At 60.9% G+C, this 112,905-nt stretch carries 111 protein-coding genes and 9 pseudogenes (1 of these 120 only partly in view); 58 read left to right on the forward strand and 62 right to left on the reverse strand.

Annotated features, from left to right (window positions below):
• A protein-coding gene (locus EJ073_RS14140; protein WP_126056278.1) for a recombinase family protein crosses the window boundary here: on the reverse strand, positions 1–1,294 show its 5' portion. The gene continues 269 nt to the left of window position 1, outside the view; the window shows 1,294 of its 1,563 coding nt (coding positions 1–1,294); the start codon lies at positions 1,292–1,294; its stop codon lies off the left edge, out of view.
• A 128-nt stretch (positions 1,295–1,422) separates the two neighbouring features.
• Here EJ073_RS14140 and EJ073_RS14145 point away from each other — a divergent pair.
• From EJ073_RS14145 to EJ073_RS14165, 6 genes and pseudogenes are all read left to right on the forward strand, one after another.
• Positions 1,423–1,623, forward strand: a pseudogene (locus tag EJ073_RS14145) (type II toxin-antitoxin system HicB family antitoxin); the annotation flags it as partial.
• A 211-nt stretch (positions 1,624–1,834) separates the two neighbouring features.
• Positions 1,835–2,152, forward strand: a complete 318-nt coding sequence (locus EJ073_RS14150) for a YMGG-like glycine zipper-containing protein (protein WP_126056279.1) — start codon at positions 1,835–1,837, stop codon at positions 2,150–2,152.
• A gap of 116 nt (positions 2,153–2,268) precedes the next feature.
• Positions 2,269–2,418 (forward strand): hypothetical protein, encoded by a 150-nt coding sequence (locus EJ073_RS32935; protein WP_348627261.1) that lies wholly within the window; start codon positions 2,269–2,271, stop codon positions 2,416–2,418.
• Positions 2,415–2,708, forward strand: coding sequence for a hypothetical protein (locus EJ073_RS32940; RefSeq protein ID WP_348627262.1), 294 nt, complete (start codon positions 2,415–2,417; stop codon positions 2,706–2,708). The genes EJ073_RS32935 and EJ073_RS32940 overlap by 4 nt, the downstream gene beginning before the upstream one ends.
• A gap of 118 nt (positions 2,709–2,826) precedes the next feature.
• Positions 2,827–3,177 (forward strand): GFA family protein, encoded by a 351-nt coding sequence (locus tag EJ073_RS14160; RefSeq protein WP_245455590.1) that lies wholly within the window; start codon positions 2,827–2,829, stop codon positions 3,175–3,177.
• Complete coding sequence (locus EJ073_RS14165; RefSeq protein ID WP_126056281.1) at positions 3,171–4,184, forward strand: ATP-dependent DNA ligase; 1,014 nt, start codon at positions 3,171–3,173, stop codon at positions 4,182–4,184. The genes EJ073_RS14160 and EJ073_RS14165 overlap by 7 nt, the downstream gene beginning before the upstream one ends.
• Before the next feature lie 41 nt (positions 4,185–4,225).
• On the opposite strand, the gene EJ073_RS32115 is transcribed toward EJ073_RS14165, so the two are convergent.
• The 4 genes from EJ073_RS32115 to EJ073_RS14185 form a co-directional block, all read right to left on the reverse strand.
• Entirely contained in the window at positions 4,226–4,591 is a 366-nt protein-coding gene (locus EJ073_RS32115) for an alpha-ketoglutarate-dependent dioxygenase AlkB (RefSeq protein WP_245455592.1), read from the reverse strand.
• 398 nt (positions 4,592–4,989) lie between these two features.
• The gene (locus tag EJ073_RS14175) at positions 4,990–5,421 is read right to left on the reverse strand and encodes a hypothetical protein (RefSeq protein WP_126056282.1); all 432 of its coding nucleotides are present in this window, start codon (positions 5,419–5,421) and stop codon (positions 4,990–4,992) included.
• Positions 5,422–5,470: 49 nt separating this feature from the next.
• Positions 5,471–6,385, reverse strand: coding sequence for a hypothetical protein (locus EJ073_RS14180; RefSeq protein ID WP_126056283.1), 915 nt, complete (start codon positions 6,383–6,385; stop codon positions 5,471–5,473).
• Positions 6,386–6,550: 165 nt separating this feature from the next.
• Complete coding sequence (locus EJ073_RS14185; protein WP_126056284.1) at positions 6,551–7,084, reverse strand: inorganic diphosphatase; 534 nt, start codon at positions 7,082–7,084, stop codon at positions 6,551–6,553.
• Between the two features lie 242 nt (positions 7,085–7,326).
• Between EJ073_RS14185 and EJ073_RS14190 the strand changes: the two genes are divergently transcribed.
• Together EJ073_RS14190 and EJ073_RS14195 are read left to right on the forward strand one after the other, a co-directional pair.
• Positions 7,327–8,490, forward strand: a complete 1,164-nt coding sequence (locus EJ073_RS14190) for a hypothetical protein (protein ID WP_126056285.1) — start codon at positions 7,327–7,329, stop codon at positions 8,488–8,490.
• A complete protein-coding gene (locus EJ073_RS14195; RefSeq protein WP_126056286.1) occupies positions 8,477–9,100 on the forward strand; it encodes a hypothetical protein in 624 nt (207 codons plus the stop codon). Before EJ073_RS14190 ends, EJ073_RS14195 begins: the two co-directional genes overlap by 14 nt.
• Before the next feature lie 17 nt (positions 9,101–9,117).
• Here EJ073_RS14195 and EJ073_RS14200 read toward each other — a convergent pair whose 3' ends face one another.
• The 6 genes from EJ073_RS14200 to EJ073_RS14225 form a co-directional block, all read right to left on the reverse strand.
• Positions 9,118–9,549 carry a GtrA family protein gene (locus tag EJ073_RS14200; RefSeq protein ID WP_126056287.1) on the reverse strand — a complete coding sequence of 144 codons (432 nt, stop codon included), beginning with the start codon at positions 9,547–9,549 and terminating at the stop codon, positions 9,118–9,120.
• Positions 9,542–10,234, reverse strand: a complete 693-nt coding sequence (locus tag EJ073_RS14205; protein WP_126056288.1) for a class I SAM-dependent methyltransferase — start codon at positions 10,232–10,234, stop codon at positions 9,542–9,544. The genes EJ073_RS14200 and EJ073_RS14205 overlap by 8 nt, the downstream gene beginning before the upstream one ends.
• Positions 10,209–11,264: a glycosyltransferase family 2 protein gene (locus tag EJ073_RS14210; RefSeq protein ID WP_126056289.1), complete on the reverse strand. Its 1,056-nt coding sequence runs from the start codon at positions 11,262–11,264 to the stop codon at positions 10,209–10,211. Before EJ073_RS14210 ends, EJ073_RS14205 begins: the two co-directional genes overlap by 26 nt.
• Positions 11,265–11,887: 623 nt before the next feature.
• The gene (locus EJ073_RS14215) at positions 11,888–12,769 is read right to left on the reverse strand and encodes a DUF3618 domain-containing protein (RefSeq protein WP_126056290.1); all 882 of its coding nucleotides are present in this window, start codon (positions 12,767–12,769) and stop codon (positions 11,888–11,890) included.
• The gene (locus EJ073_RS14220; protein WP_126056291.1) at positions 12,766–13,161 is read right to left on the reverse strand and encodes a phage holin family protein; all 396 of its coding nucleotides are present in this window, start codon (positions 13,159–13,161) and stop codon (positions 12,766–12,768) included. The genes EJ073_RS14215 and EJ073_RS14220 overlap by 4 nt, the downstream gene beginning before the upstream one ends.
• Positions 13,158–13,778: a hypothetical protein gene (locus tag EJ073_RS14225; protein WP_189375211.1), complete on the reverse strand. Its 621-nt coding sequence runs from the start codon at positions 13,776–13,778 to the stop codon at positions 13,158–13,160. Before EJ073_RS14225 ends, EJ073_RS14220 begins: the two co-directional genes overlap by 4 nt.
• A 470-nt stretch (positions 13,779–14,248) precedes the next feature.
• Here EJ073_RS14225 and EJ073_RS14235 point away from each other — a divergent pair, with 470 nt between their 5' ends.
• Positions 14,249–14,557 carry a low affinity iron permease family protein gene (locus EJ073_RS14235; RefSeq protein ID WP_245455594.1) on the forward strand — a complete coding sequence of 103 codons (309 nt, stop codon included), beginning with the start codon at positions 14,249–14,251 and terminating at the stop codon, positions 14,555–14,557.
• A 189-nt stretch (positions 14,558–14,746) separates the two neighbouring features.
• The gene (locus tag EJ073_RS14240) at positions 14,747–15,040 is read left to right on the forward strand and encodes a hypothetical protein (RefSeq protein ID WP_126056293.1); all 294 of its coding nucleotides are present in this window, start codon (positions 14,747–14,749) and stop codon (positions 15,038–15,040) included.
• Positions 15,041–15,060: 20 nt separating this feature from the next.
• On the opposite strand, the gene EJ073_RS14245 is transcribed toward EJ073_RS14240, so the two are convergent.
• A complete protein-coding gene (locus EJ073_RS14245; protein ID WP_126056294.1) occupies positions 15,061–15,933 on the reverse strand; it encodes a hypothetical protein in 873 nt (290 codons plus the stop codon).
• 312 nt (positions 15,934–16,245) lie between these two features.
• On the opposite strand from EJ073_RS14245, the pseudogene EJ073_RS32120 reads away from it, so the two are divergent.
• Positions 16,246–16,676 (forward strand): annotated as a pseudogene (locus tag EJ073_RS32120) (exodeoxyribonuclease III); the annotation flags it as partial.
• 139 nt (positions 16,677–16,815) lie between these two features.
• On the opposite strand, the gene EJ073_RS14255 reads toward EJ073_RS32120, so the two are convergent.
• From EJ073_RS14255 to EJ073_RS14265, 3 genes are all read right to left on the reverse strand, one after another.
• Positions 16,816–18,333, reverse strand: a complete 1,518-nt coding sequence (locus tag EJ073_RS14255; protein WP_126056295.1) for an FAD-dependent oxidoreductase — start codon at positions 18,331–18,333, stop codon at positions 16,816–16,818.
• A gap of 3 nt (positions 18,334–18,336) precedes the next feature.
• Positions 18,337–18,651: a hypothetical protein gene (locus EJ073_RS14260; RefSeq protein WP_126056296.1), complete on the reverse strand. Its 315-nt coding sequence runs from the start codon at positions 18,649–18,651 to the stop codon at positions 18,337–18,339.
• 61 nt (positions 18,652–18,712) lie between these two features.
• Positions 18,713–19,537: a Ku protein gene (locus EJ073_RS14265; RefSeq protein ID WP_126056297.1), complete on the reverse strand. Its 825-nt coding sequence runs from the start codon at positions 19,535–19,537 to the stop codon at positions 18,713–18,715.
• Between the two features lie 795 nt (positions 19,538–20,332).
• On the opposite strand from EJ073_RS14265, the gene EJ073_RS32125 reads away from it, so the two are divergent.
• The 4 genes and pseudogenes from EJ073_RS32125 to EJ073_RS14290 all read left to right on the forward strand — a co-directional run bounded on the left by EJ073_RS32125 (position 20,333) and on the right by EJ073_RS14290 (position 22,830).
• Positions 20,333–20,689, forward strand: coding sequence for a hypothetical protein (locus tag EJ073_RS32125; RefSeq protein WP_245455596.1), 357 nt, complete (start codon positions 20,333–20,335; stop codon positions 20,687–20,689).
• Between the two features lie 1,033 nt (positions 20,690–21,722).
• Positions 21,723–21,797: pseudogene (locus EJ073_RS32130) on the forward strand (KGG domain-containing protein); the annotation flags it as partial.
• Positions 21,798–21,863: 66 nt separating this feature from the next.
• Complete coding sequence (locus EJ073_RS14285) at positions 21,864–22,370, forward strand: ferritin-like domain-containing protein (protein ID WP_126056300.1); 507 nt, start codon at positions 21,864–21,866, stop codon at positions 22,368–22,370.
• A gap of 271 nt (positions 22,371–22,641) precedes the next feature.
• Entirely contained in the window at positions 22,642–22,830 is a 189-nt protein-coding gene (locus EJ073_RS14290) for a DUF3606 domain-containing protein (RefSeq protein ID WP_126056301.1), read from the forward strand.
• A gap of 926 nt (positions 22,831–23,756) precedes the next feature.
• On the opposite strand, the gene EJ073_RS14295 is transcribed toward EJ073_RS14290, so the two are convergent.
• The 3 genes from EJ073_RS14295 to EJ073_RS31555 form a co-directional block, all read right to left on the reverse strand.
• Positions 23,757–24,080, reverse strand: a complete 324-nt coding sequence (locus EJ073_RS14295; protein ID WP_126056302.1) for a hypothetical protein — start codon at positions 24,078–24,080, stop codon at positions 23,757–23,759.
• Between the two features lie 91 nt (positions 24,081–24,171).
• The gene (locus EJ073_RS14300; protein WP_126056303.1) at positions 24,172–24,486 is read right to left on the reverse strand and encodes a DUF982 domain-containing protein; all 315 of its coding nucleotides are present in this window, start codon (positions 24,484–24,486) and stop codon (positions 24,172–24,174) included.
• Positions 24,483–24,656 carry a hypothetical protein gene (locus EJ073_RS31555; protein ID WP_189362920.1) on the reverse strand — a complete coding sequence of 58 codons (174 nt, stop codon included), beginning with the start codon at positions 24,654–24,656 and terminating at the stop codon, positions 24,483–24,485. The genes EJ073_RS14300 and EJ073_RS31555 overlap by 4 nt, the downstream gene beginning before the upstream one ends.
• Before the next feature lie 142 nt (positions 24,657–24,798).
• Here EJ073_RS31555 and EJ073_RS14305 point away from each other — a divergent pair, with 142 nt between their 5' ends.
• Together EJ073_RS14305 and EJ073_RS14310 are read left to right on the forward strand one after the other, a co-directional pair.
• Positions 24,799–25,167 (forward strand): low affinity iron permease family protein, encoded by a 369-nt coding sequence (locus EJ073_RS14305; RefSeq protein WP_126056304.1) that lies wholly within the window; start codon positions 24,799–24,801, stop codon positions 25,165–25,167.
• A gap of 497 nt (positions 25,168–25,664) precedes the next feature.
• Entirely contained in the window at positions 25,665–26,255 is a 591-nt protein-coding gene (locus EJ073_RS14310) for a DUF6766 family protein (RefSeq protein WP_210211295.1), read from the forward strand.
• 1,252 nt (positions 26,256–27,507) lie between these two features.
• Here the strand turns inward: EJ073_RS14310 and EJ073_RS14320 are convergent.
• The 3 genes from EJ073_RS14320 to EJ073_RS14340 form a co-directional block, all read right to left on the reverse strand.
• Entirely contained in the window at positions 27,508–28,896 is a 1,389-nt protein-coding gene (locus EJ073_RS14320) for a DUF6600 domain-containing protein (protein ID WP_126056306.1), read from the reverse strand.
• Between the two features lie 788 nt (positions 28,897–29,684).
• Complete coding sequence (locus tag EJ073_RS14335; RefSeq protein ID WP_126056309.1) at positions 29,685–30,626, reverse strand: LysR family transcriptional regulator; 942 nt, start codon at positions 30,624–30,626, stop codon at positions 29,685–29,687.
• A 129-nt stretch (positions 30,627–30,755) separates the two neighbouring features.
• Positions 30,756–31,742 (reverse strand): class I SAM-dependent methyltransferase, encoded by a 987-nt coding sequence (locus tag EJ073_RS14340; RefSeq protein ID WP_126056310.1) that lies wholly within the window; start codon positions 31,740–31,742, stop codon positions 30,756–30,758.
• A 266-nt stretch (positions 31,743–32,008) separates the two neighbouring features.
• On the opposite strand from EJ073_RS14340, the gene EJ073_RS14345 reads away from it, so the two are divergent.
• The 3 genes from EJ073_RS14345 (at position 32,009) to EJ073_RS14355 (ending at position 35,603) form a co-directional block, all read left to right on the forward strand.
• On the forward strand, positions 32,009–32,899 hold the full coding sequence (locus tag EJ073_RS14345; protein WP_245455598.1) for an AraC family transcriptional regulator: 891 nt from the start codon (positions 32,009–32,011) through the stop codon (positions 32,897–32,899).
• A 107-nt stretch (positions 32,900–33,006) separates the two neighbouring features.
• The gene (locus EJ073_RS14350) at positions 33,007–34,200 is read left to right on the forward strand and encodes an MFS transporter (RefSeq protein WP_189375301.1); all 1,194 of its coding nucleotides are present in this window, start codon (positions 33,007–33,009) and stop codon (positions 34,198–34,200) included.
• Positions 34,197–35,603 (forward strand): hypothetical protein, encoded by a 1,407-nt coding sequence (locus EJ073_RS14355; RefSeq protein ID WP_126056312.1) that lies wholly within the window; start codon positions 34,197–34,199, stop codon positions 35,601–35,603. Before EJ073_RS14350 ends, EJ073_RS14355 begins: the two co-directional genes overlap by 4 nt.
• Before the next feature lie 77 nt (positions 35,604–35,680).
• Here EJ073_RS14355 and EJ073_RS32135 read toward each other — a convergent pair.
• Positions 35,681–35,912, reverse strand: a pseudogene (locus EJ073_RS32135) (short-chain dehydrogenase/reductase); the annotation flags it as partial.
• Between the two features lie 241 nt (positions 35,913–36,153).
• On the opposite strand from EJ073_RS32135, the gene EJ073_RS14365 reads away from it, so the two are divergent.
• Positions 36,154–37,656 carry a PAS domain S-box protein gene (locus EJ073_RS14365; RefSeq protein ID WP_126056313.1) on the forward strand — a complete coding sequence of 501 codons (1,503 nt, stop codon included), beginning with the start codon at positions 36,154–36,156 and terminating at the stop codon, positions 37,654–37,656.
• Positions 37,657–37,671: 15 nt separating this feature from the next.
• On the opposite strand, the gene EJ073_RS14370 is transcribed toward EJ073_RS14365, so the two are convergent.
• On the reverse strand, positions 37,672–38,310 hold the full coding sequence (locus EJ073_RS14370) for a hypothetical protein (RefSeq protein ID WP_126059226.1): 639 nt from the start codon (positions 38,308–38,310) through the stop codon (positions 37,672–37,674).
• A 178-nt stretch (positions 38,311–38,488) separates the two neighbouring features.
• Between EJ073_RS14370 and EJ073_RS14375 the strand changes: the two genes are divergently transcribed.
• The 4 genes and pseudogenes from EJ073_RS14375 to EJ073_RS32140 all read left to right on the forward strand — a co-directional run bounded on the left by EJ073_RS14375 (position 38,489) and on the right by EJ073_RS32140 (position 41,173).
• On the forward strand, positions 38,489–39,238 hold the full coding sequence (locus EJ073_RS14375) for a DUF4142 domain-containing protein (protein WP_126056314.1): 750 nt from the start codon (positions 38,489–38,491) through the stop codon (positions 39,236–39,238).
• A gap of 25 nt (positions 39,239–39,263) precedes the next feature.
• Positions 39,264–39,868 (forward strand): annotated as a pseudogene (locus EJ073_RS14380) (general stress protein).
• Between the two features lie 123 nt (positions 39,869–39,991).
• A pseudogene (gene xth / locus EJ073_RS14385) lies at positions 39,992–40,760 on the forward strand (exodeoxyribonuclease III).
• A gap of 257 nt (positions 40,761–41,017) precedes the next feature.
• Positions 41,018–41,173 carry a hypothetical protein gene (locus tag EJ073_RS32140; protein WP_245455599.1) on the forward strand — a complete coding sequence of 52 codons (156 nt, stop codon included), beginning with the start codon at positions 41,018–41,020 and terminating at the stop codon, positions 41,171–41,173.
• A 269-nt stretch (positions 41,174–41,442) separates the two neighbouring features.
• Here EJ073_RS32140 and EJ073_RS14395 read toward each other — a convergent pair whose 3' ends face one another.
• Entirely contained in the window at positions 41,443–43,209 is a 1,767-nt protein-coding gene (locus tag EJ073_RS14395) for an adenylate/guanylate cyclase domain-containing protein (protein ID WP_126056315.1), read from the reverse strand.
• A gap of 241 nt (positions 43,210–43,450) precedes the next feature.
• On the opposite strand from EJ073_RS14395, the gene EJ073_RS14400 reads away from it, so the two are divergent.
• From EJ073_RS14400 to EJ073_RS14450, 11 genes are all read left to right on the forward strand, one after another.
• Complete coding sequence (locus EJ073_RS14400; protein ID WP_126056316.1) at positions 43,451–44,170, forward strand: DJ-1/PfpI family protein; 720 nt, start codon at positions 43,451–43,453, stop codon at positions 44,168–44,170.
• A gap of 468 nt (positions 44,171–44,638) precedes the next feature.
• Complete coding sequence (gene ligD / locus EJ073_RS14410) at positions 44,639–46,474, forward strand: DNA ligase D (RefSeq protein WP_245455601.1); 1,836 nt, start codon at positions 44,639–44,641, stop codon at positions 46,472–46,474.
• 94 nt (positions 46,475–46,568) lie between these two features.
• Entirely contained in the window at positions 46,569–48,275 is a 1,707-nt protein-coding gene (locus EJ073_RS14415) for a DNA polymerase/3'-5' exonuclease PolX (RefSeq protein WP_126056318.1), read from the forward strand.
• Positions 48,276–48,787: 512 nt separating this feature from the next.
• The gene (locus tag EJ073_RS14420) at positions 48,788–49,363 is read left to right on the forward strand and encodes a PRC-barrel domain-containing protein (RefSeq protein WP_348627264.1); all 576 of its coding nucleotides are present in this window, start codon (positions 48,788–48,790) and stop codon (positions 49,361–49,363) included.
• 221 nt (positions 49,364–49,584) lie between these two features.
• Positions 49,585–49,890 (forward strand): hypothetical protein, encoded by a 306-nt coding sequence (locus tag EJ073_RS14425; protein ID WP_126056319.1) that lies wholly within the window; start codon positions 49,585–49,587, stop codon positions 49,888–49,890.
• Between the two features lie 220 nt (positions 49,891–50,110).
• Positions 50,111–51,163, forward strand: a complete 1,053-nt coding sequence (locus tag EJ073_RS14430) for a divalent metal cation transporter (RefSeq protein WP_348627269.1) — start codon at positions 50,111–50,113, stop codon at positions 51,161–51,163.
• Between the two features lie 26 nt (positions 51,164–51,189).
• A complete protein-coding gene (locus EJ073_RS31560) occupies positions 51,190–51,336 on the forward strand; it encodes a hypothetical protein (protein WP_189375164.1) in 147 nt (48 codons plus the stop codon).
• A 302-nt stretch (positions 51,337–51,638) separates the two neighbouring features.
• Positions 51,639–52,145: a ferritin-like domain-containing protein gene (locus EJ073_RS14435; RefSeq protein WP_126056321.1), complete on the forward strand. Its 507-nt coding sequence runs from the start codon at positions 51,639–51,641 to the stop codon at positions 52,143–52,145.
• 23 nt (positions 52,146–52,168) lie between these two features.
• A complete protein-coding gene (locus tag EJ073_RS14440; protein ID WP_126056322.1) occupies positions 52,169–53,722 on the forward strand; it encodes an FAD-dependent oxidoreductase in 1,554 nt (517 codons plus the stop codon).
• On the forward strand, positions 53,722–54,327 hold the full coding sequence (locus EJ073_RS14445; RefSeq protein ID WP_126056323.1) for a cupin: 606 nt from the start codon (positions 53,722–53,724) through the stop codon (positions 54,325–54,327). The genes EJ073_RS14440 and EJ073_RS14445 overlap by 1 nt, the downstream gene beginning before the upstream one ends.
• A gap of 126 nt (positions 54,328–54,453) precedes the next feature.
• A complete protein-coding gene (locus tag EJ073_RS14450; protein WP_126056324.1) occupies positions 54,454–55,401 on the forward strand; it encodes a DUF72 domain-containing protein in 948 nt (315 codons plus the stop codon).
• 440 nt (positions 55,402–55,841) lie between these two features.
• On the opposite strand, the gene EJ073_RS14455 is transcribed toward EJ073_RS14450, so the two are convergent.
• Positions 55,842–56,033, reverse strand: a complete 192-nt coding sequence (locus EJ073_RS14455) for a CsbD family protein (protein ID WP_126056325.1) — start codon at positions 56,031–56,033, stop codon at positions 55,842–55,844.
• 732 nt (positions 56,034–56,765) lie between these two features.
• Between EJ073_RS14455 and EJ073_RS14460 the strand changes: the two genes are divergently transcribed.
• The 11 genes from EJ073_RS14460 to EJ073_RS14505 all read left to right on the forward strand — a co-directional run bounded on the left by EJ073_RS14460 (position 56,766) and on the right by EJ073_RS14505 (position 68,209).
• Positions 56,766–57,671: a ribonuclease Z gene (locus tag EJ073_RS14460; RefSeq protein WP_126059228.1), complete on the forward strand. Its 906-nt coding sequence runs from the start codon at positions 56,766–56,768 to the stop codon at positions 57,669–57,671.
• An 8-nt stretch (positions 57,672–57,679) separates the two neighbouring features.
• On the forward strand, positions 57,680–58,147 hold the full coding sequence (locus tag EJ073_RS14465; protein ID WP_126056326.1) for a metallophosphoesterase family protein: 468 nt from the start codon (positions 57,680–57,682) through the stop codon (positions 58,145–58,147).
• A 374-nt stretch (positions 58,148–58,521) separates the two neighbouring features.
• Positions 58,522–59,529, forward strand: a complete 1,008-nt coding sequence (locus tag EJ073_RS14470) for an ABC transporter substrate-binding protein (RefSeq protein WP_126056327.1) — start codon at positions 58,522–58,524, stop codon at positions 59,527–59,529.
• Positions 59,530–59,591: 62 nt separating this feature from the next.
• On the forward strand, positions 59,592–60,224 hold the full coding sequence (locus tag EJ073_RS31565; protein ID WP_190233857.1) for an ABC transporter substrate-binding protein: 633 nt from the start codon (positions 59,592–59,594) through the stop codon (positions 60,222–60,224).
• A complete protein-coding gene (locus EJ073_RS31570) occupies positions 60,197–60,610 on the forward strand; it encodes a hypothetical protein (RefSeq protein ID WP_190233858.1) in 414 nt (137 codons plus the stop codon). Before EJ073_RS31565 ends, EJ073_RS31570 begins: the two co-directional genes overlap by 28 nt.
• 45 nt (positions 60,611–60,655) lie before the next feature.
• Entirely contained in the window at positions 60,656–61,663 is a 1,008-nt protein-coding gene (locus EJ073_RS14480) for an ABC transporter substrate-binding protein (protein ID WP_126056328.1), read from the forward strand.
• Positions 61,660–62,265, forward strand: coding sequence for an SCO family protein (locus EJ073_RS14485; RefSeq protein ID WP_126056329.1), 606 nt, complete (start codon positions 61,660–61,662; stop codon positions 62,263–62,265). Before EJ073_RS14480 ends, EJ073_RS14485 begins: the two co-directional genes overlap by 4 nt.
• The gene (locus EJ073_RS14490; protein ID WP_190233859.1) at positions 62,231–64,885 is read left to right on the forward strand and encodes a GAF domain-containing protein; all 2,655 of its coding nucleotides are present in this window, start codon (positions 62,231–62,233) and stop codon (positions 64,883–64,885) included. Before EJ073_RS14485 ends, EJ073_RS14490 begins: the two co-directional genes overlap by 35 nt.
• A 14-nt stretch (positions 64,886–64,899) precedes the next feature.
• Positions 64,900–65,247 carry a response regulator gene (locus EJ073_RS14495; RefSeq protein ID WP_245455603.1) on the forward strand — a complete coding sequence of 116 codons (348 nt, stop codon included), beginning with the start codon at positions 64,900–64,902 and terminating at the stop codon, positions 65,245–65,247.
• Positions 65,248–65,260: 13 nt separating this feature from the next.
• On the forward strand, positions 65,261–66,409 hold the full coding sequence (locus EJ073_RS14500) for a response regulator (protein WP_126056332.1): 1,149 nt from the start codon (positions 65,261–65,263) through the stop codon (positions 66,407–66,409).
• A gap of 381 nt (positions 66,410–66,790) precedes the next feature.
• Positions 66,791–68,209 carry a LuxR C-terminal-related transcriptional regulator gene (locus EJ073_RS14505; RefSeq protein WP_245455605.1) on the forward strand — a complete coding sequence of 473 codons (1,419 nt, stop codon included), beginning with the start codon at positions 66,791–66,793 and terminating at the stop codon, positions 68,207–68,209.
• A gap of 162 nt (positions 68,210–68,371) precedes the next feature.
• Here EJ073_RS14505 and EJ073_RS14510 read toward each other — a convergent pair whose 3' ends face one another.
• From EJ073_RS14510 to EJ073_RS14525, 4 genes are all read right to left on the reverse strand, one after another.
• Positions 68,372–68,590: a hypothetical protein gene (locus EJ073_RS14510; protein ID WP_189375525.1), complete on the reverse strand. Its 219-nt coding sequence runs from the start codon at positions 68,588–68,590 to the stop codon at positions 68,372–68,374.
• A gap of 30 nt (positions 68,591–68,620) precedes the next feature.
• On the reverse strand, positions 68,621–68,851 hold the full coding sequence (locus EJ073_RS14515; RefSeq protein WP_126056334.1) for a hypothetical protein: 231 nt from the start codon (positions 68,849–68,851) through the stop codon (positions 68,621–68,623).
• 58 nt (positions 68,852–68,909) lie between these two features.
• Positions 68,910–70,538 (reverse strand): chaperonin GroEL, encoded by a 1,629-nt coding sequence (gene groL / locus EJ073_RS14520; RefSeq protein ID WP_126056335.1) that lies wholly within the window; start codon positions 70,536–70,538, stop codon positions 68,910–68,912.
• Positions 70,539–70,600: 62 nt separating this feature from the next.
• Entirely contained in the window at positions 70,601–70,915 is a 315-nt protein-coding gene (locus tag EJ073_RS14525; protein ID WP_126056336.1) for a co-chaperone GroES, read from the reverse strand.
• 335 nt (positions 70,916–71,250) lie between these two features.
• Here EJ073_RS14525 and EJ073_RS14530 point away from each other — a divergent pair, with 335 nt between their 5' ends.
• Together EJ073_RS14530 and EJ073_RS14535 are read left to right on the forward strand one after the other, a co-directional pair.
• Entirely contained in the window at positions 71,251–71,592 is a 342-nt protein-coding gene (locus EJ073_RS14530; RefSeq protein WP_126056337.1) for a hypothetical protein, read from the forward strand.
• Positions 71,593–71,615: 23 nt separating this feature from the next.
• The gene (locus EJ073_RS14535; protein WP_126059229.1) at positions 71,616–71,894 is read left to right on the forward strand and encodes an usg protein; all 279 of its coding nucleotides are present in this window, start codon (positions 71,616–71,618) and stop codon (positions 71,892–71,894) included.
• On the opposite strand, the gene EJ073_RS14540 is transcribed toward EJ073_RS14535, so the two are convergent.
• The 21 genes from EJ073_RS14540 to tauA form a co-directional block, all read right to left on the reverse strand.
• A complete protein-coding gene (locus EJ073_RS14540) occupies positions 71,878–72,120 on the reverse strand; it encodes a DUF982 domain-containing protein (RefSeq protein ID WP_126059230.1) in 243 nt (80 codons plus the stop codon). The two genes, EJ073_RS14535 and EJ073_RS14540, sit on opposite strands and share 17 nt — an antisense overlap.
• A 146-nt stretch (positions 72,121–72,266) precedes the next feature.
• Entirely contained in the window at positions 72,267–72,476 is a 210-nt protein-coding gene (locus EJ073_RS14545; protein WP_126056338.1) for a hypothetical protein, read from the reverse strand.
• Positions 72,477–72,811: 335 nt separating this feature from the next.
• A complete protein-coding gene (locus EJ073_RS14550) occupies positions 72,812–73,123 on the reverse strand; it encodes a DUF982 domain-containing protein (protein ID WP_126056339.1) in 312 nt (103 codons plus the stop codon).
• Positions 73,124–73,561: 438 nt separating this feature from the next.
• A complete protein-coding gene (locus EJ073_RS14555; protein WP_126056340.1) occupies positions 73,562–74,071 on the reverse strand; it encodes an Hsp20/alpha crystallin family protein in 510 nt (169 codons plus the stop codon).
• A gap of 94 nt (positions 74,072–74,165) precedes the next feature.
• Complete coding sequence (locus EJ073_RS14560) at positions 74,166–74,666, reverse strand: Hsp20 family protein (RefSeq protein WP_245455607.1); 501 nt, start codon at positions 74,664–74,666, stop codon at positions 74,166–74,168.
• A 278-nt stretch (positions 74,667–74,944) separates the two neighbouring features.
• A complete protein-coding gene (locus EJ073_RS14565) occupies positions 74,945–75,232 on the reverse strand; it encodes a DUF982 domain-containing protein (RefSeq protein ID WP_245455608.1) in 288 nt (95 codons plus the stop codon).
• Positions 75,233–75,250: 18 nt separating this feature from the next.
• Complete coding sequence (locus EJ073_RS14570) at positions 75,251–75,556, reverse strand: DUF982 domain-containing protein (RefSeq protein WP_126056341.1); 306 nt, start codon at positions 75,554–75,556, stop codon at positions 75,251–75,253.
• 572 nt (positions 75,557–76,128) lie between these two features.
• On the reverse strand, positions 76,129–76,689 hold the full coding sequence (gene msuE / locus EJ073_RS14575; RefSeq protein ID WP_126056342.1) for an FMN reductase: 561 nt from the start codon (positions 76,687–76,689) through the stop codon (positions 76,129–76,131).
• 106 nt (positions 76,690–76,795) lie between these two features.
• Positions 76,796–78,043, reverse strand: coding sequence for an SfnB family sulfur acquisition oxidoreductase (locus tag EJ073_RS14580; protein ID WP_126056343.1), 1,248 nt, complete (start codon positions 78,041–78,043; stop codon positions 76,796–76,798).
• Between the two features lie 23 nt (positions 78,044–78,066).
• Positions 78,067–78,858: an ABC transporter ATP-binding protein gene (locus EJ073_RS14585; protein ID WP_126056344.1), complete on the reverse strand. Its 792-nt coding sequence runs from the start codon at positions 78,856–78,858 to the stop codon at positions 78,067–78,069.
• Between the two features lie 71 nt (positions 78,859–78,929).
• Complete coding sequence (locus tag EJ073_RS14590; RefSeq protein WP_126056345.1) at positions 78,930–80,270, reverse strand: ABC transporter substrate-binding protein; 1,341 nt, start codon at positions 80,268–80,270, stop codon at positions 78,930–78,932.
• Positions 80,271–80,354: 84 nt separating this feature from the next.
• Complete coding sequence (locus EJ073_RS14595) at positions 80,355–81,410, reverse strand: branched-chain amino acid ABC transporter permease (RefSeq protein ID WP_126056346.1); 1,056 nt, start codon at positions 81,408–81,410, stop codon at positions 80,355–80,357.
• Between the two features lie 2 nt (positions 81,411–81,412).
• Positions 81,413–82,309 (reverse strand): branched-chain amino acid ABC transporter permease, encoded by an 897-nt coding sequence (locus tag EJ073_RS14600; RefSeq protein WP_189341517.1) that lies wholly within the window; start codon positions 82,307–82,309, stop codon positions 81,413–81,415.
• Positions 82,309–83,223, reverse strand: a complete 915-nt coding sequence (locus EJ073_RS14605) for an ABC transporter ATP-binding protein (RefSeq protein WP_126056348.1) — start codon at positions 83,221–83,223, stop codon at positions 82,309–82,311. Before EJ073_RS14605 ends, EJ073_RS14600 begins: the two co-directional genes overlap by 1 nt.
• Positions 83,224–83,313: 90 nt before the next feature.
• Complete coding sequence (gene sfnG, locus EJ073_RS14610; protein ID WP_126056349.1) at positions 83,314–84,417, reverse strand: dimethylsulfone monooxygenase SfnG; 1,104 nt, start codon at positions 84,415–84,417, stop codon at positions 83,314–83,316.
• 163 nt (positions 84,418–84,580) lie between these two features.
• Positions 84,581–86,002 carry an FAD/NAD(P)-binding protein gene (locus tag EJ073_RS14615; protein WP_126056350.1) on the reverse strand — a complete coding sequence of 474 codons (1,422 nt, stop codon included), beginning with the start codon at positions 86,000–86,002 and terminating at the stop codon, positions 84,581–84,583.
• Positions 85,999–87,171, reverse strand: coding sequence for an FMNH2-dependent alkanesulfonate monooxygenase (ssuD, locus tag EJ073_RS14620; protein ID WP_126056351.1), 1,173 nt, complete (start codon positions 87,169–87,171; stop codon positions 85,999–86,001). The genes EJ073_RS14615 and ssuD overlap by 4 nt, the downstream gene beginning before the upstream one ends.
• 341 nt (positions 87,172–87,512) lie before the next feature.
• Positions 87,513–87,707 (reverse strand): hypothetical protein, encoded by a 195-nt coding sequence (locus EJ073_RS14625; protein WP_126056352.1) that lies wholly within the window; start codon positions 87,705–87,707, stop codon positions 87,513–87,515.
• 20 nt (positions 87,708–87,727) lie between these two features.
• Positions 87,728–88,588, reverse strand: a complete 861-nt coding sequence (gene tauC, locus EJ073_RS14630) for a taurine ABC transporter permease TauC (protein ID WP_126056353.1) — start codon at positions 88,586–88,588, stop codon at positions 87,728–87,730.
• Positions 88,585–89,373: a taurine ABC transporter ATP-binding protein gene (locus EJ073_RS14635; protein ID WP_126056354.1), complete on the reverse strand. Its 789-nt coding sequence runs from the start codon at positions 89,371–89,373 to the stop codon at positions 88,585–88,587. Before EJ073_RS14635 ends, tauC begins: the two co-directional genes overlap by 4 nt.
• A gap of 120 nt (positions 89,374–89,493) precedes the next feature.
• The gene (gene tauA, locus EJ073_RS14640; protein WP_126056355.1) at positions 89,494–90,507 is read right to left on the reverse strand and encodes a taurine ABC transporter substrate-binding protein; all 1,014 of its coding nucleotides are present in this window, start codon (positions 90,505–90,507) and stop codon (positions 89,494–89,496) included.
• Between the two features lie 608 nt (positions 90,508–91,115).
• Here tauA and EJ073_RS14645 point away from each other — a divergent pair.
• A complete protein-coding gene (locus EJ073_RS14645) occupies positions 91,116–92,456 on the forward strand; it encodes an FAD/NAD(P)-binding protein (RefSeq protein ID WP_126056356.1) in 1,341 nt (446 codons plus the stop codon).
• 236 nt (positions 92,457–92,692) lie between these two features.
• On the opposite strand, the gene EJ073_RS14650 is transcribed toward EJ073_RS14645, so the two are convergent.
• The 5 genes from EJ073_RS14650 to EJ073_RS14670 are packed head-to-tail and all read right to left on the reverse strand — an operon-like array spanning position 92,693 to position 98,416.
• On the reverse strand, positions 92,693–93,580 hold the full coding sequence (locus tag EJ073_RS14650) for an ABC transporter permease (RefSeq protein WP_126056357.1): 888 nt from the start codon (positions 93,578–93,580) through the stop codon (positions 92,693–92,695).
• The gene (locus tag EJ073_RS14655) at positions 93,577–94,536 is read right to left on the reverse strand and encodes an ABC transporter permease (protein WP_126056358.1); all 960 of its coding nucleotides are present in this window, start codon (positions 94,534–94,536) and stop codon (positions 93,577–93,579) included. The genes EJ073_RS14650 and EJ073_RS14655 overlap by 4 nt, the downstream gene beginning before the upstream one ends.
• A gap of 37 nt (positions 94,537–94,573) precedes the next feature.
• Complete coding sequence (locus EJ073_RS14660) at positions 94,574–96,217, reverse strand: ABC transporter substrate-binding protein (protein WP_126056359.1); 1,644 nt, start codon at positions 96,215–96,217, stop codon at positions 94,574–94,576.
• 54 nt (positions 96,218–96,271) lie between these two features.
• Positions 96,272–97,045: a DUF427 domain-containing protein gene (locus tag EJ073_RS14665; RefSeq protein ID WP_126056360.1), complete on the reverse strand. Its 774-nt coding sequence runs from the start codon at positions 97,043–97,045 to the stop codon at positions 96,272–96,274.
• 12 nt (positions 97,046–97,057) lie between these two features.
• The gene (locus EJ073_RS14670; protein ID WP_126056361.1) at positions 97,058–98,416 is read right to left on the reverse strand and encodes an LLM class flavin-dependent oxidoreductase; all 1,359 of its coding nucleotides are present in this window, start codon (positions 98,414–98,416) and stop codon (positions 97,058–97,060) included.
• A gap of 195 nt (positions 98,417–98,611) precedes the next feature.
• On the opposite strand from EJ073_RS14670, the gene EJ073_RS14675 reads away from it, so the two are divergent.
• From EJ073_RS14675 to EJ073_RS14685, 3 genes and pseudogenes are all read left to right on the forward strand, one after another.
• A complete protein-coding gene (locus EJ073_RS14675) occupies positions 98,612–100,417 on the forward strand; it encodes an ABC transporter ATP-binding protein (protein WP_126056362.1) in 1,806 nt (601 codons plus the stop codon).
• A gap of 195 nt (positions 100,418–100,612) precedes the next feature.
• On the forward strand, positions 100,613–100,975 hold the full coding sequence (locus EJ073_RS14680; RefSeq protein ID WP_126056363.1) for a DUF3088 family protein: 363 nt from the start codon (positions 100,613–100,615) through the stop codon (positions 100,973–100,975).
• A 1-nt stretch (position 100,976) separates the two neighbouring features.
• Positions 100,977–101,279: pseudogene (locus tag EJ073_RS14685) on the forward strand (LLM class flavin-dependent oxidoreductase); the annotation flags it as partial.
• Positions 101,280–101,970: 691 nt separating this feature from the next.
• On the opposite strand, the gene EJ073_RS14690 reads toward EJ073_RS14685, so the two are convergent.
• From EJ073_RS14690 to EJ073_RS14705, 4 genes are read right to left on the reverse strand one after another with little or no spacing between them, the layout of a single operon-like run.
• Positions 101,971–103,041, reverse strand: coding sequence for an adenylate/guanylate cyclase domain-containing protein (locus tag EJ073_RS14690; RefSeq protein ID WP_126056365.1), 1,071 nt, complete (start codon positions 103,039–103,041; stop codon positions 101,971–101,973).
• Between the two features lie 3 nt (positions 103,042–103,044).
• Positions 103,045–103,539, reverse strand: coding sequence for a Rab family GTPase (locus EJ073_RS14695; protein WP_126056366.1), 495 nt, complete (start codon positions 103,537–103,539; stop codon positions 103,045–103,047).
• 13 nt (positions 103,540–103,552) lie between these two features.
• A complete protein-coding gene (locus EJ073_RS14700; protein ID WP_126056367.1) occupies positions 103,553–106,600 on the reverse strand; it encodes an OmpA family protein in 3,048 nt (1,015 codons plus the stop codon).
• A gap of 7 nt (positions 106,601–106,607) precedes the next feature.
• Entirely contained in the window at positions 106,608–107,273 is a 666-nt protein-coding gene (locus tag EJ073_RS14705) for a hypothetical protein (RefSeq protein WP_126056368.1), read from the reverse strand.
• A 247-nt stretch (positions 107,274–107,520) separates the two neighbouring features.
• Here EJ073_RS14705 and EJ073_RS14710 point away from each other — a divergent pair, with 247 nt between their 5' ends.
• Positions 107,521–107,781 (forward strand): 4-hydroxyphenylacetate 3-hydroxylase C-terminal domain-containing protein, encoded by a 261-nt coding sequence (locus EJ073_RS14710; protein WP_245455610.1) that lies wholly within the window; start codon positions 107,521–107,523, stop codon positions 107,779–107,781.
• A 321-nt stretch (positions 107,782–108,102) separates the two neighbouring features.
• Here the strand turns inward: EJ073_RS14710 and EJ073_RS14715 are convergent.
• Positions 108,103–108,421 (reverse strand): annotated as a pseudogene (locus EJ073_RS14715) (tyrosine-type recombinase/integrase); the annotation flags it as partial.
• A 322-nt stretch (positions 108,422–108,743) separates the two neighbouring features.
• On the opposite strand from EJ073_RS14715, the gene EJ073_RS32145 reads away from it, so the two are divergent.
• From EJ073_RS32145 to EJ073_RS14725, 4 genes are all read left to right on the forward strand, one after another.
• Positions 108,744–109,010, forward strand: a complete 267-nt coding sequence (locus EJ073_RS32145; RefSeq protein ID WP_245455732.1) for a pyridoxal-phosphate dependent enzyme — start codon at positions 108,744–108,746, stop codon at positions 109,008–109,010.
• Positions 109,007–109,180, forward strand: a complete 174-nt coding sequence (locus EJ073_RS31575; RefSeq protein WP_189375144.1) for a hypothetical protein — start codon at positions 109,007–109,009, stop codon at positions 109,178–109,180. The genes EJ073_RS32145 and EJ073_RS31575 overlap by 4 nt, the downstream gene beginning before the upstream one ends.
• Before the next feature lie 124 nt (positions 109,181–109,304).
• Positions 109,305–109,448, forward strand: coding sequence for a hypothetical protein (locus EJ073_RS31580; RefSeq protein ID WP_189375145.1), 144 nt, complete (start codon positions 109,305–109,307; stop codon positions 109,446–109,448).
• Between the two features lie 124 nt (positions 109,449–109,572).
• Complete coding sequence (locus EJ073_RS14725) at positions 109,573–110,601, forward strand: sulfate ABC transporter substrate-binding protein (RefSeq protein ID WP_126056369.1); 1,029 nt, start codon at positions 109,573–109,575, stop codon at positions 110,599–110,601.
• A gap of 812 nt (positions 110,602–111,413) precedes the next feature.
• Here the strand turns inward: EJ073_RS14725 and EJ073_RS14735 are convergent.
• Together EJ073_RS14735 and EJ073_RS14740 are read right to left on the reverse strand one after the other, a co-directional pair.
• Positions 111,414–111,761: pseudogene (locus tag EJ073_RS14735) on the reverse strand (transposase); the annotation flags it as partial.
• A gap of 66 nt (positions 111,762–111,827) precedes the next feature.
• Complete coding sequence (locus tag EJ073_RS14740; RefSeq protein ID WP_189375146.1) at positions 111,828–112,241, reverse strand: thermonuclease family protein; 414 nt, start codon at positions 112,239–112,241, stop codon at positions 111,828–111,830.
• Positions 112,242–112,905 lie beyond the last annotated feature (664 nt).

Consider the following 112,905-nt stretch of genomic DNA (forward strand, 5'->3'; position numbering starts at 1 on the left):
TCCACATGGCGATAGTGAATTCCTCATTGACCCTCACAAGCTTGGCATTGGAGTCGTAATCGGCCACGCCTCCGGCGTGGCCGATTGCCGCCACAAGATCCTGAATGATTTCAAGCCGTCGCCGATGAAGCTGGGTTATGACGTTGAAGTAGCGGTAGTTCGCCGACGCCTCATATCCAACCAGGTCGTAAGCCGCCTGCAGCGTTCCGAAGCGATGGATGTACATGCTTTTCGTCGAAAGGCCGGGCGTCGCGTTGATAATTGAGCCCGAGAGCGATCCTCGTTCATTTAGAAGCTTGGAAAGGTCGGCTAGCAACTGAACGTTGCTGATACGGGTCGCACGCGTCTTTGCAACGGCTCGGGCACGCTCGAAAAGCTTTTGGCTTATCAGCGGCACCGACACGTTGTCCGCACGAATCCATGCACTGGGTGGATTCTTCACCCTTCTGGTATGCAGCCTTTCGGACGTCCGGTTCCAGACATTGTTGCCGATGTACTTCTCATTGGTCAGGATCGAGCGCACGGACGCGGTCGTCCACAGCCGGTCCAGGTCCGTGACGATGCCGCGCTCGTTCAAATCTCTCGCGATTTGGACTTCAAGCCTGCCCTTCACAAACTGCTTGAAGATCCAGCGCACCGTCGCGATTTCCGCTTCGGGTCCGGGCACAAGGATGACACGGTCGGACGCCAGGGCCTTCCATTCATTGCGCTTGAGGACTGCTTTCGGCTTTCCTGCAGCATCGACGAGCAGGCGCCGCAAACCATAGCCAGCGTAACCGCCGCCGCGAAAGCCCATCTTGACCGCTCGGGTTTGACCGAGGAAGGTCTTCTGCGAGAGCATCCGGCTCAGCTCGGCGGCTATGCTGCGTTTGATGGCTTTCAGCACATCGGATCCGACGCTGCCGTCATTCGCAAACTGCTCGGCGCAGTACTCGATCCGCACGCCGGCCATTTGGCATCGGTATTCATACGAAGCGCTTTCATCTATGTTCTGAAAGCGCCCCCAGCGGCTGACATCGTACACGACGACCGTTTCGAAATCCGCTTGCCCGTTTTCAACATCCTCCAACAGCCGGCGCAGCCCCGGCCGTCTTTCAATGTTCAGGCCGCTTCTGCCGGCGTCCTCATAGGTGGCGACAATGTCGTAACCCATGAGGTCGGCATAGACCTCGATAGCATCCCTCTGATTTTCAATGGAGTAAGTTTGCCGGTCGATTGACATACGCAGATATTGCGCCGCGCGAATACGTCGCCTCCCCGAAGGAGGGCCGCCAGTCGCTGCACCCTTGTTCATCGCCTCGCGCCGTCGTACCGATACTTCAGTCTAGCAATTGGCGACATGCGGCTTGGTTAGGAATAACGGTCCATTTTATGTCGAATTCCTCACTTCTTTCGAGGAGCATCGACTCAGGCGCGGAGGATTTGCGGCACTACATCGGACTGATCCACAAGGAAGCGGACAGCGACTTCGGCGTATCCTTCCCGGACTTTCCAGACGTGCGGGTCAACGTCACCATGCCGGAGGATGTCCTCCACCAGATCAACCAATATGCGGAACGTCATGGTTGCAGTCGCTCCGGCTTTCTGACTGCCGCTGCGAAAATGGCGATGCGGACCGAGGCGGCCTTGCGCTTTCGCAACCTGAATCAAGTCGAAACGTTATCGTGCTGTTCGCGCAGGGCGTTTGCGGTTTGGCGACCACGATCCTCAAGAGCCGAGAAACCATGTCTTACTTCGTGAGGAACACCGCCTACGTTCCGCCGCAATGCGCCAGCAACTGGCAACCATTCGCCCCCAATTTCAGTCTCTGGGGCGCTTCAGAGGAGTTCTAGAGATGATCATCAAGAAGGCTATTCTGGCCGTGCTCATAACCGCGGCCCTTGCCGGCTGCGAGACGCAGACCGAAAGCCAGCAGCGGGCCACCACCGGCGCGCTGGTCGGCGGCGCCGGCGGCGCGCTGGTCGGCCAGGCGATCGGCGGCAACACCAAGAGCACGGTCATCGGCGCGGCCGGCGGCGCGCTGCTCGGCGCGGTCGTCGGCTCGGCCACGACGCCGCAGCGCCGCGGCGAGCAGCTTTGCCGCTACCAGGATCGCTACGGCCGCATCTACACCGCGCCCTGCGACGACCGGTACTACAACGGCGACTATTGATCCCAGACACTTGGCTGGGGAGGCCGGCGTTTTGGGCGCTGGCCTCCTCGTAGCGCCATTCATTTGTACGGTTCTCGATGTAGAAGGAGTCTGGCGGCGGGACCTCCGGAGAAGGTATGACGACAAGCCTTGCCGGCACCCTGAAAAACCGAAGCAAGCAAGCGGTGAAGCGGCTGATCGGCTACGACAGCCGCTGGCTGCGCATCCGCCAGATCGAGGCGCTCAGCGCTTTCTCGAGGCTGGCAACAGCAAGGCCTCCGACGTGATCGAGATCTCGCCGGGCTGGAATCGCTGTTGGACAGTGATGTGCCTGAACTATCGCTCGGTCGACTTCCCCGACATCGATATCTGCCAGCACCGCACCGACGAGCAATTCTCCGTCGTTATCGCCGACCAGGTGCTGGAGCATGTGCAGCGGCCGGGGGCGGTGGAGATTTGTAGGTGCTCCACCCGCATCCTTCGGCCCCTGGACATTGAAAGCTCGGCTACTTCTTGGGGGATACTTTCCGATTCCATCGCCAACATCACAATCGAATGGGTCTCGATGTGGCCGTAGGACGGAAACCACATTTCCGTTCGAACGTTCAAGCGAGATGGACACAGTCGAGATCGCCTCCCGGACCGCCGCCGTCGAACGAACAGGGGGATGTCTCTGCGGCAGGATCCGTTATCGAGTGACCGGCGATCCGCGCGTTCACTACTGTCACTGTGACATGTGCCGCCGCGCGACCGGAAGCGCCTTCGCCGTGTTGGCCTGGACGTCCTCCTCCAACCTGTCATGGCTCAGCGAGGAGCCTGCCTATCGCGTATCTTCACCCATCGCCCGGAGGGGATTCTGCCGAGCATGCGGTTCTCCCTTGACCCTTTCCTACGCCGCCGCCGAGGACGAAGTCGCTCTGCATGTCGGAACCTTTGACGATCCTGAAGGTCTGGAACCGCAATACAATTACGGATCCTCGCAGCGGCTTGCCTGGGTTTGCTGTGGCATCGACTTGCCGCATCACGACACGGAAGAGCGATGGTAGCGGAATCCGATCATGAGTTTCCGCTCACTCTGGACACGCCGCCGATGGAAGCCCGGACCGCCGACACGCTGCCCGAGGGCAGCGGCATCTGGCAGTATGAGCCCAAGTGGGATGGCTTTCGCTGCCTTGCCTTCAAAGGAAGAAAGGCGGTCGATCTCAGGGCGAAATCCGGCAAGCCGCTTGGCCGCTATTTTCCCGAACTGACGGCGCTTCTGGGCGAGCTCGAAGCACGGGATTTCGTTGTGGACGGCGAGATCATAATCGAGATCGAAGGACGCGCATCGTTTGACGCGCTGCAGATGCGGCTTCACCCGGCAGAGAGCCGTATCCGGACGCTGAGCAGACAAACGCCTGCGCGGATAGTCCTCTTCGATACCCTTGCCGCGCCCGGAGGCAAGATCGTTCTCGAACTGCCGTTGCGGGAACGACGCGCGGCAACCGAAGATTTTGTCGCCAGGGCGGAGAATGAGGCGCTGCGACTTTCGTCGGCAACCACGAGTATCGCCAACGCCAACAAGTGGCTGCAGGGTGCTGGCCGCGGGTCGACCGACGGGGTCGTCGCCAAGATGCTGGACGAGCCCTATCGGCCAGGCGAGCGTGCGATGGTCAAGGTCAAGCGGCTGCGCACCGCCGACTGCGTGGTTGGCGGGTTCCGCTACCTGAACCGCAAGCGCCAGGTCGGGTCGCTGCTGCTGGGCCTCTATAACGACAATGGCTTGCTCGACCATGTCGGCTTCACCTCGACCATCAGCAATGAAGAGCGGTTGGCGGTCACCGTGAAGCTGGAGGAATTGCGCGGCGGACCCGGCTTCACAGGCAAGGCGCCGGGTGGGCCAAGCCGCTGGAGCACGGAACGCAGCGGCGAATGGGAGCCGGTGCGGCCGGAACTGGTCGTCGAGGTGCGCTTCGACCATATCACCAGCGACCGCTTCCGCCACGGAACCAGGCTTTTGCGCTGGCGGCCCGACAAGGCGCCGCGCCAGTGCACGTTCGAGCAGATGGAGTAGTGGCCTAGCAATCGCGACGATCGTTGTCTGCCATCGCGCATTCACTTTTTGCGCAAGGTTCGCAAAGTAATCGAATAGCGGTGTTCGGTCAGGGGCGGGATGCTGTGCTCCCATTCATCGCGCGCCGGGCCGCTCAAGAGGAAAGCCGACCGCGGCTCGACAATGATTGTCTTGCGGTCCCATTTCGTGCCGTTCTTGCGCCGGAGTCGGAAGCTGCAGGGAGCAAGAAGGGATACGCCGGCCACCGTCTCGAAATGCGGCTTGTCGCGATGCCAGCCGATGCCTGCGCCCGATCGATACTCGTTGATCAGAACCTGTTCGAAAGCGCTTTCCGGCAACCCGACGAAAGTAGCGACTTTGCGCCTTAGCGTCATCAAGAAATCTGGTCTCGGGGGCGCCTCGACCACCGCGCCGATCGTAGTCGTAGCGCAGGCCGAAACCGATCACCTGCCGATTTGCCAGGTGGCCGTGGAAATCGAAGGCTGGAAGGGGAGCCTCTCAAGGTGGCGCAGCAGGTCCGTTTCTTCATCCGCCGCGAAGGTTCCCCTGATAGCGAAACCCTTCTGGCAGGTCATCGGCTGCAGCGAACAGGTCGGGCTGGTAAACATTCATTTTGGATTTTAGAAATGGCATGCACAATAGCTGGTGAAACTGCTCCCTGAGCGCAAGGCCTACGATGCGGCGGATCCGCATACTAACGTTCCCCGTGCCGTGGAGGCCAAGGCGTCATGGTTTGCAGTCGGCGGCCTTGCCTGGCCGCCCTGCCCTTTCGGTTGCCGCCTGAATGGCAAGACGCCCGCAGTACTCAGTGCAGGAGGACGGTCCTCAACCAAGCCAGGAAACGGCTGCCATTGACGGTCCTGCGCACCCTGGCGGCGGCCCATTTGCTTTGCATGGTGGCGCCGACATGACAGCTGCAGACGATTTCGTGCAATTGCCAATCGCTGAGCTCGAAGAAGCGAAGGGCCTCTCCATAGGTGTCGTTCCTAAGTCCCGCGGCTTTCAGCAGCGGATCTTCCAAGGCAACCGAAATTGGCGATCCATCGGCTCGTGCGGCCTGGCGGGCGTCCAGGCGCAGGCGTTCGGTGCCAGCAAGCGCGCCCAGGCATCGGCCGGGATGCCGCTCGAGCAGCTCCGCCCAACGCTCGATCCGTTGCCTCCGGGTCATAACGGGGCTCTGCGCCAGCGGCTTGACGTCGGCGATCGCCTGCAGTTGTGCGAGGGTCTGGTGTTTCATAATTAGCTCCTGTTGATCGAGCATCACCCAAGGGGTTTTCGCGACAAGCCTATCGGTCGGCCAAATAAGTGGCCTCCTCATCGTCACGCTGTCGTCCGCCTAGCGCCGCTGCGACGCTGGCAATAAAGGCGCCCACCACCATGGACAGGGCGCCAAGAAGGGCGAAGGAGGCGCCGGCTTTCCTGGCTGTGTCGGCCGCCTGCTGGGCCTTGATCTTTGCGTCCTTCACCTTGGCCATCATTGCATCTACCCGAGCCTTGGCATCGGCCTGCGGAAGCCCGGTGCGGGCGGCCACGAGTTGCGTCAGATAGGCGCTGTCGTCAGCCGCAAGTTCGCCGCCGTTCGCAGCAGAGGCGAGCAGGATGCGCGACGCCTGCGCGGTCGCTGCAGCTTCGTTCTGCGGATTGGCGTCGACGAGCTTGGTCAGGTCGGCGGGGCGGAATAAGGCATCCACATAGTAGGACGTGCTGTCAAATGCTGAGCTGTCCTTGCTTGCGGCACCGGCCGAAGCCCCGGTCGCGGCGCCCGCGGCCACCGTCGAAACTGCCTGCACTCCAGAACCCAATGCCGCCGAAAGCGCTGAGCCAAGAACTCCCGCAACAAGAAGCGTGGCGAGTGCCCAGGCAAGGAAACCGTGAGCTGTGTCACGGAAGTAGGTTTCATCGGTATGAATCCCCACCCATTTGGTGCGCAACCGACCCGTGAGATATCCACCGACGCCAGATGAAAGCCATTGCACAACCACCAGCCAGACTGCGGTGGACACAGCAAATGTCGTGGCCGACGCGCCAGCAGCGGACCATGGCGAAACCATGCTCAGCCCAAGGCCGGAGCCCAACAATAGGAGCATGACTGTCAGGGTCGAAGCGGCAAAGGCGCCGGCAATGATTGGCCCCCAGTTCACTGCTGAAGATGAGGATTCTGTCGGTGCAGAGGCCTCGGCAGTCACAAGTGTTGCCTGCATCTGAGCCTCCTACCGCGCAAACAGCATGATGAGTATGATGATCGGAATGGGAATGCCGAGCAGCCAGAGCAAGATACCGCGACCCATGGAAGCCTCCTGTGCGTTAGTATGTGATGAACTAACAATGTCGCTGCAGGTCTTCTGTTCCGTTGGCAGTAAGCTGGGTCATTTACAGGCGGCAAAGGCCTTCATGCCCTTCTTGATCGCCCTGCGAGCCTCGTCGGCATTCTGCCATCCCTTGAACTTGATGGTCTTGCCCGTCCCCAGCACGGACGACAGAAAGAACTGCTCGATTTCGCGCCGCAGGTCATCTGGCACACGATCGGTCGCAACCGGCTCATCGGCAGCATCTTCTCTATGGGGACAGAAGACATAGCGGTCGTTGCGCAAGGCCTCGCCACCGGAGTCCTTCTGCTTGACACGCAATGCACCCAACAGGTCGCATTTGATGACGATGCCAGGAGCGGAAGCCGCCTGGTGGATGACCAGCCCGTCGAGGGGATCGCCATCATCGCCCAAGGTCGAAGGGATAAAACCCCAGTCGTAGGGATAAGTCATCCCGGCCGGTAAGGGGCGGACATAACCGAAGGTCCGGGTTGCGCGATCGTAGGCAATCTTCGCCTCCGCGCCACGCGGGGTTTCAATCACCACTCTGACAAGCCCCTTCGTTGTGGTCGGCAGCCTCAGATAATCGGGCATTGCGATGCCTATCGCGCTGGTTCGCTCCGGATGGAACTTCAAGATGCGACGAATGTTCCGAAGGGCAGCGCGAAGGACAGCCGCAGTTCCGCGTCGTTGGGGCGAATGCGCCCAGGCGCCGAGCGGGTTGAAGGGTGCGTCGTCATCGTCGAGCCGGCTGCGTGCTGCCGCGGAACCAAAATTCCAGGAGTCGCTTTTTACCGAATACCGCGGCTGCCGGGCCAACGCGAACGGGTGGAGACATGGCGCTTGAAGGTGCGGCGCGTGCGAATATCGGCATTCGCGTCATGATAGTCACGGTGGTGGCGGTGCCCCTGCTGTTCGCCCTGAGCGGCCTTGCCATTCGCTATGCCGCCTTTGCCTCGGTGTCGGCGGAGTCTGGCTTTGCGGCCTATGCCAAGGCGCTCTGCCGGTGGGACTGCTCCTGGTATATAGACATTTCCGAGAAGGGCTATGAGCGCTTCCCAATTGCGAACGGAAGCAATGTCGGGCGCTGGGGCTTCTTCCCGCTCTATCCGCTCCTGGTGGCGGCGATCCGATCCATCCTGCCCTTCCCTACGATCCTGATCGCGACGATCACGTCGCAGGCGTTGAGCTACGCAGCTTGCCTCGTAGCGTGGCCGCTCCTGGGGAAGAACATGCGCGCCTATGTGCTCTACTGCGCCTTCCTGCTCAGCGGCCCGTTCTCTTTCCATTTCACCACTTTCCTCACCGAACCGCTCTTTGTCCTGCTTACCTCGTGCGTCTTCTTGGCGCTCAAGCGCTCAAACCATCTCGCCGCCGGCGTGGCCACGGCGCTCCTATCGGCAACGCGGCTCGTTGGTGTGCTCGCCGTGTTCGCCACTGTCATTCACTTGTTCGAGGAGTATCGCGCGAAGGGGGGTTCTATCGTCGCCTTTCCCCGCTGGCTGCTCGGCCGGCCGGATCTTCTGGTCGCCATCTTCATCTCGCCCGCCGGTTTGTTCGCCTATATGCTCTTTCTCTATCTCACGGTCGGGGACGGCTTTGCCTTCCTCCACGTTCAGCGTGCCTTCGGGCGCGTGGCGGGCAATCCGCTGCTGTTTCTATGGGACGGCCTGTCCTACCACCCGAATGCCGACTGGCTGCCGACGGCGCCGCAATGGAGCGCAATGACGGCAACGGCTGGCCTGGCGCTGTGCTTGGTGCTCGGGGCTCGCAGGCAATATGGCGCGGCCCTTTTCTGCGCGGTTAGCATCATCTTGCCCTTGACCACGAACCTGGCTTCGATGGTCAGATACGTCGTCGGGCTCGCGCCGCTGACGATGCTGGTAGCCGTCTTGCTGTCAGGATCGAAGCTGACCTTCGTCGCGGCCTTGGCGCTGTTCCTCGCCGCCTGCTACTTCATGACGGTGGCGTGGATCGGAGGCTATCTTGCCCTTGTCTGAAGCGCTGCGTTCCCCTAGGTCCGCTGTGTCGCTTGGCGGCTACGGCCTAGCGGTCGCCCTTGCCTTGTCCGAGTTCGCCATCCTCGCGCTTGCCCTCAGTCCCGACGTCAGCGACGACTATCACGCCTATTACATCGACCGCACGACAACGTGCCTCAACCGCAATGCCATCGGCAGCTATACGCCCGGCCGAACGATATCGTTCCGATCCGATGGCGCCAGACAGACGGCGGATATGAGGGTTTGCGGCTGGTCGGGCCCGGTGGCGGACGGCACCCATTCGCTGGGCGAGACCTCTCGCCTTCGCCTGGCGCTGCCGCCCGTCCGTGGCGGTCTTCTGGCAACGCTGCAGATGGCCGCAGTCAAGCGTCCTCCCCAACTCACACAGAGGGTCGTCATCTCGGCAAATGGCGTAAGGCTGCATCAGGCGACAGTTTCGGGCGCGGCACCGATGACGGTAGCTTTCGTCATTCCCCAGGCAGCCCTGGCCGACACAGGCAGGCTGGAATTGTTCTTCGACTATCCCGACGGCATCGCGCAGAGCCCGGCGGCAAGCAACATATACAATCGGTCGATCAAGCTGATCTCGTTTCGGCTGGATGCGCTTTAGGCGCAAGCGACATTCACTCAGGACGGGTCGCCCCGTCGGTCGGCTTCCCGCCCGGCAAAGACCCAGCGGTCGAGCGCGATAAGATTGAGCGCCGGGATGATCAGGCAGGTCAGCAGGATGGGGACGAAAAGCGGCAGGCCGAGCATCACCGTGAAGAGCGTGGGCGCAGCATAGGCGACGCCAAGGCCGGTCGCGGACAGCAGCAGGAAACGTGGCGCTTCCGAGCGATGCGGTCCGGCCGACATGAAGCTGAAGGACTTGTGCGCCAGGTAGGAAAACAGCGCCGCCGCAGCATAAGCGGCGAGCGAGGCCTGCACCGGCGTGAAGCCGATCCTGTCCGCCCGGGCGAAGACCGCGGCCAGGACGGCGTAAAGAATCGTCGCGGCGATGCCGACCGATCCGAAGCGCGCCAGGAATTTCACGCCGGCGGTGAAACGGTGCTCAGGCATAAGCGACACACGTATACTGCGCTCCGAGCGGCAGGGCGGCGAGCGCACGCTCGACCTTCCTGGCAAAGGGTCTTGCTGAAGGCAGAAGCAGGAAATGCTCGGACCGGATATACCTGAACCCCGCGTCTCGAAGCAGCCGTGCCGCCTCGCCCGCGCCAAGCAAAACGGCGTCCTCGTCGAACGGGCAGCGGAACACTGCGATACGCGTCAGCGGATTGTAGGGATTGTGCTCGATGATGCAGGCGACGCCGCCCTGCCGCAGGACACGCCTCATCTCATGGAAAAAATTGGGCCGAGAAGCGGGCGGCACGTGGTGGACGACGCAACTGGCGAAGGCCAGGTCGAAGGCGCCGTCTTGGTAAGGCAGGCGATCCGTGGTGCAGGCGGTGTAGGCGATATGCGGGTTGTCGCGGCGGGCACGCGCGAGCGATTTCTGCGAGACGTCGCAGCCGTCAAGACGATCAAAGGCGCCATCGAGATAGGGATGGAGCGCGCCGACACCGCAGCCCACATCGAGCCCGCGCACGTCCGCGCCGCCCTGGCGAAGGCACCGCTCGCCGACCAGGCGCCGCAAAAGGTCGGCCTTGGCGGCGAGGAAGAAGTCATGCTGTAGGCCGGAGAACCGGATCGAGCCTTCAACCACCTCGCCGTAGCTGGCGTCATAGCTGTCGAAGTGTTCGGACATCAGCGGGAACCCGGTTCTCTGCCTTGCTAAACGATGCCCGCCGCTCGCCCGAGGCGACGCGCACCGAGCGATTAAAGCCGGTCAGCCTTTCAATCACGTAGAGGGGTCGGCGTTTGACTTCGGCATGGATGCTGCCGACGTAAAGCCCGACCACGCCCGTCATGAAAAGATTGATGCCGCAGAGCAGCGACACTATCACCACGGTCGAAGTCCAGCCGGCTATGACGCCCGCCTGAAAGAGCCAGGCAAAGGTAGCGTAAGCCCCGAACAACACGGCAAGGGCTGAAATGGCCAATCCCGCCCAAAGCGCCAGACGCAGCGGTTTCTCCGAGAAGCCGATGATGCCGTGGAGCGCGAGATGCAGCATCTTCCAGAACGGGTATTTGGTCTCGCCCAGCGTGCGCGCCGGTCGCTCGAAGGGGACCGCCGCCTGTTTGAAGCCCATCCAGCCGAACATGCCCCTGACGAAGCGGTCGTGCTCCGGCATGCATTTGAAGGTCTCCAGCGCCTTGCGGCCGACCAGGCGGAAGTCGCCGACATCGCGCGGAATGTCGACCGGGGTCATCTTCTCCAGCAGGCGGTAGAAGAGGCTCGCTGACAAACGCTTGAACCAGGATTCACCCTGTCGTCTGGTGCGCCTTGCATAGACGATCTCGAAGCCTTCCTTCCACTTCGCCACCAAGTCGAGAACTACTTCCGGGGGATCTTGCAGATCGGCATCCATGACGATGACGGCCTCGCCCGCCGCCGCCTCCATGCCGGCCGTGATGGCGATCTGGTGTCCGAAGTTGCGGGAAAACTCGATCAGCCGGAAGCTCGGCTCGGCGGCGACCACGCGCCGAAGGTATTTCACGCTTCCGTCGAGGCTTCCATCGTCGACGAAGATGACCTCGGTCTCTGCGTCCAGTTGATCCACCAGCAGGTTAATTCTCTCGACCAGCCGGGGCAGCACCTCTTCCTCATTGTAGATCGGCAGCACTAATGAGTAGCGCGGGCACTGCACGTTCACGCGCGTCCGAATGCCCTGCATCACAGCGTCTCGCATGCGGTTGAAAATGGAACACTCGCCACAAAGTTCCAAAGGTCTATCAGAAATCGCTAATTTGCCGACCTTTCGGGATCAGCCAATGATTTCAACCGGCCAGCCGGCCCTCGCAGTGCTCGACCGCTCGGAAGATCGCCTCGTAAACACTGCCAATTTCCTCATGTATTTCGTGGATCGGAACGCCCTCGATAAAGGCGGCTGAGCGGGGTCTGTCCCTAGTTCAAGCCAACTAGTTTCAAAAGGCCAAGGAACGCCTGATGCGCCAAACCAGCTGAACCGTCAGCTAAACTATGGCTCAGCCGCTGTCTAAAGCTTGACCGCCGGTTCCCGTCCCCAAAGACGATCCGGCAGGATTGATCGGCGGATCAAACCTCGGCCTGCGTTCTCGCATTTCAACGTGCTTCAGCTTCGTTGGAAGGCGCAAAATACTCGTCATTCCGCTCCTAGGCCTCAGCTTGGCGCGGCTCGTCGAACCAAATATTTACGCGGTCGCAAGCGCCCTGAACACTGCGCGCCATGGAGACGTTGGAGGGTCTGAACCCGACGAGGCCGGCAATGGTTTCCCATCGACCGGCCATATGCCCTTCCCCGCGCAACCCGCTCGTTGTCTATGGTTTGTCGGCCTCCGACAAGCGCTCGCGAACTGCTTCCTCGGTGTTGTCGGCTGTCGATCTCACCACCTTGCCGAGTTTGCTCATCACCGTGCCAGACGAACCATCGGAGCTCTGTCGGGCAGCCTCCTCCTTGATTGCGCCATAAGCCTCGGCCGCAACCTCCTTCGCCTGTTCGACGCCTTGATCGAGAACCTTCTCCGCATTGTCGCGAAGTTTCTGGCTGTAGCCGCCAAGCACCTCGTCTTCCGTATCCGTGTGTGGCAGCATTGCGCCGATAGCAGTTCCCACCACCAGGCCGACCGCGGCGACGGCCAGCGGTTCGCTCTGCAAGAGATCCTGCATCGGCCGCCCCATCCGCACCGCGCCGGACCTCACTCCAGCGGCCGTGCCTGACAGTGTGTCTCTGGCGTCGTTTGCAATACCGGAAACGGCGTCGGCTACACCGCTCGCGGTGGAAACAATTGAGTGTGTGACGCCGGAAAGTTGGGAAGTTTGTTCTGTCGTGCTCGGTCGGGAATCAGCTCCCTGGCTCCCTTGCCAATCATAGTCAGATTCGGCGTTCCGACTACCGCGCTCGCGAGCAGCCGAACTGCCAGAACCGAGAAGATCACTTAGGTCATCGGCCGATGGACCCTTACCGAACATCAGCCAGGCCAAGCCGGCACCGACCATGGTAACCGGCAGCGGGTTGTCTCGGACCTGTGTCCTGAGGTTATCGAGCATCGAGGAGAAATCGCCTCCCGCAAACGTTCCGGTGAACTCATCGATCAATTGACCCGGGGTCATCTTGTGGCGGATCGAATCCGCCGTGTCCGTCAATTTTGCGCGCGCGATGTCAGCATCGCGTTCGAGCTCGGCTGCAGATTTGTCGTTCATCTCAACTGTTCCTTGATCACGCGCGCGTCGCGCTTGAGTTGGTCTTGAGTGCGGTCGGGAGTCAGTTCGGAAACCGTCATGCCAGCCATGCCGTTGCGCAAAAGAGTGACGCCAAGCAGGGCGACGATGACGCCGACCAGCAGTGAAGACCATCCCGCGCCCAGCCCTGCGCTCGCCAAAGCGATCACCAGAGCCTGCAGCAGCACCAGCAAGGCGGCCAGGAGGCAGATCGCGCCTCCCAGAATCTCGACAGCGCCGGCGCCAGCCTTGCTTGCCTTCTCCGAAATTTCGGCCCGCAACAGCCTGCCCTCAGCCTGCAACAAGGTTGTCACTTGCTGCGCGAGCTCGCTGACGAGCGTGGCCAAGCTTCGGGTGTCGTGAGCGTTGCTCATGGTTTCTCCTCCAGGTTGGGACGCCAATCGTGGGCCTGCGTGGTGCGGGAGGGTTGGTCAGATTGGTCTCCGGAGCCAGCCGCAGCCGAGTGGTGCGAACGCGAGTTGGAATCGCCGGACAGTCTTCCATCCGAAGCCGTGCGGCGAGACGGCGGCGAGCTTTTGATGAAACGCCCAAGAGCCACGCCGGCCAGCACAGAACCGGCTAGCAACGCACCCGAATTTTCGCGGCCGAACGATTGGATTTCGCCAAGCACATCCTTGAACGGCCTGTCTTTCAAGGATGTGGAGAGACGTTCCAGTCCGCCAGCGGCATCGAGCGCGAACTTCGATGCGGCCTGCTGTTTGTTATTGGCCAGATGGTCGCTCGCCGCGCGCAGCGCTCCACCAAGGGACTTCAAGTCGGCACAGATGTCGCGCTGCGCATCTTCCGCCTTCTCGTAAAGAGCCTGCTTCGCCTCCGAACCGTAGTCGCCGGCCATTCGGGTGAGTTCGTCGCGAGCGTCGTGCAATATCTCGCTGGCGCCCTGCGTTTCTTGCTTGAGCCTGTCGGTTAATTCGCCTTTGGCTGTTTCGAAATCGGCCGTCACACGGCCATGATTGTCTTCGCCCCGCATGGGTGCCTCCTAGTGGAATCCGAGGAAGGATAGGATCGCAAGCACGACGACGATCAGGCCGATTAGATAAATGACACCGTTCATGACGCATCCTCCTACATGCAATACGAACCTCGACGACGGCATCATGTTCCACCGAGGCTCAATCTTTCTCGATCGGTAATCGTCGTTGAGAGCTGGGTAGTTGAAGGCGGGCTGGGCCCCAGAAAAATCAGTGTTGCAAGGCCTTGATCGAAAGCTGGAAGGCATCGCAAGGCGGGAAGGCAGCGTCTCGTTCAAGAATCCAGAAGAGCTGTCAGAGAAATTGTGGGGGAGCCAACTCCGGTGCGACAAACCTATAGCGATAGAAATCTTGCCGCCGCCTGGTCGACATATGCGAATGAATAGCTTGGACTGATCTCCGAGACACGAGGCCTCGCTGGAACATGCGTCAAAGTCGAAAGTTCTTGCTGATGGCAAATCACCCAAACATGAGCGTGCTAACCTCGATCGGCAACTTGACCTCACGTCCCGCAGCCTTCCTGGTGTTGTTGGCTTATTCCATTCTTTGGATGGTTTTCGACCGGCAAAGTTTGAATTGGCATGGGGCGGCTACCCTCGTCACCTGGGCCATGACGCTGTTCATCCAGCGAGCAGAGCATCGCGACACACAGGCAATCCATGCGAAGCTGGCTGAAATGTTGCGATCAAATAACTCGGCTTCGAACATCACCCGAATTGAAGATCAGGAACCTGAGGAAATCGAAAAGCATCGCGTCCGCAAACACCAGGGAGATTGACGTGCGGCCTTCTGGTCTCGCGGCAGTGCTGGCAGGCGGAAAACCGCGCGGGTTCGATCGAGGGTTCGCACGCTTGCTGAAGTGTCTGAGCTATGTGGGCGTTGCGATGATCGCTATTTGGTTGGTGGCGGATCACCTTCCTGGAACGCTACGCCGTCCTAAGCATTGCATGGGAACAGGAGATGTCCCATGCCCACTTTCCGCTTCGAGGCGGTCCAACTCGGCAAGACCAAGATAGTCGAGGAGGAGCTCTCCAGCGCCGATCTGGCCAGCCCGAGAGCGCTGGAAATGGCTCACGCCGCCCTCGTGGCCGAGGACCCCGCCGGCGCTGCCCAATCGGGCTCGAGCATCAAGGTCTACGATGAGGCAGGCTATCTGGTGGCGACCGTCAATTTTTCCGATGTAGTGCGTGATATTCCTGGACTGCGCTCCTCCAGCAGTAAGGCACCTGGCGAAGAGCCCGGTGTCATGCGTTCGGGTTGAGCAATTCGAAGAACCAAGAGTCAGCGAACCCTGCTGAGCTCGCGACTGTGTTTTCTGCGCTCCATGCTGCGGGCGTTTTGACGAGCAACTCTTAGTTCGGGAAGTGTCGGCTGCCACCAGCCCCTTGAACGTTCGTGCGCTCCTGGCGGACTGCGTGCGGGCCATGTCCTGACCAGTTCGGACAGCGTGGCCGAACGCCACCTGCCCCAGATGTAGTCGGCGTTTGCGCACGCCGCGTTTGGATAGGAGGCCGTCAAATCACGCGCCTCGACGAGTTCGCCGGACACTTCGTTAAAAACGACAATGCCATATTGTTCTGTCGCAACCGGCTTACCCACAGGCGGTAAATGTTCAACTGGCAGTGGATAGCGACGACGCCGGCGTTCGGCATTCCGCAGTCGAGCGACCTTGTCACCTTCAGAGTTTTTGGCAGCGTCTCGTCGTCGCTTCCTTTCTTCGGGTTCGGCCTGTTGGGCAGCCTTTTCGATTCTGGGCCAACGGCGTCGTAGCTCCTCAAAAGAACGGAACGGCACTCGCCAGGCCCGCAATTCCTCGTCCCAACTTGCCCAGGGAACTGTTCGCAGTTCCTCGAAAACCGTCTTCGAATACGGCGTTCGAATACGGAGGTCGTCGGACACCTCCAGGTATGGGCTTGATATTGGATCAAAGGCGAAGGCGTCGCGTCCTTTGCTGTCGCCGTGAATGGCCAGCATTGCTGCCTCTTTTGCCAGCCAACGGTCGATCCGGCCGGTGGCTGTCTTTCCGGGGACGAACCAGCTCTTGCGCTCGTCGCTCCACCTCGCTCGCGGAAAAGCCTGTCGGAACCGCTCGACGGCCATCCTGTCGAAGGGAAAGCGCGCTTCGGCACCGGGAGTTTGCGGCTCTTGTGGCATGGGACTAGCGTCCGATTTTTGACCTCATGCGGGGGACGGTTCCATGCATTGAACGCTGGCCGAGCCAGTAGGTTCACGAACTTCAAACGATCCTGCGGCACTCGAGGACAAGTGTAGCCGCACGTATGCATGCTCTGCGAAGCGCGGTGAAACCTTCCCCACATTCGGCGGTTAACTCCGAAGCCCATGCCGAGACGCGATGAAACGGGGACAGCGCCTACGCGGCCGAGAAAACCTCGTTCTCGTCCGCTGAAAGGCGCGGACGCAGAGGTGAAACATATCGTGGGCTGAGGGAAGGAGCCGGCGGAACGTCGACGCGGCCTGCCTGGCGATCCTGACGATACTCACAGCCGCTATATCGAGGCCGAGGTGGATGGGCTTGTCGTTGGCTGCCTCTATTTGCCCAACGGCAACCCAGCGCCGGGCCCAAAGTTCGACTACAAGCTTCGGTGGTTCAACCGCCTGGCCAGCTACGCGCGGCTGTTGTCGTCCCAACTGCGATCGATGCGGCGGTGCCGAGACGATGGCTAGGCGACGCCGTCTACTTTCCGGAAAGTCGGCAGGCCTACGCCAACATGCTTGAGTGCGGTTGGCTCGATGCCATCCGGCGCATCCATCCCGAGAAGGGCATCTGCACCTACTGGAACTTTTCCTTCAGGGGTGGTTTCGATAGAAGCTCAGGCCTCCGGATGGACCATCTTCTCATCAGCCCTTCGCTTTCGAAGGCTACGTGACGCCGGCGTCGATGCTGAGTTGCGCGGTGGGAAAAGCCAAGCGATCATGCACCAGCTTGGGTCCAACTCGATTGATAACGGCGGCACGCCGACAGCAAGGATGACCTAGCTTTGGCAAAGCGGCACAGACGTAGCCGCGCAGGCGGTGCTAGCTCAGCCCTCGGATCGCTGGTCCGTTGAGCACCGCGCCATCCGGCGCGAATTGGGAGCCGTGGCACGGACAATCCCAGCACTGCTCGGTAGAATTCCAGTGCACGATACAGCCGAGATGGCTGCAGCTTGCTGAATGCGTGTGCAGCTTGCCGTCGCGGTCGCGGCACACGGCGAGCTTGCTCAGGCCGTCGTGAATAACGCCCCCTTCCCCGGACTTGAGGTCCTCGGCCGACTTGACTTGTCCGGGCAGCAGATATTCGGCAAAGTTCTTCACCGCCGTGAGGTTCTCGCTGAGATAGTTCGCAAAGGCCGCGGGCGGCGTCCTGTCGGGCGCATAGACGGCTTCCCAAGAATTCGAGCCCTTGACGACCAGGTCCCTGATCAACAGCCCGGCCAACGCTCCGTGCGTTATGCCCTGACCGGAATCTCCGGTGGCGACGAAGACGTTTTTGCTTCCGGGGCTCCTGCCGATGAAGCCGCAATAGTCAATCGTGTCGAGGACCTGACCAGACCATCTCGCCGTTTCACCGCCTAGATCGGGGACCAACGCCCTGATCCAGGCTTCGAGGGCGGCGAAGCGTGCATCGCCGTCATCCGCTTCGCCTGATTTGTGATCACGACCCCCGACTATGAGATAGTTGGTTTTGCCGGAGCCAGGATTGAGACGGACATAATAGTAAGGGTCGTCCATGTCCCAGTAGAGTGCGTCCGAAAGAAGTCGCTTGGTGATCTCGAAGGCCATCGCATAGGTGCGGTAGGGCGCCATCTTGCTGTGGATCTTGACCCAGGTGTTGATCGGGGAATTCGTAGCAAACACCGCGTTGGAGGCCATGATGGCGCCTCGCTCACATTTCAGGCGAACCTGATCGCCTTCCTCGATGTCGGTGACGGCGCTGTTGGCGAATGCCCTGCCGCCACGCTTCTCGAAATCCGCCAGGATAGCGCGAAGATATTTCAGCGGGTGGAAGGTGGCTTGATTGGGATAGCGCACGACGGGCGCGGATTCATGGCCGTTGAGCGGAACCCCCTTGCTGCGCTCCACGATAGCGCCGACCTTGATCGCGGCGGCATACTCTTTGTCACATTGTTTGGCGGCTTCTTCATCATCCATCCACGCGGCCGGGAAAAGAAACCCATCCAGCCGCCGAAAATCGCAGTCGATCGCCAGGTTGCCGACAAGCTCTTCGATGCGGTCGACGGCGGCTTGCTGACTTTCCTGAAATCCGCGCGCCAGCTCTTCGCCGCGCATCTCCACCAGTGCCCCCAGGCCGTCGTCGCAGACGGGCGCCAAATGGGCGGTCGTGCGAGAGGTCATGCCGCCGAGCAAGGGGCCGCGATCCACGAGCACAACGTTGCGACCGGCCAGGACGAGCTCATAGGCGATCGAAACCCCTGCGATACCGGCGCCAACCACGGCCACGTCGCAGTGCTCGTCCTGTTGCAAGCGAGGAGCGGTAGGGAACTTGGTGTCAAGCATCCAAACGGATTTGGTCGCCTCGCCGCTGACGTTCATGACTCACTCTTTGACGTAAGCGCCTGGTCGGCGACCTGCCTTGGGCGCCTTTGCATCTTTCGAATGTTCCGAGATGGCAGGACCGGCTCCAGACGTCTTTTCTGTTGCTGGACTCGGGGTCGCCTCTTTCCCTGGATTCTGGCGGGCGGACCGTTGGGGGCTGTCTTCCCCTTGACCGGCTGGCCTCGTCAGGCCGATCCCGCTCGGCGGCTTCTTGTTGCCCGCCGCATCTTGCGAGAAATCATCCGACGGGTCGGCGTCTTTCATTGCCGGATATTTTGTGGCACCCGTTTCGCGACGGTTTTCATCGCCTGTCATAGCTCAGTGCTCCTGAGATGAAGATCATGAGGATCAACCCGCTGATCAGCGGCAAGTTCCCTTATGCCGACTTGCGGGTTACCTTTGACTTGGGACCTGCTTTGATGCCTTCCTTGGCAAGGCTCTTGCGCAGCACCGACGCGAGGTCGACGACGTTCTCTTTAGGCCTTGGTGCCGGTTTCGGCGGCTTCTTGCCCTTGCGCTTTGCGTCGATCATTGCAACGAGCGCATCCTCGTAGGTGTCCTCGAATTTCGATGGATCGAATTTGGTCACCTTCTTGTCGATCAGCAGGCCGGCGATCTCGAGCAGGTCCTGATCATATTTAGGACTCTTCAGATCGTCGAAGACGGTCTTTTCCGGGATCATTTCGTCATGGGTGCGCAGCTCTGTAAGCAGCATGCCTTTGCCGAAGGGTTGAATCACCACTTCCCGCCCGCGCTGGTAAAGCACCACACAGGATCTGGCCGCTACGCGCTTTTTTGCCATGGCTTCTCGCAGCACCGAAAACGCTTCGACAGCCGCGCCATCGGCAGGGATGACGTAGTAAGGTTTTTCCAAATAACGCGTGTCGATGTCGTCGAGAGCAACGAATTCCTCGACCTCCAGGGTGTGGGCGAACGTCAGCTTGAGCTTTTTGATGTCGTCGGGCGGAACTTCGATGAATTCCCCCTTTTCGACCTCGTATCCCTTCGTCTGGTCTTCTGCCTCGACGATGTCGCCGGTCTCCTCATCGACGTAGGCGCTCTTTACCGGAAGACCGTCCTTCCGGTTGAGAATCTTGAAATGGATTTTCGAGGCTTCGCTGGTCGCGCCGACCAGCTTCACGCCGCAGGAGACCGAACCAACTTTCAGGAAGCCTTTCCAAACCGCCCGCGGCGCCGCCATTGTTGTTGCCTCGTTTTTCTGGAGCTCTACCGAAATACTCAGCAGCCGGAGAGGTTCCAAACCGCCGGTATTAGACTTGGCAGCCTCGCGAGGACAATGATCAAAACAGACATGGGATAGTGTGCCGACAATGCAGCACCAGCGATCAATTCGCGGCGGACTCAGCTTAGCAGCCTTCCGCCATCAGGGATCGCACCATGGGGACCACAACTGGATCGTAGGGACTTTTTCGGTTCTGCTGTAGTTGATGGTGACGAGCGCGGCACGGAGTCATTGCAGACGGCAATGGCACGGACATATCGGATCTGGCCATTGTTGATGCCCGAGTAACTGGCCCATCGCGGCGTGACGCGCCGATACGTCAGCTTCCAGCCGGCCTTTTCGTCCTCAACCATCCGATGCTCGATCTCGGCCCGAAAACTGGCCTGGCCGAGCCTAGCGCCCCACACGGCGAGAAAGGCTTCTTTGCGCCCTGAAAAGCCGCCCCGGTCCGAGCGCTGGGTCAAGACAAAGCCTGGGGGCACATCGAATGTGAAGCCAAACTGCCTGACCCCGAAGGCTGACACGCTTGCGCCTGGAGAAGCGTGCTGAAAAATAGGATCGATACGAAACTCAGCAGAAAGCGATCATCGGCGTGATTAGCGCCGCCTTATATAGCGTCCAGACGGAACAAGGTCGCTGACGAGAAAAAAGTTTGCGCCTGAGGCTGTTAAAGATGGCGCGAGGGGTCACCGGGAAGGAAGTCGCCTATCCAGTGGGACGGGACAAGGCGGTGAATTAGGTCAGCTCGATTAAATGCCTGATGACGTCATCGGTTTTGACGGGCTTCACAAGACGCTGAACGCCAGAAAATTCGCTTGGGACAATGGTCCGGTCATATCCGGTGACGAATATGAACGGGATACCGTGCGCCTTCAATTCGACCGCGACGGCGAAGGTCGCGGCACCACCCAGCTTTATGTCAACCGTGGCGCATTCGACGTCCTCGCTGGCGATTTTCCTCGAAGCATCTTGAGGATTGGCCACCGGACCAATTACCCTGCCGCCAGCTTCCCTGATCGCCTCTTCGAGTTCGGCTGCGATCAGATACTCGTCCTCGACGACAAGGACCCTGCGTCCCTGCAGGGGCGCTGCCGGCTTGAATTGGCCTGAATTAATGGAAACGACAGAACATAACATCGACGCCCCTTTTGGGTTGTCGGGTCACGAAGATAGCCTATACCTGTTGGGGGATTTGCGAGTCATTTGGTGAGAACCGAATAGCCCGGCTGCTCAGCAGCATGACCGAGCGACAGGACCGGTGCCGGGCTATCCAGTAAAGCCCGTTGCAGGGGTTGGTTGGCAACGGGATTTTCGACATGGTACGCGTGATAGGCGGCGCAGTTCCCGACAATTTTAGACTTGGGGGCTGTCAACCTACGTCCATTTGAGGGGCGCCCGTTCCCTGTGCACTGCGCCTTGTCTGGACAAAGTCGCATATGAGGAGGGGGCGAGCCGCGCTCGCATGGAAAACCGGAACTGGGCCGTAGGCAACGCGTTGATCGGCAGTTGCGTGGGGTCGAGTGATGAGTGACCTTTGAGAGTTATCTGGGAAGAGGTGGCGAACTCCTCCCTGCGCTGACCAATCGGAAAAGAAGCCAAGCCGATGCCCTACCGGGCGATGCTCCACACTTCCCAAATGACCTGGAGCCAGTGATCCGGTCGCCTATAGTGCGGGTAATCCAATAAGTGCCGCTGTCGTGTTCGGTCAATCATTTCGACACCAAGCAGCTCGTTTTCCCTGATCCTAAAGGCGGTCGTTTTCAGCCACGCCGTCGAGTTACCGCTGTCTGATTACCGGTGGCCATAGATTCGAGCACAACCGTTCCCCGACCTCGGAGTGGGCGTGCAGGAATTGTGGCGGGCGGGCGCAGGGGGCGGCCGAGGCTGATTCCAAATCACGAAATATTTCCGTCGGAACAGAGCGCGAGGGCCACAGTTGAGTATGGTTAGGAAAAACTTACCAACAAGGCAGGAGAAGAACATGGCCAATCAAGGCGGAAATCGCGAACAGCATGTGAAGGCAGGACAGCAGAGCCGGAAAAACACCGGGGATGAGGATCGGCGCCGCGGCAGCGGCGGCGAGCAGCAGCGCGACGACGACAGGCGGGGTCAGCAGCAGGCCGATGACAAGCAACGCGGTGGCCAACAGCGCGGCGGCAGCGGCAACTTTGCTGACGACCGCGAGAAGGCTTCGGAAGCCGGTCGCAAAGGTGGTCAGTCTTGAGAGAGGAAGCGGCGCTCCCAGGCGCCGCTTCTTCTTAGCCATTCAGAAGGAGAAAACGCAATGCCGACGAAATCGGAAAACGGTTTGGAAACCCTGTTTGTGGATGGTCTGAAGGACCTCTATTACGCGGAAAAGAAGATCCTGAAGACATTGCCGAAGCTGGCGAAGGCCGCACAATCCGAACAGGTAGGCGCTGCATTCGAGAAACATCGGATGGAAACAGAACGCCAGGTAGAACGGCTCGAACAGGTTTTCGAGCAACTCGGCAAACCTGCCAGAGGCAAGACGTGTCCGGCCATCGACGGCATTCTGGAAGAAGGCTCGGAGATTCTCGAGGAGTATAAGGGGGCGCCCGCCCTCGATGCCGGCCTTGTAGGTGCCGCACAGTCGGTTGAGCATTATGAGATTGCCCGCTACGGGACGCTCATCGCCTGGGCGGAACAACTCGGCATGAAGGATGCCCTCCCGCTGTTGCGCGAAACCCTCAAAGAAGAGACGGCGACCGACGAAGCGCTCAGCGCTTTGGGCGAGAGCGATGCCAACGAGCGCGCCCTGCAAGCGGCCTGACCACCCTCGACAGCGGCTCCGGCGCTTGTCCGGAGCCGCATGGTGCTACGATGAACATACCGATGCCACCCAACCTCCCGATTGAACAACCAGCTAGTGTGATGTTACCGGCAGCATCGGCGGCCGAAGCCGTCTCGGAACGTCAACGATGCATAATGATCCTGCAGGAACGAGCGCGCGCCTTTGAACGACTAAAACTGTTCAATGTTTCACGCGCTCTGTCGTCAGTTGCTGAAGAGATAGCAACCGCTGACATCAGGAGGAAAATCTCATGACTGACGACAAGAGCAAACGTGACTATCACGACCGCGACCGCGTGTCGGGGGATGAAGAATACGAGGTAGGCTACCTCGCCAGCAGGTTCGGTCTAACGATCCCGGAGGTTCGCGAGCTTATCAGGAAGCACGGGAATGACCGCGGGACGCTGGAGCGCGCAGCCGAACAGCTCGGCAACAGGTAGATGGCCATCGACTTTGCAAAATGACCAAGCTTTCCGATCTAGGGCCGCCGATTACCGGCGCGCGACACGGCAGTCAGCCGGCTAGCGAAGGCGACCATTTTGTGTGCGGTCAAGCGGTCGGCTGGCGCGATCTGCGGCAAGTCATTTGGCATGAGCAGCCCAAACACCGGCGGTTGGATGTCGACTCCTAAGTGCCAGTCGGGTGTCAAGCCTAGGTCTTCTTCACAGGCTTCGGCTCAGTGGCTTGTTTTGCTTCGCGCAAATCCTTCAACCTTCTGGTCCTTTCAGCGCGCGCCGCTGCCTCCATCTTGATAATTTCACGCGCAGCCCTACTCGTTCGGTCTATTCGTTGGTCTAGTTCTGAATGGGTCTTTGCTGTCATCGTCATCCCAGGCGGCCACGGCCGCATCATATTGCACAAACGAAGCCCGCACCGGGAGGGACCGGAGCGGGCTCCATTTCGGGCTAGCTGCCCGAGGCGGCGCCACGGAGTTGTGATCTGGAATGCGCCGCCAACATGAAAACCGCGAGGCGGCCGCATTGTTCCGGCATGAAAAAGCCCGCGCTACGGAGGAACCGATAACGCGGGCCGGCTGATGTTTTTGCCCCACCAGCCTACGCCGAACTCCAAGCAGCCTCATCCGACGCAAGGGCCTAACTATTCGAACCCGCTAATGTTCCGAGCGCCCAGCCCGGAATCTTCCGGAACAGGGTCTCAGCCCCGGGGATCACCGGAAATATCCTGATGTGGGGTGCCATGATAGCGCGGTGCTTTTTATTGCCCTATTGATCATTCTCACGTTCGGACCGCCTGCCGCGGGATCGTAGGAGCATGAGGGCCGCATGCGCGCGGCGTTAACAGCATATGGCTTTCGTGGCCGCCTGCGTTATCTAATCGATTGGAAATCCGCAGTGGCGTCGTGCGCTTAGCCCAATATGCCGGCCCTCTTTTCGTTATAGGGCTGCTTGAGTTCGCCCACCATTTTAGCAAGTTCTGAGAACGGCGGAATCTCGGTTTCCGACTGAGCCAAGTTAGCCAACTGAAGCAGTCTCAGCGGAAAACACACAGCATCGCGATTTGACGGGGACATATCCTCGTAAAGCCGTGCGTCGTCCAACAGCGAATCCTCGGCATGTTGTAGGGCGCTGTCAATTTCGTCGATCGAAAGAACTCCCTTGTGAACCAGGAGATTGTTGATTGACGCAACGGACATGAGAAGGCCTTCAAGTTGCAAGTTGGCGACGTTCATCAGGTTTTCCTCCCAGATCGCCGAAAAGGTTTACAGCAGACCCTGTAGGGAGAAAACTGGGTTCAGGGAGAGATGTTCCCGGGAAAGCGAATTAATCTCGGCTGGCATTGCCTTGGTCGGAACGGAGCAACATGCCAGCCTCCTTTGCCGCAGCTTCGAAGGCTTTGCGTATGACCTGCGGGTCGATTGGATCGCCCTCCAGAGCTGACAGGCAAAGGATCATTGCCTTGTGCCATCCGGGGCCCCGCTTCGACCACTTGACGAGTTGCTCGGCCGCTTCCTGGACGTGGTTAACTTCATAACGCCTGTCCGGCCGGCCCGCTTGCACATAGACCGGAGAATAGAAGCGCCGCCTTGCCAGCGTGTGATTGAGCCTGCCGGCCTTGCCGGGGAGCAGCGCGCTCATACCTGAGAATGGACGCCGCGAATTTCTTGCGCGACCGCCTTCAGCGCCCTGGCTACCGGGAACATTTTCTTTCGCTCAAAATGTAAGGCCTGCAGGTCGGCTATGTCGGCGCAGCGCTTGCGTTCCAAGCCGGCTTCTACCGCGGCTGGCTGAATTTGTGTCGCTTCCATGGTGACACTCTTCCTTCTAGAAACCCTCGGAAAACAAAACTCGGCAAGCGCGCAAAAGTTGCCGGAAATCGCGATCCTGATCGGGTGGGAACTGGTGCCCTAAACCAACGTTTGTTGCGCAGCATCATCCAAGGTTTGTGTCATGGAAAAGACGTTCAATCGAATGGCGGAAGTAGTTGCTCACGCCACAGGCAGGCCGTGGGCCTTCGCGCTTTGCTTGGGATCGGTTTTGACCTGGGCGGCCACAGGCCCAGTGTTTCAATACTCGGAGACCTGGCAACTGGTCATCAACACCGGAACCACCATCGTTACCTTTCTGATGGTCTTCTTGATTCAGAACACACAGAACCGCGATGGCGCCGCCATCCAGGCAAAGCTCGATGAGTTGATCCGGTCCGGCCAAGGCAAGAACGACTTTATCGGCATCGAGCATCTGACGGAGGAGGAGGTCGAAAAGTTCCGGACAGCGTGTGCCCAGGCCAAGCAAAGGAAACTGTCAGGAGATTTGTAGACTACGCGATTGCGAAGAAGCCGACGCGCGTCCTTCTCCGCGGTATCCCTGTGGCCGTGCAATCGCACCAGGCATGCGCTGGAACTTCATCTCTGGATGCACATTGAGCTGCAGGCGTGCGCATCAGCTAGGAGGCGCCCGCGTGGCCATATACACCAGATAAGCGGGGTTCATCCATGCAACTGGTTCGGACTGATGTCGGCGAGGCCATCGGGCACAATGGGCAGCCGGTCCTGCGCGTTTCGTTCTGTGGTGAGGGCGGCGAGCGAGTTAGCCTCGAACGCGGAGCCTCTTGCGGGCGATGCCGAGCTCCGCGCAATCGGTCGGGCCAAAGCGTTGCTAGTGCAGATCGCCACGTTTGATCGCGGCAGCATTGGCTTGGCGTGCCAATTCAGCGTCGGAAACGTTCATCTCGCTGACAGGCACAGATAACTGACTCAGGAGTCGTTTTGAGAGCCTTCTTTCGCAACAACGGGTTGACCATCGCTCTGGTCGCGATGTTCCTGTTTAGTGTGCTGGGCATGGTCTGGTCTGGCCAGGCTGCCAACAATGAGGAGCTGCGGGAGCACGGGGCGCCAGCTATCGGGCTGGTGGCATACCTGGAGAGCGGTGAGTTTCTCTCGGCCCTGTTCGAAAACTGGGAAAGCGAATTCCTGCAGATGTCGGCCTATGTGATGCTGACTGCGATGCTTTTTCAGCGCGGCTCAGCAGAATCCCGTAATCCCGTGGATCCGCATAGACCAAAGGACGAACTCGGCCTCGCGACCCGGAGGCGAAGGCCGATTTGGTCGTGGCTCTATTCCTACTCGCTGGGCATTGCTCTGGCCGTTCTGTTTATCGTCTCCTTTGCCCTCCACTGGTGGGGAAGCTTGGCGGCCGCAAACGAAGCAGCGCTCCGCCATGGGGAACAGCCTCAATCTCTGGCAGCCTATCTTCTCAACGCTCGGCTGTGGTTCGAATCCTTCCAGAACTGGCAGTCGGAATTCCTGTCTACGGCGGTCCTGGTTTTGCTTTCCATCTTCCTCCGACACAAGGGCTCCCCGGAATCGAAGCCGGTGAATGCGGCAAATTCCGACACGGGTGAGTAGAAAGCGGGGCGATACTAACTGGTTCCCGAACAACCCGAGGCGGGGAGCGGGTGGAAAGAATAGGCGGTCAGCTCATTGTTCAAAGCTCGCCGGCAAAAGGTACGGCCATGCGCATCACATTGCCCTCGCAGGCGGTTTGAACGTCATGAGCATTGCGCCCGAACAAACGCCAACCGCCAGCGCATGCTGGCGCGGCGAGGGCGGTTGCGGGACGCCGCTGTACGGCTGTGGTGGCCTTGCCGGTGAAGGGCTGCACATTGCGGGCTATCAATCTTCGTGATCACCGGCGTATCGCCCTTGCGGAGGAACTTCAGGGCGCGGTCCATTTTCCTTTTCGACCCCCACTTTACGGCACACTCTGAAATAGGAATTGCAATGCCAAGCCCGAGAATTGACCAGCCTAGAATTGTAATTCCTGCGATCGTCAGAGGTATGGCTATGCCAAGAAGGCGCCACGAGGACTCCCAACCCCGCCAACTCACGGGCCGATCCAGCTTTAGGCCAGCTCCCATAAGGGCGACGATCACAACGAACTCTGTGAGACGCTCGGTTAGTATCCGGTTCTCCAGTGGGTTTACCCCTACGAGAGGAGAGAATGGTGACCAAACCCAAAGAACCCCGATCCCGATGCAAAGCATTGGCAACGAAAGCGGAAGCTTTCGGAGCAGTAAAGGTAGCCAGGCCGTAAGGAGCACGATTGCTCCAAAAACTGCCAAGAGGAGAGCATAGGACTGCATGTGGGGTTAGGGCGTTGAACGCATGCTCAAGGCGCCAAGCTGCTGCGAGCCCGAGCAGAAACAGGCTCCCCTCCTCACCCAACGTTCGACCCTCATGTCTTCCCCCGCCCCTTGGCTCGACCGAAGTTTATCGTAACACTGGCCTGGAGCCGCTATCCGAGACCACTTTCTACTGATGCAGACGTTGTGCTCCATGACTTCTCGTGGAATATCCGCCACGTAACTTTGCTCGCAGCTTCGCTGCTGGCAGTGCGAGCAGCCTAGTCTTCACCAAAACGCTCGACCGCCAGTCATCGCCAAAAAGGCGCTCAGCGCGCGAGCCTATTTTCTGTTCACCCTCCTCTTTTCTGTTCACCCTCCTCGGCTTGTAGATCATAAGTTCCTGGTTTCGGCGCATATCGCCATTTCGGATCAATGACGAATGCACACCGCCCACCCACAGGTGGCCGCGAAGGATAGAAGCCAGGATCGCAGATGTGCCCGCATTAAGAGCGGTTAGTCTAACCGCCACAAACCTAGCAGTTCGCCTCAGTCTGCGGATCACACGCCTTCTTTTCTTGCTTCTGTGGCTTGGGTTTCACCGCCTGCTCCGGCTGCTGCTGCTCGGCGGCGGGTTGCTCCTTGGCCTTTTTCTGCGGCTTGGCCGCCTGCTCGGGCTCGCCCTGCTGCTGCTCGGCGGCGGGCTGCTCCTTGGCCTTTTTCTGCGGCTTTGCCGCCTGCTCGGGCTCGCCCTGCTGCTGCTCGGCGGCGGGCTGCTCCTTGGCCTTTTTCTGCGGCTTTGCCGCCTGCTCGGGCTCGGCCTGCTGCTGCTCGGCGGCGGGCTGCTCCTTGGCCTTTTTCTGCGGCTTGGCCGCCTGCTCGGGCTCGACCTGCTGCTGCTCGGCCGCAGGCTGTTCCTTGGCCTTTTTCTGCGGCTTGGCCGCCTGCTCGGGCTCGACCTGCTGCTGCTCGGCCGCAGGCTGTTCCTGCGTCTTTTTCTGCGGCTTGGCCGCCTGCTCGGGCTCGGCCTGTTCGGTCGTGGCAGCGCCTTCGGTCGGCTTCGATTTCCGGCCAGCCTGAACCTTCTTCACCTCCTCAATATCTTTGATCTCAGCTGGTTTGGCATCGGCATCGGCTTTCACCTCGCCTTCAAAGACCCTGACCGTATTGTTTTCCAATTTGCCAGACTGCTCGGGCGCGTCGGTCTTGCTGACCTTGACGACAGTCACCTCCTGGTTCGTCTCTTTCTCGATCACATCAACATCTATGACTTTGTTGATCACCACGTTGTTATGGATCGTCACATCGCCAACCGGCTCAGCCGCCTCGACAATGCGCACAATTTCCGGCTCATCACGGATAACGACGACAGAAATGTCCGCCGCAAGGAATCCGCGTGTGGGGACAACGACCCAGTAAAAATCCGGCGTCGCGTCGAAGGTCACCTCGATTGAAATCAAATCCGGATCACGACGCGGCGGTAGCGGAGCCCAAATCATGTGCTGCCTGTCACGACGCCAACTCACCCAGGCTGGCGCCCAACGAGTGCCCGGGACCCAGTACCAACCGATGTCGTCGGCATAGCCCCACCGGCCGTAATGGTACGTCGCCCAGCCGAATGGCTCGTCGGATACCCAGAGCCAGCCATACTGCTCGGTATAGACCCAGTGTCCAAGGGTATATGGACGCCAACCGTCAGGTACATCAGCCGGTACGAAAACGGCCGCTCCGTGGTACGAAACCCAATCACCATGGGAAGAAAGGTCCTGGTAGAATGTGCTGATTGAAACGTCGGTGGCAGCCCCTGCCTCGGACACGAGCGACAATGGCGTAATCGGGTTGGGAATCTCGACGATGGTGAGCAGACCGGCGGTTACGCCGCCCAGCATCAGTCGTACCGCATTTTGGGCAAGGACGCGTTTCATCCCAGTTTCCTCCGAAACAGATCGCCCTTCATCTTTGAAACCCGCCGGCTGTCGGATTGTTCCACTTTGCCAGCGTTGCCCGTATCCGCTCACGGCTTGGCATCCCAAACGCCCTAGCCAGCCTCCTTGTTGCTGCGAGGGAGGGAAGGTGCAAACTCGGGTAGCCTTTTCTGGCCTTCGAAAGGGCAGCGCGAAAGCAACTCATGGTTCAATCTGTGGGGCGGGTTCCGGCTCGCAAGATGTATGATCAGCTTGTCAGATCGCTATCCGGCGAGGACATCCGCGTCAGCCACATTGCAGCGCCCGGAACTAAAGGAGTACCCCGCGGTTCTCTTGGAAGGACAGCTAACCATGAGGATGCGGCAGTATGGTTGAACTTGTGGTTTTGGAACAGGCCGTCGCCAGGCAACGCTTGAAGCGAGCAGAAAAATCTCCCAAACAGGCAGAGGCAATGGTCGGCGAGATCTGCGGCCTCGCGGTTAGCCTCGCCCTTTGCGCCCGTATGCGGAGCCGCCAACGGCTCGCAGCCAGAAGGCGACTGCCGAAGGCCGTCCCGCCGACAAATGCACACTGAGGAGAGCAGTCGCGATGTTATTTGCACCTCTCAACATGGATGGCCGAAAGCGAAGCGCCATCTACCACGCAGCACGGCTTTCGATGCTGCACGAGCGGCTAGCCAAGAAGCTCGAACAGGTGGACCATGCAGCCGATCCGGTTGAACAGGCGGCGGCCGATTTGGTTGAGGCCGCGCATCAGCCCGCCGTCCTCGCCAGAGGCTGAACCACCGCTCATGTGCTTCGCCCAGGTTGAGCAGCATTTGTTCCCGAATTACCGGGCGTATCCCCTGCCCTATTCCTGGCAACAGCAACCAACCGGAGCACAGAACGCTTTGGATTCGAGTCGAGCCAGACAGCCCTGATTGAGCTGACACTGTTTTGCCCTGCCAGCGGTTTCCACATCGTGGATTCGATAGCGGTCGTCCTGGCACAGCTTTCCTCGGCCAAGGTAACGCCCTCCCCAAGTTGCACCTTGAGAGCGACCGTCGCTTGGTTCGCTCGGCACGTCTGCACTGCCGGGCCGCCGGTTGCTGCGATGCGCTCCAACAGTCGCAGGTCGAATAGCGGCCCCTCTGGCCCGACTGGAACGAGCAGGCACATTTCTGCAAGATCGGACCATGCGACCACGGGCCTGTCGACGAGCGAGTGAGACGACGGCAAGAGGACGAAGAGGCGCTCTTGCCAAAACACCTCGCTGCAACAGGAAGGTACGGCGCCAAAGTCGTGAGTGAACACGAGGTCGAGGTGGCGGCGGCGTATGGCTGACAGCCACCGCCCCGCGGGAACATCCTCGATGCTAAAGCTCACGTCCGGACAGAGGCTGCCGAAGCGAGCGATGATGCCTCTGAGGAATTCTCCTCCCCTCACACAACACAATCCAATCCGGAGCGTCTTTGCGTCCTTGTCTCCGACACGGTCATTGAAAGCGTCCAGCAAGCCTTCGTAGTGAGCTCGCACAACATCGATCCAGGCTCGACCCGGCTCCGTCAAACGAACTCCGCGGACATCGCGTTCGAACAATTGCACTTCCAAGTGTTGTTCGAGCTTGACGATGTTTCGGCTCACGGAGGATTCTCGAACCCTCATCGCCCTTGCCGCCCGCCTCAGGCTGCCATGATCGACCGCTGCAAGGGCGTAGGCCAGTAGCCGCAACGCGTTGCCGTTCGGCGTCATGCCTCGGGCGCTTTGCGGACAGAGATCGTGTCAGTTTCGGCGCAACGCGCTCGAATCTCTTCTTTGGTGCAAAAGGCAGGCAATAGGTTCCCTCCGTGCGCGCGGCTGAAGAAATTCGCCGAGGCACATTCACGAGACGGCATGATCCGTTAGGCTTCGATACAAGCCCGCTTCGTAGACATACTCATGTGGAATGGCCGGGTCCGCCATCTGCGAGACGTACAGGTTAAGATTTTCCCGGCTGTTGCTCGCCGCAAGGCTGCAGAAATTTCCGCTGTTCCAGGTCATGACGCAGTGTTTGAAATGCGTCCCTACAGCGCGCGACATCTCCTCAAGCGTCACCTCGTTGTTGAACATCGTGGTCAGCACCGCGGTCTTCTTTGCCTCGATCTGCTCTACCTGGAAGTAGCGAGCCTTGAAGCCAAAATCCTTCTGGCACTCGCGGCGCTGATAGTCGCTGTCCTCAACCGCCCGAAATTTCTCGAGGAATACGAAGATGCCTCCTTCCTTGAGATGCTGCGCCACGAACTCAATCTGTTTAGGTCTGTTCGGCGAGTACATTTGAAAGGTGGTATCTTCGAGGATTATATCGAATCCGGAAGCGAATTTGCCCAATCGGGCGTTTGAATTGAGGACGGCCTTGGTCAGCCGATGGAACGGGCCGACAAAGAACTCGGCGTCTGGCGGTTCGCCATATGCCATGAAGCACTTGTAGTTTTCCGCGTTAGGACTGCAGGAGAGGCTGTGGATTTGCCCGCGGGACAACTCCGACAGTGTTCTCGCCATGGTGCCCTCCGCTGTGCCAAGGCTATATAACGACAGCGGGGCACCGCGAATTCGTGCATATCTCAGCACGCCGTGGGCCATCCGACACTCCTCCTCCAGCCGGTAGGGAATGCTGCTGTGATAGTGCTGATCGAAGAAGCCTTGTCGTGCCGCATGCAAGCTGATCAAGTCGCGAATGAGGTTATCGTTCGGAAGAAGCCTGGAATCGACCTCGGGCTTGCGTGTAGGCATTCCGCTTTCGCCGGCTGCCGTCGTCGCGAAAAAGCCCGACAGTTCGTTGATCCGCGGGCCGTGGTCGCATTCGGCCAGAAAGTCGTCGAGTCCTCGCATCGAATTGTGCCTCCCACTACCCGTGTGATCGGTGAGATGCCTCAACTCGACAACGGCACGAAGATTAGCGCCGAGTAATATTCTTGGTGGTCGAGTATCAGCGGAGGCGACGAATAGAATGGCCTTGTAGAAGCGGCTTCCATCGAATTGCGATTTTTTCGCTCGCGCCACATCAACCGACAACTCTGAATTATTTGTGAGTTGTTCAACAACCTATGGTTATGCACAAACAGGAGGATGAGTAGTCTCCGAAGGAGTCGCTTCGATTGGCGGATATTTTTTGCCTCGACCCGACCACATTGCGCCGCTCGCGGCACCGAACCCTTGCTCACCAATATGAGAGCTGGGGGAACATACGCGCAGACTTAATTAAGAGAACGGGTTTAGAGCGGCAAGAAACGAGAATTGCCCACCCCCGGCATATGTTCTTGATGAACTTGAAGGGTGCCGCCCGGCGCGGCGAAGACTTCGTCGACGGTCGCCGGGTTTCTTTCTCGGCCAGGCGGCCCGGTTCGATTATCTACATCCCTGCCGGCAGCGAATGGACTGGTTGGGATGAGGGCGACGCAATCGCCTCCTACCTCCTCGTGTCGATCGCGCAGGAGTTCGCAGACGAGACCTTCCAAGGATTTGCACCCGATTGCCTGACGGGACTGCCCCCGTGGATCGGATTTCGTGACAACACCATAGAAGTGGCGTTGCAGAGAATAGCCGCCGAGCTCAGGTTTCCTGATCCGATAAGCAAGACGATGGTGGAGAGTCAGGTCACGCAATTGTTCGTGCAAATGGTCAGGTTGAACCGAACCGGCCGCAAGCCGGCAAAAGGCGGTCTCACGACTTTCGATCTCAAGCGCGTCGTGGGAATGATTGAGGCATTCCCAGACGCCAAACCCACGCTGGCCGATCTAGCAAAAGAGCTAGGTATCAGCCGGTTTCATTTCAGCAGGGCGTTCAAGCAGTCGACTGGAATGACGCCGCATGCGTTCATCGCGCAGCGCCGGTTGGTACAGTCCGCGGACATGTTGCGGTCGACGGATTTGTCGGCGACAAAAATCGCGATGGAATGCGGCTTCGCAAGCTCAAGCCACCTCACGACCGCGTTCAAACGCGCCTTTGGCACGAACCCGATAGAGTTTCGGCGCAAGTCCAGGATCTAGCCCGAGCCCCTATTATTTCAGCAAGGAATTGAAAGGCTCGGCATCCCGTTAAATCAGACATCGCCGGAGTGGGCATGACATGCGGTCAATGGATGGGTGGGCCGCCGATGTCACGCGAAGTTCGGTTTCATTATGCCAAAGGAACGCTCCGTGAGCCCCGCGCCTTCATTGGCTTCCTTGCCAGTGCGTTGTCCGCGTCTGTCGGACGAAACGGCTACTACATCGCATGCTCATGGACCCTCGTCGAAGCAGGGTATGGAAGCGCGAGTGTCGCGACGTTGCTCGTGATCGTCAGCGTTGTCGAATTTGTCGCGAGCCCCCTGGCTGGCGCAATGGCGGATCGGTTTGACAGACGACTGCTGAACATCGCAGCGGACGTTAGTCGCTTTGCCGTCATGCTCGCCACAGCCTGCGCGCTTCCCTATCTGGACTTGTTTCCAGCGATCTGGTGTTCAGCGATTCCCTTTGCGCTATGTGACCGAGTTGCACTTACGAGTTCGCAGTCAATGATCCCTCTCGTTGCGGGAGGCGATCTGACAGCTTCATATTCCATTGTCTTCTTCGTCACGCAGTTCGGATGTCTTGCGGCAGCGCTGCTCGTGGGTGCGTTGCCAAACGACCATTCCGCTACCCTGGTGTTCGTCCTCCTTGCCGTATGTTTTCTTGTTTCGGCGGGAAGCTTGTCCTGCATTCGTGGCGGCTCGGCGTCTGGCGAACGCAAAGTCAACGGGCTTGTTCTCAATATTGACGGGCGCCTGGTTCGTCTCTTCGCCGTCTACGCGCTCCTATATGGAGGCGCGGTGTTGGTCAGCGTGATGGGATCTAGCTTCGTTTTCGTAGAACAGAAGGGCACCGCCGCGGACTTCGCTCGCGTCGAGGCAGCCTGGTCGGCGGGTTCTCTGATCGGAGCGGCACTGCTCAGTCGGCTGACAGGAACGATAAGTCCTCATACATTGCACCTCATGGTTTTAGGCTTAACGGCGCTCGCGCTAATGGCGCTGGTACTTCTGCGCGCGCCCTGGACATTGACCATGTTTGCCGCGCTTGGGTTTCTCTACAATCTGGGCCGGGTCAGCGTCGAGGTCACACTGCAGTCGCGTGTACCCGATAAGGCCTTGGGCAGGGCCAAAGGTGCCATGCACAGCCTCGCAGTCGGGCTTGGGTTTGTCATTTTCAGTATCGCAACCGTTTTGGGAGACCAGGCCTTTCCGTCGACGATTTTCCTCGGTTTCGCTGTGGTGCTTCTGTTCGGCGTTTCTGCCTTGAGCATCAACGTCGCTCGGCAAGAGGGGGATCCATGAACGTGCATGAGCTAGCAGGAGCCGCAGGAGCGAAACAGGCCGCACTCAGATCGCTGGCGACACTCTACCCGTGGATGCAACACTACTATTCCCGTCCGATCCGCGACTACGCGGCCAGGCTGTACGAGGCACCAGTTTCGACAGCCATGCCTGAAAGTCGGCAATACGCTCTGGCCAAGCTGCTCGACGCGATCAAAAACGCGGGGAAGCGAAATGGATTGCCGATCGGCGCGGTCGCAGAAATCTGCAGGGAATTTGAAGAGCGTCGCGTTTTGCAGACGGGTCCTCACCTGCTGCTCCTGATGGACCCGGAGGCTTACTACACTCACATCCTTAGCCTCGTGGGCCTCGCGGCGCATGGCTGCTCTACCTACCTGTCCTATGCCGTTTCCACGGTGAGCCTCGTTGAAAGGGCTCGCAAGGGCCCGGGCTGGCTCACAATTGATCAGACGCCGATCAACGTCTTCGGCCTCACTCGAAGCCGCATGATCGGGTACAGCCTTCTGACTGGGCCTGGAGCCTATCGGTTCGAACTGGTGCCTGCGGAACAAGGCGCTGAGCCAGCCGCGCTTGCGGTACTTCACAATCTTCTGCCGAAGGGCCAATTCGAACGGCCAGCACATGCCATAAAGGAAGCCAATTGCAGCCTGTGGCCGAAGCTGTTTGGAAGCCGCTTTACGTTCTTGCAGATTGACGACGAGGATATTGCCGACCTGGTGGCGGACCATCTGTCGGAAAAGAACTCCTGGCTGCGTACGAGGCTGCTGGAAGACCCAAGGCTCGCGTTGAATATGCTTGCAGAGATCGACAGGCTTGCAGACGGCCCCTGGAGTGGCTGGCTCGCGCGCGGTACCGACTTCTTCTGGTTCTATCAAAACGGCAGGCGCCTGCCACTGCGGCTGGTCGCTGGCGAACTCGTCAATCCGGCAACAGGGTTGAAGATGGTTCGCTTCGAGGCTTCCGAAATCATCGAGCGGTTGGCCGACCGCAGTCTAATTCCGAATCTCCTCCTCATGTTTCTGGTCGTGTCGGTCCTGCCGGGCGTCCGCGCGCTCGGAGGCAGTCATCAGCCGGTCTACTACCCCCTCATGCGCTATGTGGTCTGCCGCGCACTCGAGGCTGGAGATGTGGATGCCGATCTGCGGGAGGCTCTCGTGGCCGATGATCTACCTGGCGCTTGGGGACACCGAGTAATTGAGTGCGATGACGATCTCTTGGACATTTTTCGAAACGGAGACATGGCCGTGTCCAGCGATATCATGGACCGGCTCGGAAAAATTCCCTTCGCAAAAGCCTGTGGAAGTATGACCAGTTTCGTTTCGGACGCGTCGTGGCAAGAGCTTAGCAGACAGTTGGGCGAGCAGGCGATCTCCCCCACTGATGCGGAATGGGCCTTTTCCTGAGCAAAAGCAGTACGCGCAGGACATCACGCTCAGTCCAGCGTCTCCATCGGGGCCACACGCAGTCGGAGCGAATCACTTCAGACCGGCAGCCCGAGTTGCTTCCGCAGGCTTTTGTCGAAAGCCGATGGGGGCACGAAACGGCGTAGGAAACTGACCTGGCGCGCCATCTTTCCCGCTGCGAGCGCAGCTTCGGCGTAGGATCGGTTGCGGCCGCCAGAACCATCTTGGCGACCACTTCGGGCAAGTCGCCTTTTTCCATCGCTTTCCGAACGGCGACATCATGCCTGCGCGGGCGGCGTATCGGATGTCGAAGTCAGTCCCCGAGGGCCCAAGCAAGCGATAACGAATGTTTTTGACGGTCCTCAACGTCACACCCGAAGTCACTATTGCGAAACTGCGCAAGGCGCATATTGTTTGGCATAGTCGGGGTCGTAATCGGCAGTCCAAGGACATGGGCCGTGGACGCGGTGCTAAGTTAGGTGGTTTGGTCGAGGATTTGGTCGAACTTCAATAGAACCGTCCGGGGGTAGAGCCATGCAGGCAAAGGGCCATGAGTGATGCGGCCATGGGGCAAGGCCGGCGTGAGCCAGCCGACGGCGATATTGTCCGCGAGCAAGCCGTCCTCTTTCGCCTCACGGACCGACTTTACCGAGCCAATGGCCTTGGCGAGATCTACGATGCAGCACTTGATGCCATATGCGACGCGCTCGGTTCGTCGCGCGCCTCGATCCTGAGATTTGACAGCCACGGCGTCATGAGCTTCGTCGCGTGGCGCTCACTCTCTGAAGAATACCGCGAGGCAGTTAACGGCCACACGCCGTGGACGCGCGGGGAGCACAATGCCGAGCCAATCCTTGTCGAGGATATTCGTCTCAGCGGTGAATCTCGGCAACTCATCGACACGGTCCTTGGCGAGGGAATCGAAGCGCTGGCCTTTATCCCGCTTGCCAGCTCCCACGAGCTCGTCGGCAAGTTCATGGTCTACTATCCAGCACCCCATCGCTTCGCAGATCGTGAACGCGAACTTGCTTTGACCATTGCCCGTCAACTCGGGTTTGCCATCGAACGGAAGCGGGCGGAAACAACGGCAGCGCGACTGAGCGCGCTCGTCGAATCCTCGGATGATGCAATCATCGCGACCGATACGGATGGCATCGTCACGGACTGGAACAGCGGCGCCGAGCGTCTCTACGGCTACGGCCGCAAGGAAATGATCGGACGTCCGCTCATGTTGCTGATACCGCCCGATCGCCAGAATGAGGAGCGGGAGATTCTGGCGCGCATTCGCAATGGAGAGCATGTCGAGCATTTCGAGACCGTTCGCCTGTGCAAGGATGGCAGCAGCATTCCCATCTCTTTGACCGTTTCCCCAATCGCGGACGCGTCTGGCGCAATTGTCGGTGCGTCCAAGATCGCCCGTGACATTTCCGAGCGACTGCGCGCGCAAGAGCAGCGGGAGCTGCTGCTTCGCGAGATGGACCACCGCGTGAAGAATCTCTTTGCCATCGCAAGCTCCATCGTCAATTTGAGTGCGTCAGCCGCTGAAACGCCGGCCGCGCTCGCCTCCACCGTTTCTGACCGGCTCGGCGCCCTCGCGCGGGCGCATGCGCTGACGATGCTCCCCTCGACTGGCCCCTCTGTTCAGGTCGCGACGAGCCTACATGCATTGATCGCCGCTATCCTCGCGCCATACCGCCATGGAGCTGACGAGCATCCCCGCTTCGCGATCAGTGGCATCGATATGCCGGTGCCTTCAGCGATGATCACGCCGCTTTCTCTTTTGCTACACGAATTCGCCACCAACGCTGCCAAACATGGCAGCCTCTCGGCGGCCGCCGGCTCCATAGAGATCGCTTGCTCCAATAGCGACGGTAAGGTGACTGTCCAATGGAGGGAGGTAGGAGGACCATCTCCGGTCGCAACCGAAGACGAAGGTTTCGGGAGCCGCTTGATCCGCGCCGCGGCGAGTGAGCTTGGCGGATTCGTACGAGGTTGGGACCCGGCCGGAATTGTCCTTGAGATCACGATCGATATTGGAAGATTCTCGGCCTGATGCCCGAGCCGCTTGTCAGCGCAGCAGCCCTTCGCTCTCAAAATCGTCCCAACCGCGCAGTTTGGCCTTCGAGCTTTCGTCTCGCCCATTCCTTGCTGAATGGGGAGCCTCACGCCCCCTCTTCTGCGCGCGCTTAAATGCCGCCTTTGCGGCAGCGCGTCGCCGGTTCTCGGCGCGGGTGGCGGCGTCGTGCTCGCGCCAGACGGTGACCAGGTCGCGGTCGAGCACATCCTCGATGTGGCGTGGGTCGAACACGTGGAATGTGATCTTCCTGGCGCGGCCGCGAAGGTTGACCGTTCTGGTCCCCGCGCTCTCAAGTCGACCGTCCTTCAGCCATCGGTGCCGCTCGCCAGAGGAGATCGTCAGGATGTCCTCGATTTCACGGGGAATCACGGGTAGGTCTTCGATGTCCTGCATGGCTTTGGACACGATCGCCGTTGCCGCATCGACATCTGCCTCAGAGGCCTCCGGCAGTCGCAAGGTCAGCACCCGGGATTCGATGTGAAGCAAGTTTCTGAGCGCAGGCGGCAGACGCGAGCGGATCTCGAGGAAAATGCCCCTCGTCCGCATGGGCGATCCCAGTGTCGCCGCCGGCGATAGCGGCCACTCGGCGATCAATTTTGCGGTCGGGTCGATTTTTCGGCGCGCGGGCATGCCGGAAAGATAGGGCGTCCCGGCTGCAGACACTACCCGACGCCCCGTGCACTTTTATGCACGGACGCGAAGCTCGGGACGCCAATTTCTCAGTGCGGGGGTGGCACCGATTGTTGGAACAAACGCTGCGCCCCTCTGTTTGTCTTCCAGGCACAATTCTGTGCGTTGGAGGATATCCATGAAACTTCATTTGCTATCGGCTGCGCTCTGCACGGCGGTCGGACTGGGTTTTGCCCATCCGGCGCTCAGTGCCGAAAAGGCGCAGGATTTCGTCAACAAGGCCGCGCAAGGTGGGATCTTCGAAGTCGAGTCCAGCAAGATCGTCCAGGCCAAGGCGAAAGATCAGGCCATCAACGACTTTGCCCTGAAAATGATTACCGATCACGGCGCCGCCAACGCCAAACTGCAGTCGATCGCCGGCGAGCAGAAATTGCAGGTTCCGGCGGAGACGGACGCCAATCACAAGAGTGACCTCGAGGCGTTGAGATCGACGAACGGGTCAGCCGACCAGTCTTACGTGAAGATGCAGCAAGACGCGCACGCCGACGCGGTCAAGCTGTTCCAGGACTATGCGGCCGACGGCGACAACACGGATCTCAAGGCATTCGCACAGCAGACATTGCCGACACTCAAGATGCATCAGGAGATGATCGAAAAGATCGCCTCCGGCAAAACCGACAATACGGCAACGACCAGCACCGCACCCGCAGCGACAGACACAGACCAGAACGCATCCGCTCCGGTGCCTGGAGCGAACAGCTTTACGGAAGCCCAGGCGAAATCACGGATCCAGGATGCCGGCTTCGCCAATGTCAGCACATTGACGAAGGACGACCAGGGCATCTGGCGCGGCACCGCCGAGAAAGACGGAAAGCAGGTAGCCGTAGCGCTCGATTTCAAAGGCAACGTGGTTGCCGGCGCTCAATAACCGAACTCAGACGATGGAGTGAAACATGACGACTGTCACCGGACTTTTCGATGACTATCAGGACGCGTCCGACGCAGTAAGCGAGCTGGAAGCGATTGGCGTGCCGAGAGACGACATCAGCATCGTGGCGAACAATTCCGACAATTGGTATCGGGGGACGAGACCTCGGAAGCCGGCGACGATGCCGCGGCCGGCGCGGGCCTGGGAGCGCTCGTGGGCGGCGCAGGCGGCCTTCTTACGGGGCTCGGAATCATGGCCATACCCGGTGTCGGGCCTGTGGTGGCGGCCGGCTGGCTAGCTGCTACGGCAGTTGGCGCGGTGGGCGGCGCGGTGGTCGGCGGAGCCGCCGGCGGAATTGTGGGCGCACTGACGGAGTCCGGCGTTCCTGAACGCGATGCTCATGTCTATGCCGAGGGCGTTCGCCGCGGCGGCAGTCTCGTGACGGCCAAAGTCGACGATCGGCTCACCGGCGAGGCTGAACGCATCCTGCGAGGCGAGCGTGCCGCCAACCTGGACGAGCGGCGAAGCGCTTACGAGGCCAGCGGGTGGACGGGATTCGACGCGACCGCAGAGCCCTATGATGACATCGAGGCCGAACGCGATCGCGTTCGCCGGACCACACCACTCTAAAAAATGAGGCCCCGTCGAATACACGACGGGGCTTTTTCTTGCCGGGCGCACGAGGCATCCAAAATTTTTTGATTGTCTGCTCATCTGGAACATCTAAGGCAATCCCACGCAGGAGCAGAGGGGATGACCCGGATCGCGACCTTCAACGTCAATGGGGTTAACGGCCGGCTCCCCGTGCTCTTTAAGTGGCTTGGCGAGACTGACTGTGACGTCGTCTGCCTTCAGGAACTGAAAACATCGAACGCAAAATTCCGATCGAGCGATTCGGGACCTCGGCTTTGGCGCAATCTGGCACGGCCAGAAATCCTATAACGGCGTGGCAATCCTGGCCCGTGGTAGGGATCCGGTCGAGCGCCGCCGCGGCTTGCCGGGCGATCCCGATGATACGCATAGCCGCTATCTCGAGGCGGAAATCGACGGTCTCATCGTCGACTGCATCTATCTGCCCAATGGCAATCCCGCGCCAGGGCCAAAGTTCGATTACAAGCTCCGTTGGTTCGAGCGTCTCGTCACCTACAGCCAGTCGCTGTTGGGCGAGCGCACGGTGCTTTGTGGTGATTACAACGTCGTGCCCACCGAAATAGACGCCGTTGTTCCGGCGCGCTGGCTGGGCGATGCCGTCTTCTTCCCCGAATGCAGGAAAGCCTATGCCCACATGCTAACCTTGGGTTGGGTGGATGCGATGCGTCGTATCCATCCAGACAAGGGCATATACACCTACTGGAACTTTTCCTATCGCGGCGGCTACGACCGAAGCTCAGGCCTGCGGATGGACCATCTGCTCGTAAGCCCGTCCCTTGCGAAGCGCATTCTGGCCGCGGGAGTCGATGTCGAGACCCGTGGATGGGAAAAGCCGAGCGATCACGCACCCGCCTGGATCGACGTCGGTTAAGACCGTTTGCGCAATTGCAGTTGCAGAAAGTCTGCCCGGCAGCCGTCGCCCACGCTTCACGTCGAAACCCTGAAAGGAGACCTCGCAGATGCCAAAGTTCGTTACGATCCAATATGGCGATCGGGCCGGATATGACCGCACGCCCCAACCCGTCAGGGATGCCGGCTCATGAACAGGACGCGAGGTTACGCTCCGAAGGCGCCCCGATAGGCAGGGCGGGGACGCCGGTACAGGTGCGCAATCCGGAGGGGTCGGGAGTGGAAACTCGCGATGGTGCGTTCATGTCGTCAGATCTGCCGATCGCCGGATTTGCCTTGATCGAAGCTGCTGACCTCACCGAGGCCATCGGCAAAATCTCGCAGGTCCCCTGTGCAGTCGCGCATGGCGTCGTCGAGGTGTGGCCCCTGGGCTGAAAACCCGGTGCAGTCTTGCTTGAATTGCTCCGCTGGGTGATGCCTGGCAGCACACCGCCGCCCCGGCCATCAGCTACCTCCTCATTGGGCAGTGGGTCAGCCTAAGATGACTTGATGCGTTCTGATAAGCCGATCTGCATAAGATTCAATGAGACAGTACCGACCCGTTGCAAGTCATCCTTGCCATTTTCCAGAGGTCGGAAGCAGGGTAAGGTTGCCTATTCGCGTTTCTGGCTCGCGGAGATCGGCGGCAGCCCCCCTAGCCTGGACTATTCCAGGCCTGCACTTCGTAGGCCTTCGATATATCTTGAGCGGTCTTCCGCCCGTATCAGTGGGTGGTATTTCTCGACCCAGTCGATGCTGAAATTCGGCTGTAAGCGTTTGCATTCGACGAGCCCTTGGCGTGCGATTTCCAGATCACCGGCTAGTCCTGCGGCTGCCGTGAGTGTGCGCCAAGCGGTTCCAAAGTTCGGTCTCATCTGTACGGCCCGACGTTCAGCGCTTACCGCTTCGGCGTACCGCCCGGCGACTAGATGGCAAAGCCCTTCAACCGAAAGATTGGCCGCTTGGGTTTGATCAAGAGGACTCAATCGTCGTGCGATTTCGAGCTGACGGAGGCCATCGTCCGCAAGTCCGGCATAGCCATATGCAACTCCCAAGATTATGTGGGCGAATACAAAGTTCGGGTTGCGCTGCAGTGCCTCGTTCAGTTCCTCCACCGCCGGCCCAAGTCGTCTCGACATCGCAAATACGTAACCCGCCGCAAAATGGGCCCATGCGTCGTCGGGATCGAGGTCAATCGCGCGTTGGGCGAGGGTGAGGGCATTGGATATGCTTGGAGCAAATTCCAAATTGCCTGAGACCACACGGGTGGCAAAGGCCCAAGCGAGTAGGCTGCGGGCGCGTGCATAGTGGGGATCAACCTCAATCGCTCGCTTCAGGAGGTTGATGCCAGTGTCCTCGTCTTGAATAACCCATGTCCAGATATAAGGCATTGCCCGGACAACACAGCCCCAGGCATCGAGACTCTCCGGCGCCTTACTTTGAAGGCGAAGGCGTTCAGCTGCGTAAATCTGCGGCTCTATCGCCGCGACAACGCTGTGAGTGATCTCGTCCTGCACGGCGAAAATATCAGAGGTGGGCCGGTCGTAGCGCTCTGCCCAGATGTGATTGCCGCTGGCCGCGTCGACAAGCTGCCCAGTTACCCGCACCCGCTCGCCAGCTTTGCGGACGCTGCCCTCCAGTATGTAGCGAACACCAAGCTCACGCGCGACCTGACGGATATCTGGCGCCTTGCCTTTGTACGCGAAGGTCGAATTGCGCGCGATAACGAAGAAGCCCCGCAGCTTGGATAAGGCCGTAATAATATCCTCGGCGACGCCGTCGCCAAAATATTCCTGTTCGGGGTCACCGCTCATGTTCAGGAACGGCAGGACAGCAATCGACGGCTTGTCGGGCTCGGCCAGTTTTCCTCCGAAAGGGTCGGGCAGTGTCGGCTCTCTTTCGGTGTCACGGTCCAAGGCTACTCGATAGGCCCGCACCGGCCGTGCAATGTTTTTGAGTTCTTTGTCGCCGATATCCTCGAAATCAACCTTCAGCTTGTCGCGCACTTGTTCATATGCCGCACCCGACAGACAAATACCGTTAGGTTCGGCGATACTTTGCAGACGGGCAGCAATATTGACACCGTCGCCCATAAGGTCGCCGTCGCTCTCTTCGACTACATCGCCAACATGGATACCTATGCGGAACTCGATACGTCTATCAGGCGGCACCCCGGCGTTGCGTTCGAGCATGGCGTTCTGCACTTCGATAGCGCAACGGACTGAATCGACAACGCTGCGGAACTCGACGAGGGTTCCGTCACCGGTGCGTTTCACCACTCGTCCGATGTATACCGCGATCGTAGGATCAACCAGGTCGCTGCGGAGGGCCCGGAGGCGCGCGAGAGTCCGATCTTCGTCCAAGCCAGCCAGTCTGCTGTATCCGACGACATCGGCTGCCAGGATCGCCGCAAGCTTGCGGGTCTCGCTCATTTGCCCCTTCCTTCACTCACCGACATAGCACAGACTCATTAGGGCTGCTTCATTTAGATCGGCTCGACCTGCAGCCGCTTCCGGTCCGCAGTGGACATTGCCGGCGATTGTTGAAAGGGCTTGGAGTGGGTCCCGCGCGGTCATCTGCGATGAGCGACTTGACCCCGTTGCGGACGTCGTGACTAGGCGCGATGATCTCAACCGCGCCAATTCGGCTTCCGGACTTAGGGGAGACACTTGTATGGCTGATTTCAACGTCGGCTTCGTGATTTTCCCCAATATCACTCAACTAGACTTCACCGGCCCGTTTGAGGTTCTGAGCCGGCTTGCAACGCCGCCCTCTATCTCGGCTCGCAGCAAGTTCCCGCAGTCGCGCACCCATGTCGTCGCGAAGACGATGTTGCCTGTCGTGAGTGACCGCGGCCTTGGCATCATGCCGAGTTGCACTTTCGAAACTTGTCCCGCGCTCGACCTCCTTTGCGTGCCGGGCGGCTCGGGCGTTGCGGAAGCGCTCGCCGATGCAGTGACGATCGACTTCATTCGCCGGCAGGGCGCGCATGCACAATACGTGACATCGGTATGCATGGGCGCGTTTCTTCTTGGCGCAGCCGGACTGCTGAAGGGGCGTCGGGCAGCGACGCATTGGGCCTATGTCGACCTATTGCCCCTGGTTGGCGCGCGACACGAAAAGGCACGTGTCGTCCGAGACGGCAACGTCTTCACGTCGGGTGGAGTCTCTGCAGGCATCGACTTCGCCTTGACCATCATTGCCGAACTTGCAGGGCCGGAGGTCGCGCAAGCCATCCAACTTGGGATTGAGTACGACCCGTCGCCACCTTTCGATGCCGGCCAGCCCGACAAGGCGTCCGAGGCGGCCACGGCGCTGATGGTTCACCGCAATGAGGAGGCCCATGCGGGCATCAAGCGGGGGCTCGAGAAGGTTTCGCATAGAAAGGTGTAGGCAACTCTTCGTCTCACAGGTGTAGCTGCCGAGGTACAACAATCGGAGGTGAGCGGCCCCTGTAATGGGCGCGAAAACCCTTGCACCCGTCGCTATGGACGACGCCCGTGCCGATCGCGATGAACTCCAGTAGATGCGCGCCGGGTACAAATTTGGAGCGCGAAGTGTGAACTTGGAGAGTCGCGTCGGGCGGTTTCGACGTCAATAGCCAGGCTCTTGCGCGGTCCGGCGACAATGTGCGGGGAAATCTAGGGAGGCAGCCAGTACGGATCCAGCTGAGAGCGGCCGAGGCGCTGCAAGCGACTCGGCAATGACGGAAGCAAGCTCCACTCGCAGCGAAACTAAAGAAGCAATCGTGCGTTGGACGCGATTAAGCCATTTCGTCTTGGGATGGGGCGGGTGAGCATGGTCAAGCCAACGTCGCGTAAAGCAATTCAGGGGTCAACCGCTCGTCAAGCGAAGTCGCCTATGCGTGACCCAGCCAATTCAGAACTGCCAACTTTTCGGCCCGTCCAGCTCGCAACGCTCGTGGACGTCGTCCCTGCCGGCGACCGCTGGCTCCACGAAATGAAATATGACGGCTATCGCATTCTAGTCGCCGTCGGCAGCGGGCAAGCGCGTGCCTACACGCGATCTGGCCTGGACTGGTCTCACCGTTTTCCTTCCATTCTTTCGGAAGCCAGCAAGCTCAAGGTCGGGTCCGCCCTGATTGATGGCGAGGCCGTCGTTGTCGATGCAAACGGACGATCAAACTTCCAGGCCCTTCAAAACGCATTGAAGGGTGCGCCGGCGACCATCGACTTTTATGCCTTCGACCTCCTTCAACTCGACGGCGAAGATCTCACCAGGCGTCCTCTCCTTGATCGCAAGGAAAAGCTCCAGGCCATTTTGCCCGCGAAGAACCCGGTGCTTCGTTATTCCGATCATATCCTGGGTCGCGGAGAAGAGTTGCTCGAGCGCTTTTGCGCAGCTGGTCTCGAGGGGGTGGTTTCGAAGCTTGCCGATTCTCCTTATGTGGCGGCCCGCGGCGGAAACTGGCTCAAGATCAAGTGCATCAAGCGGCAGGAATTCGTGATTGTCGGCTGGACGCCGTCCGACAAGGTCCGCGCGTTCCGGTCATTGATCCTTGGAGTGCATGACGGGGGCAAGCTGCGTTTTGCGGGGAAAGTCGGCACTGGCTTCGACACAGCTGAGCTTTTCCGCCTCATGAAGATCATGGCACCACTCGAGCAGAAGGCCGCGACCGTCCAGGCGCCGCGAGCCGAAGTTCGCGGAGCACACTGGCTTCGGCCCAAGTTGGTGGCGGAGATTGCCTTCACAGAGATGACCAACGAAGGAACGTTGAGACATCCGAGCTACCTTGGTCTGCGCGAAGACAAGAAGGCGGCCGCAGTCGTGCTGGAGACGGAACGTCGCACAGCCAAGCTGACCGCGGCGCCGGCGAACACCATCGCTATCAGCAACCGTGACCGCGTGATCTATCCGGAGTCCAATATCACCAAAGGCCAGCTTGCCGACCACTATGCGGCCGTCGCGGAGATCATGTTGCCTTGGGTCGGCAGTCGGCCGATCAGCCTTGTTCGGTGTCCCCAGGGCCGGGCCAAGAAGTGCTTTTTCCAGAAGCATGATGCCGGAAGCTTTGGCGACAAAGTCCACCATGTCGGCATCATGGAAAAGGACGGTCACGAGGAGCCATACCTTTATGTCGACGACGCCGATGGGCTGATGACCTGCGTCCAGATGGGAACGATCGAGCTGCATGGGTGGGGCGCTCGGATAGAGGATGTCGAAAAGGCAGACCGCCTCGTCTTCGATCTCGACCCGGATGAGGGTCTCGATTTCGAAGCCGTGCGCGCCGCCGCTTTCCAGTTTCGTGATATTTTGAAATCGCTGGGACTTACGACGTTCCCGATGCTGACGGGAGGCAAAGGAGTGCATGTGATCGCGCCGCTCACCCCACAGGCCGAGTGGCCGCAAGTGAAAGACTTTGCGCATCGCCTCGCTCAAGCGGTCGCTCAAAGCGATCCCTCTCACTTCACGGCCGCGTTGTCGAAGGCCCGCCGCAAGGGTCGCATCTTTGTCGACTATTTGCGCAACCAGCGTGGGGCGACCGCGATCATGCCTTATAGCGCGAGGTCCCGACCTGGCGCTCCGGTCGCGGCGCCGATCACCTGGGCGGAGATGAAGACGATTGATGCGCCCTCGCATTTCCACGTCGGCGATGCTCCTGAACTGAAGAAACGCGCAGCTAGCAAATCTCTGGCGGGATGGGGTCGAGCCGACCAATCATTGCCGGATCTGTAGCCCCACTCCGCGAAAAGGCAGCAAGGCTGGACTAGGGGGCCTCACTGCCTTTGGCGTGATTGGAACCTGCGGAGATTGGCCCCGTTTGCCTTGAATGGCCAAAACCGATCCGCGGACAGTCGCCAGTCTGCTTAGGGAATACGCACATCGAACGTCCCTGCGCGGAGACAATCCCTATCGCACCAAGGCTTACTTGCGCGCGGCCGATAGTCTGGCTGCGTTGTCGCAGCCGCTTGATCGGATCATCGCCGCGGGCGCCCTTACCAGAATCCCGGGAATCGGGGACGCGATCGCGGACATTGTGCGCAAGCTCTATGAAACGGGTACGCATCCACGCCTTGAGACGCTGCGCGAGGAGGTGCCGGCAGGTGTGATGGAGCTTTTTACAATACCTGGCCTGCGGCCTGACAAGATCCTGAAGCTCCATCAGGCGCTCGGTGTGAACTCGTTGGCCGAGCTCGAAGCCGCGGCAAAGGCAGATCGCATCCGGCCTGTCAAAGGCCTTGGTGCTTCGCTTCAGACAAGAGTCCTGCAAAACCTGGCTGTCGCTCGAAGCGGCGAAACACAGCTTCACCTGCACAAGGCCGCCGCACTCCTTGAGCATGCAATCCTATCGGTGAAGCAAGAGCATCCCGAATTTTCGCGTGTGGAAATCGCCGGTGATTTCCGGCGCGGTTGCGAACTTGTTGCCGACCTCGCGCTGGTCGCGCTGGGCAAGAAGCGGACCGCAATCGAGCAGTCCACGCTCAGGCTTGTCGTCACGGACAAGAAGCACTTTGGCGCGAGCCTTCTCGAAGCTACGGGTTCGGCGGCCCATCTTGAGCAGTTGAAGATATACGCGGTCGCGAGAGGATTTGCCCTCAAACCCGACGGGCTCTACCGCGGGAGAAGGCTGATCGCATCAGCGACAGAGGAGGAAATCTACGGTGCGTTGGACCTGCAGTTCATCGAACCTGAACTGCGCGAAGGCAGGGACGAGATTGGGCGGGCAGCGAGGCGGCAGCTCCCTACCCTCGTCCGGGACGAAGATCTGCATGGTATCCTGCATTCTCACACGACCGCATCCGATGGTACCGAGACGCTTGAGGCAATGGCTGAAGCGACGCGCAAGCGCGGGTTCGACTACTTTGGTGTCGCCGACCATTCGCAGTCTGCCCACTACGCGGGCGGCCTCACACTGCAGGAGATTGCCGAGCAGCACCGTGAAGCGGATCGTCTGAACAAGAGGTATGGCGGAAAATTCCGTGTCCTGAAGGGCATTGAGGCCGACATCCTGGCTGACGGCTCGCTTGATTATCCGGACCACGTCTTGAAGCAGTTCGATTTCGTTGTCGCGAGCGTGCACAGCCGCTTCAAGTTGCCGAAGAAAGAACAGTCGGACCGTATCATTGAGGCAATCGCGAACCCCCTGACGACAATCATCGGGCACATGACCGGTCGCCAATTGTTGCGTCGTCCCGGCTACGAGCTCGACGTCGACAAGGTCCTCAGAGCGTGCGCGAAATATGGTGTCGCTGTCGAAATCAACGCGCATCCCTGGCGTCTCGATCTCGACTGGCGCTGGCATCAGAAGGCCCTCGACTACGGCTGCATCTTCAGCATCAATCCGGACGCCCATTCAATCCGCGAACTCGACCACATGCATTGGGGCGTCGAAATGGCCCGCAAGGGAGGTGTCCCCAGAGACCGGGTTCTCAATGCCATGGGTTTGACGGCTCTGCTTGCGCATCTTTCAAAGCGCAAGTCCGCCCGCAACGGCGGCAACCGTCACTCGCCTGCGAAGAGCCCTAGAGCCGCGTAACGAGCCGCGGTCTAGCACGAGTCGCTGCCTGGAACGCGATCCGCGGCCGGGCTCCATGCCGGAAACAGATCCGCGACCCTCACCCCGACGTAGCATCAGGTTCTGCATGAGCCTTCAGTCTAAGCCGGTAGGACATGGACCCACTCCCGGAACGTAGGGCCTTTGTTTTCGTTGGTAGAAATGACGTTGGCAGATCCGACGGTCAATCAACCAAGGCAACAGGAGGAATTTCACATGGTCCGCAAGATACTGGCTACGGTGGCCACGGCTGCTCTCATGTCGACGGTGCTGTGCACCGCCGGTGCTTACGCCGCAAATACCGCCAAACCCGGTGCCCAGACGGAGGTCGTTGCTCCGGTCACGGATGGCAGGCTCGTTTCCAAGATCATGGGAGCCGCGGTCTACGACAGCACCGCAGATGACGCGACGAAGATCGGCGATGTTAATGACATCGTCCTCGACAAGAACGGGAACGCCAAACTCGTCGTCATTGGCGTCGGGGTTTCCTCGGCGTGGGCGAAAAGAATGTCGCCTACGATTTCAACAAGCTTGAATGGATCAACAAGAACGGCGATCGCTGGCTGGTCGCAAAGACGACCAAAGATGAGCTTAATGCTCAGCCCAATTTCGATACGACGGCCTACGATCCTGCGGCAGCCTCGACGACCCAGCCGACCAAAAGCACGGCGGACACTCAAGCGACAACTGCCAAAACCGATACGACTGCGACGGCCTCGATCGACAAGTCGAGCTTGACCGAAATGCCCTCAGACAAAATCAGCGCGGCAAATCTGATCGGAACCAACGTTTATGGCGCAGATGATGCGAAGGTCGGCGAGATCGGCGACGTGATCCTGACAGGCGACAACAAGGTCGACTCGATAATTGTTGATGTAGGCGGCTTCCTGGGCATTGGCGAAAAGAAGGTCGCCGTCGGCATGGAGAACCTCAAGTTCTTGACCGACAAGAACGGCAATCGCTACCTCTATACGGACTTCAGCAAGGACCAGTTGGAGGCGCAAACTGCCTACGACAAGGCCACTTACGCCCAAAACCGCGATAAGCAACGGATAATCATCAACAAGTAAAGAACTACCGAAGCGCGCGTCGTCCACGGCGGGCGCTTTGGTCATCCGGTGACAGAAGCGGGCCTTGAAATTAGCCGACGAGGTTCGCCATAGCTCTGCAGATATCAGCGACCTCGTCCTGTCTGATGTCCCTCGCGTGTCGAAAGAGACGCGGTTAGAGGGGCTGGCCTGACCTCGCAGATCAGTCTTCTCCTGATATCCGCAGCATAGCGGTGACTAAGATGTATCTCATCCAAATCCTGTTGCCTCGCTCAGACAACCAGGGCCAACTGTACCCCCGAAGAGATTTCGACCGTTTGAAAGAGGAACTGGCGGCTCGCTTCGATGGCGTGACTGCCTATCTCCAGGCGCCTGCGGAGGGTCTTTGGAAGGACCGCGGAAAAACAGACAGCGACGATATCGTCATCTTCGAGGTGATGACGCCAAGCATGGATGTTTCAGATTGGCGGCGCCGACAGGGCGACCTGGAGCACCTCTTTCGGCAGGAAAATATTGTGGTCCGCTACTGGACGATAACACTTCTTTGAAGCTCAGACTCGCTGGCCGCTCCGGAACAAGACTGAGGCATTCAGCTTGCGAGACGATAGGCCTGGTCGCACCTGGCACCGACGCTCAATGTCATCGTCAAGACGCATGATCGGCATCATCCAGATCGCACTGCCATTGTATCAATGACGACCGGCGCCTCCACCGACACGGTCGTCTCCCACGATCGCGGCTCGGATAGGTCGCACCACGGGCAAAGGCATCTCGGGCAACCTTTCTCGCTATTACCCTGCCCCCCTGCTTTATCTTGTGGTCGTCCTGCTATTTTCCGCCAATGTGATCAACATTGGTGCCGACTTAAGCGCGATGGCTGATGCGCTCAACCTTCTGATCGGAGGGCCTAGCTCGGTCTATGTCCTGGGGTTTGCGCTGGTCAGCGTGGCGGCAATCGTGTTCCTCAAATACAGCCGTTACGTGAAAATCCTTAAATGGACCACGCTTAGCCTGTTCGCCTATGTCGTGGCGATGTTCGCTGCAAACGTTCCGTGGCGCGAAGCGGCAAATGGGGTGTTGATTCCGCACGTCGAATGGAACGGCACGTTCTTCACGACGCTGCTTGCCATCTTGGGCACAACCATTTCTCCCTACCTGTTTTTCTGGCAGGCTTCGCAAGAGGTCGAGGAGGAAAAGCTCGATCCTTCCGCCAAGCCCCTGAAATGGGCACCGTGGCAGGCTCGAAAAGCGTTCGGGCGGATTCGCGCTGACACACTGGTTGGGATGGCCCTGTCCAACCTTATTGCCATCGCCATCATCTTCACCACTGCTGCGACGCTCAACAAGGCAGGGGTAACCGATATCTCCTCTTCCACGGACGCGGCGAAGGCATTGGAACCGGTGGCCGGCAAATTCGCCTTCATCATCTTTGCGGCCGGAATCATCGGTACCGGGTTACTGGCCGTTCCGGTGCTCGCGGGATCGGCCGCCTTCGCAGTCGGCGAGGCCCTACACTGGAAGGTTGGCCTGGCCCGTGAACCGAAGGAGGCAGTGGCTTTCTATGGGACGCTTACCATAGCCGCGGCTCTTGGCACCGGCATCATGTTCACGCCAATCGACCCGATCAAGGCGCTTTATTGGAGCGCCGTAATCAACGGCATCTGCGCGGTGCCGGTGATGGTCGTAATGATGCTTATGGCTGGCCGGGCCGACATAATGGGAGACTTCCCCATACGAGGGTGGCTCCGTTCCCTGGGGTGGCTCTCGACCGTAGCCATGACGCTATGCGTCGTTGGTTTGGCGGCTCAGTGGCTACTGTGACCGCTTTCGAATTCCGGGAGCGGTGGATGAGCAAGCCGATAGAGAAACGGCCTGTCAGCTATGACGCTGAGGTCTGGGCAAAAAAATATGGCCCGACGCTCAAGCAGGCCAAGACGATCATCAGTTCAAACGGCTGTGACGTTGGCGCTGCCGCATTCATTCGCGTTTGGTAATGAGGGGCATTAGATCGCCAGCCCGCCGACGGCCGACACCTGGTGGCGTGCCTTGAGGTATCTCACTTCATGGAGTAGCGAATTCCAATAGGTGCCGATCAGCACCATACTGGTCGCCGCTCGCATAGAAGGCACAAGGCCGCGTTTGACCTTGACGCACAAGCCGACGGCATTCGTTCCGGCGACTTCGCCACACCCGAGGCGAAATTCCTGCGCGGCTGGCCTGCTGCTGGCGGCCGGAACTGGCGGTCACGCCACGCGTTCTCCAAAGATCTTTCGGCAATGAAGATTGGGAGCGCGCTATGGGCCTGTTTACGAAGGACATCAAGACAATGGACGATCTGTTCCTGCACGTTTTGCAGGACATCTACTATGCTGAAAAACAGATTCTGAAGGCGCTCCCCGATATGGTTGAAAAGGCCACCAACCGGGATTTGACGGCGGCTTTCAAAGCCCACCTCGCCGAGACGCAAAAGCACGTCCAACGGCTGGAGCAAGCCTTCGAGCTTATCGGTGAAAACCCGAAGGGGACGACCTGCCCGGCGATCGATGGCATCATCAAGGAAGCCAACGGGATCGCAGGCGAGGTTGCCGAGAAGAAAGTGCTCGACGCCGCCCTGATTGCCGCCGCACAGGCCGTCGAGCATTATGAGATTGCCCGCTACGGAACTCTGATTGCGTGGGCTCAGCAGAGCGGCAACGAAGCCGTCGCCCGACTTCTCACTGCGACCCTCAACGAGGAAAAGGCGGCCGACAAGAAGCTCACCACCATCGCCGAACGGAAAGTCAACGAGAAGGCGTCGACTTGATCGATGCGCTTGGGGACGCTTGCATGAACGCGCGCGCTGAACTCACCCGATCCCTTTGGATGAAGGTCGACGTCTATCCCGATGCGCCGAAATTCTCGGGCAAGAAGAGCTGTGACACGGTCATCATAGGAGCGGGGATCGCCGGACTGTCGATCGCTCACGAACTGGCCAACATCGGCCAGAAGGTCATCGTCATCGATCGCGGAACGATCGCCGGCGGTATGACATCGCGAACCACGGCGCATCTGGCGCCGATCTGTGACGATGGGCTCAGCGCGTTGATCAACCTGCGGGGTGAAGACGTTGCAAGGCTGTTCCAGCAAAGTCAGGAGGCCGCGGTCGCCCGCATCGAGGAAAACGTCTCGGAGTTACGGATCGACTGCAATTTTCGCAGGTTGGACGCGTTTCTGTTTCCGGCGATGGGTATCGACCCCAAGGACGCCCGCGATCAACGCCAGCAAGAATTCGATGCGGCACGAAAGGTCGGGGCCGCTGTCGAACTGGTAACTGGCTTGCCGCTCAAGGGCTTCGAGGAGGCGCCGGTCCTGTGCTACCCCAACCAGGCGACTTTCCATCCGTTGAGATATCTGCGTGGGCTTGCGGGATCGATCCGCGAAAGCGGCTCCCTCATTTTCGCCGACAGCGCCGCGACCTCCGTCGAGGAACTGCCCGAGGACGGCGTGCGAGTCTCCACCGAGAACAGCGGCGTGATTGAAGCGGGATCGGCCGTCGTCGCCACGAACTCGCCGATCAACGATCGCTTTCAGCTGCACACCAAGATGTCGCCCTACCGGACCTACGCGATTGCTTTCACATTGCCGAAGGGTGCGCTCCCCGATGCGTTGTTCTGGGACACGGGCGATCCTTACCACTACGTCCGAATGAATCCCGGTCCCGGCTCGGTTGACCATCTGATCGCAGGCGGAGCCGACCACAAATCCGGCGAATCCGACGACGGCGACATTCGTTTCGAGGCAATCGAGGCCTGGATAAGAGCGCTCGTGCCAAGCTTGGGCAAAGAGGTCACGCGCTGGTCGGGGCAGGTTCTGGACACCATCGACTATTGCGCCTTCATCGGCCTCAATCCCGGCAGCAAGTCGGTCTATGTCGTCACCGGCGATTCCGGCCAGGGAATAACGCATGGCGCGCTGTCCGGCTTGCTGGTGAAGGATATGATTTCGGGCAAGGAGAACCCGTGGGCCGAGGTCTACGACCCGTCGCGCAACACACCCTCCGGAGTGATCAACTATGTTCGTGAAAACCTGTCCGCGGTCAAAAATCTCGCCGGCTATTTGCTTCCGGGTGACTTGAAGTCACTGGCCGAGCTTGCCCCTGGCCAAGGCGGGGTCCTGCGGGACGGACTGCGCAAGATCGCAGCCTGCCGCGATATGGCTGGAAAGCTCTATCTGAATTCCGCCGTCTGCACGCATTCTGGATGCGAGGTGGCCTGGAATTCCACCGAGCAGTGCTGGGACTGCTGCTGTCATGGCTCCCACTTTGCTCCCGACGGCACCGTGCTCAACGGGCCGGCCGTTGGTCGTCTCAACCCCGTGGACGCACCGGCGGGAGGAACATGATGCCCATACTCGAGCCCGGCAAAATATTCGTCGAGAAGATCACCGGCTGGCAACGACCCTCAAGCGACGAGCTCGGTCGGCTGGTGCGCCAGCGCAAGGCCAATGCATTCCGCTTCGAGGACGACGGCATCATCCCCAATCATCCCCACTGGCCGTTGGTCGTCTATCGCGGCGTCGTAAAACTGCCTGCCGAATTCGATCCGGCTGCAATCTTCGAGGAGCTCTTCGAGCGCAACAACTGGAAGGGGTCCTGGCGAAACGGCATCTACGATTATGCGCATTACCATTCCCGCATACATGAGGTTCTTGGGGTCGCTCGCGGATCGGCAAAGGTGCAGTTCGGAGGCAAGCGCGGCCGCACGCTCACCATCAAGGCGGCAGACGTCGCTATTTTGCCAGCAGGCACTGGTCACCAGTGCCTCGCGGCGAGCGAAGACTTTCTCGTGGTTGGCGCCTACCCGCCCAACGGCACATACGATGAATGTTCTAGGAGCGAGGACCATGCCCACGCCGTCAAGACCATTTTCAAGGTCGCTAAACCGCGACAGGATCCCGTCTACGGTCGCAGCGGTCCGCTTTTCGACATCTGGAAAGCATTTCGGTAAGCGCTGAGCGCTTCCGCCCATTTCCTCTGGATGCCTCGATGGCGGGCGGACAAAGGACCGCGCCAATGCACTTCGCCTAAGGAGCAACTGGCTCTGATCGCCGTTAAGACGGACAGAGATTATGCAATGGACATCAACGTTCCCAGGAAAGACATAGGCCTTGACGAGCGACGTAAGCGCCGCAGGCTGCGCCGCGAAAAGCAGCGCGCAGAGAACGTGGGGCGCGCGGAAAAAATGCACCTCGCACGGCTGGCGGGCAAAGGGCCCGGCCGCCATTCGACCGAGTTGGCAAACTCCGCCTATGTCGGCTGCTCCGGATGGTTCTACTGGAAATGGCGCGGAAAGTTCTATCCGGCTGAGATGCCAACCTCCGAATGGTTTACTCATTATGCGCAGCAGTTCGACACCGTCGAAATAAACGCATCCTTCTATTCCTGGCCGACCGTCGCGAATGTGAAAACCTGGCTTCGTCAGCCCGGAACGCGGGCGTTCGTTTACACCATAAAAGTCTGTGAGCTGATCACGCACGTCAAGAGATTCGGGGATACCGAAACCCTGGTAAAAGATTTTGGACTAATCGGCGATATCCTTGGCAAGCGGATGGGCTGCTTTCTCTTCCAGCTTCCGCCAAGCTATCGCTTCACCGAGGAGAGGCTCCGCGCCATTCTGAGCCAGCTCGACCACACGCGACGCAACGTTGTGGAATTTCGTCATGCCAGCTGGTGGAACGAGACCGTCTATTCCGCCTTCCGCGAGAGCGGCACGATATTCTGTTCCTGCAGCGGTCCACGGCTTCCGGACGTTCTGGTTCGCACAGCCAACGATATTTACCTCCGAATGCACGGTCCGGAGCGCTGGTACAGGCACGCCTATTCCGAAGGCGAGTTAGCCGAATGGGCCGAGAGGATCAAGAACAGCGGCGCGCGGAGAGCCTGGGTTTATTTCAACAACGACTATGAAGGCTTTGCGCCCGGCAACGCTTTGACCATGCGCCGGCTGCTTGATCAAACAGGCTTCGATCAAGCTCCGTCCGAAGTGGAATGTTTCCGTGGCGGCTCCGTCATCATAGTATGAGATCCGCGTCCGATGAACCCGCCAACAAAGCGCAGTTCCTGCAAATGCCAGATAAGGCGGTGCGCACGTCCAATCGTTTCGGGCGCTTTCCTACGTTGGCTCGGTTCCCGCTGTTGCTCTGCGTCCGCTCGGTCGGTTCAGCTTTCGAGCACCAGCGATGCTTTCACCAATTCCACTGCTGCAGCACGCCGCTCCGGGCCGGCTGCAGCCTTCAACGATCCTGCCGCGCGCCTGATCCACCGCGAGCGCCAACAACCGTCGATAAAGGCCCAAGCCGATACGCGCGAAAAATGACGGTGGTGTTGGCGGGCGGCAGGTCGAGCCCGTCTCAATGATATTGGCCGCCCTCGCCATAGGCGAAGGCGACCATCGCGTCTTCATTTTCAGCAAAGGAAAAGCCCGCGTCGCCGCGGGCTTACTGATGGCTGCGTATCGGACACTCAGGCTTTGTCGACGAGGTTCTTCACCGCGTCTTTGACCTGACCCTTCGCAACCTGCCCCTTGCCCTTGGTTTCCTGGACTTTGCCCTTGGCCTGTTCTTCGTGGTTGTCCACGGCCTTGCCTACAGCCTGGCGAGCCTTTCCAGCGACTTCGTTGGCCTTGCCTTTAACCTTGTCCGACGTGCTTCCCATGACCAGCTCCTTCTTAATTCAGGCAATCACTCGGTTAAGGAATTTACGCCTCGACAATTGGTTCCACAGCGACTAGCCGCAAGCTACCGGTCGGCTTGAGTGGGAGACCGGCGCTGAAGTTAGACCTCAGCATCGGACGCGCTGACCGAGACGGACGTTGGATGCGCACGGGTCGACCGCAAAGGAGAGAATGCGGCAACAGCCGCATGCCAGCCTTTCGCGGCCGGGCCAAAGCCGCCACTCACCGCTCCCCCTTACCGGCCCTCAGCTACCTGGCTCTGGGACATCAAGTATATGGCGGATGCCCTCGCCCCTCCACTCCGAATCCGATGCCTGGTTATAGCCAGATCGAAATCAGAACGAGGGTCACGCTTTCTGTTCCGCCGCCAGCCGGAGCCAACGGAACCTAATTCACCCGGCCCTGTTTCGGAGTGAGCGGCCGAAGAGGACACACATATGAAATCAAAATCATCGCGGGACATGCCAGGTCCGAAACCCCGTAAGGACAAAGAGCGGATACCCGAGAGGCGGTGAGCAAGACGCCCGACAAAACCAATGATTGGGATCGCGACCTCGTTCATGGCGATGGTGAAAGCGCCGGGATAAAATCCGAGCAGGGCACGAACTCAAAATAATTCGGAGACGGGTACAGCAAGCTGGGTGGAAGTCCCCGCGCGACGCACTGTTTGCCCGCTTTGAGGCCTCGCTGCTCGGGGATAGACGAGCCCCATGATTTTCAGACTTACCTTCCTCGGCACCTCGGCCAGCGTTCCCTCTGCGGATCGCAATCACCCTGCCCTACTTGTGGAGGCAGGCGGCCACCGAATTTTGGTCGACTGCGGAGAAGGCACGCAGCGCCAGTTGCTGCGCAGCGGCGCCGGCTTGCGGCGGCTTCATCGCTTGCTCCTCACGCACGCGCATTTCGACCATATACTTGGGATCCCCGGCCTGTTCTCTACGCTCCGGTTGGGGCAAAGCGAGGAGCTCCTCACCGTCCATGGAGGCCCGGACACCCTCGACGTCGTCGTGCGCATGCTGGCCGGCCTGTGGGGTGAAGGACGAGCGCCGATCCCACTAAGGCTTGAGCCGCTGACGCCCGGTCGGTTTTTCGACGCGGATGAATTCACGATCGACTGCTTTCAGGTTCGCCACCGCGACACGGATAGCTATGGCTTCGTGCTCGAAACGCCCCCGCGCCGCCACCTTCGCGCCGATTACCTGGCGTCTCTGGGCGTGCCAAATGGTCCAATCAGGAAGGAACTGGTGGAAGGCCGGGCTATTACCCTGGCGGATGGCCGAACGGTTGCTTCCGAAGACGTGTTGGGTCCGCTGGAAGCAGGCAAGAAGCTCGTGATCATCGGCGACACAGAGTCCACCGATGGGCTGGCGGAACATGTCCGCGGCGCTGACCTTTTGGTGATCGAGGCCACCTTCCTGGACCGAGATGCGGCCATGGCGCGCGATTACGGACATCTCACGGCTGCGCAGGCGGCATCTCTGGCGACGACGAGCAATGTGAATCAGCTCGTTCTCACGCATATCTCCGGCCGATATGCCGACGAAGAAATCCTCGCGGAGGCCGTGCGGGCATTTCCGAACAGCCGGATTGCGGCTGATCTCGACGTGCTCACCATATAACCGCTACGATGACATTCAGGATAGGCATCATCTCCGACACCCACGGCCTGCTGAGGCCGGAGGCGGAACGACACCTGGCCGGGGTCGACCACATCATCCATGGCGGGGACATTGGCAGTCCTGAAATCATTGCCGCGCTGCAGCAGATCGCACCAGTCACCGCGATAAGAGGAAACGTCGATACAGCTGGGTGGGCTGCGACCTACGCCGACACCGCGTTGGTGCGGCTGGCAGGCCGAACGCTCTACGTCCTCCATGATCTAAAGACGCTGCAGGTCTCACCAGCGGCACTCGGTATCGACATGGTCGTGTCGGGTCACTCCCATGTGCCGAAACTCAAAACCGTTGACGGCGTGCTCTATCTTAATCCGGGCAGCGCCGGTCGCCGTCGTTTCAAGTTGCCGATCACGCTTGCGACGGTTGATATCACGCCTGACGGTCTACAGCCCGTCATTCAGGATCTCAGCAGCAGCTAATGCGCCGGCTCAAGGCGATCGCATGCCAAGCGTGACGGCCTCCGCAAGCCACCATCACCTCAAATTGGCTTCGTGAACCGGCCGAAATGGAGAGTTCGACAATGCCTTTTATGCGACTGACATCGAGGCGCTGACGTAACGTTTGGCGCGAGCAAGTTTTGCGCTCGCAGCCAACGCAAATTGGGCGTATCGTGGCATATCGTCGGTTGCTAATAAATGAGCCGGCGACTGAGAGCGCAAGACTCCCGCATCGGACTGGGCGCGCTCGAACCACAACTACTCGTTGCGCTCACGAGACCATCTGCCTCCGCCGAACCTCTTTTGCCCGGTTCCGCCCAGAATTGTCGTTTGCAATTCGGAAGAGGAGCGTTCCGATGCGGATTATTCAAAATCGTCGCACCTTCCTGGCCGGCGCTACGGCGACCGGCGCCGCAAGTCTCATCGGTGCAACGACTGAGGCCTGGGCCGAGGCGCCCCCGGAAACGGCTAGCGTGCGCCTGGGCCGCTGGGTAGGTGGCGCTTATTGCTGGGGTTCGCTCTATCTCGCCGGAGAATTGCTGCGCGCAGACGGCATAACCGACGTCCGCTACGTCCAAGGAGACACCAAGGTCGACAACACGCTGTGGCTCGGCGGCGGAGTGACGGATTTCGATTTCAACATGCCGACGATGCATATCCGGTCCATCGATGCAGGAGCACCTATCAAGATATTGACCGGCGTGCACATGGGTTGCTGGGAGTTGCGGGCCAGCGACAGAGTCAACGGCGTTGCTGACCTGAAGGGCAAGCGGGTGGGGATTTGGGCCCTGAACGACCACCCACACGTATTCCTTAGCCTGATCGTCAACTACGTTGGGCTGGATCCCGGCCACGACATCGAATGGGTCGTGGGGCCCTCGCCGATGCAGGATTTCATCGACGGCAAGGTCGATGCCTTCCTCGCCGACACCAGCGCGTTCTCGAAGGTCCGTTCCGATAAGATAGGCCACACGATTGTCAGTAACTTGGTCGACCGTCCATGGTCGGAATATTACTGCTGCATGGTCGCAGGCAGGGCGGACTATGTAGAAAAATACCCGCTGGCGACCAAGCGTGTACTGCGAGCCATCCTCAAGGCTGCAGATTTCTGTGCGTCCGACCCGACCTCGGCGGCGCGTGCGCTGGTCGATCGCGGCTTTCTGCCGAGCTACGACCTTGCACTGACGACCCTGCAGAATACCGCGCACGACAAATGGCGGGCCTATGATGCCGAGGATTCGGTCCGCTTCTATGCGCTCCGCATGAAGGAGACGGGCATGATCAAGTCGAGCCCGCAGACAATCCTGGCCGCCGGCACGGATTTCCGTTTCCTCAACGAGCTAAAGCGAGAGCTGAAGATGTGAGCATCTGACACGGGTCAGCGTTCTCGGTGTCACACTGGCCAGTATTTGGAAGGGAGGTTCCCATGCGTACCCAATGCGCCGGACGGTTCAGCCGACGGAGGCTCCTGCGTGGGATAACGCTGGCGGGGACAGCGGGGCTTCTGGGCTGGCACCCCAGACGAGCCGCTGCCGAGCCACCACCTGAGACGACGCGGATCCGGCTCATCCGGATTCCTAGCATCTGCCAGGCCCCCCAGTATGTAGCCGAAGAACTGCTGCGAAGCGAAGGGTTCACCGAGGTGCACTACCTCCAAAAGAGGGGGACCGCAGACATCGCGCCGGCTCTCGCCTCCGGTGAAGCCGACCTCAGTGCGCATTTCGCCGCCCCGCTCCTTCTCCACCTGGAGGCTGGGGATCCGATCGTCATCCTGGCTGGTCTCCACGTCGGCTGCTTTGAGCTGTTCGGGACCGATCGCGTCCAAGCAATCCGCGACCTCAAGGGGAAGACCGTGGCTGTGCCGTCGCTGGATTCCAGCCGATACGTCTTCCTCGCCAGTATGACGGCTTATGTGGGCCTGGACCTCCATACGGACATACACTTCGTCACGCATCCGGGCCCCGAGTCCATCCGGCTCCTAAGTGAGGGGAAGATCGACGCCTATCTGGGCTTTCCCCCGAACCGCAGGAGATGCGGGAGCAGCAGATCGGCCATGTAGTGATTAGCAGCACCGTGGACCGGCCCTGGTCGCAATACTTCTGCTGCATGCTGGCGGGGAACCGGGAGTTCGTCCGCACGAATCCGGTGGCCACCAAACGCGCCCTCCGCGCCATCTTGAAAGCGGCGGATTTCTGCACCAGCGAGCCCGAGCAGTCCGCCCAGTTCTTGGTGGAGCAGGGCTATACTAAGCGCTATGACCATGCCCTCCAGGTCATCAAGGCGATCCCCTACGGTTGGCGTGAGTATAGCGCTGAGGACACCCTGCGCTTCTACGCCTTGCGCCTCCGCGAGGTCGGGATGCTCAAGAGCACCCCCCAAAAGCTCTTGGCCCAAGGCACCGACTGGCGTTTCTTCAACGAACTGAAGCACGAGCTGAAGACCTGACTAGGCAGCGAGCCCCGTGCCATTTTCAACGCGAGGAAGAACCCCATGCAAATCATCCAGAACCGTCGCCACTTCATGGCCGGTGCTGCGGCAGCAGGCGCTGCAGGTCTCATCGGCGCAACGACTGACGCTTGGGCCGAGGCACCCCCTGAAACGACCTCCGTTCGCTTGCCGCGGTGGATCGATGGTGCCTATTGCTGGGCAGGGATGTACCTGGCCGGAGAGCTCCTCAAAGCGGAGGGCTTCACCGACGTCCGCTACGTGCAGGGGGATGAGAAAGTCGATCAGGCGGTGTGGATTGCGCGCGGCGACACGGATTTCAGCATGAACTACGCGCCGGTCCATGTCGCGTCGATCGACGTCGGCGTGCCAATCAAGGTGCTTGGCGGTCTGCACTCCGGGTGTCTCGAGCTGATCGCCAACGACAACATCCAAGGCATCCCGGATCTCAAGGGCAAGCGGGTGGGCATGCATGACATCGATGCGCCGTCGCGCGTGCTGGTTGCCCTGATGGCCGCCTATATCGGACTGGATCCCGACAACGACTTCGAATGGGTCGAGGAAAGCAAGCCGGTGGAAGCCTTCGCCGACGGAAAGTTCGATGCATACCTCTTCACGCCGCCGGAGACGCAGCAACTGCGTGCCAAGAAAATCGGCCACACGATCCTCAACACAACCATCGACCGCCCGTGGTCACAGCACTTCTGCTGCATGACCTCGGCCGCTGCGGACTACGTGAACAAGTACCCGGTGGCGACCAAGCGCGTGCTCAGGGCGATCGTCAAGGGCGCCGACCTCTGCGCGTCGGATCCCGCATGGAGTGCAGGGCAGATGGTCGAGCGAGGTTTCGTCGACAGCTACGAATACGCGCTGCAAACGCTGAGCGACACGCGGTACGACGTCTGGCGGGACTACGACGCCGAAGCCTCGATGCGCTTCTACGCGCTGCGCATGCAGGAGACGGGCATGATCAAATCGAGCCCACAGCAGATCATCGCCAGCGGCACCGACTGGCGTTTCCTTAAGGAGCTCAAGCGCGAGATGAAGACATGAGCCGCTGGCCGACGCGCGCGTTGTTGCTCCTCGCCCTCGTCGCTGCGCCTGCGCATACCTCTGCGCACGACGCGTCAGCGCACGCGGGGGACAGCGAGCGCCTGCCCATGATGGGCACTGCACCGGATTTCACGCTGATATCGCAGGACCACAAGCCGGTGTCGCTGCGCGACTTCCGCGGCAAGGTGGTCGCCATTGCATTCATCTATACGTACTGTACCGAGGTCTGCCCGATGCTGACCGCCCATATGGCCAGCGTGCAGGAGAAGCTGGGCTCTACGTTCGGATCGAAGATCGACTTCGTTTCGATCACTGTCGACCCGGAGCGCGATACCCCCGATGTCTTGAAGGAATATGCGCACAATTTTGGCGCCGATCTGAAGGGCTGGTCGTTTCTTACCGGCGACCCGGCGATTGTCCATGAGGTTGGACGGAAATATGGGGTCATCGCGAAGAAGGTGGCGAACGGAGATGTCGACCATACCTTGTTGACGTCGCTCGTAGACCCGAATGGCATCTTGCGAGTACAGTATCTTGGCGTCCGGTTCGACTTGGAGGAGTTCCGGGATGACCTTGTCAGCCTCTTGGACGAATCCAAATAGCATAACGAACCGGCTCGTTGGCTGGGTTGCCCGGCTGCCGGCGCGCGTCCAGACCAAGCTCTTGATCGCATTCCTGTCGATCGTCGGCCTGCTGATCGTGCTCGGGGCCGTCGGGTTGCAGGTGCTGAGTGGGGTCAACGATCAGACCAACGAGCTGATCAAGCTGCAGCGCAGGATCGCAGCCTACCGCCAGGTACAGCACGATACGACCACCCAGCTCTATGGCATCTCCACCGCCCTGTTGCTTCAGGACGACCGGATGCTGGACGCGGCGCTGCGCCAGCTCAATCAGTTCGGCTACGACCTCGACCGCATGGAGTTCGTCGCCAAAGCCGAGGTGGAAGTGCTTGGCCAAGTCAGGCAAGAGTACGAACGAGTGACGGCCGGGGTGACGCACGTGGTAGAACTCGTCCGCGCCGGCCGTACTGAGGAGGCGCGCAAGGTTCAGCTTGATGAAATCATACCGTCGGCTGATCGCCTCGAGCGGCTGACAAACCAGCTGGTCAACATGGCCGAAGCCGACATGTTGGCGGCCATCGAAACGACCGAGAGTGCGTACGGCACGTCCAGACTGATCGTGGTTTCGTTTGCCGTGGGCAGTATCCTTTTGGCGTTGGGCCTCGGTTACATCATCTCCTGGTCGTTGATCGAACCGGTCAAGAAAATCGAAGCGCGTCTCAGCCAGATAGCGGCCGGCGACTTCGCCCAACAGGTTGCCGTCGCCAATCGCGACGAACTTGGAGTGCTCGCCGCTAACCTCAACCAGACCTCCGACCAGCTGGGGCGCCTGTATCAGGAGATCGAGACGCGCACCCAGCAGCTCGACGAGGCGCTTCAGCAGCAGACGGCCACTGCAGACGTCCTGAAGGTCATCAGCCGCTCTACCTTCGATCTGCAGGTCGTGCTCGATACGTTGGTGGAATCGGCTGTCAGGCTCAGCCGTGCCGACAAGGGTGGTATCGTGCAGTTGCTTGATGGCGAGTTCCGCTATGTGTCGACCCATGGCTACCCGCCCAGCTTCCGTGCTTATGTGGAGGCCAATCCAGTTCCGGCACTTGCCGCAGGCCGAGGCTCCGCCGTAGGGCGCGTAGTCGAAGAACGGCGGATCGTGCAAATCGAAGACGTGATCACTGATCCGGAATACCGCGTTGCGTTGATCGCTGAGGCAGGCGGGTTTCGCACCGTCCTCGCTGCCCCGCTCATGCGGGAAGGTGATCTCGTTGGTGTATTCGTCATGACGAGGGTTGAGCAGCATCCTTTCAATCCCAAGGAGATCGCGCTCGTCGAGACATTTGCCGACCAAGCCGTGATCGCCATCGAGAATGCGCGGCTCTTCGAGGCGGTGCAGTCACGCACGCGCGAGCTTGCCGCGTCTGTTGGTGAACTCGAGGCGCTTGGTGAGGTGAGCAAGGCGGTCAATTCGACGCTGGATCTCGACACGGTGCTGAAAACGATCGTCGCCAAAGCGGTCCAGTTGTCGGAGACGGATGCTGGCACGATCTACGTGTTCAGCAGCACGCGGCAGCAATTCCGTCCGCGCGCAAACTTCGGTATGAGCGATGAGCTTATCGCCGCAGTCTCACACCAGACGATCGGGCTGGCCGATATGGGGATCGGCGACGCGCCCGGACGGTGCATGCCGGTACAGTTTCCCGACCTCAGCAAGGAAACCTCCTCCTTCCTTGTGAGAAAGACGATCGTCGACGCCGGATATCGCGGTATCCTGATCGTTCCGCTGCTGAGGCCCAACAAGATCGTTGGTGCACTGGTCGTCAGGCGCCACAAGCCAGGTGCCTTCCATGAGCAAGTTGTCCACCTGATGGAGACCTTCGCAGCCCAATCGGTGCTCGCGATCCAGAATGCCAAGCTGTTCCGCGACATTGAGGAGAAAGGCCAGGAGCTGGAGGCAGCCAGCCGCCACAAGTCCCAATTCCTGGCGAATATGAGCCACGAGCTCAGGACACCGCTCAATTCAGTTCTGGGCTTCACAGAACTGCTGGTCGACGGCATCTACGGAGAACTCCCCGACAAGGCAAAGACGACCGTCGCGCGCGTGCAGGCAAACGGCCGTCACCTCCTCGGGCTCATCAACGACGTACTCGACCTTTCCAAGATCGAAGCCGGCCAGCTCACGCTGGCGATCGAGGACTACTCCGTCGCGCAGATTGTTCGCTCGACCGTTACGGCTGTCGAGCCGCTGGCACGAGCGAAGCGTCTTGAGCTTTCAACGACTGTTGCCGAGAACCTTCCAATCGGCCGCGGGGACGAACGCCGTTTAACGCAGGTTCTGTTGAATCTTGCAGGCAATGCCGTGAAGTTCACCGAAACGGGTGCGGTCGACATTCTTGCCGATGTGGTCGACGGGCACTTCGAGATCACCGTCCGAGACACCGGTCCCGGCATCGCGTCCAAGGACCAGGCCCTCATCTTCGAAGAATTCCAGCAGGTCGACAACAGCAGCACCAGGCAGAAGGGTGGCACAGGTCTTGGCCTGGCGATCTCGAAGCGCATCGCCGAAATGCATGGCGGAACCATAGACGTCGAGTCCGTGATCGGGTCAGGGTCGACATTCCGTCTGAAAATACCGATCCGGATGAATGAGGACGCGAGGGCCGCATGAGCAAACGAATCCTGATGGTGGAAGACACCGAGGACAACCGCCAGATCATCCGCGATCTCATTGCCACCACCGAATACGAACTGATCGAGGCGACGGACGGCGCAGCCGGCATCGCTGCGGCGGGAGCGCACAGGCCAGACCTGATCCTTATGGACATCCAGCTCCCGGTGATCGACGGGTATGAAGCGACCCGCCGCATCAAGGCCGACCCGGCGCTCCGGCACATTCCGATCATCGCCGTCACATCCTACGCGTTGTCGGGCGACGAGGCGAAAGCCCTTGCTGCTGGGTGCGATGGTTACATTGCCAAGCCATTCAGTCCGCGCCAGCTGCTTTCCGAGATTCGCGGGTTCCTTTCTTGAGGGAGGCAGCGCCTTGCACGATCCGCCTCGCATTCTCGCGGTCGACGATACTCCGGAAAACCTTGAGATCCTGCGCATGCGCCTCGAGGCGAATGGTTACGAAGTTGCAACCGCCGCCGATGGTGAAGAGGGGCTTGCGAAAGCCCGCGAACTCACGCCTGATCTGATCCTGCTCGACATCATGATGCCGAAGCTCGACGGCATCAGTGTGGTCCGCATGCTCAAGCACGATCAATCGCTGCGATCGATCCCCGTTGTTCTTGTCACCGCGAAGGCCGATACGCGCGACCTAGTCGAGGGGCTGGACGCTGGTGGCGACGACTATCTGACAAAGCCCTTCGAGCACAGGGCGCTGCTAGCGCGGGTGCGCTCGATGTTGCGCCAGAAGGCGCTTCACGACATTGTCGCGAGCCAGGCCAAACGCCTTGAGCACCAAGCCGCGCAACTTTCCGACTGGAACCGCTCGCTCGAGCAAACCGTGGCTGAGCAGGTGACGGAACTCGAGCGAATGGCGCGGCTCAGGCGGTTCCTGCCCGAACAGGTCGCCGACCTCATCGTTGCGGCGGGCAATGGAGATGCGCTCTTGCAGAGCCACCGCCGCGAGGTGACGGTTGTGTTTTGCGATTTGCGCGGCTTTACGGCCTTCGCAGAGACCGCCGAACCCGAAGAAGTAATGACAGTTCTGGCGGAGTATCATTCCTGTCTTGGCGAACAAATTGTCCGCCACGAGGGGACTCTTGAGCGGTTCGTGGGCGACGGTATCGTCGTGGTTTTCAACGATCCGCTGCCATGTGCCGACCACAGCGAGAGAGCTGTCTCAATGGCTGCCGCAATGCGCGACGCGATTGACGAGCATTCAGAGCGATGGCGCAAGCGGGACTATTTGCTTGGCTTTGGGATCGGCATTGCCAGAGGCCACGCAACCATCGGGCGCATCGGTTTTGATCAGCGCTCGGACTATGCCGTCATCGGCACTGTGTCGAACCATGCCGCCCGTTTATGCGAGGAGGCCAAATCGCGCCAGATTCTTGTTAGCCAACGGGTCGTCGGAGCTGTTGAGTCGCTGGTCGAATCCGTTCCTGTTGGCGAACTGACGCTGAAGGGCTTTCGCCGCCCGATGCCTGCCTATGAAATCGTGCGGTGGATCGGTCGGCCAAGCTAGTAGGCGCCCTCCGCCTCTTTCGGACGATGCGTCGCGTCGAACCACCGGCACAAAAGCAGCCCAACCATTGACCGATCTCGAAATCGCCGCAACAGGCAGAAAGTGGTCGTTCCGCGAGTGGCAACCAATGGCAGCCTAAATTAGAGGCGCAAACGAGCCTCCTCACCTGTACACGCCGATGTCTGCTTTTGTGATGCGGTTACGACCTCTCAACACGACCGCGATGAGGCGCGCCGCTAGCGCCGGTGGCCGCCAGACGGAACCACACAAATGCGGTGTTTTCGACCCCGCATTTGTAGTACTTTTTGCCCTCGCTAGATCTGGCTTCTCGCCGAAAGCGGTTCGAGGTTGAGGGCAATGCTTAGAGTCGTAGACAATCCCTTGACCGTTCTGTCGAACCGGGAGCGGATGATAGCGGCAAAGTTCGCTCAGGGGATGACATATCGTGAAATCGGCGAGATGTTCTTCATAGCGCCGGCCACGGTTCGGACCCATCTGTCGGCGATCTATCGGAAACTCGACGTTCGCTGCAAAGTGGCGCTCGCTGCGTTGCTTGCGGATCGCCGCCTCCAAGGACTCGACCAGTCACCATTCGAACGCCCTTCGACAGACCGGTGGGGGCCGCCTGTCGTCGCAGTTCTCCCGTTTGACAACCTCGGTGGAGAAGAACGGTGGACGCGTATCGCGGAAGGGTTGTCGGCGGACATCATCGTTGATCTCGCCCGTTACCCCGACTTGGGCGTGATAGCCCGCCAGACAATGCTCTCATACAAGGAGCGGCGCGATGATGTTCGATCCATCGGACGAGAGTTGAGTGCCGACTATGTGATGGAAGGAACCGTGCAAGCGGAGGGCCAGCGGGTACGCATCTGGGTGCAACTCGTCGACTCCCGCACAGGGGTCGATGTTTGGACAGCGCGTTATGATCGGTTTGCAGAAAACCTGTTTGCGATGCTGGACAGCGTGACCGAAAACGTCATCAATGTTCTTGCTACTTGCCACGGTCAACTCGCCAACCTGCGACGCGATGCAGTGCGTCGGAGGCCACCAACAAGTTTGCAAGCCTATGATTGCTACCTGCTTGGCCTTGAGCAGAAGCACCTTTTCACCCGAGCTTCGAACAAGGAAGGGATACGGCTACTGACGCGTGCAGTCGAGCTTGATCCGGGTCTTGCAAGAGCCTGGACCGCGCTGGCTCTTGCGCATGCTGTGGACGCTTGCAACGGGTTTTCCGATGATGTTTCTGTCTCGATTGAGAGCTGGAGCGCATGTGTCAAGCAAGCTTTGGCCCTCGATCCGGCCGATATTTACGCAAGAATAATGCTCGCTGATCTTCGGGCTTTGCAGGGCGACATCGACGCTGCTGTCGAAGAACATGACCGAGTGTTGGCGTCGTCCCCAAATAACGCTGACATACTTGCCTTGCTTGCAGGAAGCTTGGCTCTGGTTGGGAGCGATGCCAAGCATGGCTACGAATTGGCCAAGCGAGCGATCCGGCTAAATCCTAATGTTCCGTGGTACTTTGGAATGTTGGGGCGCTGCTGCTTTGTCCTTGGCCTGTACCGGGAATCGTTGGTTGGGCTGCGTCGGTCCCCGTCCGACTCGCCTGCCACGCTTCTGTTCTTTGCAATGGCTCATGCGATGCTTGGTGAAACCATGCGGGCCACCAAGATGGCTGCGCGACTGAAGGACGAGTTCCCGAGCTTCACTCCCGAATTGTTCATCAACACGTACCCGGTCACCAATCCAGCGGCCATTGCCGCAATCAGAGAGGGCTCTCGGCGTGCGGGTCTATCGTAACTTCTTTCCGTTTCTGAGGCCGGCAGCTTTCCTGAGCCAGCAGCCTTAGCACAAGCGGCGAATGACCGCTCAAAGGCGCGAAGTTGCCCTCCACAATATGGGGCCGGAGCGTCGATGTCCGATGGTGGGGATGCCCGAGCACCACAATGCTGCGCAATGACGTTAGATCACGGCTCTCATCCACGCCAGGAAAGGGCTCCACCACCCCGTCGGACCGTGCTGCATCCAGACGACATAAAAGCTGTAGCCCGGCAGAGACATTGGATGCGCCTTGGTGAGGGAGCCGTTTTCCAGTTCGCGGCCGACCACGACACTTAAAATCGCAATGGCTAGCCCGGCGACAACCGCTTCGATCGCATGCAGTTCCTCGCAAAAGTTCAAATCCCAGGCTTGTCCGGGGATCGGCTAGCACTAGCTCGTTGAACGGGTAGCTTCTGGGCTCGGCATGGTGTCCGTAAGTTTGCGAGCGGCCAAAAACATTATCGTGTACGCGGTTTTCCGCCGGTCCCAACCCGCAGCCGCGGTTCTGTCCAACAAATCGTCTAGAACCGGGTCGAGCGCGACCTTCAGTTCCGCTTCGTAGTTCAGATCGGTGGCCGCGTGTGACGGCGGCGGAATCACGTTGAAGTTCGTCACGTTCATGGCTCTATCCATTTGTCAGGTGCCCGCGCCTCATGGGCGCGGACACCGCCGTTTCTCGTCAGAAATCCATGCCGCCACTCGGCATTGCCGGCACCGCGGGTTCCTTCTTCGGCTTCTCGGCAACCATCGCTTCCGTCGTCACCAACAGGCCGGCAACCGATGCCGCATCCTGAAGTGCGGTCCGCACCACCTTCACCGGATCGATGACGCCCTCGTTGTAGAGGTCGCCAAACGCGTTGGTCTGTGCGTTCCAGCCCCAGCCGAATTCCGGCCTCTCGCGTAGCTTGCCTACGATGATCGATCCTTCCGCGCCGGCATTCTCGGCGATCTGTCGCACGGGCGCTTCGATCGCGCGGCGCACGATCTCGACACCGTGCTTCTGGTCCTCATTCTCGGCCTGAACCCTGTCCAGTGCCTTGGCCGCACGCAGAAGCGCCACGCCGCCACCCGGTAATACGCCTTCCTCGACCGCAGCGCGCGTCGCATGCATGGCATCGTCTACGCGGTCCTTGCGCTCCTTGACCTCGACCTCGGTCGAGCCGCCGACCCGGATGACGGCGACACCGCCGGCGAGCTTGGCTAGCCGCTCCTGCAGCTTTTCCTTATCGTAATTGGAGGTCGTCTCCTCAATCTGCGCCTTGATCTGGCTAGCGCGGCTCTGGATTTCGCTCTTCGAGCCGGCCCCGTCGACGATGGTGGTGTTCTCCTTTTCGATCACCACCTTCTTGGCGCGGCCGAGCATCGCCAGCGTGACATTCTCAAGCTTGATGCCAAGATCTTCCGAGATCGCGGTCCCGCCGGTGAGGATGGCAATATCCTCCAGCATCGCCTTGCGACGATCCCCAAAGCCGGGCGCCTTGACGGCAGCGACCTTCAGGCCACCGCGCAGCTTGTTGACGACCAGTGTCGCCAACGCTTCGCCCTCCACATCCTCGGCGATGATCAGCAGCGGCTTGGATGACTGAACGACAGCCTCCAGCACCGGGAGCAGTGCCTGCAGATTAGACAGCTTCTTTTCGTGGATAAGCACATAGGGCTCTTCCAACTCGACACGCATCTTGTCCTGGTTGGTGATAAAATACGGGCTGAGATAGCCACGGTCGAACTGCATGCCTTCGACGACTTCGAGTTCGGTCTCGGCGGTCTTGGCTTCCTCGACCGTGATGACGCCCTCATTGCCGACCTTTTGCATGGCTTCCGCAAGGAAGCGGCCGATCTCGGCGTCGCCATTAGCCGATATCGTACCAACCTGGGCGATCTCGTCATTTTTGGTGATCTTGCGGGCATTGGTCTTCAGCTCAACCACGATGGCTTCGACGGCCTTGTCGATGCCGCGCTTCAGGTCCATCGGGTTCATGCCCGATGCAACCGCCTTGGCGCCTTCGCGAACGATCGCCTGGGCAAGCACGGTCGCGGTGGTGGTGCCGTCGCCGGCGATGTCGTTGGTTTTCGAGGCAACCTCGCGGACCATCTGCGCGCCCATGTTCTCGAACTTGTCCTCAAGCTCGATTTCCTTGGCGACGGTGACGCCGTCCTTAGTGATGCGCGGGGCGCCGAACGACTTGTCGATGACGACGTTGCGGCCCTTGGGGCCGAGGGTCACCTTCACCGCGTCCGCGAGGATGTTGACGCCGCGCAGCAAGCGCTCGCGGGCATCGGAATGAAATTTGACTTCCTTGGCAGCCATTGGATCACTCCTTGTCTGGGCAGTTTTCATTGACTTGATTGAGGGTTCTATCGAAGCCCCGGTCAGGCGGCCTTCTTGACCGCCGCAGCATTCTCGATCACGCCCATCACGTCGCTTTCCTTCATGATGAGCAGGTCCTCGCCGTTGAGCTTGATTTCAGTGCCGGACCACTTGCCGAACAGAATGCGATCGCCCGCCTTGACGTCGAGAGGCGTGAGCTTGCCGCTCTCATCTCGCGAACCAGGTCCGATGGCGATGACCTCGCCCTCCTGCGGCTTCTCCTTGGCGGTGTCGGGGATGATGATGCCACCGGCCGTTTTTTCATCGGCCTCGACGCGGCGGACCAGGATACGGTCATGCAATGGACGGAACGCCATATCGTTCTCCTTCTGGACAAACAGATTTTTGAGGTTCTTCCACACCGGACCGGCAATATCGGATCGGTGCGGGGTGCGGCGACCCCTCGCGGGCATCGCGCGCATATCGAGCTAGTTCTGCGACTTTTCGGTTTCAAGAGGTTCGGCAGAATTTTTTGGCACTCGCACCAATCGAGTGCTAGTGCCATGAAAACATGTGGCTAATTTGGATTACAGCCGCGCATTCCCGCTTGAATTTTCCCGACGAAGGAACAAGATAATCCAAGCCTTCGCCGCCGGCGATGGCGTCAAACCGGAGTCTGACAAAGGAGCTTTTGGAAAGACGGAGGACCACGATGGACCGACACAATCCCAAGCCGATCAACCTTTCTCTTGTTCCCGAAACATCCGACCTCGCGCTCGACCGTTTGTTGTCGCCGGCGCGCCATTTCACCCATCCAGACGACGTCCTTAAGGAGGATACGCTCGACATTCAGGAGAAGCGGGCGATCCTCTCGTCCTGGGCCTCGGATGCCTGCGCGGTGGAATCCGTTCCGACGCTGCGCCGACCGCCGGGAGCCGAGCAGACGATCTCCTTCGATCAGATCATGGATGCCCTATGCCGGTTGGACAACGCAAACCGCCCGATCCCGGCTGAGAGTGGCCACAGGCACATGTCTGACCGCCTGGACGCCTGATGTCGCAAGTCAAGGAGACGCATATGGTCACTGCGGTCAGCAGGGAATTCCGCCTGCAGATGGAAGGCTACGGCCTGACCACGGCCGAAATCCACTACCATTTTCCTGACCACCCGAGCCTGCTCCAGCTCTATGTCTGGCAGGAATACGATCTTGCGCCGAACTTCCCGGAGCTGAAAGGCTTTCTCGACTATTGGGAAAGCGAGCTGGACGGCGCGCTGCACTCCGTGCGCGTCGCCCACCACCGGCTGATCAAGCCGTCGGAATGGCGCGCCGTCGACGGGGTCATTGCCATCCAATGAAGCTCATCTCGGGCCGCAGGGCGCCGATCATCCGTGGTTGGCTTGACTTGCGAGGAGCGCGCGCTGCCGGCAGAACCAACCCAGCCCGCCTTGCCGCCCTGAGGAAGGCCTTGTGCGCATCGCGTGCGCTGCGCCATCCGTCCAGCGCGTCACGGCAGGCGCGCGCGGCAGCACGCCAACTCCCTCCGCGCGCCCAATGGGGCCACTGCTGGTCCAGGCATTCCAGTGCCTCGAAGCTGCTGGCGACCTTGCGCGAGGCGGGGGGGAAAACGAACGTCGTTCATCACTTCCTCCGTTTTTGATGTCTTTTGCCAGCAAGCAATCGCCCTGCTCGTAACGCCAAGACGTGGAGCTCTTGCCGCATCGGAGCGCTCAATCGTCCTCGTCGGCATCAAGGAGGTCGATCAGTTCGGCAACGCGCGTGCCCGGCAGCGGCCGTCCTTCGCCCATCAGCGCCTCGTCGCCGTTGAGCCAGCCCCAGGCCTCACGCAGTTCCTCGAACGAGGCGCCGGTGGACAGGATATCGGCGATGAGCGTTTCGTCGATCGGCCCAAGGACCGAGACAACGTCCTTACGTGTCATTACTCATCGTTTCCTCCGTCCATGCCCGGAAACGGACGCCACCACGGGCTTCTCAATGACGACCCCATCTGGGTCAAGGGCGTATGGCTAGCTGCTACAGGACATCGCATCCATGGGCTGGTCGCCCGGTCCCGATCCGCATCGGCAGGAAGCCTATCTGGCGGGGGCAATTTCTTCCTTGCCAACTCGCATCCCCAGCCAGCGCTCCAAGGACTGGCGCTTCGTCGTGGTTTCAGATGATCAGAGAGATCAGAGACCATGTCGCTCTCCGCTGTACTGATCCTTTTCGCGATCGACCGGATGCTGCGGCGGTACGGAGACCGTTGCTTCGAATTTCAGGCATCAGTTTCCAAAGAGTGGTCCGCGCCAATCTTCGGTCCTGTCATCCATGACGGTGCCACGGGGACATCCTCGATAACCCCGACCCTGCGAGCCCAAGTCGTAAAGGTTTTGTGTGCCGCCTCGACAGACTTCCCGCCGTCGTAAGCGGAACAGCACGTTTCAGATGCCGCGGCGTGAAGAAGGCCACGTCTTTCGACCGCCCATTCCTCAAGGAACTCTATGGCATCCATAACACAGTCGATCCTTCGGAGAACGAAGCCGTCGTCCCTCACAAAAATCGGCTGCTTGAACGTTCCACTTTCCATAGCAACCTCCTTCTGGCCGTGGAGCGCATACGAGACCCACTCAGCGGGAATAGCCGTGCAAGGACACGCACAATTTCGCTGTGACGCGATGGGGTCACAGAAAAAATATTGGAAGTGCCTCTTGTGAGTTCAAGAGAGTGGCACACCGGGTTTCCACCCTTCCGCGGCGGTTTGACTGGCTTCCGATTCAAATGACCCTCCGTCCGAAGAAATCCGCAGTGCCGGCTAGCCGCGCCCAATTCATTTTCCTTTGGCTCGCGGCTTGCCGCCCTGAACCGAGGCGGAGGAATCTGGTCTGGGCTTCCTGTCACGAAGACAATGACCATGCCCTTGCCGCGCCACAGTTCCGATGCGATCTGAGTGGCGTTCTGCATCATTGTATCCCTCCCCGATTGGCGAAGGACGGCGGCGGCTCAAGCCGCCGCCACCACAACTGCCTCAGTGCTTGATTTCGATGCGCTTCGCCTGGGACTGCGCTTTCGCGGTCTTCGGCAGCGTGACCGTCAGTACACCGTTCTTGAAGCGGGCGTCTATCTTGTCCTCCTCGACCTCGTAACCGAGGCGGATACGGCGCTCGAAGCGGCCGTAGTAGCGCTCCGAGAACTGCCTGTCCTTATCTTCCATCTCCGAGCGCTTCTCGCCCTTCAGCGTCAGCACGCCATCGTCGAGCAGGACCTCGATGTCCTTTTCCTCCAGACCGGGTACTTCGGCGGTCACCTTAACCGCCTTCTCGCCGTCGGAAATCTCGACGCTCGGCCAGCCGCCGCCGAAGGAAGAAGCCCTGCCCAAGGCCGGCAGGCTGGAATCAAAGCCACGGAACACGTCGTCGAACAATCGATTCACCTCGCGATGCAAGGACAGGAACGGATCGCGATCATTGTCTCGAAAGACGCTCGGAAGCTGGTCGCCATTGCCACGGCTCCACGGAATAAGATCACGGACACTCATATGTCGTCTCCTTCTGTTCGGTCATGGATTACAATACTTTCCGGCGCGCCGGGCCTATCGTCCGGCGCCTTGTCCAGTCGGTCACCGGACAGCGTCAGGCAGCCCGGGTGTCGGCCTCGATCTGCCTCGCCTCGGCTTTCGGCTTTGCCTTGACGCTCCCGATTTCGATGCGGCGCGGCTTCATCTCTTCAGGAATCTCGCGCTTGAGATCGATCGTCAGCAGACCGTTCACGAGGCTGGCGTTCACGACCTTGACATGGTCAGCCAGTTCGAACCGTCTACGGAAGGCCCTTTCGGCAATGCCGTGGTGCAGGTATTCGGCATTGTCTTCCGCGGGCTTCTGGCCGGACACCATGAGCATGTTGTGCTCCTGGGTGATGTCCAGCTCATCCTGCGAGAAGCCGGCCACCGCCATGGTGATGCGGTAGTCGTCCTCCCCTTTTTTGGCGATATCGTAGGGAGGCCAGTTGTCGACTGTCTCCACACGGCTCGCGGATTCGAGCGCGTTCAACATTCGGTCGAAGCCGATGCCCGACCGGAACAGGGGGTGAAGTCGAAAGTGTTTCTCATAGCCACATCCTCCTTTGAGCAACATGGGTACAAGCTTGCTGTCGGACGCTTTCTTGCATCCGTCCGACAGGCCGGTCCCCTAAATGGGCCTCCGGCATTTTACGATTTAGTTAGGCGATTTCGCCATTCAAGGCCTGAAAAGGCAGTTTGCCAGCTCAGTCCGGTCGGGAAGGTCCTGGCTGGAATGCCAAGGCGGAGAGGTATCGATCTTCAAGACTATGCCGCGCCACGGGATTGCGGCGCATTGCGGCTGGCGATGCGGGGCGGCGGCCGAATGGCCGTCGCCCCGAGGTCGATTGCTTATCAGACGTGCAACGGTCTCCCCGTGGTTTTGACTGGCATCATCGTTCCGTCTTCCACCAGGATGTCCTTCTTCCTAGCGAACCGCACAAGAATGCCGCGCGCGGTCTCTGCGTCGATGTCGCCGGCCAGCGCGGCTTTGCAGGCGCGGATCGCCGCCTTTTGCTCCGGACTGTTGCCACACCAATCCGTGACGAACTGGTAGGCATCGACAACGGAGTTCAACTGCCGCGGAAAACCAAGCCCGACCCAGACGCGAACGGGCTTTTCGAAAGGCTGGGAAAGCATCATTTCCTCCCTCCGAAACAGTCAGGCGGCAATGCCGCCGGTCTGGCCCATCTTCGCGCCGGCCATCCAGGGCATCGCCGTGACGCCATCCTCGAGGATTTTCACCGACCGGGCAAAGCCGGCGAACGCGTCGCGGGCGACTTGCAAAGGCACGCTGCCGTCGAAGGCGCGGCAGCATGCCCGCTTCGCGGTCTCATAGATCACTCCGCGCCGGTGCGAAGGCCATTCATCGAGGAAATCGAAGGCTTCCTCAAGGCAGGCTATTTCCTGAATGAGACCTTCCGCGGCTCTCACGAACAAAGGGCTTTCGAATGTTCTCTCGCTCATAGAAACCTCCAATTCTTTGAACGATTTCGGGTTGTTGACGATGGTCGCCCCAACGAACGGCGGCGACCTGCGAAAAATATGTGAAGGTCGATTTCCAGCGTCAAGACCGGATGATCACAGTCGCAAAAATTTCTGGGAACCTAGCTCTCGATAATGTCGCAAGCGAGTTCACGGGGGTCTTCGTCGAGCGTGCCGATGAGCGCCGACGACTCGCCAAGCGTATCTGCCAGTAGGTAGTCCATTCCATTAACGAAAGAGCCAAGAACAAATGCCTGGCCTCCAGCCCGCGTTTCACACTGCCCTTTATGCGATTTTCGAAGCACACAAATCGGACACGGATAGGTAGGTTCCCGTGTTTTCGACGCGGTTGACGTCGATAGCCCTCACCCCCTTCAGCGGCTCCGGCCGAGCATTATTAAAGGCTGCGAGGGGCCGCAACGGAACGTCCGTTTTTCCAGTAAGCGACCTTGCATCCGCCCTATGCGCCCGGCTTGTCCGAGACTGTAAAGGTGCGCTAGCGTCGGCTAGGAAAGCGAGACTACGCGACTAGCCGCTGCAGCACCGCCGCATGGCTACTCGGCTGCTATTCTGACTCCGGACTTATTAACGAGCAGAACCGCGATTTCATCAACAGCCTGCGCCGCCCGTTTCAGGATCAGTTCGGAGCGCAGCACGCCATCTGTGAAGTCCTTATCGGTCGCGTAGACGGCTGTGGGCAGCGCGAAAGCCTCGAAGAAACCGAAAAGCGGCCTGAGCTGATGCTCGACGATCAAGGAATGGCGCTCGCCGCCTCCGGTGGCGGTGAGAACCACCGGCTTGCCTCTCAGCGCCGACGGATCGATCAGGTCGAAGAAATGCTTGAACAGCCCGGTATAGCTGCCCTTGTAGGTCGGCGAGCCTACGACGAGCACGTCCGCGGCAATGACGTCTGAAAGTATCGCCTGCGCCCGCGCGTCGAGGTCACGCGCCCATTTGGCGGTGCCCAACGACGGACCGACATCATCGATGTCATAGGTTCTGGAAGAGAGGCGGTGGCGGGTTGCGATGTCCTGCACGATGAGGTCGACGAAGGCGCGCGTCTTCGACGGGCGGGTGATATTGCCGGAAAAACCGACGATTGCTGGATTTGACATAGGGGCGGACTCCGGGGTGGCTCCTGGATTGATCTGTAGGCGGCTCGGCCGGGCCGCCGCTTGGGGAAACTTGGTCGACGCCGACGGGCTCGACGGAACGGCGCGATCAGCTCCAGGCGTGCAGCGGCGGCTTCTCGCCGTTGAGGAAATACTTGCCGAGGATCGAATATTTCCAGCGCACCGGATCATGCAGCGTGTGGGTGCGGGCATTGCGCCAGTGCCGGTCGAGATTGTGCTCGGCAAGCGTCGAGCGCGTTCCGGCAAGCTCGAACAGCTTGTTCGTCGCCGCAATCGCGATCTCGGTCGACAGGATCTTCGCCTCCGCCGTGACGACCTGGGCGTGCGCCACCGTCTCGGCGGTCGGCTCGGCGACGGCTGTGTCGATGGCGTGGCCGGCCTTTTCCAGCAGCGCCTGCGCGGCGTGCAGGCGAAGCGTCAGATCACCGATGGCCTGGATGGTGTAGGGATCGTCCCAGGCATTGTCGACGCCACTGTCGATCCAGGCACGGCTCTTGGTCCGGACGAACTGGACCGTCTCGTCGATCGCCGCCTGCGCGATGCCGGTGTCGACCGCGACCTGGATGATCTGGAAGATGGCGCCGTCGGCGGTCGGCTTGTCATAGCCCTTGTAGCCGGGCACGAGATGCGTCTTCGGCACCTTGACGTTGTCGATGATGACCGTGCCCGACAGCGTCGTGCGCTGTCCGAAGCTCGACCAGTCGTCGATCACCGTCAGGCCCGGCGCGCCGCGGTCGGCGATCGCGTACCAGGCGCGGCCCTCATCGTCGAGCGCCACGATCGGCACCAGATGCGCCAGAAGCGCCCCGGACGAATAGAACTTCTGGCCATTGACGACGACGTGGTCGCCGGCGTCGGTGAAGCGTGTCTCGAAATCGGCGGCGCGCTTGGAGCCGAATTCCGAGAAGGCGTTGCCGAACCGCGTGCCTTTCAGCACTTCGGGAAAGAGCACTGCCTGCTGGTCCTTGTCGGAGACGGTGCGGATGGCGGCGACGACGCCGAGATGGTTCTGCGCGATCTGTCCGATCGAGGAGTCGGCCGCCGAGATGATCTCGATCACCTTGGCTAGCGTCGCGTAGGACACTTCGGGGCCGCCGAACGCCTTCGGCACGTTGATCGACCACAGGCCGCTCTGCGAGAACTGATCGAGCTCGGCCACGGGCCAGACCCGGTCGCGGTCGCGCCGGGAGGAGTCCTTGACGAATTCGGCGGCGAGCCTCTGGGCGACCGCGATAGCCTCGGCGTCGTCCTTGATGATGTGCGCCGGCTCGGCTGGCCGCGCGACGGGTGGCACGGCGGCAGCAGCCCTGTCGGTCTTCACGTTGGACACAGTCATTTCATTCTCCTTCGGATTTCGGTTCAGGCGACGGCATGAAGATGGACGGCGGGCGCGGCGGGCGAAGCCTGCTGGCCGAGATAGAAGGCGCGCACGTCCTCGCGCTGGCGCAGCTCCGCCGCCGGTCCGGACAGGACGGAAACCCCGTTCTCGAGCACGGTGGCGTGGTCGGCATATCTGAGTGCGACGGCCGAGTTCTGCTCGGCGACCAGGATCGACAGGCCGGCCTCCCGGTTGAGCTTCCTCAGCGCCAGGAAGATGTCCTGGACGACCAGCGGCGCGAGCCCCATGGACGGCTCGTCGAGGACCAGCAGGCGGGGGCGTGACATCAGCGCCCGGCCGATGGCCGTCATCTGCTGCTCGCCGCCCGAGGTCAGCCCGGCAAGCGTGCGGCGCTTCTCGGCCAGCCGCGGAAAGAAGCCGTAGATCCGTTCGAGGTCCGGGTTGATCTCGGCGCGCCGGCCGCTGCGGCCGATGCCGCCGGAGACCAAATTCTCCTCGACGGTCAGGCTCTTGAAGCAGTGGCGCCCCTCCAGCACCTGGACGAGCCCGGCGCGCACGAGGTCGCCAGGCTTGCGGCGGGTGACGTCGCTTCCTTCGAAGCGGATCGCGCCGGCGTTGATCTGGCCGCGCTCGGCGGGCAGGAGGTTGGAGACCGCCTTCAGCGTCGTGCTCTTGCCGGCGCCGTTGGCACCGAGCAGCGCCAGGATCTCGCCGCGCCTGAGCTCGAAGCTGACGCCGTGCAGCGCGGTGATGGCGTGGTTGTAGGTGGCGTGGATTGTGTCCACGACAAGGATGACGTCATTGCCTGGCATCGCGTCTTTCCCGGTTGTTGCAAATGAGGTGACCGGGCGCCGGAACCTGGTCCGGCGCCCGCTCGAGTGGATCAGTTGGTAGCGGCTACCGCGTCGGCATCGGCGGCTGTGCGCAGCTTGATGCCCTTCTCCGCCGCGTAAGCCTCGGCCGACTTCTCGATGATCGGCCGCAGCAGCGCCCAGTCGGGGGCGATCCAGTCGGAGACGACGTTCCACTTCTTGCCGTCCCACTGCTGGAAGGTCACGTAGCCTTCGCCTTCGTGATTATCCCAGCTGACATTGATGGAGTGGAACAGGTCCTTGGCGCCGAGCGCCTCGACCTTGGCCGGATCGAGTTTGAGATGCTCGAAGCCCCAACGGACCTCGTCGCCGGTCAGCGTGCGATGGCCGAACTTCTCCTGCGCGATGCGGATGGCTTCGACATTGAGGATGCCGTTGACGATGCCGAGGTTGTGATAGACCGAGCCGATGCGCGACTTGTCCTCGAGGTTGCCCTTGCCGGCGTCGTAGACGGTCTTCACGATCTCCTTGACCACCGGATAGCTGTTGCCCGAGGCCTGCGTGGTGATGGCGGTGTAGCCCTTGGCGGCGTCGCCGGCGGGGATGACGTCTTCTTCCGAGTTCGACCAGACGTTGCCGATGATGTGGTCGACGGGATAGCCGACCTTCACGGCCGTCTTCAGCGCCACCGGGTTCATCACGCCCCAGCCGCGCAGGACGACGAAGTCCGGCTTGGCGCGGCGGATCGTCAGCCATTGCGATTGCTGCTCGTTGCCGGGATGCGGCACCTCGATCTGCTGCACGGTGAAGCCGTATTTCTGCGCCAGCAATTCATAAATCGGGATCGTCTCCTTGCCATAGGGCGAGCCGTGATAGAGCACGACGATCTTCTTGCCCTTCAGCTTGTCGATGCCGCCTTCCTTGGAGGCGATGTAGTTCACGATGCCGGACGTCTCGCTGTAGGGATTGAGCAGCAGCGGGAAGACGTAAGGGAACACACGCCCGTCGGTGGAGTCGGTGCGGCCGTGGTTGACCGTGATCAGCGGCACCTTGTCCGAAGTGATGCGGTCGATCATGGCGTAGGCGATGCCGACCGAGAGAGGGTTCCAGGCGGCGGCGCCGGCGTGGCTCTTCTGCCGCTCGTAGCACTCGACGCCGCGCTCGACCTCATACTGGGTCTCGCACTCGTCCCACGTCAGCTTGACGCCGTTGACGCCACCGTCGCGGGTGTTGATGAGGTTGAGATAGTCGATGAAGCCGCCGAAGAAGCCGGTGCCGCCGGCCGCATAGGGTCCGACGCGATAGCTCTGCAGCGGGAAATACTGCTCGTCGGCGTGGGCGGCCGGCAAGGCCACCGACACGGCCAGTGCCGCCGACAGCGCGACTGCCTTTACTGTGGTTAGGAAGGTCATGGTTGAGGTACTCCCGGTTTGGCCTTGTTCGGCCTTGGTTCATTTTCCGATGTCTGGTTGGTCGGGGCCGCTGCCCCGAGCCGGCTAGCTCGATTGCCAGGCGAGCAGGAGCCGTCTTCGGACCCTGTCCCACAGGGCGACCAGCCCATCGGGTTCCAGGATCAGAAAGAGGATGATCAGGGCGCCGAGCACGATGCGCTGGCTCATGTCGAGCACGCCTGAATCGAACACGTCGCCGAGCAGGAAATTGCCGAGGCGCGACAGCGCCAGCGGAAAGACCACGATGAGCGCCGCTCCGAGGAACGCGCCGCGTATCGAAGCGAGGCCGCCGATGATGATGATGAACAGGATCTGGAACGAGCGGTCGAGATTGAAGCCGGCCGGCTCGACGGTCCTGAGATACGCGAAGGCCCAGATGACGCCGGCGACGCCGATAATGAAGGACGAGATGGCGAAGGCGAGCAGCTTCGTCTTCAGCACCGGTATGCCGATGATGCGTGCCGCCGTCTCGTTGTCGCGGATGGCGATGAAGTTGCGCCCCGTCTGCGACTCGACCAGCCGGTAGGCGAGGAAGGTCAGGATGACGACGACGGTGAGCGCGAAGAGATAACGGCCGACCGCACCCTCGAACTCGAAGCCGGCGATAACAAGCCTGGGCGCGTCGATGACGCCCGAGGCCGAGTCGTTGGAGAACCAGCTGAACTTGGTCAGCGCCCATTGCACGAAGAACTGCGCGGCGAGCGTCGAGACAGCCAGGTAGAAGCCCCTGAGCCTCAGGCTTGGCAAGCCGAAGACGATGCCGATGGCGGCGGCGACGAGGCCGGAGAGGATGATGCTGGCGACGAGCGGCAGGCCTTCGATGCGCAGGTTGAAATTATAGGCCGCGAAAGCGCCTGCCGCCATGAAAGCAGCGCTGCCGAGCGACATCTGGCCGGCATAGCCGGTGAGGAGGTTCAGCCCGACGCCCGCCAGGCTGAGCGCCAGGAACGGCAGCAGGATCGCCTCGAACAGATAGGAGCCGCCGATGAGCGGCACGACCGTGTAGGCGAAGGCGACGAGGATCAACGGCGCCAGCCATTTCGGCAGGCCTGCGCCCGTGGACAATTCGGCTGCGGGCAATTCGGTTGCGATCGCGCTCATGGTCAGACCCTTTCGACAAGCTTCTGGCCGAACAGGCCGGAGGGACGGATCAGCAGGAAGACGAGCGCGACGACATAGGCGAACCAGCTTTCGATACCGCCGCCGAAATAGTCGCCGATGTAGACCTCTGCGAGCTTCTCGCTGGCGCCGATCAAGAGCCCGCCGACGATGGCGCCGAGGATGGAATCGAAGCCGCCGAGCACGAGCACGGGAAGCGCCTTCAGCACCACCAGCGACAGCGAGAACTGGACACCGAGACGCGCGCCCCACAGCAGCCCGGCCACCAGGGCGACAAGGCCGGCCGCGGCCCACACACTCGCCCAGATCAGCGGCAGCCTGAGGCCGACGGCAAGTGCCGCGAACTGGTCGTCGGCGACGGCGCGGAAGCTTAGGCCGATGCGGGTGTAGCGGAAGAACAGCGACAAGAGCAGCACCATGGCGGCGGCCACGGCGGCGGCGAAGATGTCGAACTGGCTGATCAGCACGCCGCCGACTTCCAGCGGCACGTCCTCGATGCCGAGCTCGAGGCCGTGCACCTGCGTGCCCCAGATGAGCTGGGCGGCGCCCTCGATGATGTAGGAGAGGCCGAGCGTGGCCATGAACAGCGTGATCGGCGGTTTGTTGGTCAGCGGCCGCAGCACCGCGCGCTCGATGCCGATGCCGAGCGCCACCATGATGGCGAAGGTGACAGCCAGCGCCAGCGCGAACGGAACGCCGCGCTCGACGAGGCTGACGAAGGTCAGAGCCGCGAAGAGCAGCAGCGCCCCTTGCGCGAAGTTCAGCACGCCGGAAGTCTTGTAGATCAGCACGAAGCCGATCGCGACCAGCGAGTACATGACACCTGAGAGCAGCCCCCCTGTCAGCACCTCGAGGAAGAACTGGTAGTCGAAATCGCCGATCATATGCCTGCCCCATCCTCATTGTCGGAGGCGACGCCGAGATAGGCATCGATTACGCGCTGATCGTTCCTGATCTCGTCGGGTGTGCCGTCGGCGATCTTGCGCCCGTAGTCGAGCACGGCGATGCGGTCCGAAAGGCCCATGACGACGCCGACATCGTGCTCGATCAGCACGACGGTTGTGGCGAAGCGGTCGCGGGCGGCGCGCACATAGGCCGCCATCTCGATCTTTTCGCCGGCGGTCATGCCGGCCATCGGCTCGTCGAGCAAAAGCAGGCGCGGCTCGGCGACCAGCGCGCGGGCAAGCTCGACCCGCTTCTGCAGGCCGTAGGGCAAGGTGCCGGCAAGCCGGTCGCGCACCGCGGTCAGATGCAGGAATTCGAGGATCTGGTCGGCGCGGCCGCGCTGCTCGGCCTGCTCGCGGCGCGAGCGGCCAAGCCCGAGGATCTGGCCGGCGAAGTTGGACCGCGTCTTGTAGGCAAGACCCGACGCGACATTGTCGAGGACGTTGAGACCCTTGAACAAAGCGAGGTTCTGAAATGTCCTGGCGACCCCCAAGCGCGCCAGACGCTGCGTCAGAACCTGAGCATAGCGCACGCCGTGCAGCGCGACATGGCCGCGATCGGCCCGGTAGACGCCGCTGATGACATTGATCAGCGAGCTCTTGCCGGCGCCGTTCGGCCCGATGATGGCGCGTATCTCGCCCGGTTCTACGGAAAGATCGACATCGGCCAGCGCCACCACGCCGCCGAAAGACAGACCGATGCCTTCCATCGCAAGCAGCGCCGGTGAAGCGTCGGCCGAAACCGGCTCGTCCTTGTGCGATGGCTGCCCATCCGACAGGCCTCGCGCCAGGATCTCCGGCGCATAGACCGAAGCCTCGGCCACTCCAAAGGCGTAGTTGGCGGTCGGCATCTGCGGGCGTCCTCGGCGTTTCGTGGCGAAGCCCGTTGCCGCCCGAAGGCTCGGGCGTGCAGGGCAATCGCGATTTCCAATGACGGTTGATTATTCGGCGGCGAGAACCGTTTCGGCCTGCCTTGCTTCCAGCTCGCGCACAAGCGGGATGACGTGCTTGCCGAAATACTCGACCTCTTCCTGGAAATGCAGGAAGCCGAGCAGGATAAGATCGGCGCCGGCGCGCTTCAGCTCGACGATGCGCTCGGCCACCTGCCTCGGCGTGCCGATCAGGTTCGAGCGGAAGCCGTCATTGTACTGCACTAGGTCGTCGAAGGACGATTTCGCCCAGTTGCCCTCGCCTTCCGGCGAGGCTTTGCCGGCGTTCTTGACCTCGTGGCCGAAGGCGTTGACCGCTTCCGGATTGGCCTTGGCGATGATCTCGGCCAGCACGGCCTTCGCCTCTTCCTCGGTCTTGCGCACGATGGCGAAGGCGTTAACGCCGACCTTGACCGAATGGTCGTTGGCCTTGGCCTTGGCCTGGATGTCGTCGACCTGCCTGGCGATCCCCTCCGGCGTATTGCCGTTGGTGAAATACCAGTCGGACACGCGGGAGGCCATGTCGCGGGCCGCGCGCGACGAGCCGCCCTGGAAGATTTCCGGCAGCGGCTGCGGCGGCTTCGGCTTCAGCGAGTACTGGTTGAAGCGGTAGAAGTCGCCGCGGAAGGTGAAACTGTCCTCGGTCCAGATTCCGCGCAGCGCGCGGATGAACTCTTCCGAGCGCCGATAGCGTTCGTCATGGTCGAGCCAGTGCTCGCCGATGGCGTGGAACTCGCCGCGGAACCAGCCGGAGACGAGATTGATGGCGACACGGCCATTGGTCAGGTAGCTGATGGTGGCGAGCTGCTTGGCGGCCAGCGCCGGATTCCACGGACCGGGCAGGATCGCTGCGATCACCTTCAGGCTTGTGGTGGCGGCAAGCAGGTCATGGCTGAACGACACCGATTCATGCTGCTCGTCGGCGCCGTAGCCGGCGGTGAAGCGTATCTGGCTCAACGCATAATCGAAGCCGGCCTTCTCGGCGATCTGGGCCAGCTTGCGGTTGTACTCCGCCGAATGATTGGTCCTCTGCTCGATGTTCGAGATGACGAGCCCGCCCGAGACGTTCGGTACCCAATAGGCGAATTTGACTGCGTCGCGATCGTTCTGTGGCATGAAAATCTCCCGGCTTGGCCTGTCCCAACAATTGGTCCGGCGGTGGCCGAACGTGCGGACAATTATTAGTCTATTGAGTATATATACAAAGTAGGATTTTCCGTTTTCACGGCCACGCCCGGACGGAAATACCAATTCGCACAGCCGCATCCGTTGCGGATTTTCAGCCCGCGGCCGGGATCGAAGGCAGGGCGCCGAGCCGGCCTTCGATTTCCGAGGCGACCGCCTGCGCATGGCGAGCGACTTCCGGCAGCCCCATCAACTCGCCAAAAGTGCCGCGCGCCAGCGGACCGGCGACGAACAGCCCCGCAAGCGGCGCGCCCTTAGGGCCGACGGCACGGCTATCGAGGCCTGTTTCTATGCCGAGCCCATGACGATCGGCCCTGATCAGGCCGGCCTCGGCAAGCGAACGCAACGCGGGGTTGAGGTGGAGCGCCTTGCCATGCGCCGGTCCCGTGGTGTTCACCACGGTGTCGAATTGCAGCGTCTCGATCTGCTTTTGGCCGCGCCGCCGCAGGCTAACCGCCAGGCGATCCCCGTCCTGCTTCGAGGCCACCAGACTGGCCGCGATGTTGTCGAACGTGCCCTCGGCACGGCGGCGCTCGAGCACGCTGGCGACCTGCGGCGCGATCCTGAAGCGATGCACGTCCCAGAAGACGCGCAGCCGGCGCACCAGCCGCATGCGTTCTTCAGTGCCGAGCGCAGACCACACCAGCGGTCCCTGCAAGCGAAGCTGATCGAAGACCGACTGCCAGTTGACGCCGGCGGCCTCGGCTGCCGCCAATGTCGAACGAACGCGCTCGAGCAATGCAAGCGCGGTGCTGGCCGGCGCCGAGACGAAATCGCCGAACGGTTCGCCGCGAACATCCGGATGCCCGCGCGAGCGCAGCCCATGCCGCGACACGGCCAGGATGCGGCCGCGATGGCCGCGGCGGTCGAGCTCGGCGACGGTGTCGGCCGAGGTCAGGCCGGAGCCGACGATCAACACCGACGCCCCGGGAGCGATCGAACCGAGCGCATCCCGGGCATACACATCGGCAACGAAGCCGCGCGTGGCGGCGACCGGCTTCAGGAAGGCAGGAACATCGGGCGACGGGTGCGTCATGGCAAGAACGACCACGTCGGCCGAGATCGGCTGATCCGAGGTGAAAACAGTCCAGCCGCCGTCGCTGCTGCGCCTCACCTTCCGCACGTCGTCACGCAGGTGGCGGACCGCTCCAGTCTCGACAAAAGGCGCCAGCTGTTCGGCGACATAGCGGCCGAAGACCCGCCGCCTCGGAAAGACGTCGCCGTTGCGCCAGACCGAGTCCGGATCGCGCCCGACTTCACCGTCGTGGGCGAGCCAGCGCAAGAAATGCTCGGGCTCGTCCGGGACCAGGCTCATCCTGGCCGCGGGAACGTTGACGCGATGCGACGGCTCCTCGCTGGAATAGGCTAGCCCGCCACCCAGGAACGGGCGCGGCTCGATCACCGTGACGGATGCATGCGGACGCTGCCTGGCCAGGTGCCAGGCAACGGCCGCGCCCGAGAAACCGCCACCGAGGATGGCGATATGGCTTCGCGGCCGGGGCGGCAGCGCGTTCACGATGCGCTGGCGAGCGATTTCGGCCGATGGTCGCCGGCGATGGTCTCGCCGAACGGACCCGTATTGACGGAGGAACCTGCGACCTTGACCAGGTGGTCGGTCGGCAAATGCGGCAGCACCAGCTCGCCGAAGCGATAGGCTTCCTCGAGATGCGGATAGCCCGACAGGATGAAGGTGTCGATGCCAAGCCGGCGGTACTCGTCGATGCGCTGGGCGATCGTGGCGGGATCGCCGACAAGTGCCGTGCCGGCGCCGCCCCGCACCAGCCCGACGCCGGCCCAGAGGTTCGGCGCGATCTCAAGCTTCGACCGGTCGCCGCCATGCAGCGCGCTCATTCGCGCCTGGCCGACAGAGTCCATGCGGGCAAACACCTTCTGCGCCGAGGCGATGGTCGCATCGTCGAGCCGGCTGATCAGCCGGTCGGCGGCCGCCCAGGCTTCCGCCGTCGTCTCGCGGGCGATGACATGCAGGCGGATGCCGAAGGAGAGCTTGCGGCCCGCCTTGTCGGCGAGCTTGCGCACGCCGTCGAGCTTACGCTCGACATCGGCCGGCGGCTCGCCCCAGGTCAGGTACTTGTCGATTTCCTCGGCAGCCACGACGGACCCGGCGTCGGACGAGCCGCCGAAATAGAGCGGCGGATAGGGCGCCTGGACCGGCGGGAACAGCAGCCGGCCATCCTCGATGTGGAAATGCCGGCCCTCGTGCTCGACCGTCTCGCCACGCAGCAGCCGCTTGTAGACCTGCAAGAACTCCTGCGTCACCTCGTAGCGCTCGGCATGCGACAGGAAGATGCCGTCGCCCTTGTTTTCAAGCGGATCGCCGCCGGTGACCACGTTGATCAGCAGCCGGCCGTTGGAGATGCGGTCGAGCGTCGCCGTCATGCGCGCGGCAAGCGTCGGCGATTGCAGGCCCGGCCGCACCGCGACCAGGAAGCGCAGCCGTTTCGTCAGCGGCGCCAGCGCTGAGGCGACGACCCAGGAATCCTCGCATGATCTACCGGTCGGCAAAAGCACACCATAGTAGCCAAGCGTGTCGGCCGCTTGCGCCACCTGGGTCAGATAGTCGAGATCGACCGCCCTGCCACCTTCGGATGTTCCGAGATATCGGCTATCGCCATGCGTCGGCAGGAACCACAGCACCTTGATGCGATCGGGAATTTCGGCACTCATGTCTATTGTTCTCAAGAGACTAACTCCAGTTCGTGACAGCGGCTAACTGCTATCATCAAGCATAAAGTCTAGGATTGTTGAGATTGTACCTTCTATTTCGGGGCTGGATCCTGGAATTCTTTATCAAACACCTGATTTTCCTGCGGAATGGCAGCGAGCGCTAACCAACGAGTTGAGCGTCATCGCGTTAACGTCTTCGGCGCCGGGGTATCTCCCCGCCGGTTGGAAGACGGTTCTAGGCGACGGTTATGATTTGGTAGACGAACAACCTTGCGAGTTGGACTCGCAAGCCGGAATTGTTTTCTGCGCATCGGGGGGGGGGGCGGATCCGGTCGACGAGGTCACTGCGACCAGTACTGCCAGGCCCAGTAAAAACTTTCGTCGCGTGGCGGCAGGCGATCGCGCCCGGGGTCCAGCCGCACCGGCGCCGGCGATTTCGGTTCGTTCAGCGGCGTCTCCGACGCCACGGCTTCCTTTGTGCTGGCAAGCAGCCAGTCGCCGACCTGGGCGAAAAGCACGGCGGTGGAATGGTTCATCATCATTCTCCTTGTTTCGCTCAGTCCTTGCCCGCCCAGGGAACCAGCGCGCGCTCGACCCTGCGGATGACGAACTCCAGCGCGAAGGCGATGGTCGCGATCACCAGGATGCCCATCACCACCACGTCGGTCACCAGGAACTGCGCCGCCGACTGGATCATGAAGCCTAGCCCGCGTGTGGCCGCCACCAGTTCGGCGGCCACCAGCGTCGACCAGCCGGCGCCGAGCGCGATGCGCAGGCCGGTGAGGATCGAGGGCAAGGCGCTGGGCAGCATGACATGGCGAACGACCTGCCTCCGCGTCGCGCCGAGCGAACGCGCTGCGTCGATGCGCTCGCGCGAGACGCCGCGCACCCCGGCGGCGGTCGACAGCGCCACCGGCGCCAGCATGGCGATCGCGATCACCAGGATCTTCGACGATTCTCCAATGCCGAACCAGATGACGATCAGCGGCAGATAAGCGAGCGGCGGGATCGGGCGCAGGAATTCGAGCAGCGGATCGAAGACGCCGCGCCCGATCTGGCTGATGCCGATGGCGAGCCCGACCGGAACGCCGATGACGATGGCCGCGATCAGCGCCGCGAACACGCGCCAGAGGCTGGCGGCGACATGCTGGAGCAGCGTCGCATCGACGAAACCCTCGCGGGCGACTGTGACGAACTTTGCCCAGACGGCGGCGGGCGACGGGAGGAAGACCGGTGACACCAGCTGCAGCTCGGCCGATGCAGCCCATGCCGCCAACAGCGCAAGAAGGGTGATCGCGCTGATCAGGCGCGCTGAAACGCCCCTGCGGTTCCGCCGCGGCCGCGACCATGGCACCGACAGGGCGTCATTCTCGCCGGCCCTTGCTGCCGGCCGCTCCGTGTAGCTGCCAACGCTCATGCCGGCTCTCCTTCGAAAATCGTGTCAGTCAACTCGGCGCGGGCTGCGGCGAAAGCCGGATCCGCCTTGATCGCGCGGATCGGCTCGCCGCCGGCATAACGCCGGCCGAATTCGGTCTCGAAGCTGCGCACGACATGGCCGGGTCCCGGCGCCAGCACGACGATACGGGTGGCAAGCACCAGCGCTTCCTCGATGCCGTGTGTGACCATCAGCACGCCGACTTCGGCAGCCGCCCACAGATCGAGCAGCGTCGTCTGCATGCGCTCGCGCGTCAGCGCGTCGAGCGCGCCGAGCGGCTCATCGAGGAGAAGAAATTCCGGCTCGGCAGCAAGCGCGCGCGCCAAGCCGACGCGCTGGCGCATGCCGCCGGAAAGTTCCCAAATTCGCTTGTCGCCGGCACTGTCGAGCTTGACGAGCTTGAGCAATTCGTCGGCGTGCCGCGCCCGCTTCTCGGCGCTCACGCCGCGCAGCTTGAGCGCGAAGGCGACGTTTTCGCGCGCGGTCAGCCAAGGAAACAGCGCATCATTCTGGAACACCACGGCGCGGTCTGGCCCGGGCGCGGTGATCGGCTGGCCGGCGATCGTGGCCCGGCCACGCGCCGGCTCCACCAGTCCGGCGGCGACGTTGAGCAGCGAGGTCTTGCCGCAGCCTGAGCGGCCGACCAGCACGACGAAGTCGCCCCTGCCGGATTCGCTTTTGCCGATGTCGATCGAGACACGCTCGACCGCGGGGGCCGGCTGGCCGTCATAATGCACGGTGACGTTATCGAGCGTCAGATGCGGCATTGGACTCAACACTCTTCTGCTGGATCGAACGAGGGGCGCCTGTCCCGAACCTGCTCCTCGTAAGCGGTCCGGGACAGGCAGACGCACGGCCAGCGAAGAGGGCCGTGCGAGCTCGCTGCATCAGTTCGAGGCGAGCGCCTCGATGGCATATTTGGCCGTCGCGTATTTCGAGTAGTCGGGAAGCACCGCGTCGATCTTGCCCTGCTCCTTGAGGAAGGCGGACGTCGCCGCGATCGCCTTGACCGTGGCGCCGCCAAGGAACTTGTCGGAGGCCTGCTCGTCGAGCGTCGGGAAGACATAGCCTTTGAGCAGTTCCGGAACCTCTTCGAGCTTGGCGCCGGTGAGCTTGGCGATCTTGCCAGCTTCGGGCGAAGAGACCGACCAGGCCTCGGGGTTGGCCAAGTATCGGGCATAGGCCTCACCGGTGACCTTGACGAAACCGCGCACCACATCTGGATGTTTTTCCGCGAAGTCGGTGCGCACGATCCAGGCGTCGAAGGTCGGCGCGCCCCAGGCGGCGACCTGCGAGGAATCCAGTACCACCTTGCCGGTCGTCTTGATCTGGCCGAGCGCCGGGTCCCAGACATAAGCCCCGTCGATGTCGCCGCGTGCGAAGGCGGCGGCGATCTCAGGCGGCCTGAGGTTGAGGATCTCGACCGACTTCGGATCGACGTTCTCATGCTTGAGCGCGGCGAGCAGGCTGTAATGCGTCGTCGAGACGAACGGCACCGCCACCTTCTTGCCGGCGAGGTCGGCGATCTTCTCGATGCCGGCGCCGTTGCGGGCGACCAGCGCTTCCGATTCGCCGATGAGGCCGACGACGAAGATGGTCTGGATCGGCAGCTCGCGGCTGGCGGCGGCGGCCAGCGGGCTCGACCCGACATAGCCGATGTCGACCGAGCCGGAGGCGACGGCGGCGATCACGTCGGCGCCGGAATCGAATTTCCGCCAGTCGATCGCGGCCTTGGTCGCTTTCTCGTAATCGCCGTCGGCCTGCGGCACCTTTGAAGGCTCAACCACCGTCTGGTAGCCGATGGTGATTTTTAGGTCTTCCGCCGCGGCCGGGCCGAGCAGGGCGGCGCCCGCGAGCGCGGCGGACGACAGAAGCAGAATGCGTCGTGAAAGGATTGACATTGAAAGGCTCCATAACCCCGAGAAGGTGAATTGCCGTTCTATCGTCGCTTAAGTCTATAAGGTTTGTAGAGTTAGATAATTCCAACGTAGGAGCCTTTATTGGAAAAGTGTCGCCCGCACGGGCGGTTCGGAAGCGCAAAAGGACAGTTGCGAATGCTCGGCTAGATCTCGTCGCAGGTGTTCGAGATTGGCTGAAAGGCCCACCGCCTCGCCGTCCTCGGCCTTGACCCGAGGATCCATGCCGTGACCGTTACTTTAGGGTGCAACGGTGCAGAATTCTGAAATGTGCAGCGCCCCGATGTATCGGAATGGAGACGCTTCGCGACGCATCGACGCTAGCGCTGATGCGGCCCTCCCACGAGCGATCCATGAACGAAAATTCTCGCAGCCCTTCATCTGGGCAAATCCATGCCTCAAAGGTAGCGGCAATTGGAAAGCTGCCTTCGTGTTTAGCTCGATTAGTATAGTAATCTTATCAACATTGGGAGTGAGAGAACGATGCGCGATCTTCTGAACACCGTCCCGGCGATCGTTCGCGGCCTCCAGCCGAGGCCGCCAGCGGCGACGGCTGCAGGCCGATCGAGTTAAGTCACGTTCGGCCAGCAGCCATGGTTGGACGCGGCAACTCCATCGTCATTGTCGGCGGCGGCGCCAGCGGCGTCGTGCTGGCCGCGCATCTTTTGAAATCGCCGAATCCCGATCTGCGCGTCGCGCTGATCGAGAGGCGTCCGCATTTCGGGCAGGGCATGGCCTATTCGACGCTGCTTTCCGCGCATGTGCTCAATGTCAACGCCTCCGGCATGAGCGCCTATGCCGACGATCCGACCAATTTCGCGCGCTGGGTGCTGGACCGCGGTCTCGCCCAGCCGGATCAGGGCCCGTTCTACGCGCCGCGCAGCCTTTATGCCCGCTATCTGAAGGACTTGCTCGACGAACTCGAGGCCCGCGAGCGCGACAGCGGCCGCTTGCGGCTGATCCGCGAGGAGAGCCTGTCGATCTCGCCGACCCCGTCGGGCGTCGAGGTGGCCTTGGTCAACGGCATCAGCGTCGTCGGTCATCTTGCCGTTTTGGCCACCGGCCATGACGAGCAGCCGGGCGCTTTCCAGGGTCGCGCCATCCGCATGGGTTCGGAGGCGGACACCGCGCTCGACCCAGAGGCTACTGTCCTGGTGCTCGGCACGGGCTTGAGCATGGTCGACGCTTTCCTGTCGCTCGAGCAGCGAGGCCATCGCGGCGAGATCATAGCTGTGTCGCGGCGCGGCCTGCTGCCCTCGCCGCATCGCAAGGGCAATCCGATCAAGCTCGACGTCGCCGACATTCCGCTCGGCACCCAGCTTTCTTATTTCGTCGGCTGGTTCCGCAACCTGATCCGCGAGAACCAGAAGGCCGGCGGCGATTGGCGCGACGTCGTCGATGGCCTGAGGCCTTTCAACCAGAAGATCTGGCAGAACTGGCCGTCTTCGGCCAAGCGCCGCTTTGTCGAGCACACCAAAGCCTGGTGGGACATTCACCGCCACCGCATAGCGCCAGAGGTCTATGCGCGCGTCACCGAAGCGGTCCGCTCGGGCCGCATCCGCCTCGTCGCCGGCCGGGTCGTGGAGATCGAGCTGGAGTTCACCGTTCGGATCCAACAGCGCGGCACGCAGGCGCTCGAAACGCTCGAAGTCGCCCGTATCTATGACTGCATGGGCATCGCCCGCGATATTTCGAAGACGTCGAACGGCGTCGTGCGCTCGCTGGTCGAGCGCGGCCTGGCGCGGCCCGACCCGCTTCACCTCGGCCTCGACGTCACCGCCAATTGCGAGTTGGTCGCGGCCGACGGCACGGTGTCATCCAAGATCCTCGCGATTGGACCGCTGACGCGCGGCACTTTCTTCGAAATCGACGCCATCCCCGACATTCGCGTCCAGTGCGCAAAGCTCAGCAAGCAATTGCTGGGTTCGGATTGAACCCGATGGCCGGCAGGCCAGAGCGACTGCCTTGAAAGACAAGCGCCCTGCCATGGTTTTTGATCCCGGGTGATGGCGTTGAGGATGGTCAGCAGCTTTCTGGCTGTGCAATGACGCCGACGATTTTGGCTTGCCCTTGGCGACAAGCTTGTATGAAGCATTCGGTAGGCAGGGTCGTGTCCTAGGCATATTGCAGTCTGGGCACGACTCCGCGCCGATCGACCGGCGCAGCAACGCTAACGCCGATTGTTCTCGAAGGCACCTACCCCTTGCGCGATCAGGTTGGTGGCCATCACCAGCGAGACGATCGCGCCCGAGTTGAAGACCACCACCCACCATTTGCCGCCGGTGAGGAAGCCATAGCCATCGGCGATCGCAAGGCCCCAATCCGCCGAGGGCGGCTGGATGCCGAGGCCGAGAAAGCTCAACGTCGCGATCGAAAAGAAAGCGTACCCCAGCCGGGTGACGAGTTCGATCAGGGTCGTCTCGCGGATGTTGGGCAGGATCTCCAGCGCCATGATGGCGAACGCGTTCTCGCCGCCCAGGCGAGCGGCGCTGACATATTCGCGTTCGCGCTGCTCGCGCACCGCGGCGCGCACGGTTCTTGCCACCAGCGGCGCATAGGCGATGGCGATCACCAAAATGACCGTGAGGTTCGAGGGTCCGAGCGCAACCAGTGTCATGGTGACGAGCACGATGAAGGGAAAGGCCATCAGCGTGTCGAGCAGCCTGGCGCCTATGGCATCGACCAGGCCATCGAAATAGCCGAGCACCAGACCGATGATCGTGCCCGCGGCGACGCCGCCCAATGTCGCCAACGGCGCCACCAGCAGGATGTCGCGCGATCCGACGATGATGCGGGAAAAGACGTCGCGGCCGAGCTGGTCGGTGCCGAACCAGTGCGTCACGTCCGGCGGCGTCAACGTCGCGAGGAAATCCTCGGCGTAGGGATCGAACGGCACGAGCCGGTCGCCGAACAGGGCGCAGGCGATCCAGAACAGCAGGATCAGCGATCCGACAACGACGGACGGCGGCAGGCCGCGAACGGCACGGCTTAACCGGCTGACGACCCGCGGGAAAAAAGATGCGCGCGCCGGCGCCGGAAACTCCAGCAGGTCCATCATAGCGACGCCCGCCGCCGCTGCCGCGGATCGAGCAGCGCCTGAACGAGATCGCCTGCCGCGGCCGACAGGACGAAGATCGTCGCCATGACCAGCACGCCGGCCTCAAGCATGGGAAAGTCGCGTGACTTGGCAGCGTTGAGCACGAGATTGCCGAGGCCCTGGATGCCGAACAGGGCTTCGATCACCACGAGACCGCCGAGCATATAGCCGCTCTGGGTCGCGAGCACCGCGATGGTCGGCGTCAGCGCATTGGGCAAGACGTGGCGGACAATGACCTGCGAACGGTCAAGGCCTTTCAGCGTCGCCGTGCGCGTGTAGTCGGCGGCCAGGGCCTCGACCACGCCGGCCCGCGTCATGCGCGCCAGATAGCCGGTGAGGTTCAGCACCAACGGCAAAGCCGGCAGGATGAGATAGTAGCCGCTTGTCCAGAAGCCGGCGCCGTCCGGCGCGGCGCCGGTGATCGGGAACCAGCTCAGCCACAGGCCGAAGACCATGAGCAGCAACAGGCCGGATACGAAATCGGGAACGATGCCGAAGGAGACGCCGGCAAGCACGATCAGCCGGTCGATCAGGCGGCCCTGGTTTAGACCCGCAATGATGCCCGCGCCTACGCCCACCGGTACAAGCAACAGCAGGATGATGCCGGCAAGTGCTGCCGAGCGGCCGAGGCTTGCCAGCACGAAAGGCGCGACCGGCGCCCGCATCGACAGTGACGTGCCGAAATCGCCTGTCAGCGCCCGGCTGAACCAGTGCCAGTATTGCACCAGCACCGGCTGATCGGCGCCAAGCTGCCTGTTCAGCGCCGCGACGGCTTGAGCATCCGCGAACGGGCCAAGCATGATGCGGCCGACATCGCCGGGCAGGACCTGCCCGGCGAGGAAGACCAGCACGCTGACCAGCCACAAGGTGAACAGGAGCGATGCCGTCCGCGTAGACAAGGTACGGCCGGTCAGCATCGGGTTCCGGGACCCCGGCCGGCTTGGCGTTTGCGCATCATGCCTGAACGAAGGTCACGCGATCGAGCAGCAGATGCGAGATCGCCGTGAAGCGCACGCCCTCGACCTTGTTGCTGGTGATGCGGCTGTATTGTGAGAAGTAGGAGATGATCTCCGGCGTCTCGTCGAGCAGCAGGGTCTGGATCCTGCCGGCGGCGATGCGCTGCGCCTGAAGGTCGCGCGCCTTGCCGTAGTCGACCAGCAACGCGTCATAGTCCGCATTCTTGAAATGCGCGGCGTTCCAGGCGCCGTCGCTCTTCAGCGTCGCGTTGAGGAAGATGTCGGGCGTGCCGCGATGGCCGAAATCGGTGATGCCGAGATTTGAGTCCAGCCAGGGCGAGCTGCCGAAGGTCGCGGAGCCGTAATAGGCATCCTGCGGCAGGACGTTGAGCTTGACGTCGATGCCGGCCTTTTTGGCGAAGTTCTGGATGATCACGGCATAGTCGGGAATGTCATAGGCGCGTTCGGTGGTCAGCGTCACCTCGAAGCCATTGGGAATGCCGGCTTCGGCGAGCAGACGCTTGGCCTCGGCGATATCCTGCTTGCGCTGCGGCACCGACGGATCGGCCGAAGGGAAGATCGGCGCGAAGGGCGTGTCGTTGCCGGCGATGGCGCGGCCTTTCAGCAGGCCTTTCACGATCGCCTCGCGGTCGAGGGTCAGCGCCAGCGCGCGGCGGACCCGCTTGTCGGTGAACGGCGCCTGGTCGGTTCTGAGATGCACGGCGTCATGCGAACTCGCCTGGACGCTGAGCAGCCTGAAATTGGCATTGCCCTCGATCGCGAGTTCGAGACGCGTGGTGCTGGGGATGACGTCGAGCTGACCGGCCTGCAGCGCCACGACCTGCGCCTGCTCGTCGTCGAAGAATTTTATCTCGACACGGTCGGGCAGCGCCTTGTCGCCCCAATAATCGGGGTTGCGCACGAAGCTGGCACCCTGCTTGGGGCGGAAGGATTCGAGCTTGAACGGGCCGGTCGCGTTGAAATTCTTCTCGAAGTCGCCGGCATAGTCGGCCGGCAGGATGACGGCGTTGTAGACGTCGGAGGAAACATAGAAGGGGAAATTCGAGTTCGGCTGGTCGAGATCGAAGGCGACAGTCTGCTCGTCGACGATCTTGGCGCCGCCCTTGGACAGGATGCCCTTATAGACCGACAAGGCCGCAGAACCCCTGTTCGGGTCAACCAGGCGCTCGAAGCTCGCCACCACATCCTTGGCGGTGACGGCGCGGCCGTCGTGGAATTTCACGCCTGGGCGCAGCTTGAACGTCCAGCGCTTGGCGGTTTCGTCGGCTTCCCACGATACGGCGAGCTTCGGCTGCAAACCATCCTTCGGGTCGTCGAGGATCAGATATTCGCCGACCTGGCTGATGACGCCGATGCTGGCCGGATCGGTCAGCGTGACCGGATCGATCGCCTTGGTCGGCTGGCCAAGCCCGACCCGGACCGTGCCGCCCGCGGCAGCCGCGCGCGCCTGGCCGGCGAAGCCAAGACCTTGCGAGGCGGCGAAGCCGGTCAGGCCGATCAGGGCAGCATATTTCAGGAGATCGCGGCGCTTGAGGAAACCTTGAGCATATTCGTCCACGGCGACGTTCCAGATGTCGCCGGACAGATTGCGAAGCGAGTCGATGTCGTTGCGTTTGGTCATTTTGTCCCTCTTTGAAATTGGATTGGAATGAAACTGGAATGGATGCAGCCGCCGTCAGACCGGCTGGCCGTCGAGTTCGATGCGGTCGACCGCTTGCGGGTAGAAGGCGATCAGTCCCTTGATCTTCGGCATCTCCGCGATCGGGTCGCGGTAGGCCCAGGCGACGTCCTCGCGCAGCGAACCGTCCTTGAGCACGCCGGACCAATAGGAGGCGATGCCCTTGTAGGGACATCGGGTCCTGGTCAGCGAAGCCCTCAACCGATCGAGGCGGACATCCTCCGGCGGAAGATAGAAACGCGTCGGCAGGTGGGTTTCGAACAGGAGCACCGGACGGCGGCTGTCAGCAACCACCTCGCCGTCGAACCAGATCTTCACATGGCTGGAGCTCTGCAGCACGTCGATGCGGGCATAGGGGTCGCGGGCATGGACGAAGACTTCTTCCTCCTCCTCGAACCACTGGTCGACCAGGTTCCAGGTGAAGGCGATGCGGCCGGCGAGCGGGGCGAGGTTTTCGTCGGGCGGCGCCGTGAACGACCAGGCGGCATCGGCGGCACGTTTGTCGCCGGCCTCGATGTCCCAATATTTCGTCTCGCCGCCGACGGCATGCTGTTGGCCCTGCTTCGACGGCTTCAACACCGACTGATCGACCGCCGCCAGTGGGAAGAAATAGATCGGCAAAAAATGGTTGGAGCGCAGCACCAGCACATTGCGGCTGTCGGCGATCACGCGGCCGCCGAATTTGACGCGGATGCGCTTGGGGCTGTGCAGGACGTTGATCAGTTGCGGCGCGGTCGCTTCGCGCGGCTGCAGCCTCGGTGCGGCGGTCATGGTGGCTCTCCTTCAGGATACGGCGCGCTGGTTGGTGCGCTGCTCGGCGAAGCGGTTCGCGGGACGGGCGAGGCCGAAGCGGTCGCGCAGCGTCCCGGGCGCGTATTCGGTCGGGAAGACGCCGCGGCGCTGCAGTTCGGGCACAACCTGGGCGGCGAAGTTGATCCAGTCCTCCGGCAGCAGCGGGAACATCAGGTTGAAGCCGTCGGCAGCACCCGCCTCGAACCAGTCCTGCAATTGGTCGGCGATCTGCTTCGGCGTGCCGGCGACGGTCGGCACCGAGCCGCTGTTGGCGAGTTTTCGCGCGATCTCGCGCAGCGTCAGGTTCTGCGAGGCCCAGTGCTTGACGCGGTTGAGCGAGGTGCGCCCGCCATTGAAGGTGCTTTCGTCGGGGAGCTGCGGCAGCGGGCCGTCCGGCGGATAGGCCGAGAGGTCGATGCCGCTCCAGCTCGACAGGAGATCGATGCCGACGCGATCGGGGAGCAGCGTCTGCAGGTAATCCTGCCTGTCGCGCGCCTCGGCCTCGGAAGCCGCGACGATCGGCAAAATGCCCGGCAGGATCTTGAAGCTCTCCGGCCGCCTGCCGTGACGGGCGAGACGGTCGTTGATGTCCTGGCGGTATCTGATGCCGTCTTCCCTGGTGCTGAAGATGGCGAAGTGGGCGTCGGCGTGCGCGGTGGCGAAATTCTTGCCGTCCTCGGACGAACCGGCCTGGACGATCAGCGGATGACCCTGCGGCGGGCGCGAGACGTTGAGCGGCCCGCGCACCTTGAAATGGGCGCCGCGATGGTCGAGCACATGGACCTTGTCCGGATCGGCGAAATAGCCGGTGTCCTTGTCGAAGAGCAGGGCTTCGTCTTCCCAGCTGTCCCACAACCCCTTGACGATATCGAGGAATTCGGCGGCGCGCTGGTAGCGGGAGGCGTGCTCGATATTGCCGTCGCGGCCGAAATTGCGCGCCTCCTCGTCCATGGCCGAGGTGACGACGTTCCACGACGCCCTGCCCCCGCTGATATGGTCGAGCGAGGCGAACAGGCGCGCCACATTGTAAGGTTCGCTGTAGGAGCTCGACGCGGTGGTGATGAGGCCGATGTGCCTGGTCACGCCGGCAAGCGCCGACAAGAGCGTCAGCGGCTCGAGGCGGGCGTTGGCGTAATGCGCGACACCGCTCTTCACCGAATCCCAGATCGACACGTGGTCGGCGACGAAGATGGTGTCGATCCTGGCGCGCTCGGCAGCCTGGACCAGCTTGCGATAGTAATCGAAGCCGAGCACTTCGCGGCCCGGCGCGCGCGGGTGCCGCCAGGACATACGATGGTCACCCTGCGGGTTGAAGAAGAACGCGCTGAGGATCAAGTGGTCTCGCGCCATGCCGGCCTCCATGCACATCCGCTTGGAGAGACACGGGGTTCCCGTGTCGATCGGTGCGACCCGCAATCTCCAATTTGCAACAGGCTAGATTGCGCTCGGCTTTAAGTCGAGTAATTTTATAGAGATTATGTACTAAATAAGCGGAAGCGATTGCCCTTGATTAGGGCTTCGGCAGAAAGCGATTTCGAGGTCTTGATGTCTTCTTCAGTGCTCAATGTGGAAAAACTTTCCATCGCCTATGATGGGAAAAGAGGATGGCAATCCGCTGTTGACGGCGTTTCGCTGACTGTCGCAGAGGGTGAGGCGCTCGGCCTGGTCGGCGAATCCGGCTCGGGTAAAAGCTCGGTGGCCATGGCCATCCTTCGCTATCTGCCCGGCAACGCCCGTATCGCTGCCTCGGCGCTGGAGTTCCAGGGCCGGGAAATACGCAACCTTTCCGGCGACGAGCTGCGTGGCCTGAGAGGCGATCGCATCGCGGCCGTCTACCAGCATCCAGGCGCCGCGCTCAGCCCGGCGATGACGATCGGCCGCCAGATCGGCGAGACGATCATGCGCCATCGGCCAGTTCGCCATGAGGAGGCCCGCTGGCGCTCGGCCGAGCTGCTGAAACGTGTGCGGGTCGCCAATCCCGAGCGCGTGCTCGACCTTTATCCGCACGAATTGTCCGGCGGCATGCAGCAGCGCGCCAACATCGCGATTGCGATTGCGCTCGACCCGGCGCTGCTGGTGATGGACGAGCCGACGACGGCGCTCGATGCCAGCGTGCAGGCCGAGATCATCGCCATCCTGGACGATCTGCGTCGGGAACACAAAACCAGCATTCTGCTGATCAGCCATGACATCAATTTGATCCGCCGCTCCTGCGATCGCGTAGCGGTGATGCAGGCGGGCGCGGTGGTCGAGAGCGGCGATGCCAAGGGTGTTTTCGAAAACCCCTCGCATGCCTATACTAAGGCCCTCATCGCCTCGATCCCGGCGCTCAATTTCACCAAGCGGGACGGCCGCCTGGCCGAGACCGGCACGACCGTCCGCGATCGCCCCGACGCGACCGCGGCCGCCGCCGATCAAAGAGATTCCTATCGAAGAAACGGGCAGGTCGCCATCGCCTGCAAGGGGATCAGCCATTCCTTCGGCGACCAGGCGGTGCTGCACAATGTCGACCTCGAGATCGGCCAAGGCGAGACCTTCGGCCTGATCGGCGAATCCGGCTCCGGCAAATCGACGCTGGCCAGGATCGTCACCGGGCTGCAGACACCGAGCCAGGGATCGGTCGCGCTGTTCGGCAGGACCGTCGCCGCGCGCGCGGAACGGCGCGCGCAGAGCGAGCGGCGTGACGTCCAGATGGTCTTCCAGTCGCCCGACCGCACGCTCAATCCGCGCCACCGGATAGGTCGGATCATCAGCCGGCCATTGCGGCGGCTTGCCGGCCTTGGCCGGAGCGATGCAAGGAACCGCGTCGCCGACCTGCTCCGCTCGGTCAGGCTGGCCGACACGGCCGCGGAACAAAAACCACGCTCGCTCTCCGGCGGCCAGCGGCAGAGGGCGGCGATCGCGCGCGCCTTCGCCGGCGCGCCGAAAGTGGTGGTGCTGGACGAGCCGACCTCGGCGCTCGACGTCTCGGTGCAGGCCACGGTGCTGAACCTGCTCAACGACCTGCAGCACGACAGGGATACGACCTATCTGTTCATCAGCCACGACCTTCGGGTCGTGCGCTACATGGCCGACAGGATCGGCGTGCTCTATCGCGGTCGGCTCGTAGAGACCGGCTCATCCGACCAAGTCTTTCGTGGACCCAACCACCCTTATACAAAGCTGCTTCTGGAAGCGTCTTCCGACAACTCTCCAACAATCTCCGCGCAAGCTGGGGCTGCGGCCGATGCACCATGCAGCGGGTGCGCGTTTGCAGACCGCTGCCCAATCGCCGATCAAGCGTGCCGTAAAACCGAACCGGCGATCAAAGAACTTGAACCGGGTCACTGGGTCGCTTGTTACAAGTGGTAAGCAGATCACGTCGCGGAAGGAAAGGCGCTAAGTGGCGCCCCGGCGCGGCGGTAGCATTCATGTTCGGACAGAATGAGCTTGCGGAGACAATTATTACCCAGTCAAGCGCTCGCTTCGAAATTCGCGCCTTCTGGCAAAGCCACCGGCAAGGATAGGCTTCGGTGAAAATGAAACCTGTTCGAAGTGGAAGTTCCGTTGACCTCAGCCAATCCAGACAAAGCCGCGCTTTTCCTGCTTGCCCCCGATTTCGAGGACGCCAAATTTCCGGGTCAGCACTTCTTCTGCCGGCACTCGGCGCTGGTCGAAGGCGTGCTGACCTCGTTTCCGGCACTTCTCGATGCGATCGAAGTCCGCCGCATCGCCTTTCCGCGACCACGCGCCGAAGTGGTCGAGCTTATCGGCGAAGCCAACCAGGCGCTCCCGGTGCTGGTGCTGCCAGCCGGCCAGTCCTCGGCCTGTGCCAGCGGTGAAGCCAATGGCCGCCAGTTCGTCTCCGGAGCGGAGCGCATCATCGACGCTCTAGTCGAAGACAGGTTGATCCCGCCGCCGCACCCATGATGCCGGCGCTTCGACCAGGAAGCGCTACGCCGATTACGCCGCCGCACGTCACGATCGCACCTTGCGGGCTCATGGCGAGCGCCGCACGCTTTTCGCCAGCGACATCGTCGGCACCTCGGAGCAGATCCTGGAGCAATTGGCCAGGGACCCGATCCTGGCCGGCATACCGGAGCTGCGGCTGGAACTGCCTTACGACTTCGAGCAGCACGAATACGAGCAGATCATCACTGACTTCATCGACCTCATCGCGCCTGCGCTCGGCTGGCGGCGGTACCCAAAGCGGGCTGCGTCCGCGGCAGAATGACGGGGCGGAACAATCGGGCGCCGTCGGCGCTTCAACGCGACGGGTAACGGAATGCCCAGGATTCACGACAGCACCACGGATCTCATCGGCAACACGCCGCTCCTCTAGCTGCACAACTATCGGCGCAAGCGCAATCTCGCCAGCAGGATCGTTGCCAAGATCGAGTATTTCAACCCGGCCGGCAGCATCAAGGACAGGATTGCCTGGGCGATCCTCAGGGATGCCGAGGAGAACGGCCTCATGTGGATGTGACGAGCGGGAACACGGGCATCGGGCTTGCCGCGGTCGCCGCCTCGCGCGGCTATCGCGCCAAGTTCTATCTCAGCGACAACATCAGTCCGGACGAATAAGATCCTGCGGCTCTACGGTGCGGAGATCGTCACGGTGGAGAACGACAAAGCCGTTCGCACCGGCAGACTTGCGGCGCAAACCGTTGCACTCCTTTGAAAACTTCGGAGCCATGTTTCAAAATGACCGCTATGGGCCGGAAGCAGTAGGTCCGCTTGTGGTGCAGGAAAAACGACAGCGAAACTTAATATCTCAGCATCCGATGTCCTGAGTTGACCCAGGGCAGACCTTTGGTGTCGCTCGGTGGTCGACTGCTTCGCGCATCGCTGCTGACATTCGAAACGACGATGTTTGACTACTTGAGGTGCAATGCGCTCCAGGGTCGGCATTGCCAAGCGGCAAATCAGGCAAGGAGCCGCCACATTCGCACAAGACCTGTGCCACGCAATTCCGTTTCCCCGAGCGGCTCGCAAGCAAAATCCGGTCCGAGCAATTGGTGGGTTGCATCAGAAATACGGATTTCATCGGGCTCTGCGGCCTTTTGAATGCGCGCGGCGAGATTAACGGTGTCGCCCCACAGGTCATAGACAAACCGCCTTTTGCCTATGACGCCCGCCACGATCGGCCCGGAGTGAATTCCAATTCTGAGACGTAGCGCTTCGCCCGCGAAGCGCTCTCGCCTGGCCGCCTCCCGCAGCTCAAGCGCATAGTTCGCAATGGCTTGCGCATGATCGGATCGCGCGACGGGCAGGCCAGCGACCGCCATGACACAATCGCCGATGGTTTTGATCTTTTCGCAGCCGTATTGTTCCGAGAGCAGATCGGCCGCCCTGAAGAAATAATTCAGGATAGCGATCGTCGTCGCGGCTCCGACGCTCCGCGCTCTTTCGGTAAAACCGACGATGTCGGCAAAAAGCACACTGACCTCCGCGTGGTTGTCTGCAATTTGCTCGTCCGCTTTCAGCCGCTCCGCGATCGACGCCGGAAGAATGTTGAGGAGCAGGGATTCGGCGCGCCGGTATTCGCGCGACAGACCCTCCTGGCTCTCCCTTAACGCCTCGTTCGTCGATTGCAGCTTCGCATTGAGTTCACGCTCCCTCTCCTGCAGGAGCGTCATTTCATAAGCCTTTTGCTGAAGCCGCTGCTGATGGTCGCGTTCTGGCGTGGCGTCGAGAAAGAGCAGCCACACCGAGCCGCTGTCGTCAAAGAAATGAAGGTCCGCGACACGCCCGCCGGGCAGTTCCATCATGGGCAAATGGAATGGAAGCTCCGGGCAAGGCAGCAGCCCTTCCATGATTTCGAGTTGATCGGCAACGGGCTCGCCAGTGCGAAGCGCCGAAAGCCCGTAATATCCAAGGTTGCCGCCCTTCGCTTCTATGCATTGCCGGGCGTCGATTTTTAGATATGCGGCAGAGCGCTCTTTAGAGAAGAAATCGTATATCCAGCTTCTGACTTCTTTCGGCAACCTGGCCATGATCTACTTGGCGACCATCGAGGCAAGCTGACGAAACGCATCGTCGACATGTTCGCCCGAAAGCGCGCTTGTCAGATAGATTTGCCATCCGCGTTGCTTCAGTTCGTCAATCTCACCATCCGGTATTGCCCAGCGATCGGTCAGATCGGATTTGTTGAACAGCAATACAAACGGCATGGCACCGAATTCGGCCTCGACGCGCTCGCGCAGCGTAAGCGCCACGGCAAGAGTAGCGGGCCGGGTTCCGTCGACGACAAGTACGAGCCCGGTCGCACCTCGCACATAGCTGACGCGGAACGAGCCGATATCGTCTTCGCCTGCCAAATCCCACAAAATCAGATCCACGGTCTTGTCAGGAAACGCGACGCTTTTCTTGTCGATCTTCACGCCCACCGTGGTCAGGTAGTTTTCCGAGAAGATGCTTTGCACGAACCTGCGCACCAGGCTCGTTTTGCCGACAGCGAACCCGCCCAACATGCAGATCTTTTTTTGCAGCATCCTGGGCCCCGCACTACTCCAGGCTGACCGTAACCGAAACCCGGCGATTGGTGGAGTTCCCAGTTCGACTATTTTCATTTTCGGGCACCGCCGGCTCAAACGTGCCCGCGCCCCGCACCTGCAGCAGTTCCGGAGCGACGCCGCGCTTGTTGAGAAGCGCGCGAACCGTCTCGGCGCGGGCGGCGCTGATCGACGCGTTGGCCGTCTCACGGCCCGTTGTGTCCGAATGGCCGGTCAACATGAACCGCGCTGTCACGCCTGCCTTGCGGGCATTTTCGGCGAATTCCTTCAACTGATCAGCCAATCTGTCAAGCACCGGCGCCTGCTCCGGTCCCGGCACAACCTTGCCGGAAGAAAAGAAAATATCGGTCGTCTGGATGGCCTCTCTCAAATGATTAAGTTCGGCAAGGTTCAGCTCGCGCAACTGCGAGACATCCAGAATTACTCCGTCCGCCGAAAGTTGGTCGGCGGCGGCCTGCGCCCGGCCGATCCAGCCGGCAGGAGCCTCGCCCACGACAACGATGCGACCCTGGATGATCGAAAGCTGAACCGATTTCGGCGGGGACAGCGACGCCGTCAGCCGCTTCACCACGAACTTCGGATCAAGACTCTGATAGAATTGCCACTGTGAATGAACGCGGGCAGGATCAACCCCCGTTCCGGACAGCAGAGCTTGCGGGTCGGCGGCAAGCGGGTCTCTCAGACCGGAAATGTAGAAATGTCCGCCCCTCTCCGTTTGTTGGGCGACGATGATTCCCGGTTGAGCCTCAAGTCGCGACACATAATACTGCCAATGCTCCGCCGCGCGTGCATCGGGGCTCACATCATGAACCTTGGAAATGTCGAACTCCGGTCCGCCTACCGAAAGCTGTCGTGCCGCTGCGCGCGCCCGATCTATCCAGGTGTCGGGAGCCTCACCCTCGGCAACGATGCGGTCATTGACGATCGAAAGGCGCACGGTATCCGGCGGATACAGCGACGCCGTCAGCCGCTTCAACACGAACACCGGCTCAAGGCTCTGATAGAATTGCCAGCTTGCATGAACGCGAGCGGGATCGACCTGCGTCCCGGCCAGCAGCAACTGCGGGTCGACGGCAAGCGGGTCTCTCAGGCCGGTAATATAGAATTGGCCATCGCGCACATTCTGTTGGGCGACGATGATGCCGGGCTGCTTCTCCAGTCGCGACACGTAGGCCTGCCAGCGCTCCTCGGGGCTCACATCACGGACACCGGAGATGTCGAAGACCGGGCCGCCGGCTGAAAGCTGCTGGGCGGCGGTCCGCGCCCGGTTGATCCACGCGGTGGTGGCCTCACCCGCCGCAACGATGCGATCATCGACTACAGAAAGCCGCACCGAATCCGGCGGCGCCAGCGACGCCGTCAGCCGCTTCAGCACGAACTGCGGCTCAAGACTCTGGTAGAATTGCCAGCTTGCATGAACGCGCGCGGGATCGACCTGCGTCTCGGCCAACAGCGAATGCGGGTCGGTGGCAAGCGGGTCTCTCAGACCGGCAATATAGAATTGGCCGTCGCGCACAGTCTGATCGGCGACGATGATGCCGGGCTGGGTCGTCAGTCGCGACACATAGGCCTGCCAGCGCTCCTCGGCGCTCACATCGCGGACACCGGAGATGTCGAAGACCGGGCCGCCTGCCGAAAGCTGCTGGGCGGCGGCCCGCGCGCGGTTGATCCACGTGGTGGTAGCCTCACCCTCGGCGACGATGCGACCGTCGACGACCGAAAGCCGTACCGAATCCGGCGGCGCCAGCGACGCCGTCAGCCGCTTCAGCACGAATTCCGGCTCAAGGCTTTGATAGAACTGCCAGTTTGAATGAACGCGGGCGGGATCGACCTCCGTTCCCGGCAACAGCGACTGCGGGTCAACGGCGAGCGGGTCTCTCAGTCCGGCAATATAGAACTGGCCGCCACGAATTTTCTGCTCGGAAACGACGATCCCCGGCTGGGTCGCCAGTCGCGACAGATAGGTCTGCCAGCGCTGCCCCGCTTGCCAGGAAAGAAAGAACCAGGCGCCTGCCGCAGTCACAATCAGCAGGGCTGCCGTCACCACCAGCCACGGGAATCCCTCTTTCGAATCCGAATGCTGCAGCTCGACGCAGGTCTGCAACTGCGTCTCCACGCCGGGCAACTGCGACGTGTCGCCGTCAAACTCCTCTAAAGCCTGCGAGGATTCATCGTGGATGCGGAGCAATGCATCGCGAATTACGTCATGCAATTCCTCCGGCGGGTTTCCCCGGATCACCGCAACCAGCGTCGCAAACGGTCCGACTTCCGACCAGAGACGAAGCTCGCCGAACCGGATGGTGTCCAGGCCGCTGTTCTCTTTCTCGTTGAACGAGTCCTTCACGAAATCCTGGATTGCGCTGAGCATCGAGGAAATCAGTTGAGGGTCTTCGCTGGTGGCGTTTTCGGCGGTTACATGCGCGATCAAAAGCCCGGATCTGCGGCTGATCAGAAAGACATGCTCCACGCGATAGACGAGAGAATGCTTGAGAACGACTTCGGAGAAGCTTGTTCCGGTTCTCCAAGCCTCAAATCTCCACTTGAGGCCATGCCAGGTAAATATATGCCTTAAAGATTCATTCAGCGACTGGAAGGTCTGGTCGATCTTTTCGCCGATCGACTTGCGAATGGCCGGCAGAAACACCGGATACAATATATCCGTTAGTGTTTGCGGGTTCTTCTGGATGGACCGCTGCGCGGCCCTTTCTACGGCCGGTGCGAGGGCCTCGCCGAGTTGCATATGAGACGCGCGCGCGGTTGCGTCGGGGAGAACGTTCCCTACAGCGGCTGCAAGCTGCTCAGGCTCGTCGAGCAGGTGCGTTACGCGTGAAAGCTCCGAGATTTCGCCGCCGACGAGCAGCTGGCGAAGCCTTTCCAGCCGATGATCGGCGGCTGGAACTCCTTCGTAAAGCGCATGGTTGTCCGGATCGACGTTCCGGGCAATTTCCACCAAAAGGCGGGCCAGAGCCTCGCGATCAATCCCGGTATCGTTCGAAGCTGGTCTTTGGGGAAGGCTGATTGGGTCGACGCTCGACGTCAAGTTCCGATCAACTCGCTTTCCAGCTACGCTCCGAGTTGCTCTTGCTGCCAACGGGATCCTGATTTAGACATTTTGCGACCTCGACAAACAGGCCGGCCAAAAGATTTCGGTCGGTCTTGACGTTGCTGAGATCGGAAAAGATCTTCTCCATCAGCATTTGAGCGCTTTCATTCTTTTGCTTGATTTCCTCGCGCAGCAAATGGTCGCTTCTGTTCATGCGATCCGCTATTTCGCGCTCGAGCTCGCTCAATTGATCTGACAACGCGCGCACCTGCTTTTCAAGCGCCTGATTCTGATCGCGAAGATTGCGGTCGATCTCCTTGTCGGCCTCGGCTCGCGCATCTTTTTCGTTCCGCAACTGCGTCGCCAGCGAGTCAACCTGCTTCTTCGCATTTGACTCGTAGGTTTCAAGATTGCGCTTGGCTTCGGATTCGACATCCTTGAAGCGCTGCAGGAACCGCTCTTCAAGCTTGGAGAAGCGGCGGTCATAGTCCTGCATCTGGTTGCCGAACAAAAGATCGCGTATCTTGTCGACACCTGGAGCGTCACCGCCGGCCCCGCCCTCGCGAGCCTGGGCCGCCATGAAGTTCAGCCCGTTACCCTCTGCGTTTCCTATCAGATTTGCCTCCGCTTTACTTGCTGAAGAAGCGGCATTCGCAGAGTCCTTTGCCATCCTTACACCCCATCGCCCAATGAGAAATTCGGAAACGAGAATTTATGTCAGACAAATACCCGGGCCGCAAGCCGGAATCCTCTTGGCTTAGGCCGATTCGCGCGTGTCTTCCGATGCGGGGCCCAACGCCAGAAGGAAGGTCTTCTTTCGAATGGAGAATGGCTGTTCGAGAATGCAGGGACAACGACTGTGGTCAAATCGCCGGTTCCCTGGGACGGCACCGACGGCTACAACCTTCCCAACCTCAATGCCGGCCTTGCTTTGGGACGCCATCGGAACCGAATTCGGCGGACGCCACGAACTGTATGAACGAAACTATGCCGGCAACTACGAGAACCTGAGGATCGAAACCCTGAACGCCGCCACCGCGACCGGAGATCTGGCCTCGATGCAATCGATCGTGAAGGACTGCATGAGCGAATATGATCTTTCCGGCTGGACGAGTTCAGACCTCATCAATCCGGACGACATCAGCCTCGTCGGCCGAGGCACCGTTCAGGCGGCATAGAATGGTGGGACCGTTCCCTCGTGCAGGAGCGGTCCAACTCCTCCCTCTCCGAGGCCGTATGCCAAGGCTGCGAAACGGGGAAAAATGCTTGCCGTGGACCTACCTGCGACCTAGGGCGAGCGAACCTAAACCAACTCCACTTCCACCAGGCCCGCCACCTTCGCCAAGCTCAAGGCAGATCTTCGCGCAAAAGCCATCAGAACTATCGCCTGACTGATAGGATGTCCGCTTTTCGGATGCGCCCGTAGTCGGCTCAATAACCGATATGGGGCGTTCGCGGCTCCACCGAGACAGTAGAGCCGCTTCCAGTCAGTCAGATAGTCAGACCTGCGTCCCTTCGGCTAGCTCGAGGGCATCTTCTACGTCGACCCCGAGATATCTCGATCTTGGTATGGCCCAGCAAAATCTGGACCGCGCGCAGGTTACCGGTCGCCTTGTAGATAAGCGATGCTTTGGTACGCCTCAGCGAATGCGTGCCGTATTCCTGCGGCCGAAGTCCGATTGCCACAACCCATTCATGGACGAGGCGGGCATACTGTCTCGTGCTCATGTGACCCTTTGGGTCCACCCTGCTCGGAAATGCATAGTCATCGACCGTACCGCCGCGCGCTTCCAGCCACGCGAGAAGACTGGATCGCGCGTCGCCAGCGACATCGTCGGCACCTCGGAGCAGATCCTGGAGCAATTGGTCAAGGACCCGATCCTGGCCGGCATACGGGAGCTTCGGCTGGAGCTGCCCAACGACTTCGAGCAGCACGAATACGAGCAGATCATCACGGACCTCATCGGCAACACGCCGCTGCTCGAACTGCACAGCTACCGGCGCAAGGGCAATCTCGCTGGCCGCATCGTCGCCAAGATCATTTCAACCCGGCCGGCAGCATCAAGGACAGGATTGCCTGGGCGATCCTCAGGGACGCCGAGGAGAACGGCAACATCCAGCCAGGTGGGCCATCGTGGATGTGACCAGCGGAAACACCGGCATCGGCTTCGCTGCCGTTGCGGCCTCGCGGGACTATCGCGCGAAATTCTGTCTCAGCGACAACATCAGCCCGGACAAGGTCATGATCCTGCGGCTCTGCGGTGCGGAGGTTGTTACACATCAACGGGATGCTCGCCAGCGCGATCTGGTTCTGGCTGCGATGCGATTCATCCGCTTGGCCGGGTGCCTAACATCGCCAGCTTGGCGCTCTATCTGCTGTTGGGCTAACCTGGAAGCTAATCGATGATAGACGAACGCAAGAAGCTGGCGGTGGTGGTATTGTGGGTGATCGGCGGGATCGCGGTGAGCCGTTTCTGGGGTGACGCGATCTTCGCTTTTGGTGGCGAGCAGCTGACTGTCGGCGCGGGCCTCGCTTATTTCGGATTGTTAGTGCTCTTCATCGAAGATTCCGCCTAGCTTGCTAAAGCGCGTCGCGCCGAAACGGATTCAGGCGACGCGCTTAAGCCCTTTGTTTTTATGACCTGTCGTTGCCCCAGAAAACGCCCACACTTCTGGGCGACATGCATTAGGAGGCTGAGGCATGATCGATGCGCTAAAGTGGATCGGTTCCTTGCTCTGCGCTGCCGCGCTGGCGTTTTTGATTTATATTCACAGCGACGAGCAGCGACTGCGTGACTTCGAAAATTGGATCAACTATTTCGCCGACGTGGCGAGCAATGAATAGGCGCGCCGGTCTCCCGTCACCCCGCCTCGTAGCGGGCAAATCTGTGAATCGCTACCGCTCGACCCCTTGCCGTGACGCCAGTCCTCATTAGGATAGAGTTCGGCCGTCATCAACGGAGGCGGAAATGACCAAACCTCATTTCAAGAAACTGCTTGGCGCGCTGGTCGCCTCATCTGTCCAGTTCGGCACGCTCGGTTTGGCGTTCGCCGATACGACCCTTCTCAACGTGTCCTACGACCCGACGCGTGAGCTCTACAAGGCCTATGACGAGGCTTTCGCCGCGCACTGGAAGGCCGAGACCGGCGAGACCGTGACCATCCAGCAGTCGCATGGCGGATCGGGCGCGCAGGCCCGCGCCGTGATCGATGGCCTCGACGCCGACGTGGTGACGCTGGCGCTCGAAGGGGACATCAACGCCATCGTCTCGAAGGCGAAGAAGATCAATCCGGACTGGCGCAAAAAGTTCGAGAACAATTCGGCCCCTTACACCTCGACCATCATCTTCCTGGTTCGCAAGGGCAACCCGAAGGGCATCCATGACTGGAACGACCTGATCAAGGACGGCGTCCAGGTGATCACGCCCAACCCGAAGACCTCCGGCGGCGCGCGCTGGAACTATCTCGCCGCCTGGGCCTATGCCAACGCCAATGACGGCGGCGACGAGGCCAAGACCAAGGAATTCATCGCCAAGCTCTACTCCCAAGTGCCGGTCCTCGACACCGGCGCGCGCGGCTCGACCGTGACCTTCGCGCAAAAGGGCCTGGGCGACGTGCTGCTGGCCTGGGAAAACGAGGCCTATCTCGCGCTCGACGAATTCGGCGCCGACAATTTCGACATCGTCTATCCGCCGACCTCGATCCTGGCCGAGCCGCCTGTCGCGGTAGTCGACGCCAATGTCGACGCCAAGGGCACGCGCAAGGTCGCCGAGGCCTATCTCGGCTACCTCTACTCCAAGGAGGGCCAGACGCTGATCGCCAAGAACCACTATCGTCCGGCAAAGCCCGATCTGGTTCCCGCCGAGGACCTCGCCAAACTGCCCGAGATCAAGCTGATCACCATCGACGATCCGCTTTTCGGCGGCTGGAAGAAGGCACAGCCTTATCATTTCGGCGATGGTGGTATATTCGACCAGATCTACAAGCCCGCCCAGTGAGGCGCGACGGCCTGACAGTCACGCCGGCCCAACCGGCAAAGGACAGCCACTCTTACTATGCTAAGTCGCCAAACAGAATGGGCCATATGAACCGGACTTCCATCGCTGGCGCTTTTCGGACACCCACACCTCCGCCGCGCCCAAATTCTAGATCCCAGCCGCGTTCCTTGAGGGGGTAGCTCGCCCTGTAGTCCGAGCCGCGGAAACAGCAGTTCAGCAACATTGAAAGCTTCCTCCAGATGCGGATAAGCGGAGGCGATAATCGTCTCCACACTGGAGTGCAAGCCGACGGCGTTTCGGGATCAACGTTTGTATTACTCATCAACGATGCCAAGTCCTGACCAAATACAGCGGCCGTCTTAGTCGATTGTTATTTTCGAGACTTTGTCGACATCGTATTTCTTCGTCTAGGCTGCGATAATACACGAATCTCTCTGCGCCACGATCCAGCGTTCTCGCGTCGAGTTCCGATGCGCCGTTCCAGTCTCCCGGGCTCTGCGACGGGGTGTTTGGGCTGCACTTAGGCAGCGCTCGAGCCGTCGTGGCGCACTTTGCCATCGGTCTGACGGAGCATCGTCACAGGCAATCGAGCGCGGTCCGGCCGTCTTTCGATCGGCGCGGCCGTAGGCAGGATAACGTGAGTTCCGTCGTTCTGGTCTGCATCGGTCCTCATCCGCCGCACCGGGTCTCCTTGTCTCAGGCGGCGTCCGTCAGCGTGCGGGCGCCATGCGTTTGAACTGCGTTCGCACCGCTCATTGTTACGCTCCCAGCAGCTTGCGGGCCTTGTCGTGCGCATGCCGGCCGGCGTCCGCCTAGCTTGCGGCTGGATCGCCGACATAGAACGTGCCGTCGCTCCAGATCGCGTGCCTGATCACGCCAGCTTGCGCGCCACCGCGACGCAGGCCTTGCGGTGGCAGGAGCGATTGGCGATCGCTGGCCCCAGCTCTTGACCTTGTCATTGAAGCGCGTCATCAGGTCCTACGCCGCCCCGTAGAGCGCGCGCCGCACGTCCATGTCGCCAGCCCTCGAGATGCGCCCCCTAGTCAGGCCGAAGTAGGCCGCGACGTCGCGCAAGCGGCGGAAGCGCGACGGATCGTCGATCGCGGTCATGAAGCCCACCGCGCTGGCCCAGGGCCGACGCCGGGGATCGCCATAAAGCGACCGATTGACCGCCCGGCTTGGTGGCGGCGCCGGGCGAGGCTGCGGGGCCATGAATGAGCGCAATGCTATGGACGTCCGCCCCGTCTATATTCGCCGGGATCGATAAAGCTCCCCGCCCAAAAGTTACGTTTGGCAATGCGGGCTTCGCGCTCTTCGGCGTGTTTCACCAGATCGCGTCCGAGATCGATGCCTCCCACGAAGCAGACGCCGACATCGTCGTCATAACGGTCCTTGCCTTCGATGATGCAGGTTACATCCCCTGCAGCAATAAGATGTTGAATGTGGTCGCGCGCATACTTGCCGCAGGGCCAGATTTTGTCAGCGGCATCGAAACACGGCTGCGAAAGTTCGGGGGCATCGATACCAAGCAACTGAACTCGTTTCTTGTCATGCCACAGTGTGTCGCCGTCATGAGCAAACCAATGCTCTGCTGCGGAAACAGGCCCACAGGTGACCACGAAGGTAAGGGCGAGGATCAACCTGCACATGGCCGAGCAAAATCTAATATGATCCCGGCAAGGATCGTCCTGCCATCGCTCTGGATGCCTACGGCCCGCAGGCAAAGGCCAATCGGCGGGAGTTCTGAAGCTCCGCCCGGCACGATGTTCTCATCCACTGAACTGGTCAAGCACCTCTTATTGCGGGGGAACGCCTTACTGCCAAAGCAGATGTTGCTCAGTCAGCCTGTCCGGAAGGGCGCGTCCGGTCTTTATCGCTTAGTTGCCCGCCGAGTGTCAGCAAGCCCTAACTTCCGCGATCACGCCATACTCCCGCGGACAGCCTTACCCTACCTCAATGTCGCGGCGGACCTGATCCGCCTTGGCCGGCGCCTGTTACCCCAAGCCCCCCGCCCAATAGGCGTCGGCCATCTCTTCACAGAGAAGCCTAGGACGCGCATTTCCCGTTTCCGCTGTCAGCGCAGAGCCCGGGCCTCCCGGCGCCCGCCTGGTCCTTTCGGCCCGCACTAGCAGCTAAGCCATGAGGCGCTTCGAAATCGCCCGCAATAGCTCCGTTTCGTCGGCAATCCCGTTCCGGAAAGCGCTGACGATTTCAGCAGCGAGGTCTTCCCTCTGCTCTTTGTCTTTTTGGGCTAGACGGCGCTCATCGCAAAGCCGATCGAACACCCGCTGGAGCAACTCCAGA

The sequence above is a fragment of the Mesorhizobium sp. M4B.F.Ca.ET.058.02.1.1 genome, from assembly GCF_003952505.1.
In the GTDB taxonomy this organism is placed as follows: domain Bacteria; phylum Pseudomonadota; class Alphaproteobacteria; order Rhizobiales; family Rhizobiaceae; genus Mesorhizobium.

Bases quoted from the DNA above. Each gene is read 5' to 3' on its own strand.
- EJ073_RS14150 (WP_126056279.1), top strand. From the start codon at position 1,835: ATGATCATCAAGAAGGCTATTCTGGCCGTGCTCATAACCGCGGCCCTT.
- EJ073_RS32935 (WP_348627261.1), top strand. From the start codon at position 2,269: ATGACGACAAGCCTTGCCGGCACCCTGAAAAACCGAAGCAAGCAAGCG.
- EJ073_RS14165 (WP_126056281.1), top strand. From the start codon at position 3,171: ATGGTAGCGGAATCCGATCATGAGTTTCCGCTCACTCTGGACACGCCG.
- EJ073_RS14175 (WP_126056282.1), bottom strand. From the start codon at position 5,421: ATGAAACACCAGACCCTCGCACAACTGCAGGCGATCGCCGACGTCAAG.
- EJ073_RS14180 (WP_126056283.1), bottom strand. From the start codon at position 6,385: ATGCAGGCAACACTTGTGACTGCCGAGGCCTCTGCACCGACAGAATCC.
- EJ073_RS14185 (WP_126056284.1), bottom strand. From the start codon at position 7,084: ATGCCCGATTATCTGAGGCTGCCGACCACAACGAAGGGGCTTGTCAGA.
- EJ073_RS14190 (WP_126056285.1), top strand. From the start codon at position 7,327: ATGGCGCTTGAAGGTGCGGCGCGTGCGAATATCGGCATTCGCGTCATG.
- EJ073_RS14200 (WP_126056287.1), bottom strand. From the start codon at position 9,549: ATGCCTGAGCACCGTTTCACCGCCGGCGTGAAATTCCTGGCGCGCTTC.
- EJ073_RS14205 (WP_126056288.1), bottom strand. From the start codon at position 10,234: ATGTCCGAACACTTCGACAGCTATGACGCCAGCTACGGCGAGGTGGTT.
- EJ073_RS14210 (WP_126056289.1), bottom strand. From the start codon at position 11,264: ATGCAGGGCATTCGGACGCGCGTGAACGTGCAGTGCCCGCGCTACTCA.
- EJ073_RS14215 (WP_126056290.1), bottom strand. From the start codon at position 12,769: ATGAACGACAAATCTGCAGCCGAGCTCGAACGCGATGCTGACATCGCG.
- EJ073_RS14220 (WP_126056291.1), bottom strand. From the start codon at position 13,161: ATGAGCAACGCTCACGACACCCGAAGCTTGGCCACGCTCGTCAGCGAG.
- EJ073_RS14225 (WP_189375211.1), bottom strand. From the start codon at position 13,778: ATGCGGGGCGAAGACAATCATGGCCGTGTGACGGCCGATTTCGAAACA.
- EJ073_RS14235 (WP_245455594.1), top strand. From the start codon at position 14,249: ATGAGCGTGCTAACCTCGATCGGCAACTTGACCTCACGTCCCGCAGCC.
- EJ073_RS14240 (WP_126056293.1), top strand. From the start codon at position 14,747: ATGCCCACTTTCCGCTTCGAGGCGGTCCAACTCGGCAAGACCAAGATA.
- EJ073_RS14245 (WP_126056294.1), bottom strand. From the start codon at position 15,933: ATGCCACAAGAGCCGCAAACTCCCGGTGCCGAAGCGCGCTTTCCCTTC.
- EJ073_RS14255 (WP_126056295.1), bottom strand. From the start codon at position 18,333: ATGAACGTCAGCGGCGAGGCGACCAAATCCGTTTGGATGCTTGACACC.
- EJ073_RS14260 (WP_126056296.1), bottom strand. From the start codon at position 18,651: ATGACAGGCGATGAAAACCGTCGCGAAACGGGTGCCACAAAATATCCG.
- EJ073_RS14265 (WP_126056297.1), bottom strand. From the start codon at position 19,537: ATGGCGGCGCCGCGGGCGGTTTGGAAAGGCTTCCTGAAAGTTGGTTCG.
- EJ073_RS32125 (WP_245455596.1), top strand. From the start codon at position 20,333: ATGCCTGATGACGTCATCGGTTTTGACGGGCTTCACAAGACGCTGAAC.
- EJ073_RS14285 (WP_126056300.1), top strand. From the start codon at position 21,864: ATGCCGACGAAATCGGAAAACGGTTTGGAAACCCTGTTTGTGGATGGT.
- EJ073_RS14290 (WP_126056301.1), top strand. From the start codon at position 22,642: ATGACTGACGACAAGAGCAAACGTGACTATCACGACCGCGACCGCGTG.
- EJ073_RS14295 (WP_126056302.1), bottom strand. From the start codon at position 24,080: ATGAACGTCGCCAACTTGCAACTTGAAGGCCTTCTCATGTCCGTTGCG.
- EJ073_RS14300 (WP_126056303.1), bottom strand. From the start codon at position 24,486: ATGAGCGCGCTGCTCCCCGGCAAGGCCGGCAGGCTCAATCACACGCTG.
- EJ073_RS31555 (WP_189362920.1), bottom strand. From the start codon at position 24,656: ATGGAAGCGACACAAATTCAGCCAGCCGCGGTAGAAGCCGGCTTGGAA.
- EJ073_RS14305 (WP_126056304.1), top strand. From the start codon at position 24,799: ATGGAAAAGACGTTCAATCGAATGGCGGAAGTAGTTGCTCACGCCACA.
- EJ073_RS14310 (WP_210211295.1), top strand. From the start codon at position 25,665: ATGTTCCTGTTTAGTGTGCTGGGCATGGTCTGGTCTGGCCAGGCTGCC.
- EJ073_RS14320 (WP_126056306.1), bottom strand. From the start codon at position 28,896: ATGAAACGCGTCCTTGCCCAAAATGCGGTACGACTGATGCTGGGCGGC.
- EJ073_RS14335 (WP_126056309.1), bottom strand. From the start codon at position 30,626: ATGACGCCGAACGGCAACGCGTTGCGGCTACTGGCCTACGCCCTTGCA.
- EJ073_RS14340 (WP_126056310.1), bottom strand. From the start codon at position 31,742: ATGCGAGGACTCGACGACTTTCTGGCCGAATGCGACCACGGCCCGCGG.
- EJ073_RS14350 (WP_189375301.1), top strand. From the start codon at position 33,007: ATGTCACGCGAAGTTCGGTTTCATTATGCCAAAGGAACGCTCCGTGAG.
- EJ073_RS14355 (WP_126056312.1), top strand. From the start codon at position 34,197: ATGAACGTGCATGAGCTAGCAGGAGCCGCAGGAGCGAAACAGGCCGCA.
- EJ073_RS14365 (WP_126056313.1), top strand. From the start codon at position 36,154: ATGAGTGATGCGGCCATGGGGCAAGGCCGGCGTGAGCCAGCCGACGGC.
- EJ073_RS14370 (WP_126059226.1), bottom strand. From the start codon at position 38,310: ATGCCCGCGCGCCGAAAAATCGACCCGACCGCAAAATTGATCGCCGAG.
- EJ073_RS14375 (WP_126056314.1), top strand. From the start codon at position 38,489: ATGAAACTTCATTTGCTATCGGCTGCGCTCTGCACGGCGGTCGGACTG.
- EJ073_RS14395 (WP_126056315.1), bottom strand. From the start codon at position 43,209: ATGAGCGAGACCCGCAAGCTTGCGGCGATCCTGGCAGCCGATGTCGTC.
- EJ073_RS14400 (WP_126056316.1), top strand. From the start codon at position 43,451: ATGGCTGATTTCAACGTCGGCTTCGTGATTTTCCCCAATATCACTCAA.
- ligD (WP_245455601.1), top strand. From the start codon at position 44,639: ATGCGTGACCCAGCCAATTCAGAACTGCCAACTTTTCGGCCCGTCCAG.
- EJ073_RS14415 (WP_126056318.1), top strand. From the start codon at position 46,569: ATGGCCAAAACCGATCCGCGGACAGTCGCCAGTCTGCTTAGGGAATAC.
- EJ073_RS14425 (WP_126056319.1), top strand. From the start codon at position 49,585: ATGTATCTCATCCAAATCCTGTTGCCTCGCTCAGACAACCAGGGCCAA.
- EJ073_RS31560 (WP_189375164.1), top strand. From the start codon at position 51,190: ATGAGCAAGCCGATAGAGAAACGGCCTGTCAGCTATGACGCTGAGGTC.
- EJ073_RS14435 (WP_126056321.1), top strand. From the start codon at position 51,639: ATGGGCCTGTTTACGAAGGACATCAAGACAATGGACGATCTGTTCCTG.
- EJ073_RS14440 (WP_126056322.1), top strand. From the start codon at position 52,169: ATGAACGCGCGCGCTGAACTCACCCGATCCCTTTGGATGAAGGTCGAC.
- EJ073_RS14445 (WP_126056323.1), top strand. From the start codon at position 53,722: ATGCCCATACTCGAGCCCGGCAAAATATTCGTCGAGAAGATCACCGGC.
- EJ073_RS14450 (WP_126056324.1), top strand. From the start codon at position 54,454: ATGGACATCAACGTTCCCAGGAAAGACATAGGCCTTGACGAGCGACGT.
- EJ073_RS14455 (WP_126056325.1), bottom strand. From the start codon at position 56,033: ATGGGAAGCACGTCGGACAAGGTTAAAGGCAAGGCCAACGAAGTCGCT.
- EJ073_RS14465 (WP_126056326.1), top strand. From the start codon at position 57,680: ATGACATTCAGGATAGGCATCATCTCCGACACCCACGGCCTGCTGAGG.
- EJ073_RS14470 (WP_126056327.1), top strand. From the start codon at position 58,522: ATGCGGATTATTCAAAATCGTCGCACCTTCCTGGCCGGCGCTACGGCG.
- EJ073_RS31565 (WP_190233857.1), top strand. From the start codon at position 59,592: ATGCGTACCCAATGCGCCGGACGGTTCAGCCGACGGAGGCTCCTGCGT.
- EJ073_RS31570 (WP_190233858.1), top strand. From the start codon at position 60,197: ATGCGGGAGCAGCAGATCGGCCATGTAGTGATTAGCAGCACCGTGGAC.
- EJ073_RS14480 (WP_126056328.1), top strand. From the start codon at position 60,656: ATGCAAATCATCCAGAACCGTCGCCACTTCATGGCCGGTGCTGCGGCA.
- EJ073_RS14485 (WP_126056329.1), top strand. From the start codon at position 61,660: ATGAGCCGCTGGCCGACGCGCGCGTTGTTGCTCCTCGCCCTCGTCGCT.
- EJ073_RS14490 (WP_190233859.1), top strand. From the start codon at position 62,231: ATGACCTTGTCAGCCTCTTGGACGAATCCAAATAGCATAACGAACCGG.
- EJ073_RS14495 (WP_245455603.1), top strand. From the start codon at position 64,900: ATGGTGGAAGACACCGAGGACAACCGCCAGATCATCCGCGATCTCATT.
- EJ073_RS14515 (WP_126056334.1), bottom strand. From the start codon at position 68,851: ATGAACGTGACGAACTTCAACGTGATTCCGCCGCCGTCACACGCGGCC.
- groL (WP_126056335.1), bottom strand. From the start codon at position 70,538: ATGGCTGCCAAGGAAGTCAAATTTCATTCCGATGCCCGCGAGCGCTTG.
- EJ073_RS14525 (WP_126056336.1), bottom strand. From the start codon at position 70,915: ATGGCGTTCCGTCCATTGCATGACCGTATCCTGGTCCGCCGCGTCGAG.
- EJ073_RS14530 (WP_126056337.1), top strand. From the start codon at position 71,251: ATGGACCGACACAATCCCAAGCCGATCAACCTTTCTCTTGTTCCCGAA.
- EJ073_RS14535 (WP_126059229.1), top strand. From the start codon at position 71,616: ATGGTCACTGCGGTCAGCAGGGAATTCCGCCTGCAGATGGAAGGCTAC.
- EJ073_RS14545 (WP_126056338.1), bottom strand. From the start codon at position 72,476: ATGACACGTAAGGACGTTGTCTCGGTCCTTGGGCCGATCGACGAAACG.
- EJ073_RS14550 (WP_126056339.1), bottom strand. From the start codon at position 73,123: ATGGAAAGTGGAACGTTCAAGCAGCCGATTTTTGTGAGGGACGACGGC.
- EJ073_RS14555 (WP_126056340.1), bottom strand. From the start codon at position 74,071: ATGAGTGTCCGTGATCTTATTCCGTGGAGCCGTGGCAATGGCGACCAG.
- EJ073_RS14560 (WP_245455607.1), bottom strand. From the start codon at position 74,666: ATGTTGCTCAAAGGAGGATGTGGCTATGAGAAACACTTTCGACTTCAC.
- EJ073_RS14565 (WP_245455608.1), bottom strand. From the start codon at position 75,232: ATGATGCTTTCCCAGCCTTTCGAAAAGCCCGTTCGCGTCTGGGTCGGG.
- EJ073_RS14570 (WP_126056341.1), bottom strand. From the start codon at position 75,556: ATGAGCGAGAGAACATTCGAAAGCCCTTTGTTCGTGAGAGCCGCGGAA.
- msuE (WP_126056342.1), bottom strand. From the start codon at position 76,689: ATGTCAAATCCAGCAATCGTCGGTTTTTCCGGCAATATCACCCGCCCG.
- EJ073_RS14580 (WP_126056343.1), bottom strand. From the start codon at position 78,043: ATGACTGTGTCCAACGTGAAGACCGACAGGGCTGCTGCCGCCGTGCCA.
- EJ073_RS14585 (WP_126056344.1), bottom strand. From the start codon at position 78,858: ATGCCAGGCAATGACGTCATCCTTGTCGTGGACACAATCCACGCCACC.
- EJ073_RS14590 (WP_126056345.1), bottom strand. From the start codon at position 80,270: ATGACCTTCCTAACCACAGTAAAGGCAGTCGCGCTGTCGGCGGCACTG.
- EJ073_RS14595 (WP_126056346.1), bottom strand. From the start codon at position 81,410: ATGAGCGCGATCGCAACCGAATTGCCCGCAGCCGAATTGTCCACGGGC.
- EJ073_RS14605 (WP_126056348.1), bottom strand. From the start codon at position 83,223: ATGCCGACCGCCAACTACGCCTTTGGAGTGGCCGAGGCTTCGGTCTAT.
- sfnG (WP_126056349.1), bottom strand. From the start codon at position 84,417: ATGCCACAGAACGATCGCGACGCAGTCAAATTCGCCTATTGGGTACCG.
- ssuD (WP_126056351.1), bottom strand. From the start codon at position 87,171: ATGAGTGCCGAAATTCCCGATCGCATCAAGGTGCTGTGGTTCCTGCCG.
- EJ073_RS14625 (WP_126056352.1), bottom strand. From the start codon at position 87,707: ATGAACCATTCCACCGCCGTGCTTTTCGCCCAGGTCGGCGACTGGCTG.
- tauC (WP_126056353.1), bottom strand. From the start codon at position 88,588: ATGAGCGTTGGCAGCTACACGGAGCGGCCGGCAGCAAGGGCCGGCGAG.
- EJ073_RS14635 (WP_126056354.1), bottom strand. From the start codon at position 89,373: ATGCCGCATCTGACGCTCGATAACGTCACCGTGCATTATGACGGCCAG.
- tauA (WP_126056355.1), bottom strand. From the start codon at position 90,507: ATGTCAATCCTTTCACGACGCATTCTGCTTCTGTCGTCCGCCGCGCTC.
- EJ073_RS14645 (WP_126056356.1), top strand. From the start codon at position 91,116: ATGGTTGGACGCGGCAACTCCATCGTCATTGTCGGCGGCGGCGCCAGC.
- EJ073_RS14650 (WP_126056357.1), bottom strand. From the start codon at position 93,580: ATGATGGACCTGCTGGAGTTTCCGGCGCCGGCGCGCGCATCTTTTTTC.
- EJ073_RS14655 (WP_126056358.1), bottom strand. From the start codon at position 94,536: ATGCTGACCGGCCGTACCTTGTCTACGCGGACGGCATCGCTCCTGTTC.
- EJ073_RS14660 (WP_126056359.1), bottom strand. From the start codon at position 96,217: ATGACCAAACGCAACGACATCGACTCGCTTCGCAATCTGTCCGGCGAC.
- EJ073_RS14665 (WP_126056360.1), bottom strand. From the start codon at position 97,045: ATGACCGCCGCACCGAGGCTGCAGCCGCGCGAAGCGACCGCGCCGCAA.
- EJ073_RS14670 (WP_126056361.1), bottom strand. From the start codon at position 98,416: ATGGCGCGAGACCACTTGATCCTCAGCGCGTTCTTCTTCAACCCGCAG.
- EJ073_RS14675 (WP_126056362.1), top strand. From the start codon at position 98,612: ATGTCTTCTTCAGTGCTCAATGTGGAAAAACTTTCCATCGCCTATGAT.
- EJ073_RS14690 (WP_126056365.1), bottom strand. From the start codon at position 103,041: ATGGCCAGGTTGCCGAAAGAAGTCAGAAGCTGGATATACGATTTCTTC.
- EJ073_RS14695 (WP_126056366.1), bottom strand. From the start codon at position 103,539: ATGCTGCAAAAAAAGATCTGCATGTTGGGCGGGTTCGCTGTCGGCAAA.
- EJ073_RS14705 (WP_126056368.1), bottom strand. From the start codon at position 107,273: ATGGCAAAGGACTCTGCGAATGCCGCTTCTTCAGCAAGTAAAGCGGAG.
- EJ073_RS14710 (WP_245455610.1), top strand. From the start codon at position 107,521: ATGCCGGCCTTGCTTTGGGACGCCATCGGAACCGAATTCGGCGGACGC.
- EJ073_RS31575 (WP_189375144.1), top strand. From the start codon at position 109,007: ATGATAGACGAACGCAAGAAGCTGGCGGTGGTGGTATTGTGGGTGATC.
- EJ073_RS31580 (WP_189375145.1), top strand. From the start codon at position 109,305: ATGATCGATGCGCTAAAGTGGATCGGTTCCTTGCTCTGCGCTGCCGCG.
- EJ073_RS14725 (WP_126056369.1), top strand. From the start codon at position 109,573: ATGACCAAACCTCATTTCAAGAAACTGCTTGGCGCGCTGGTCGCCTCA.